The organism is Pantoea ananatis LMG 2665, from assembly GCF_000710035.2.
In the GTDB taxonomy this organism is placed as follows: domain Bacteria; phylum Pseudomonadota; class Gammaproteobacteria; order Enterobacterales; family Enterobacteriaceae; genus Pantoea; species Pantoea ananatis.
The window spans coordinates 115,344-230,686 of the sequence record NZ_JMJJ01000004.1 but is presented as its reverse complement, the minus strand read 5'-3'; the positions used below and the strand labels follow the sequence as shown (position 1 = coordinate 230,686).

Annotated in this window: 100 protein-coding genes, 1 tRNA gene, 1 other RNA gene, 4 pseudogenes and 1 other annotated feature (1 of these 107 only partly in view); of the genes and pseudogenes, 54 read left to right on the top strand and 52 right to left on the bottom strand. The window is 53.1% G+C overall.

What is annotated here, in order from left to right:
- The first annotated feature begins 428 nt into the window (after positions 1 to 428).
- Both EL29_RS02880 and EL29_RS02875 read left to right on the top strand, forming a co-directional pair.
- On the top strand, positions 429 to 1,850 hold the full coding sequence (locus EL29_RS02880) for an L-fucose/L-arabinose isomerase family protein (RefSeq protein ID WP_028714920.1): 1,422 nt from the start codon (positions 429 to 431) through the stop codon (positions 1,848 to 1,850).
- A 384-nt stretch (positions 1,851 to 2,234) separates the two neighbouring features.
- A complete protein-coding gene (locus tag EL29_RS02875; protein WP_071999612.1) occupies positions 2,235 to 2,645 on the top strand; it encodes a hypothetical protein in 411 nt (136 codons plus the stop codon).
- Positions 2,646 to 2,802: 157 nt separating this feature from the next.
- Here the strand turns inward: EL29_RS02875 and EL29_RS02870 are convergent, their stop codons facing one another.
- From EL29_RS02870 to EL29_RS02855, 4 genes are all read right to left on the bottom strand, one after another.
- Positions 2,803 to 3,501: a DUF1868 domain-containing protein gene (locus EL29_RS02870; RefSeq protein WP_028714919.1), complete on the bottom strand. Its 699-nt coding sequence runs from the start codon at positions 3,499 to 3,501 to the stop codon at positions 2,803 to 2,805.
- Positions 3,502 to 3,849: 348 nt separating this feature from the next.
- A complete protein-coding gene (locus tag EL29_RS02865) occupies positions 3,850 to 4,119 on the bottom strand; it encodes a hypothetical protein (RefSeq protein WP_019105965.1) in 270 nt (89 codons plus the stop codon).
- 102 nt (positions 4,120 to 4,221) lie between these two features.
- Complete coding sequence (locus tag EL29_RS02860) at positions 4,222 to 5,253, bottom strand: HlyD family secretion protein (RefSeq protein ID WP_028714918.1); 1,032 nt, start codon at positions 5,251 to 5,253, stop codon at positions 4,222 to 4,224.
- A 362-nt stretch (positions 5,254 to 5,615) separates the two neighbouring features.
- The gene (locus EL29_RS02855) at positions 5,616 to 7,244 is read right to left on the bottom strand and encodes an ABC transporter substrate-binding protein (protein ID WP_028714917.1); all 1,629 of its coding nucleotides are present in this window, start codon (positions 7,242 to 7,244) and stop codon (positions 5,616 to 5,618) included.
- Between the two features lie 456 nt (positions 7,245 to 7,700).
- On the opposite strand from EL29_RS02855, the gene EL29_RS02850 reads away from it, so the two are divergent.
- From EL29_RS02850 to EL29_RS02820, 7 genes and pseudogenes are all read left to right on the top strand, one after another.
- Complete coding sequence (locus tag EL29_RS02850; RefSeq protein ID WP_019105962.1) at positions 7,701 to 7,850, top strand: lipoprotein; 150 nt, start codon at positions 7,701 to 7,703, stop codon at positions 7,848 to 7,850.
- A gap of 154 nt (positions 7,851 to 8,004) precedes the next feature.
- Positions 8,005 to 8,442 carry a DcrB-related protein gene (locus EL29_RS02845; protein WP_013024967.1) on the top strand — a complete coding sequence of 146 codons (438 nt, stop codon included), beginning with the start codon at positions 8,005 to 8,007 and terminating at the stop codon, positions 8,440 to 8,442.
- Positions 8,443 to 8,459: 17 nt separating this feature from the next.
- A complete protein-coding gene (locus EL29_RS02840; RefSeq protein ID WP_028714915.1) occupies positions 8,460 to 12,668 on the top strand; it encodes an RHS repeat-associated core domain-containing protein in 4,209 nt (1,402 codons plus the stop codon).
- Positions 12,669 to 12,676: 8 nt separating this feature from the next.
- On the top strand, positions 12,677 to 13,057 hold the full coding sequence (locus EL29_RS02835) for an Imm10 family immunity protein (RefSeq protein ID WP_019105960.1): 381 nt from the start codon (positions 12,677 to 12,679) through the stop codon (positions 13,055 to 13,057).
- Positions 13,058 to 13,389: 332 nt separating this feature from the next.
- Positions 13,390 to 13,860: pseudogene (locus EL29_RS23265) on the top strand (RHS repeat-associated core domain-containing protein); the annotation flags it as partial.
- Positions 13,861 to 14,007: 147 nt separating this feature from the next.
- Positions 14,008 to 14,280, top strand: a complete 273-nt coding sequence (locus tag EL29_RS23025; protein ID WP_080710421.1) for a hypothetical protein — start codon at positions 14,008 to 14,010, stop codon at positions 14,278 to 14,280.
- 34 nt (positions 14,281 to 14,314) lie between these two features.
- Positions 14,315 to 14,677: a hypothetical protein gene (locus EL29_RS02820; RefSeq protein WP_028714914.1), complete on the top strand. Its 363-nt coding sequence runs from the start codon at positions 14,315 to 14,317 to the stop codon at positions 14,675 to 14,677.
- A gap of 173 nt (positions 14,678 to 14,850) precedes the next feature.
- Here EL29_RS02820 and EL29_RS02815 read toward each other — a convergent pair.
- Positions 14,851 to 15,938: pseudogene (locus tag EL29_RS02815) on the bottom strand (IS3 family transposase).
- 89 nt (positions 15,939 to 16,027) lie between these two features.
- Between EL29_RS02815 and EL29_RS02810 the strand changes: the two are divergent.
- Positions 16,028 to 16,231 (top strand): SymE family type I addiction module toxin, encoded by a 204-nt coding sequence (locus EL29_RS02810; RefSeq protein WP_029571403.1) that lies wholly within the window; start codon positions 16,028 to 16,030, stop codon positions 16,229 to 16,231.
- A gap of 50 nt (positions 16,232 to 16,281) precedes the next feature.
- On the opposite strand, the gene EL29_RS02805 is transcribed toward EL29_RS02810, so the two are convergent.
- Genes EL29_RS02805 through EL29_RS02790 form a run of 4 tightly spaced genes read right to left on the bottom strand, consistent with a single transcriptional unit; the run spans position 16,282 to position 28,984 of the window.
- Complete coding sequence (locus EL29_RS02805) at positions 16,282 to 16,584, bottom strand: hypothetical protein (RefSeq protein WP_028714911.1); 303 nt, start codon at positions 16,582 to 16,584, stop codon at positions 16,282 to 16,284.
- Positions 16,581 to 17,099 (bottom strand): hypothetical protein, encoded by a 519-nt coding sequence (locus EL29_RS02800; RefSeq protein WP_033765760.1) that lies wholly within the window; start codon positions 17,097 to 17,099, stop codon positions 16,581 to 16,583. Before EL29_RS02800 ends, EL29_RS02805 begins: the two co-directional genes overlap by 4 nt.
- Before the next feature lie 29 nt (positions 17,100 to 17,128).
- Positions 17,129 to 27,235 carry a hemagglutinin repeat-containing protein gene (locus tag EL29_RS02795; RefSeq protein ID WP_033788603.1) on the bottom strand — a complete coding sequence of 3,369 codons (10,107 nt, stop codon included), beginning with the start codon at positions 27,233 to 27,235 and terminating at the stop codon, positions 17,129 to 17,131.
- A 57-nt stretch (positions 27,236 to 27,292) separates the two neighbouring features.
- Positions 27,293 to 28,984 carry a ShlB/FhaC/HecB family hemolysin secretion/activation protein gene (locus EL29_RS02790; protein ID WP_028714905.1) on the bottom strand — a complete coding sequence of 564 codons (1,692 nt, stop codon included), beginning with the start codon at positions 28,982 to 28,984 and terminating at the stop codon, positions 27,293 to 27,295.
- A gap of 1,496 nt (positions 28,985 to 30,480) precedes the next feature.
- On the opposite strand from EL29_RS02790, the gene EL29_RS02785 reads away from it, so the two are divergent.
- Positions 30,481 to 30,924 (top strand): ECs1072 family phage-associated protein, encoded by a 444-nt coding sequence (locus tag EL29_RS02785; RefSeq protein ID WP_013024960.1) that lies wholly within the window; start codon positions 30,481 to 30,483, stop codon positions 30,922 to 30,924.
- 88 nt (positions 30,925 to 31,012) lie between these two features.
- On the opposite strand, the gene EL29_RS02780 is transcribed toward EL29_RS02785, so the two are convergent.
- Positions 31,013 to 32,671, bottom strand: coding sequence for an ArnT family glycosyltransferase (locus EL29_RS02780; protein WP_235193293.1), 1,659 nt, complete (start codon positions 32,669 to 32,671; stop codon positions 31,013 to 31,015).
- Positions 32,672 to 33,418: 747 nt separating this feature from the next.
- On the opposite strand from EL29_RS02780, the gene EL29_RS02775 reads away from it, so the two are divergent.
- The 3 genes from EL29_RS02775 to EL29_RS02765 are packed head-to-tail and all read left to right on the top strand — an operon-like array spanning position 33,419 to position 36,142.
- Positions 33,419 to 33,778: a GtrA family protein gene (locus EL29_RS02775; protein ID WP_022622579.1), complete on the top strand. Its 360-nt coding sequence runs from the start codon at positions 33,419 to 33,421 to the stop codon at positions 33,776 to 33,778.
- Positions 33,775 to 34,686, top strand: a complete 912-nt coding sequence (locus EL29_RS02770) for a glycosyltransferase family 2 protein (protein WP_028714904.1) — start codon at positions 33,775 to 33,777, stop codon at positions 34,684 to 34,686. The genes EL29_RS02775 and EL29_RS02770 overlap by 4 nt, the downstream gene beginning before the upstream one ends.
- 1 nt (position 34,687) lies before the next feature.
- Positions 34,688 to 36,142 carry a glucosyltransferase domain-containing protein gene (locus EL29_RS02765; protein ID WP_080695270.1) on the top strand — a complete coding sequence of 485 codons (1,455 nt, stop codon included), beginning with the start codon at positions 34,688 to 34,690 and terminating at the stop codon, positions 36,140 to 36,142.
- Between the two features lie 872 nt (positions 36,143 to 37,014).
- Here the strand turns inward: EL29_RS02765 and EL29_RS02760 are convergent.
- Positions 37,015 to 37,392 (bottom strand): hypothetical protein, encoded by a 378-nt coding sequence (locus tag EL29_RS02760; protein ID WP_235193292.1) that lies wholly within the window; start codon positions 37,390 to 37,392, stop codon positions 37,015 to 37,017.
- A gap of 182 nt (positions 37,393 to 37,574) precedes the next feature.
- On the opposite strand from EL29_RS02760, the gene EL29_RS02755 reads away from it, so the two are divergent.
- Positions 37,575 to 37,712: a hypothetical protein gene (locus tag EL29_RS02755; protein ID WP_155250602.1), complete on the top strand. Its 138-nt coding sequence runs from the start codon at positions 37,575 to 37,577 to the stop codon at positions 37,710 to 37,712.
- A gap of 132 nt (positions 37,713 to 37,844) precedes the next feature.
- Here EL29_RS02755 and EL29_RS02750 read toward each other — a convergent pair whose 3' ends face one another.
- Together EL29_RS02750 and EL29_RS02745 are read right to left on the bottom strand one after the other, a co-directional pair.
- Positions 37,845 to 38,081, bottom strand: a complete 237-nt coding sequence (locus EL29_RS02750; RefSeq protein ID WP_024471184.1) for a DUF4282 domain-containing protein — start codon at positions 38,079 to 38,081, stop codon at positions 37,845 to 37,847.
- An 87-nt stretch (positions 38,082 to 38,168) separates the two neighbouring features.
- Positions 38,169 to 38,381: pseudogene (locus EL29_RS02745) on the bottom strand (terminase small subunit); the annotation flags it as partial.
- A gap of 20 nt (positions 38,382 to 38,401) precedes the next feature.
- Between EL29_RS02745 and EL29_RS02740 the strand changes: the two are divergent.
- Complete coding sequence (locus EL29_RS02740) at positions 38,402 to 38,839, top strand: hypothetical protein (RefSeq protein ID WP_024471185.1); 438 nt, start codon at positions 38,402 to 38,404, stop codon at positions 38,837 to 38,839.
- Here the strand turns inward: EL29_RS02740 and EL29_RS23020 are convergent.
- From EL29_RS23020 to EL29_RS02730, 3 genes and pseudogenes are all read right to left on the bottom strand, one after another.
- Positions 38,838 to 38,957 (bottom strand): annotated as a pseudogene (locus EL29_RS23020) (integrase arm-type DNA-binding domain-containing protein); the annotation flags it as partial. The gene EL29_RS02740 and the pseudogene EL29_RS23020 overlap by 2 nt on opposite strands.
- Before the next feature lie 164 nt (positions 38,958 to 39,121).
- Positions 39,122 to 39,198: transfer RNA gene (locus EL29_RS02735), tRNA-Arg, on the bottom strand.
- Positions 39,199 to 39,292: 94 nt separating this feature from the next.
- Complete coding sequence (locus EL29_RS02730) at positions 39,293 to 39,796, bottom strand: DUF1198 family protein (protein ID WP_028714903.1); 504 nt, start codon at positions 39,794 to 39,796, stop codon at positions 39,293 to 39,295.
- A 174-nt stretch (positions 39,797 to 39,970) separates the two neighbouring features.
- Here EL29_RS02730 and folD point away from each other — a divergent pair, with 174 nt between their 5' ends.
- Together folD and ybcJ are read left to right on the top strand one after the other, a co-directional pair.
- Positions 39,971 to 40,837, top strand: coding sequence for a bifunctional methylenetetrahydrofolate dehydrogenase/methenyltetrahydrofolate cyclohydrolase FolD (gene folD / locus EL29_RS02725; RefSeq protein ID WP_013024950.1), 867 nt, complete (start codon positions 39,971 to 39,973; stop codon positions 40,835 to 40,837).
- The gene (gene ybcJ, locus EL29_RS02720; protein ID WP_013024949.1) at positions 40,837 to 41,049 is read left to right on the top strand and encodes a ribosome-associated protein YbcJ; all 213 of its coding nucleotides are present in this window, start codon (positions 40,837 to 40,839) and stop codon (positions 41,047 to 41,049) included. The genes folD and ybcJ overlap by 1 nt, the downstream gene beginning before the upstream one ends.
- A gap of 28 nt (positions 41,050 to 41,077) precedes the next feature.
- On the opposite strand, the gene EL29_RS02715 is transcribed toward ybcJ, so the two are convergent.
- Together EL29_RS02715 and cysS are read right to left on the bottom strand one after the other, a co-directional pair.
- The gene (locus tag EL29_RS02715) at positions 41,078 to 42,184 is read right to left on the bottom strand and encodes an AAA family ATPase (protein WP_014593112.1); all 1,107 of its coding nucleotides are present in this window, start codon (positions 42,182 to 42,184) and stop codon (positions 41,078 to 41,080) included.
- A 42-nt stretch (positions 42,185 to 42,226) separates the two neighbouring features.
- Positions 42,227 to 43,612 carry a cysteine--tRNA ligase gene (cysS, locus tag EL29_RS02710; protein ID WP_014606408.1) on the bottom strand — a complete coding sequence of 462 codons (1,386 nt, stop codon included), beginning with the start codon at positions 43,610 to 43,612 and terminating at the stop codon, positions 42,227 to 42,229.
- Between the two features lie 214 nt (positions 43,613 to 43,826).
- Between cysS and ppiB the strand changes: the two genes are divergently transcribed.
- Together ppiB and lpxH are read left to right on the top strand one after the other, a co-directional pair.
- Positions 43,827 to 44,321 carry a peptidylprolyl isomerase B gene (gene ppiB, locus EL29_RS02705; RefSeq protein WP_014593110.1) on the top strand — a complete coding sequence of 165 codons (495 nt, stop codon included), beginning with the start codon at positions 43,827 to 43,829 and terminating at the stop codon, positions 44,319 to 44,321.
- Positions 44,321 to 45,037 carry a UDP-2,3-diacylglucosamine diphosphatase gene (gene lpxH / locus EL29_RS02700; RefSeq protein ID WP_028714902.1) on the top strand — a complete coding sequence of 239 codons (717 nt, stop codon included), beginning with the start codon at positions 44,321 to 44,323 and terminating at the stop codon, positions 45,035 to 45,037. Before ppiB ends, lpxH begins: the two co-directional genes overlap by 1 nt.
- On the opposite strand, the gene EL29_RS02695 is transcribed toward lpxH, so the two are convergent.
- Positions 45,013 to 46,335: a DUF2254 domain-containing protein gene (locus EL29_RS02695; protein ID WP_028714901.1), complete on the bottom strand. Its 1,323-nt coding sequence runs from the start codon at positions 46,333 to 46,335 to the stop codon at positions 45,013 to 45,015. The genes lpxH and EL29_RS02695 overlap by 25 nt on opposite strands.
- A 267-nt stretch (positions 46,336 to 46,602) precedes the next feature.
- Between EL29_RS02695 and purE the strand changes: the two genes are divergently transcribed.
- Both purE and purK read left to right on the top strand, forming a co-directional pair.
- Positions 46,603 to 47,112: a 5-(carboxyamino)imidazole ribonucleotide mutase gene (gene purE / locus EL29_RS02690; RefSeq protein WP_014593107.1), complete on the top strand. Its 510-nt coding sequence runs from the start codon at positions 46,603 to 46,605 to the stop codon at positions 47,110 to 47,112.
- The gene (purK, locus tag EL29_RS02685; protein WP_028714900.1) at positions 47,109 to 48,173 is read left to right on the top strand and encodes a 5-(carboxyamino)imidazole ribonucleotide synthase; all 1,065 of its coding nucleotides are present in this window, start codon (positions 47,109 to 47,111) and stop codon (positions 48,171 to 48,173) included. Before purE ends, purK begins: the two co-directional genes overlap by 4 nt.
- Positions 48,174 to 48,216: 43 nt before the next feature.
- On the opposite strand, the gene ybbP is transcribed toward purK, so the two are convergent.
- Positions 48,217 to 50,634 carry a putative ABC transporter permease subunit YbbP gene (gene ybbP, locus EL29_RS02680; protein WP_028714899.1) on the bottom strand — a complete coding sequence of 806 codons (2,418 nt, stop codon included), beginning with the start codon at positions 50,632 to 50,634 and terminating at the stop codon, positions 48,217 to 48,219.
- Positions 50,631 to 51,317: a putative ABC transporter ATP-binding protein YbbA gene (ybbA, locus tag EL29_RS02675; protein ID WP_028714898.1), complete on the bottom strand. Its 687-nt coding sequence runs from the start codon at positions 51,315 to 51,317 to the stop codon at positions 50,631 to 50,633. Before ybbA ends, ybbP begins: the two co-directional genes overlap by 4 nt.
- Here ybbA and tesA point away from each other — a divergent pair.
- The 5 genes from tesA to EL29_RS02650 all read left to right on the top strand — a co-directional run bounded on the left by tesA (position 51,285) and on the right by EL29_RS02650 (position 55,070).
- Complete coding sequence (tesA, locus tag EL29_RS02670; protein WP_022622644.1) at positions 51,285 to 51,908, top strand: multifunctional acyl-CoA thioesterase I/protease I/lysophospholipase L1; 624 nt, start codon at positions 51,285 to 51,287, stop codon at positions 51,906 to 51,908. The two genes, ybbA and tesA, sit on opposite strands and share 33 nt — an antisense overlap.
- Positions 51,909 to 51,928: 20 nt before the next feature.
- On the top strand, positions 51,929 to 52,702 hold the full coding sequence (locus tag EL29_RS02665) for an SDR family oxidoreductase (RefSeq protein ID WP_014606414.1): 774 nt from the start codon (positions 51,929 to 51,931) through the stop codon (positions 52,700 to 52,702).
- Between the two features lie 79 nt (positions 52,703 to 52,781).
- On the top strand, positions 52,782 to 53,639 hold the full coding sequence (locus tag EL29_RS02660; protein WP_013024937.1) for a co-chaperone YbbN: 858 nt from the start codon (positions 52,782 to 52,784) through the stop codon (positions 53,637 to 53,639).
- Between the two features lie 58 nt (positions 53,640 to 53,697).
- Positions 53,698 to 54,612 (top strand): SPFH domain-containing protein, encoded by a 915-nt coding sequence (locus EL29_RS02655; RefSeq protein WP_013024936.1) that lies wholly within the window; start codon positions 53,698 to 53,700, stop codon positions 54,610 to 54,612.
- Positions 54,612 to 55,070: an NfeD family protein gene (locus EL29_RS02650; protein WP_028714897.1), complete on the top strand. Its 459-nt coding sequence runs from the start codon at positions 54,612 to 54,614 to the stop codon at positions 55,068 to 55,070. Before EL29_RS02655 ends, EL29_RS02650 begins: the two co-directional genes overlap by 1 nt.
- Here the strand turns inward: EL29_RS02650 and cueR are convergent.
- On the bottom strand, positions 55,046 to 55,462 hold the full coding sequence (gene cueR / locus EL29_RS02645; protein ID WP_015700811.1) for a Cu(I)-responsive transcriptional regulator: 417 nt from the start codon (positions 55,460 to 55,462) through the stop codon (positions 55,046 to 55,048). The genes EL29_RS02650 and cueR overlap by 25 nt on opposite strands.
- Positions 55,463 to 55,884: 422 nt before the next feature.
- Here cueR and EL29_RS02640 point away from each other — a divergent pair, with 422 nt between their 5' ends.
- From EL29_RS02640 to ybaK, 4 genes are all read left to right on the top strand, one after another.
- Complete coding sequence (locus EL29_RS02640) at positions 55,885 to 56,217, top strand: hypothetical protein (RefSeq protein ID WP_013024933.1); 333 nt, start codon at positions 55,885 to 55,887, stop codon at positions 56,215 to 56,217.
- Between the two features lie 499 nt (positions 56,218 to 56,716).
- Complete coding sequence (gene copA / locus EL29_RS02635; RefSeq protein ID WP_028714896.1) at positions 56,717 to 59,227, top strand: copper-exporting P-type ATPase CopA; 2,511 nt, start codon at positions 56,717 to 56,719, stop codon at positions 59,225 to 59,227.
- 75 nt (positions 59,228 to 59,302) lie between these two features.
- Positions 59,303 to 60,106 carry a TraB/GumN family protein gene (locus EL29_RS02630; protein WP_013024931.1) on the top strand — a complete coding sequence of 268 codons (804 nt, stop codon included), beginning with the start codon at positions 59,303 to 59,305 and terminating at the stop codon, positions 60,104 to 60,106.
- Between the two features lie 183 nt (positions 60,107 to 60,289).
- Positions 60,290 to 60,769, top strand: coding sequence for a Cys-tRNA(Pro)/Cys-tRNA(Cys) deacylase YbaK (gene ybaK, locus EL29_RS02625; protein WP_013024930.1), 480 nt, complete (start codon positions 60,290 to 60,292; stop codon positions 60,767 to 60,769).
- Here ybaK and EL29_RS02620 read toward each other — a convergent pair.
- Positions 60,766 to 61,635, bottom strand: a complete 870-nt coding sequence (locus EL29_RS02620) for a LysR family transcriptional regulator (protein WP_028714895.1) — start codon at positions 61,633 to 61,635, stop codon at positions 60,766 to 60,768. The two genes, ybaK and EL29_RS02620, sit on opposite strands and share 4 nt — an antisense overlap.
- An 87-nt stretch (positions 61,636 to 61,722) precedes the next feature.
- On the opposite strand from EL29_RS02620, the gene EL29_RS02615 reads away from it, so the two are divergent.
- Positions 61,723 to 62,154: a multidrug/biocide efflux PACE transporter gene (locus EL29_RS02615; protein ID WP_028714894.1), complete on the top strand. Its 432-nt coding sequence runs from the start codon at positions 61,723 to 61,725 to the stop codon at positions 62,152 to 62,154.
- Positions 62,155 to 62,187: 33 nt separating this feature from the next.
- On the opposite strand, the gene ushA is transcribed toward EL29_RS02615, so the two are convergent.
- On the bottom strand, positions 62,188 to 63,909 hold the full coding sequence (gene ushA / locus EL29_RS02610; protein ID WP_228525899.1) for a bifunctional UDP-sugar hydrolase/5'-nucleotidase UshA: 1,722 nt from the start codon (positions 63,907 to 63,909) through the stop codon (positions 62,188 to 62,190).
- Positions 63,910 to 64,716: 807 nt separating this feature from the next.
- Here ushA and ybaL point away from each other — a divergent pair.
- Positions 64,717 to 66,414, top strand: a complete 1,698-nt coding sequence (gene ybaL / locus EL29_RS02605; RefSeq protein ID WP_028714893.1) for a YbaL family putative K(+) efflux transporter — start codon at positions 64,717 to 64,719, stop codon at positions 66,412 to 66,414.
- A 54-nt stretch (positions 66,415 to 66,468) separates the two neighbouring features.
- Here ybaL and EL29_RS02600 read toward each other — a convergent pair whose 3' ends face one another.
- The 8 genes from EL29_RS02600 to EL29_RS02565 form a co-directional block, all read right to left on the bottom strand.
- Complete coding sequence (locus EL29_RS02600; protein WP_026021084.1) at positions 66,469 to 67,770, bottom strand: inosine/guanosine kinase; 1,302 nt, start codon at positions 67,768 to 67,770, stop codon at positions 66,469 to 66,471.
- 235 nt (positions 67,771 to 68,005) lie between these two features.
- Positions 68,006 to 68,650 carry an adenylate kinase gene (gene adk, locus EL29_RS02595; RefSeq protein WP_013024924.1) on the bottom strand — a complete coding sequence of 215 codons (645 nt, stop codon included), beginning with the start codon at positions 68,648 to 68,650 and terminating at the stop codon, positions 68,006 to 68,008.
- A 278-nt stretch (positions 68,651 to 68,928) separates the two neighbouring features.
- Positions 68,929 to 70,797, bottom strand: a complete 1,869-nt coding sequence (gene htpG / locus EL29_RS02590) for a molecular chaperone HtpG (protein ID WP_170934917.1) — start codon at positions 70,795 to 70,797, stop codon at positions 68,929 to 68,931.
- A 104-nt stretch (positions 70,798 to 70,901) separates the two neighbouring features.
- Complete coding sequence (gene recR, locus EL29_RS02585) at positions 70,902 to 71,507, bottom strand: recombination mediator RecR (protein ID WP_014606423.1); 606 nt, start codon at positions 71,505 to 71,507, stop codon at positions 70,902 to 70,904.
- Positions 71,507 to 71,836, bottom strand: coding sequence for a YbaB/EbfC family nucleoid-associated protein (locus EL29_RS02580; protein ID WP_013024920.1), 330 nt, complete (start codon positions 71,834 to 71,836; stop codon positions 71,507 to 71,509). The genes recR and EL29_RS02580 overlap by 1 nt, the downstream gene beginning before the upstream one ends.
- A 56-nt stretch (positions 71,837 to 71,892) precedes the next feature.
- Positions 71,893 to 73,863 carry a DNA polymerase III subunit gamma/tau gene (gene dnaX / locus EL29_RS02575; protein ID WP_022622653.1) on the bottom strand — a complete coding sequence of 657 codons (1,971 nt, stop codon included), beginning with the start codon at positions 73,861 to 73,863 and terminating at the stop codon, positions 71,893 to 71,895.
- Positions 72,490 to 72,551 (bottom strand) — a sequence feature (DnaX frameshifting element). Its footprint overlaps the gene before it by 62 nt.
- A gap of 157 nt (positions 73,864 to 74,020) precedes the next feature.
- Positions 74,021 to 74,572, bottom strand: coding sequence for an adenine phosphoribosyltransferase (gene apt / locus EL29_RS02570; protein ID WP_014606425.1), 552 nt, complete (start codon positions 74,570 to 74,572; stop codon positions 74,021 to 74,023).
- 150 nt (positions 74,573 to 74,722) lie between these two features.
- The gene (locus EL29_RS02565) at positions 74,723 to 75,112 is read right to left on the bottom strand and encodes a DUF454 family protein (RefSeq protein ID WP_013024916.1); all 390 of its coding nucleotides are present in this window, start codon (positions 75,110 to 75,112) and stop codon (positions 74,723 to 74,725) included.
- Between the two features lie 57 nt (positions 75,113 to 75,169).
- Between EL29_RS02565 and priC the strand changes: the two genes are divergently transcribed.
- The gene (priC, locus tag EL29_RS02560; RefSeq protein ID WP_014593092.1) at positions 75,170 to 75,700 is read left to right on the top strand and encodes a primosomal replication protein PriC; all 531 of its coding nucleotides are present in this window, start codon (positions 75,170 to 75,172) and stop codon (positions 75,698 to 75,700) included.
- A gap of 75 nt (positions 75,701 to 75,775) precedes the next feature.
- A complete protein-coding gene (rsmS, locus tag EL29_RS02555) occupies positions 75,776 to 75,931 on the top strand; it encodes a pleiotropic regulatory protein RsmS (RefSeq protein ID WP_013024914.1) in 156 nt (51 codons plus the stop codon).
- On the opposite strand, the gene acrR is transcribed toward rsmS, so the two are convergent.
- The gene (gene acrR, locus EL29_RS02550; protein ID WP_014593091.1) at positions 75,928 to 76,566 is read right to left on the bottom strand and encodes a multidrug efflux transporter transcriptional repressor AcrR; all 639 of its coding nucleotides are present in this window, start codon (positions 76,564 to 76,566) and stop codon (positions 75,928 to 75,930) included. The two genes, rsmS and acrR, sit on opposite strands and share 4 nt — an antisense overlap.
- A gap of 142 nt (positions 76,567 to 76,708) precedes the next feature.
- Here acrR and EL29_RS02545 point away from each other — a divergent pair, with 142 nt between their 5' ends.
- From EL29_RS02545 to ykgO, 4 genes are all read left to right on the top strand, one after another.
- Positions 76,709 to 77,914, top strand: coding sequence for an efflux RND transporter periplasmic adaptor subunit (locus EL29_RS02545; RefSeq protein ID WP_013024912.1), 1,206 nt, complete (start codon positions 76,709 to 76,711; stop codon positions 77,912 to 77,914).
- 16 nt (positions 77,915 to 77,930) lie between these two features.
- Positions 77,931 to 81,080 (top strand): multidrug efflux RND transporter permease subunit AcrB, encoded by a 3,150-nt coding sequence (locus tag EL29_RS02540; protein ID WP_014593090.1) that lies wholly within the window; start codon positions 77,931 to 77,933, stop codon positions 81,078 to 81,080.
- Positions 81,081 to 81,367: 287 nt separating this feature from the next.
- Positions 81,368 to 81,622 carry a type B 50S ribosomal protein L31 gene (locus EL29_RS02535; protein ID WP_014606427.1) on the top strand — a complete coding sequence of 85 codons (255 nt, stop codon included), beginning with the start codon at positions 81,368 to 81,370 and terminating at the stop codon, positions 81,620 to 81,622.
- 11 nt (positions 81,623 to 81,633) lie between these two features.
- Complete coding sequence (gene ykgO, locus EL29_RS02530; RefSeq protein ID WP_014606428.1) at positions 81,634 to 81,774, top strand: type B 50S ribosomal protein L36; 141 nt, start codon at positions 81,634 to 81,636, stop codon at positions 81,772 to 81,774.
- Positions 81,775 to 81,833: 59 nt separating this feature from the next.
- Here the strand turns inward: ykgO and EL29_RS02525 are convergent, their stop codons facing one another.
- The 3 genes from EL29_RS02525 to EL29_RS02515 are packed head-to-tail and all read right to left on the bottom strand — an operon-like array spanning position 81,834 to position 84,229.
- Positions 81,834 to 82,712, bottom strand: a complete 879-nt coding sequence (locus EL29_RS02525; protein ID WP_013024908.1) for a metal ABC transporter substrate-binding protein — start codon at positions 82,710 to 82,712, stop codon at positions 81,834 to 81,836.
- A 12-nt stretch (positions 82,713 to 82,724) separates the two neighbouring features.
- The gene (locus tag EL29_RS02520; protein ID WP_013024907.1) at positions 82,725 to 83,564 is read right to left on the bottom strand and encodes a metal ABC transporter permease; all 840 of its coding nucleotides are present in this window, start codon (positions 83,562 to 83,564) and stop codon (positions 82,725 to 82,727) included.
- The gene (locus tag EL29_RS02515; protein WP_028714892.1) at positions 83,561 to 84,229 is read right to left on the bottom strand and encodes a metal ABC transporter ATP-binding protein; all 669 of its coding nucleotides are present in this window, start codon (positions 84,227 to 84,229) and stop codon (positions 83,561 to 83,563) included. The genes EL29_RS02520 and EL29_RS02515 overlap by 4 nt, the downstream gene beginning before the upstream one ends.
- A 354-nt stretch (positions 84,230 to 84,583) precedes the next feature.
- Between EL29_RS02515 and EL29_RS02510 the strand changes: the two genes are divergently transcribed.
- The 3 genes from EL29_RS02510 (at position 84,584) to hha (ending at position 85,701) form a co-directional block, all read left to right on the top strand.
- Complete coding sequence (locus EL29_RS02510; RefSeq protein ID WP_028714891.1) at positions 84,584 to 84,937, top strand: hypothetical protein; 354 nt, start codon at positions 84,584 to 84,586, stop codon at positions 84,935 to 84,937.
- 146 nt (positions 84,938 to 85,083) lie between these two features.
- Positions 85,084 to 85,461, top strand: coding sequence for an Hha toxicity modulator TomB (tomB, locus tag EL29_RS02505; RefSeq protein WP_015700827.1), 378 nt, complete (start codon positions 85,084 to 85,086; stop codon positions 85,459 to 85,461).
- Between the two features lie 24 nt (positions 85,462 to 85,485).
- Positions 85,486 to 85,701, top strand: coding sequence for a hemolysin expression-modulating protein Hha (hha, locus tag EL29_RS02500; protein WP_013024903.1), 216 nt, complete (start codon positions 85,486 to 85,488; stop codon positions 85,699 to 85,701).
- A gap of 138 nt (positions 85,702 to 85,839) precedes the next feature.
- On the opposite strand, the gene ffs is transcribed toward hha, so the two are convergent.
- Positions 85,840 to 85,936: signal recognition particle sRNA small type (gene ffs, locus EL29_RS02495), an RNA gene on the bottom strand.
- A gap of 162 nt (positions 85,937 to 86,098) precedes the next feature.
- On the opposite strand from ffs, the gene EL29_RS02490 reads away from it, so the two are divergent.
- Positions 86,099 to 86,410: an MGMT family protein gene (locus tag EL29_RS02490; protein ID WP_014606432.1), complete on the top strand. Its 312-nt coding sequence runs from the start codon at positions 86,099 to 86,101 to the stop codon at positions 86,408 to 86,410.
- Positions 86,411 to 86,458: 48 nt separating this feature from the next.
- Here the strand turns inward: EL29_RS02490 and EL29_RS02485 are convergent, their stop codons facing one another.
- Complete coding sequence (locus EL29_RS02485; protein ID WP_019106636.1) at positions 86,459 to 87,016, bottom strand: YbaY family lipoprotein; 558 nt, start codon at positions 87,014 to 87,016, stop codon at positions 86,459 to 86,461.
- 192 nt (positions 87,017 to 87,208) lie between these two features.
- On the opposite strand from EL29_RS02485, the gene tesB reads away from it, so the two are divergent.
- Positions 87,209 to 88,072: an acyl-CoA thioesterase II gene (gene tesB, locus EL29_RS02480; RefSeq protein WP_028714890.1), complete on the top strand. Its 864-nt coding sequence runs from the start codon at positions 87,209 to 87,211 to the stop codon at positions 88,070 to 88,072.
- Between the two features lie 46 nt (positions 88,073 to 88,118).
- Here tesB and amtB read toward each other — a convergent pair whose 3' ends face one another.
- The 5 genes from amtB to EL29_RS02455 form a co-directional block, all read right to left on the bottom strand.
- A complete protein-coding gene (amtB, locus tag EL29_RS02475; RefSeq protein ID WP_014606435.1) occupies positions 88,119 to 89,408 on the bottom strand; it encodes an ammonium transporter AmtB in 1,290 nt (429 codons plus the stop codon).
- Between the two features lie 33 nt (positions 89,409 to 89,441).
- On the bottom strand, positions 89,442 to 89,780 hold the full coding sequence (gene glnK / locus EL29_RS02470) for a P-II family nitrogen regulator (RefSeq protein WP_013024898.1): 339 nt from the start codon (positions 89,778 to 89,780) through the stop codon (positions 89,442 to 89,444).
- Positions 89,781 to 90,037: 257 nt separating this feature from the next.
- Positions 90,038 to 91,813, bottom strand: a complete 1,776-nt coding sequence (locus tag EL29_RS02465) for a SmdB family multidrug efflux ABC transporter permease/ATP-binding protein (protein WP_028714889.1) — start codon at positions 91,811 to 91,813, stop codon at positions 90,038 to 90,040.
- The gene (locus tag EL29_RS02460) at positions 91,806 to 93,575 is read right to left on the bottom strand and encodes a SmdA family multidrug ABC transporter permease/ATP-binding protein (RefSeq protein WP_013024896.1); all 1,770 of its coding nucleotides are present in this window, start codon (positions 93,573 to 93,575) and stop codon (positions 91,806 to 91,808) included. Before EL29_RS02460 ends, EL29_RS02465 begins: the two co-directional genes overlap by 8 nt.
- Before the next feature lie 24 nt (positions 93,576 to 93,599).
- Complete coding sequence (locus EL29_RS02455; RefSeq protein WP_026021085.1) at positions 93,600 to 94,061, bottom strand: Lrp/AsnC family transcriptional regulator; 462 nt, start codon at positions 94,059 to 94,061, stop codon at positions 93,600 to 93,602.
- 117 nt (positions 94,062 to 94,178) lie between these two features.
- Here EL29_RS02455 and EL29_RS02450 point away from each other — a divergent pair, with 117 nt between their 5' ends.
- Together EL29_RS02450 and queC are read left to right on the top strand one after the other, a co-directional pair.
- Positions 94,179 to 95,213 (top strand): PLP-dependent cysteine synthase family protein, encoded by a 1,035-nt coding sequence (locus EL29_RS02450; protein ID WP_024471201.1) that lies wholly within the window; start codon positions 94,179 to 94,181, stop codon positions 95,211 to 95,213.
- A 126-nt stretch (positions 95,214 to 95,339) separates the two neighbouring features.
- Positions 95,340 to 96,035, top strand: coding sequence for a 7-cyano-7-deazaguanine synthase QueC (gene queC / locus EL29_RS02445; protein WP_015700834.1), 696 nt, complete (start codon positions 95,340 to 95,342; stop codon positions 96,033 to 96,035).
- Positions 96,036 to 96,093: 58 nt separating this feature from the next.
- On the opposite strand, the gene EL29_RS02440 is transcribed toward queC, so the two are convergent.
- The 9 genes from EL29_RS02440 to bolA all read right to left on the bottom strand — a co-directional run bounded on the left by EL29_RS02440 (position 96,094) and on the right by bolA (position 106,480).
- Positions 96,094 to 96,492, bottom strand: a complete 399-nt coding sequence (locus EL29_RS02440) for an acyl-CoA thioesterase (RefSeq protein WP_014606439.1) — start codon at positions 96,490 to 96,492, stop codon at positions 96,094 to 96,096.
- Positions 96,493 to 96,590: 98 nt separating this feature from the next.
- Positions 96,591 to 96,914, bottom strand: coding sequence for a helix-hairpin-helix domain-containing protein (locus tag EL29_RS02435; RefSeq protein WP_013024891.1), 324 nt, complete (start codon positions 96,912 to 96,914; stop codon positions 96,591 to 96,593).
- A 139-nt stretch (positions 96,915 to 97,053) separates the two neighbouring features.
- Entirely contained in the window at positions 97,054 to 98,925 is a 1,872-nt protein-coding gene (gene ppiD, locus EL29_RS02430) for a peptidylprolyl isomerase (protein WP_015700835.1), read from the bottom strand.
- 251 nt (positions 98,926 to 99,176) lie between these two features.
- Positions 99,177 to 99,449, bottom strand: a complete 273-nt coding sequence (gene hupB / locus EL29_RS02425) for a nucleoid-associated protein HU-beta (RefSeq protein ID WP_014606441.1) — start codon at positions 99,447 to 99,449, stop codon at positions 99,177 to 99,179.
- 215 nt (positions 99,450 to 99,664) lie between these two features.
- Positions 99,665 to 102,019, bottom strand: coding sequence for an endopeptidase La (gene lon, locus EL29_RS02420; protein ID WP_013024888.1), 2,355 nt, complete (start codon positions 102,017 to 102,019; stop codon positions 99,665 to 99,667).
- Positions 102,020 to 102,204: 185 nt separating this feature from the next.
- Complete coding sequence (gene clpX / locus EL29_RS02415) at positions 102,205 to 103,476, bottom strand: ATP-dependent protease ATP-binding subunit ClpX (RefSeq protein WP_013024887.1); 1,272 nt, start codon at positions 103,474 to 103,476, stop codon at positions 102,205 to 102,207.
- Between the two features lie 132 nt (positions 103,477 to 103,608).
- Positions 103,609 to 104,232 carry an ATP-dependent Clp endopeptidase proteolytic subunit ClpP gene (clpP, locus tag EL29_RS02410; protein ID WP_006117959.1) on the bottom strand — a complete coding sequence of 208 codons (624 nt, stop codon included), beginning with the start codon at positions 104,230 to 104,232 and terminating at the stop codon, positions 103,609 to 103,611.
- A 334-nt stretch (positions 104,233 to 104,566) separates the two neighbouring features.
- The gene (tig, locus tag EL29_RS02405) at positions 104,567 to 105,871 is read right to left on the bottom strand and encodes a trigger factor (RefSeq protein WP_028714888.1); all 1,305 of its coding nucleotides are present in this window, start codon (positions 105,869 to 105,871) and stop codon (positions 104,567 to 104,569) included.
- Between the two features lie 294 nt (positions 105,872 to 106,165).
- On the bottom strand, positions 106,166 to 106,480 hold the full coding sequence (bolA, locus tag EL29_RS02400; protein WP_013024884.1) for a transcriptional regulator BolA: 315 nt from the start codon (positions 106,478 to 106,480) through the stop codon (positions 106,166 to 106,168).
- A 263-nt stretch (positions 106,481 to 106,743) separates the two neighbouring features.
- Between bolA and EL29_RS02395 the strand changes: the two genes are divergently transcribed.
- The 8 genes from EL29_RS02395 to EL29_RS02360 form a co-directional block, all read left to right on the top strand.
- Complete coding sequence (locus EL29_RS02395) at positions 106,744 to 107,322, top strand: lipoprotein (RefSeq protein ID WP_014606442.1); 579 nt, start codon at positions 106,744 to 106,746, stop codon at positions 107,320 to 107,322.
- A gap of 46 nt (positions 107,323 to 107,368) precedes the next feature.
- Positions 107,369 to 108,856 (top strand): muropeptide MFS transporter AmpG, encoded by a 1,488-nt coding sequence (gene ampG, locus EL29_RS02390; RefSeq protein ID WP_013024882.1) that lies wholly within the window; start codon positions 107,369 to 107,371, stop codon positions 108,854 to 108,856.
- Between the two features lie 433 nt (positions 108,857 to 109,289).
- Complete coding sequence (gene cyoA / locus EL29_RS02385; RefSeq protein ID WP_014606444.1) at positions 109,290 to 110,216, top strand: cytochrome o ubiquinol oxidase subunit II; 927 nt, start codon at positions 109,290 to 109,292, stop codon at positions 110,214 to 110,216.
- 4 nt (positions 110,217 to 110,220) lie between these two features.
- Positions 110,221 to 112,203, top strand: a complete 1,983-nt coding sequence (cyoB, locus tag EL29_RS02380; RefSeq protein WP_013024880.1) for a cytochrome o ubiquinol oxidase subunit I — start codon at positions 110,221 to 110,223, stop codon at positions 112,201 to 112,203.
- On the top strand, positions 112,203 to 112,817 hold the full coding sequence (locus tag EL29_RS02375; RefSeq protein WP_013024879.1) for a cytochrome o ubiquinol oxidase subunit III: 615 nt from the start codon (positions 112,203 to 112,205) through the stop codon (positions 112,815 to 112,817). Before cyoB ends, EL29_RS02375 begins: the two co-directional genes overlap by 1 nt.
- Positions 112,817 to 113,146 carry a cytochrome o ubiquinol oxidase subunit IV gene (locus EL29_RS02370; protein WP_013024878.1) on the top strand — a complete coding sequence of 110 codons (330 nt, stop codon included), beginning with the start codon at positions 112,817 to 112,819 and terminating at the stop codon, positions 113,144 to 113,146. The genes EL29_RS02375 and EL29_RS02370 overlap by 1 nt, the downstream gene beginning before the upstream one ends.
- A gap of 12 nt (positions 113,147 to 113,158) precedes the next feature.
- Positions 113,159 to 114,046 carry a heme o synthase gene (gene cyoE, locus EL29_RS02365; RefSeq protein ID WP_013024877.1) on the top strand — a complete coding sequence of 296 codons (888 nt, stop codon included), beginning with the start codon at positions 113,159 to 113,161 and terminating at the stop codon, positions 114,044 to 114,046.
- 132 nt (positions 114,047 to 114,178) lie between these two features.
- A protein-coding gene (locus tag EL29_RS02360) for an MFS transporter (RefSeq protein WP_013024876.1) crosses the window boundary here: on the top strand, positions 114,179 to 115,343 show its 5' portion. It continues 200 nt past the right edge of the window; only the first 1,165 of its 1,365 coding nucleotides appear in the window; its start codon is at positions 114,179 to 114,181; the stop codon falls past the right edge of the window.

The window sequence follows — 115,343 nt, the reverse complement described above, 5'->3', positions numbered from 1 at the left end:
AACAGAAACAAACTGCATTAAGTTTCTTTTGTGAACTTAGTTCAATAAAAAAACAAATTACACCTTCAAAAATACATCAATATTTAAGTTGATTAATTAACGCACCTCGATAAAACATCTCTTCACATCTCTAACCACCAACAACTAAAAATGCTATCAAAGATAAGAGTAACTGCCAAAAACCACGCCTTATTTGCGGCATAGAATCCATTTAAAAAACAAAAATAGACAAAAACAGGCATCACGAATAATGTGAGAATGAATTAATAAAATCAAAATCACCCGATAAGAAAAGCGTCCACTTGAATGGTTTGCACAGATCACACCATCTGTAAAAGCCAGAACGAAATAAACAACATCATTAACAATGATGAAATTTTAAAACATCAAAATACCCATAATAATCCTATGCATACCGGAGAAAAATCATGTCAAGAATACCACATCAATTAACCATGGCCGTTATTATCGCTAACCGGGGGTTCTTCCCCGGATACGTCGTCAATGAGGCGCGCGAGCAGATTATTGAGGTGTTTATTCAGCACGATATCAATCCGGTAATGCTCGATGAAACCCAGACCCGCTACGGTGGCGTTGAAACACGTGCAGAAGCCAAAATATGTGCAGCATGGTTACGCGCTCGTCGTGACGATATTCATGGCGTGGTGGTATTGCTTCCCAATTTTGGCGATGAAAAAGCCGTTTCAGAAGCATTACGTCTTTCCGGACTTAATGTTCCTGTGTTAATTCAGGCCCAGCCAGACCGCCTGGACAAGATGCATCTCGCCAGTCGGCGAGACAGTTTTTGCGGCAAAATCTCCCTGTGTAATAACCTGCGTCAATATGACATTCCCTTCACCTTAACCACCCAGCACGTGAGTGACTTAGCGGGTGAATCTTTTGCCCGGGATATAAGCCGGTTTAAGCAGGTTTGCCGGGTGGTCAGCAGCATGCGCGGCGCGCGAGTGGGCGCAATTGGTGCGCGTCCTGCTGGTTTTAATACCGTTCGCTACAGTGAAAAATTACTTGAAAGGCTGGGCATCGCCGTGGAAACCCTGGATTTATCAGAGGTGTTCAGCAGAATGAAACGGTTAGGCGACAGCGATATTCGTGTCGATGAGAAGCGCCGCCTGCTGCTGGATAATGCGCATGTCAGCACGATGGCTTCAGATAAAATCACCCTCATGGCAAAGTTGTTCGTGGTCATCGCTGAATGGGTTATAGCTGAAGACATTGATGCCACCGCCATCCAGTGCTGGACCTCATTGCAGGAAACGCTCGGTATTAACGCGTGCTCTGTGATGAGCGTGATGTCCGGTCAGTTACTGCCCTGCGCCTGTGAAGTCGATGTGATGGGCGCATTATCCATGTATGCCCTTGCCAGTTGCAGCCTGAGTCCGGCCTCCATTGCCGACTGGAATAATAACTACGGCGACGATCCAGACAAATGTGTGCTGTTTCACTGTGGCAACTTTGCCACAGCCTCTCTGGAGGACGCCACAATGGGCACCGCCAATATTATTGGTCATCGCGTCGGCAACGAAAATACCTGCGGTGCCGTTCATGGCAGAAGTAAAACTGGCAACATCACCTTCTTCCGACTGAGCTCAGACGATCTGAGGGGAGAAATTAAAGCCTATGTGGGTGAAGGCGTCGCCGTGAACGATCCGCTAGATACCGTTGGCTGTCGTGCGGTCATTGAAGTGCCGCAGCTGGAACGCTTGCTGGCGTGGATTTGCCGTAACGGCTTCGAGCATCACGTAGCCTTTAACCACGCATCCTGCGCAGAGGCTTTGCATGAAGCCTTTACCCGCTATTTACAGGTTGGGACGCATTTTCATTGCCAATAAGGTTGATGTTAAATCAAGGCGGTTTGGTACACAGGCTATTGAGCCTGTTTAACTGTTACAGAAATTTCAAGGGGCCTGGATGTTGAACGACATCCCTTTTACCCGTTTCGTTATTCCTGTTTTCGCTGTGCTACCGCCTCACTCTTGTGCATCAATCGCAACAACGTTAAGTCACATCAGGTATTCATCCTGGTGAAAGATGAGTAAGCAATGGTGACTCACATTTTCAGTCAGACATCCTTAAAGTAACGCTTACCCCCTGACGATCGGAAGGGAGTAACAGAAATGTTTACCTTAAAAATAGTTCAGCGACAGTCATTCCCGAGAATGGAAAGCAGCACTGATTCCATAAATTTATCTGAATATGAAACAAGGATACTCTGAATGAAAACCCAAATTAACACCTTATTATTATTATCACTATTTTCTTTTGGTAGTCAGGCTGCTTCATTCACAATCAATGCAAAAGATCATTGCATCTATCCACCATTAAGTAACGTCAGGGTACAGGCGGGTACTGCATTACAGTTTCAGTTGCAACCCGGCACCTATACTGTGTCCCTGCTTTCGAATAGCATGAGTTGTGCAAATGGTTCGCTGAGCGACGGCTGCCAAATTAGTTCAGTCTATTTACAGGGCGGTTTAGGCAATGCTCGCTGGGGGACCACTGTTGGTAGTACACCTATTACCGTCAACGTCCCAACAACCGCAACGTTTATGGCATTTGTGACAGATGACAACTGCGTTGATAATACAGGTAGTGCGACCATACAAGCGGATAAAGTTTCAAATTAACGAATCCCGCGGACCGTCTTTCCAGGGCGGTTCGCGGCATTATTTTTATACATTCGTTTTAATCCCCCTAGTTAAAAATTTTTATTTATAATTTTTCAATTTCCGTGTTAATACGAGGCATTCAGGTGTGCCCGTTAATACGCAACAGAAATTTTGGCTATTCCAGCCTTAACAACGGCGTATACCGAGACATATCCCTGAAGGTACAAAACTCAGGCGCACCCAGCGTCATCACCGGCGCAACCCGCATCAGCTTTTCCAGATATCCGGCTCTTAAAATTTGCAGCAGGCGCAACTCCTCATCGTTCGGTTTATTGATGAGATAAGAGACACTGACATGAAATTCGTAGACATCATGATTATTTCGTTTGCAGTTAAGCGTGCGGCTGAGCGCATCTCTGAGCGACCGTATTTTGCGCTCTTCCGCCCTGTCCAACGGCGCCAGCGACAGCGAGACGCCACGTTTTAAGGCAATAGCCCCAATGCGCATCTGCAAAGGTAACGAGGGCATGAGCCTGAAATTTGCCAGCTTCGCCGCGAACAGCCGGTCGCACTCTTCCATCGACGCATCAAGATTCAGGTCTTGTGGCCAGGCCGGATAGTGCCGTGCCCGGTCATTGGCACCGTTAAACACCGTCATATGGTAGCTTGACTGCGGCAGAAATGCGTAACACCGCCCCAGCCCTGCGGCTTTCATTGCATCAACCATTTCGCCAGTCACACGGACGATTTCACTGTCCTGTTCGAGATGACAAATCAGCGTATTGCCTCTGAATGGCAGTACCTCACCTTTGGCGTTAAATTTTTCACCGATGGCATTTTCTATCCATCCTTTCTGCTCCAGCACTTCTGACATGATTCAGGCTCCCGCGCGCTCGAGATGGCTTTCCTGAGGCGATTACTCTCTAAGCTGGGATAACCAGGCGATATGATGACGTGCTTCAGGAACGCTCTTTGTGACTGCCGAACCACAGCATAAAGCATGATTGTGACCGTTATCAGGCAGCAGGAGCGATGGAAAATCAGGACAGCGGGCTGGCTTTAATACAGAACAGGCAAAAAAGACATCCGAATGCGTTTTATGAAGCCATCATGGGCACAAAGCAGATAATTAACAGGTTGGTTTCTTATCGCTGTCGGGTTTGAGCCTGGCCTTTTTTAACCAGGCGTTGTGCCCCGTCGCCTGCGGATATCCGCAGGCGGGCTACTTTTTCCGTAACAGAAAAACAGCAATGGCGGTAAGCACGCCCATCAGTGGCATAGCGATCGCGCCCGAGAAGAAGTCGTGATGATCTTTTTGATTGCTTCGACGAATATCAGCAAACCGGTTAAGTGCCCGATGCTTGTCAGTTGCACTCACCTCTTCGAATTGCTTTTTATAGCCCTTATCTTCTAACTGAGAACCACCGTCCGCATCATGTCTTTCCAGCACGACGGTGTGCTGACCTTTTTGATAGAAACAGTAATCTGGCATTTTGCACTTCGCCTGAAAGAAGAGGAGAAATGACTCTATCCTGCTGCGGTTGATGTTGTAAATACCTCTCCCCCCTCACGCTTCAGCCACCAGCCTGATGGGTTACACATTATGCGCTGATACCGAATGATGCCCACTGTTGAAGCAATTAGCAGACTGGGCATTTATGGTCTGAAAATGCGCTCCGCCAGGGTTGTCTCTGTGCATGCCGGCTACTGGCTTATCGGATATCAATCTGGTGGTCGCGGTTTGCTGACTGCTGGCTTCACCAGCCTGACTCGATTGCTCCCCTGTCATCCTGTTGTCAGCCTTCGCGATAACAGATTTCACTGAACCGTCAGAAGGCATATAGAGCGCCTGCTGCAGGATAGTTTCATTTTGTGACAGGTTCTCATCCACCTGCGCCAGCTGACGACGCAGGACGTTAAGCTTTACAGATGTGGCTAGCGGTATTTGAAGCTGTTGGTCGTTCAAAACGTTTAACTGCTGGCGGGCACCATACTGTTGCTGTAACAGCGCACGGTACTGGCTTTCATAGCCCCATACCGTCGATTGCTCCTGCTCAAACTGAAGCGTGGAGATGTATCCCTTTGCTAACAGCGGTCGCCAGGTGTTGACCAGCTTCTGAGCCATACTCATTTGCGCCGATTCAATTTTAATCTGGTCCGCCAGTTGCTCAAGTTGACCATTCAGCATGGCCTGCTGGAAGCGGCTGTCGCTGACCTGTTGCAGAGCAAGCTGCTGGGTGTGATCGATATCCTGCAGCAGACTGCTCTGCTCAAGCTTCAACTGCGCACTGACGAGCCGAATTTTTTCCGCAGCTAACCGGGTCTGGGCAGAGGCAAGTTCAAGCGAAGCGGCGGTCAGCGCGGGCTGGCCCTGGCTGTTCTGCCCCTGCTTAACTGTGCCGCCTGCAGGCGCACTGAAGGCCACAGGTTGTGGCTGCGCGGCCTGCCTGGCGGCTGACGGGCGCACGTGAAGCGGATGGCTTTGAACGAAATAAATGACGGTTATTGTCCCAACAACGAGTGAAACCAGGTTCCGGCGAAGCAACAGTGCCAACGGGGACAGGGTTTCACCGCACTCAGCGCCGGATGATTCAACGATCTGTTTCTTAAAAAATGGGTTTTCCATTTTTATACCTTCAATAATGACGTATGGATATTACCGGGCAAGGCGCCATGTAACAGATGTTTTGTGAGTGCGGTTAATTCAAGGCTAATCGGGTAACTGATTCCCCTCTGCGCTTAACATCCCATTTCCTTGTGCCGTTTTAAAACAGAAGAACATTTCCAGTCGTTACCTTTTGCAAGCGAGTTTCAATCTTTCGAGTTTGCTGTGTCAGAGAACAGTTTTGACTGCGTATGAAAGGACGTTTTACGACGCTGACAGAAAAGGCGGGGGATGTCACCAGGCTCGCTGGGGCCAAAAGCTGGCCCCAGCGAGCAAACAGCACTCAGCAGTTCGGTTACGTCAGAAACGTACCGCCGGGCGTTTTATTTAACAAGATAAAGGTCCTTGGTGTAATAAAACCGCAGATGCGATGGGGCATAACCGCCGACTTTTGGGTTAACCATCTGATTAAGCGCGCCATAAAACACCGGAATAACCGGCGCATCTTTTGCAATAATGTCGCTGGCTTTCTGGTAATCCTGGGTTACGGCGTTTGGATCGGTATCCATTCCCGCGGCTTTTACTGCCGCATCAAACGCTGTGCTGGCATAACCTGAGCTATTCTGACTGTCGCCACTGCGGAAGGTATTTAAAAAAGTAGAGGGCTCACTGTAGTCACCAATCCAGGTGTAGCGCACCAGATCATATTGCCTCTGATGCATGGTATCTAGCATGGTTTTCCATTCCTGATTTTGCAGCGTGACCTTCGCACCTAACGTTTTACCCCACATGGAAGCAGCGGCAATCGCGATACGTTGGTTATCCTGATTGGTGTTGTAGAGCAGGGTAAAACTCAGAGGATGGCTGGCTGAAAAACCGGCTTCGCTGAGTAACGCCTGAGCTTTTTTGATGCGCTGCGCCTGCGTCCAGCCAGCCCAGTCAGGCGGAGACAGTTTGACGTCCCCCATTGATAATGGCACAACGGTATAAGCCGGTTTCTGTCCCATGCCGATAACCTTATCGGCGATGATGCCTTTATCCAGCGCCAGGTCCAGCGCCTGACGCACGCGGACATCGGTAAAGGGTGCCTTGTGCGTATTTATCTGGAAATAGAACACGCTATAAATTGAGGTGCTGTGTACTTCTTTGGGCCGCTCTTTTTTCATTCGAGGGAAATCAATGGCGGGAATGCTGTCCGTAATGGTAATGCCGCCGGCCAGGTAGCGGTTAAGCTCGGCAGAAACATCATTAATCGGTAAAAACGTTACGCGATTAATTAGGGTATGCGCGTTATCCCAATAGCGATCGTTACGGTTCAGCGTGATTTTTTCATTAACTACCCACTGATCCAGTTTATAGGCACCGCTGCTGACCATGTTGCCCGGCCGGGTCCAGGCCTCACCAAACTTTTTAACGTTATTTTCGCTGACCGGAAACAGGGAAGGATGGGCAACAAACTGCAAAAAATAGGACACCGGCTGATCCAGAGTAACCTGCACGGTGTGCGCGTCTAAGGCTTTAACGCCCAGGCTGTCAGGCGGGCTTTTACCGCCCGTCACCGCATCAGCGTTAAGGATATGCGCATAGTTAGCAAAGGATGCATAAGGCGATGCCGTTTTGGGATCGGTCAGACGACGCCAACTGAAGACAACATCTTCAGCTGTCAGCGGCGATCCGTCTGACCATGTCAGGTCAGGACGAAGATGAAAGGTCCAGACTTTGTTGTCTGCCGTTTCCCACGAAGCAGCCAGTCCCGGTATGACTTTGCCCTCTGGATCAGTCCGCACCAGCCCTTCAAACAGGTCGTTAATAACTGAAAAGGCATCGTTGGTTTCAGCTTTATCAACATCCAGGGTAGCAGGCTCGGCTCCATTGCCCCGCACGATCTCCTGCACGGGAGCCAATGTCACACCATTGGGTACGTTTGCCCCAAAGGCCGCCGTCGAGCACGATAACCCCGTGATTATTACAGACAACCCCATACGGGCAACATATAAACGGCTTACCGACATTCGTCCAACTCCTTTCGCATTGTTTTAAGGTGACTTCACCCCATCAGCACTGCAATTAACAGGCCAGAGATAAGGGTAAGCGCCACGCCAGCCTGCACCCGATCTGAGACTAAAACCGCGTTGTATTGCACAGTTCTGATGCAAGGAGCCAGCGTATTCGCTCAAAAACAGCGCCGCTGTAATCTGCATATGTTCATTTTCAGCTATCAGACATAACGATGTTGCCTGCGTGAATAACTGTCGTGGTTCGTTTATCAGGGAAGCGGGAATATTCGGAAAGGTGTTCTCAGGATTAAACGCGTGCGACAAGGCCAGAACATGGGGCTGCGACCGGTTTTCGCTGCTGAACGCCCCGATTAACGGAACTTTTACGCTATCCTGCCGGGTCTTTTTCATCTGCCACACACTTGTACAAGCAGGGCTTGATATAGTCATTCCTGTTAATCAGGAGCCTGTATGAAAAAAGTGATTCTGTTCGTTATCGCGTTAGCAAGTGTTTCTGCCCTTTCGGGTTGTGTCTGGCCATTCTGGGGCCCCGGAGGCGATGGCCCGGGACATATGGGCCCTGGCGGCGGCGGTGGGCCTGGCGGCGGTCCACACAGGTAACACATGATGGCCTCACCAGGAGGCCATTGTTTGCATCGCGATCAGGATTATTCTGACATTACATTTACGCCCTCTCTCTGCGCATGCCTTTGCTGGAGATTCGCCGCTTTTCATGACAAACTTGAGCACATCTTAAGGATAGGGAATCTGCACGATGTCAGGCTCAAACATCGCTTGTCTGTTTACTGAAGGCCAAATCACACTGCCTGATGATTATCAGGACCGCACGGTCAATGCTTTCACCGCCTCTGATGCCACTGCTCCCGCTTTTAATATTTCACGCGATACGCTTAACGAGGGTGAAACGCTGCCTGCGTACATCGACCGTCAGCTCACGCTAATGCAAAAACACATAAAGGGATGGAAACAAACCGAACGCAGCGCTGCGGTATTGGGTGACGCGCTGCTACAGGGTGAATGCGTACACGCCAGTTTTCTGCGTGACGGCAAACGTATCTGGCAACAGCAGTCGGTCTTCACGCCCGATGGTCACAAAGTACTGGTCTTTACCATGACCTCTACGTCCGCCATTGGTGACGCGGACAGCGAACAGTTCCAGGCACTGCTTAAAAGTTTTCGTTTTAACGCTTAACGACAAGGGCAATTATCATGTTTGAAGCTGCACGCCTCGGCGATGATATCGGTCACTCTCATGCCCTGGCGGGCATGATTGCAGGCACTATCGTCGGTGGACTGATCGCTGCGGCGGGCGGTATTGCTGCGGGTGCATTGATGATTGCCGGGATAGGCGCCTCCTGCCTTGGCGTGGGCGTATTGCTGGTTGGACTCAGTATCGGCGTGGGTTACCTTACTGGCGAACTGGCCACCGCCGCGCGAGATGGAATAGCGGATGCTGGGGCGGCCAGCATGACCCCAAAGGGCAAGATTACCACCGGTTCGCCCAACGTCTTTATTAACAGTAAACCTGCCGCCATGGCCACCAACAGCATAGTGGCCTGCAAGGACGATGGTCCGCAGCAGATGGCGGAAGGCTCCTCCCGGGTGTACATCAACGGCCTGCCTGCATCACGCATCGACGATCGCACCACCTGCGATGCCAAAGTGATGACGGGCTCTGACAACGTCTATATCGGCGGCGAGCCTGAACAAACGCTGCCTATCCAACCTGAAGTGCCCGAATGGGTTTATAAAGCCTCCGATCTTACCCTGCTGTTTGCCGGGCTGGCCGGTGGCGTGGGCGGTGCGGCTGGCAAGGTCGGCGCGCTGGGTAAATTACTGAGCAAGATTCCCGGCATCAATAAAATCGCCCGGGTGGCCTGCCGTGCTGGTGCCTTGATGACCGGTGTGGCGGCCGCAGGTATTCTTGCCCGTCCCGTTGATATCGTAAGCGGCCAGAAGTTTCTTAGCGGCGATGATGAACTGGATTTTGTGCTGCCCTCCCGGCTGCCGCTACGCTGGCAGCGCTACTGGCGCAGCGGTAATCCCGGCGACAGCGTATTAGGCCGTGGCTGGAACCTGTTCTGGGAAACACGGCTGGAACGCTACCAGGATGGGCTGGTCTGGCGTGCGTCCTCCGGCGATTACGTCTCTTTTCCTCTGGTGCCAAAAGGCCAGCGTACCTACTGCGAAGCGGAGAAACGCTGGCTGGAACATCATCGGGACGACAGTTGGTCATTGTATGACATCAGCGGTGAGCGCTGGCATTTTATGCCCCTGCGCGATGATGCCCCTTCTCTTCCCCTCTGCCTGACCGAGCCCTGCGGCAATGAGATTCAGTTCGACTGGAACCCCGATCACACATTGGCCGCGCTGGCAGACAGCGCCGGTCAGCGCGTAACCTGCCGCTATGCGAATAACAGGCTTGCAGGTGCCTGGCTGGATGACGATATTTGTCTGGTCAGTTACGCTTATGATGATATCGGCCAACTCGTTACGGTAACGGGCCGGGGCGGTAGCGTGCGCCGACGCTTCCAGTGGCGCGATGGCCTGATGGTGGCCCATGAAGATATGAATGGCCTGCTAAGTGAGTATCGCTGGCAGGAGATCGATGGCCTCCCAAGAGTGGTAGCCTTCCGTCACAGCGGCGGCGAGCAGCTGGATTTTGAGTACGATTTTGATAATGGCATCCGACGCGCGCGACGTGATGACGGCGTTGAAGCTCACTGGCTCATTGACGATGACGATCATGTCGCCCGCTTCACCGACTTCGACGGCCGCCAGACCATGCTGGTTTATCGCGCAGGCGAGTTGTGCGATGTGATTATGCCCGGCGGCGCCATGCGCTGCAGCAACTGGGACCGCTATGGTCGCATGACGCAGGAGATCGATCCGGTCGGACGTCGAACCACTTATCACTGGTTCCGCATGACTGACCGTGTGATCCGTACGGACTATCCCGATCTGAGCGCGACTCAGGCGGCTTACGATCTTAATGTTCGCCTGCTGACTGAAACCGATGCGCTCAATAACGTCACCACCTATCACTACCCTGATGACACAGAACTGCTGCCAGACAGCATTACCGATGCAACGGGCGGCGTGGTGAAGCTGGAATGGAACCGACAAGGGCTGCTGACGCAGCGCACCGACTGCTCTGGCAGCGTAACGACGTTTAGCTACGACCGATTTGGCCAGCTTGTTCGCAGCGTGGATGCTGAAGGTCATGTCACCCAGCGCGAGTGGAATGACAAGGGACAACTCTGCGCCATTATCCATCCAGACGGCAGCCGGGAAACCCTGCACTGGAACACCCAGGGGCAGCTCAGTGCGTGGTGCGATCCGCTGGAAACCGAAGTCCGCTGGACCTATAACGCACTCGGATTACCGGTGAGCCTGACGGACCGCATTGGTCGTACGCGTCGCTGGCATTACGATGCCCGTGGTAATCTGCTGCGGCTGGAAAACGGCAACGGCGGTGACTATCGCTTTACCTGCGATCCGCTCGGCCGTCCATTGAGTGAGATACGGCCCGATAAGACCTCACGCAATATGGAATGGAATGCTCGTGGTTTTCTCATTGGTTTACAGGAAAATGGCCAGCCCGCTAATGACGGTGGCATAGCCCGACGCTGGCAGCGCTTTAGCTACGACGACAGCGGCTTGATTACCCGGCGCACAACGCAGCATGCAGAATACCACTACCGGCGTCATCGTAGCGGTCAACTTGCCAGCCTGGTTCGCACGCCGACCAGCGACGGAATGGCGCTTGGTATCGAAGAAGATGAAATCGCCTTTACCTATGACGTCGCAGGTCAGCTGTTAACAGAAGCCGGTATAAACGGGAAACTGGATTACGAATGGGATGCGCTGGGCAACCTCACCCATCTGACCCTGCCGGGTGAACAGCAACTTGCCTGGTTGCACTATGGCTCTGGCCATGTCAGCGCGATTCGCTTTAATCAGCAACTGGTCAGTGAATTTACCCGCGACCGCCTGCATCGGGAAATTTTCCGCAGTCAGGGCGCGCGTGAGCAGGCGCGTCAGTACGACAGCCTTGGCAGGCGCACGATGCAGCGCAGTGAATTGCATAGCGAGGTGGTGCTACCGGAAAAAGCCATTCTGGAACGCGCTTTCCGCTATTCGGCACGCAGTGAACTGGAGTCTGTCAGTGATACGCTGCGCGGCGACATTATCTATGGTTACGATGATGAAGGCCGCCTACTGAAGCACTACGAAGCCAGACAGGGCCACAGCACCTCGCATTTTACTTACGATAATGCGGACAACCTGGCGGCAAACGACGATGCACTGCACGCGTTGCCGGTTACCGACAATCGAGTGCATCACTGGCAGAACCTGTTTATGAAGTACGATGACTGGGGCAACCTGGTCAGTCGACGCAGCGGCCTGCATGAGCAGCATTTTACCTATGACGCCGAAAACCGACTCATCAGCGCCAAAGGCAATGGCCCGGACGGCGGGTTTACCGCGCATTATCATTATGATGCGCTGGGCAGGCGCACCCGCAAAGTGGTCAGCACCCAGCACGATCGTAAAGAAGTCCGTTTTCTGTGGCAGGGCTATCGCCTGTTACAGGAGCAGCATGAAAACGGCCAGTGCCAGACCTACGTGTACGATCCCAACGAGGCCTGGAGCCCGCTGGCGCGCATCGACCATATGGCAGCAGGCGGCCGGGGCGATGTGCTGTGGTTTAACACCGATATTAACGGTGCGCCGCTAGAGGTGACCGATGAACGGGGCAATATCCGCTGGAGCGGTCAGTACGGCAGCTTTGGCGAGGTACGCCGACAGACGGAGGGCTTTACCCGGCTGGCAAAACAGTCTGCCCTGCCCCATCAGCCGCTGCGCTATGCGGGCCAGTATGCGGACAGCGAAACCGGTCTACACTACAATCTGTTCCGCTATTACGACCCGCAGGTGGGACGGTTCACGGTTCAGGACCCGATAGGGCTGGAAGGCGGCTGGAACCTTTATCAGTATGCGCCGAACCCTCTTAAATGGATTGACCCTTTAGGCTTGGCATTTGGGACTGGCAAAGGAACACATACTGCAAATGCTACACTCTATGATAATGAAGGTAGAATTAAAGCTCAGGGCGTTTGGCAAAGTGGGAATATGACCCCCGAAGAAAAGGCTCTTGGTTTTCCACAAAGTTCACTAGCGACACACACTGAAGCCCGCATTACAAGGGAGTTAGATCAGATTGCCTCTCCTGGCGACAAGCTGGTTATTGATGGACAATATCCTCCATGTACTTCATGTCGTGGAAAAATGAATACTTTTAAAGTGAATACAGGTGCAGACGTTGTATATAACTGGCCAACTGACGAAGGTGATAAGCACACATGGTCAGCATCAGGTAAAAAATCGACTAAAGCAAAAAGCTGTTCTGGCTAAGGATGATTATGAATATGACTAAAAAAATTGATGCTATTTGTATTAGCTGTACAAATGAAGATGATGTACTCACTGTAGCTGTTGGGGATGATTACAACGATCCTAAAAATTATTTCATTATTGGGAGATTTGATGAAGATGATCTTACAGTCGATGAATGTATAGGTTTTCAAAGTGACTCCACTGAATATGAAATTGCTGATGCTATCGAAAAAGTCGAGCTTGATGATGAAAATTTAATTGTTTATCTTAACGATAATGCTGCGTTAAAAGCAGGGGCTAAGCAGTACTTAGCTGTACTAAAAAATGCCAAAGAAATAAATAATCTTAAACATTTTTTAAAAAAAATATTTGAAGACAGCAGTATTGATATAATAATAAAAAATTAAATTCAAATTGGCTTGCTCTGTTCCTGGTTATCATTCAAATGCATAACCTAGGGCAAGCCTCAACTTATAAATTAAATAACTTCTTAATAAGCAATTGTCGTGTTATGGCTTCAATGTTAAATGAACACCTTTAAGTTTTTTATTAAACTTCAAAGCCAATAAAAATGACATTCCCTGACGCTCAAGAAAATTATATTTTAAAATAGATTTAATCCGCATGAGATCTAGATTGAAATAGTTTAATTCATAGAAGGATTTTTTGAAAAACAACAATAAATATAGAGCCTAATAATTTCTCAGCTAGATAAGGTAGAGATATTATATATGACATCTATTATCTTTTACAGAGGCAGCAGGAGAACCGTCAGCGTCAGACCTATGTATACGATCCCAACAAGGCCCGGAGCCCGCTGGCGCGCATTGATCATATGTCAGAGGGTGGCCGGGCCGATATGTTGTGGTTTAACACCGATATTAACGGTGCGCCGCTAGAGGTGACCGATGAACGGGGCGATATTCGCTGGAGCGGTCAGTAAGGCAGCTTTGGCGAGGTGCGCCGGCAGACAGAGGGCTTTACCCGGCTGGCAAAACAGTCTGCCCTGCCCCATCAGCCGCTGCGCTATGCGGGCCAGTATGCGGACAGCGAAACCGGTCTACACTACAATCTGTTCCGCTATTACGATCCCCTGGTGGGACGGTTTACGGTTCAGGATCCGATAGGGCTGGAAGGCGGCTGGAACCTTTATCAGTATGCGCCGAACCCGCTGAGTTGGATCGACCCGTTGGGGTTGAATAAGTGTAGCGCTCCAAATGGCTATAAAACTGGCGATGTCGATCCTCACGGAAAATTATCTCCGGGAATCAATCGCTCAGCAGGGCATACAAATAGTAAAGCTGATGGTTTTGTACAAAGTCATCATCCTGTTCAAGATGCCTGAGCCAAGAAAAGGATTAGTGGTTATCAAAGAAATTCTGTGCCTGCAACTTTATTAAAATCATCATCTGGTAGCCCGCATGCTGCTATCAGTGCTGCACAGCGCGCCCGAAGAGCTACGACGGGTGGCTGGGATACAACCCTGAGGCAAGAATTTAATATTAGCTATAAAGAAATGTTAGATGCTGGCGTGCCCACTAATCAGGCCCGTAAATCTCTCAGTGATGCATTTAAATATTTTGACGGACTCAGAGAAGGTAATATGAGCAATCCATTTTTTGATATTTAATATGCTGCCGCTTGAAAAAAATAGGTGAATTGTTATGAATAAAGATGAAATTTTAGATGGGCTTAAGGTTGCTGAGAGCAGTCTCAATATCAAACTTACAAATAAATACAAACAGTTCTCATCTGAGGAAATAAAAGATACGGATACTTATGAGATCCAGACCCCTCAGGGAGATACTGTATATCTTTATAATTATAAAGACATTGTAGAACGAAACGAAACATACACTATACAAGATGTTGAGCCAGATTATTTATTAATAGGTCAGGATGGTGACCTTGGTTATTTTATAAATGTGAAAGACAATAGTGAACTGGTCTATAGCTTAGATCTGGGTGCTCTTGGAAGTCTGGATATGGATGAAGAAGCTAAAGATATTTATAAGTTAAGTGCCTAATCCAAATTAACTATGATTAAAATAAGCCGGAAGCGATCTTTACGATCCTTCCGGCTTTTTTATTTTAGCTGCCTGACTGTGCCTCAACGGTGATGATCTGGCCCCCTTCATCAATCCTCACCGTTACCGGACACCGCCGCAGACGCGCAAGCTGCTGTGTAAGCACACCAGTTTTAGTTCCACGCACTTTTGAGATTTCCCGGGTTTCAGCCATCAGCCGATATTCCTCCGGCGTCAGGTTATTCAGGGATTCATGGGGGCGCTCGCTGTTATATTCAGCCAGCCAGCGTACTGTAATTTCCCGTGCTTCGTTCAGTGTTCTGAACAGATAAAAATCCGGTATTTCTGTCCGGTACGTGCGGTTGAACCGTTCGATAAAAGCGTTCTGCGTCGGCTTACCCGGCCTGATAAACTCCAGCATCACGCCATGTTCTTCTGCCCACTGCGCAAGTGTCAGCGAGACCAGCTCGGGGCCATTGTCCATCCTCATCTTCAGCGGATATCCGCGGTTTGCCACGATCCTATCCAGCACTCTCACAACCCGCAGTGACGGGATATTCAGATCAATTTTGTTCGCCAGCGCTTCCCGGTTAAAATCATCCACCACGTTGAAGATCCTGAAGCGTCAGCCACACACCAGCGCATCATGCATAATATCGATGGATCAGCTCTGGTTCATCGCCTCTGGTGTTGCCAGGGGAGCCGGATTGCGCACCGGCAGGCGCAGTTTTCCCTTACGGCGTAAATTCAGTTTCAGCTGGCAGTAAATCCGGTGAACGCGCTTGTGATTCAAGGCATTACCCTGTCTGCGCAGCACCTGGAACAGCTTCTTATAACCGTACCGAGGATAACGTTCAGCCGCTTCTGTCAGCGCCAGGATCACGGGCTCATCCCGTCGCGTATCCGGCTGATAACGAAATACCGTCTTGCTCAGCGACAATGTCCTGCATGCCTGGCGTAAGCTCATAGAAAATTGCACCCTCAGATAGCTGACAAGCTCACGCTTCATCGCTGGTTTTAAAGCTTTTTTCGATGACATCTTTTAACGCACGATTTTCCAGACTCAGGTCGGCAAACATCTGCTTCAGACGAAGATTTTCGTCCTCAAGATCTTTTACTTTTTTGATATCAGCTGCTTCCAGTTGTAATAGCTGGCTTCAGAGATACCGGCTTCACGGCAGACATCCTTAACAGTTCGCCTGGCTTCGACGGACTTAAGAACAGCGATGATCTGGTGCTGAGTAAATCGGATCTTACGCATAGCGATCTCCTCAGGGGACATAATCAGTATGTCGGAAGATTTCTAAAAGTGAATGGTTCATTTAAGTGGGATGCTTACACAGGGACGGGATGCCGATTAAGATCCGGGTGATGCACGACTGTATCGTGATCACCACCCAGAACACCCGCGAGCTTTACGGCTGTGCCGAGGGGCTGAGCATGGCTTACGTCAACCGGCAGAAGATGAAGCTGTGGCTGGAAGGGTTTCCGGGAGTGCTGAACGACACCGGCGATCTGCCAGTGTACAGGCGTGGGGACGGGTATTGTGGGTAAGTCTAACGGTTGATAGCAAGATCCCGGCGCTGGTGCCGGGATCTTGACGGTTAATAGAAATCCGGTTCAACTCGACCTTCAGCTTTCAGGATTTCAATAAAACGCCTGTATGTTTCCAGATCCCCTTCAACCAGATCATCCAGTATTCCTTCTGCAATGAGAGGCTTAAAAAAGATGCCATCTTCAAAAAAAATAAAATCGCCAGACATTGTAGGATCTATAACTTCTACTTTATCCGAGTTAAATACAGACAATCCATATTCTTTGATTAGGCCATAAAAATAGGTTTTCCCCTTCATCCAGTAAATAGCATAAACATCTATAAGTGTCCCATCATGTTCTTTTATTTTCATTTAACAACATCCTTAATAGAATCAATCACCTTAGCTGGATCAGCAACACTTCTCTGAGGCGTGGTAATTTTTATATCATAAGCCTTACCAGTATATGAGTTATATTGATAATGCACTGTTATTGTTGAACCATCAGATAGCTTTTGTTTCGCTTCCATTTTCTGGAATCCCGCATATGTCGGGAAGCGAAGATCTTTGTTCATTCCTTTGAGTGGTTCTCCAGCAGAGGCTGGATTTGCCCTAACTTGATTCCACACGATTTTCTCATTCAGATCGCGCGGGAATGGGTTCTGGATACCCTTGGCTGTAGTTATATATTCTGCATTTTTGATTAACTGCTGCTGTTCCCTCGTCAGGTGTGATATCGGATTATTCGCCGCTGGCTTCTCAACGGTTAACCCAAATATTACCCCCGCCAGTATCGCTTTATTCAGGTTATTCTTGTGCAGCTCCGTATTATTCGCTACCGGTTCCAGCACAGAGAGCGAATAAGCAACCAGTTGCTGACACTGCACATTACAATCCGGCGAAGCAGCCAGCGCTTTCAGCTTCTCAAGCTCAGCTTTCTGCTCGTTAACCGGAATACCGGTTGCCAGCGCCTTCGTCTGTGCTCTACATCAAGCTTTTTCAGGTCGGCCAGAAGCTGTTCTCTATCCGCATCTGTCTTGGCATTCGCATACTTTTCAGTGAAGGTCGTGATGTCCTTGTCACCCAAAAAGTTATTCTCAACCGCATTCTTACCCGCCAGCGCGCCCGTCGCCGCACCCGCCGTGCTCCCGCTGCTCACACCCGCAGCGATTCCCGATGCCAGCGTCGCCAGCGCGCTCAGGTTCGCCTTCTGCTCCGGGCTCAGTTTATCACTGTCTGCCGTGCCGTAAAGCGCCAGTGCGATGGCCGGCGTCGCCAGTTCCCCCGTTACCGCACCGGTGGCGCCTGCGGCTGCACTGCCCCCGCTCAGCTCAGCGACCACGCCGCCCAGCAGCGCGTGCGCCATCAGGTTATTCAGTTTCTGTGTGTCTGTCAGTTCACCGTAGGGCGCATTACCGGTGGTCAGTTCCTTGACCTTCGCGGCCAGATAAGGCGCAGCGCCCTGCGCCAAGGCAGCCTTGATGTCGCCGCCTGCCAGCGCCTGCAGGGCATTAACTACCGCGTTGACGCCCGTCCGTACGCTTCCGCCCATGTCCGCGCCCTGCCGGACAATCGCCTGGTCATAGGCCAGCTGCCATGCCTTGCTGACCACCGCCTGCCTGCTGTTGTCGACATTCGGATCCTTTTCATGCGCCTTATCCAGCATTGCGCTGGCCTGCGCTTCCAGCGCAGTACGCGTATCCGTATCCGCCAGGCTGGCCGTGGCGGCGCGCGTGGCCCGGGCGGCTTCATGCGTGTTGTAAACGTCAAGCGCCTGGGTGACAACGTCGTTGACCAGTTGCGCCTGCTGCAGGCGGCGCTGCTCTTTCTCTTTGTCGAAAATCGGGCTGATGCTGCCGTCGTTGGCATGCTCCGTGTCGCGGCTCAGGCCGGACAGATCCTGCTGCTGCGCATCCCGGTTGCGGATAATGATATTGCCGTCGCTGACCGCCGCTTTTGTGCTGCCCTCAGCGTGCCCACTACCTCCGGCAGCACTGATTGGAAGTGCACTGACGTTGCTTAACAGATTGGAACCAATGGGGCCACCACTGTTGAAACCTGCGCTCTGATGCTCAGATTTATAGTCGGCCTGATTCTGAATATCGCTCCAGCCTAGGGTGCCGGTATCCAGAACATTGCGGTCTTTGTCCGCCGTGCTGGCAATGACAGCCCCGTCGAGCTGCGTGTGGTTCCCCACGGTGATCTGATAGCCACCTTTACCGGCAAACAATCCCGTCTGCTCTTTAACCGAGTCGAAATTGCTGTGGATTTTATCTTTGGATACGTTGACGTTTGCTGAACCGGTCATCGAACCAAACGTAAAGCTGCCACCCGCGCTGGCGCTCTGCTGTTTTGAGTCATAGCGGTCACTGTCCTGCTCACTGGCGAGCGTCAGGTTCCGTCCAACATCCGCCTTGATGGTTTCTCCGTTAACCTGAGCCCCTTTCAAAGTGGTGTCACGGCCACTCTTCAAATTGATCCCGCCGCCTGCATCCAGCGTAGTTTCGTTATGCGTCAGCGAGTTGCCGTTTTCACGGCCCTTACTGCTGTTGACGCTGGCAGAGACGGTAATGCCATAGCCGCCTGATCCGACACCGATACCAATGCCAACCGATCCGCCTTTACTGCTGTTTTTATTGTCGGTCTGTTGTGTATTTTGCGATGACAGCAGATTGATATCGCGGGCAGCGTCCAGCGTCATCTCCCCGCCCGCTTTCATCTGGGTACCGGCGAGCGTAATATCACCGCTCTGTTCGCCTTTGTTTTTACCGGTCGCCGTGATAGCGATATTTCTGCCTGCATTGAGTGTGCTTCCTTGCGCCTGACTGCTCTGGCTGTGAGACTCGCTTTTTGATGACTGGCTACCGTATGAGAGCGTGATACCAACGGTATTTTTCGCGCCCTGAGCCGCATTATCAGCCTTGGGATCAATCCCCGCCGCCGCATTTTTGGCGTTTGCCGCCTCGGTAAGAGCGCTGTCGTTCTCATAAGCCGCTGCGGCCTGCGCGCCGCTCAGCGCGGCTTTAGTTCCCTGCAGCGCACGGAGTCGTCCATCACCCTCTTTTCTTGCCTGCTGTGCCACGCTGACAGCCGTGTTCAGGGCGCTACCCACCGTACCCGACAGCGCCAGCGTAAAGCCACTCTGTTTAGACTCAAATGTTTCCGTGCGGTTATTGCGGTCGAAACCCGAGTCAATATCTACACTGTCGCCGCTCAGGTTAAGATCTTTACCGGCTATCAGATCCGCGCCGCCAATATGCAGTTTATTCCCTGCGGTGATGTTAACGTTCCCCTGGCTGCTGCCGATGGTGCTGAAGCTCTGGCTCTGAACGATCTCGTCTTCATTAACTTCATGACGCGTCGACTGTTTGCCGACCGTAAAGCCAATCCCCCCGCTGCCCATCAGGCCGCTCTTTTTCTTTTCTTCCAAGAGATAGTGATAACCGGTTTCGGTGGCGGCAGAAATATCGACATTGTTTCCCGCCTGCAAATTCACATTCTGATCGGCAGCGATGGCTGATCCACTTACAGTGAGATCGTTTCCGGCATCAATCGTGACACTGTTGCCGCTTATCAGCGTGCCTTTTTCACGCGTCACACGATCGTCCTGCACTGTATGACTGCTTTTCTTACTCAGGAAACCTTTCTTCTGAGAACTTTCATCCAGATAACGTGATTCACGCTCCGTCGCACTATTGAGCGTGATGTCGTGTTTAGCCTGAAGGGCGATTGCCCCCTCCTCGCTATGCAGGGTACTGCCAGTCACTGTGATGTCACCCGTGCGGGCTATCGTTGTAATGCCATGCTGTGCACTGAGCGTACTGCCGATCACGTCTTCTTTTGAAGTCTCTTCTATACGCGTATGGTTTTTGTTACTCGACTGCTCATTATCGTAGGCATGTGTTGAGCTTCGGACCTCTTTGATGGTGACATTTTCCGCACCAATCCCAATGGCCCCTGCTTTACTGTCAATCTGCGCACCTTCGGCAAGCAGATCCTTGCCAGCAATGATCGTCACACCCTTATCGCCACCCAGTGTACTGAGGTAAAGCTGATCTTCTTCACGGCTGTTGCTGACAGAAGAAACCTTACCACTGGCTTCAAGATGGGTATTGTTAGTGGTTTTATCTGCCAGTAAACGGACATTGCCGCCCGCCTGAATCGCCGTTTGCCCGCCCGCCTGAGCCTGACTGCCCTGCAGCGTGATGTCTTTACCGGCTTTCATGACCAGATTGCCGCCCGCTTTCAGCTCACTGCCCTGGGCAAGCTGCCATTCACCGCTGACCTGCGCCATGCGCTGGCCAGCCTCTTCGGTTCCCGCACCACTGCGATTACCCATGGCCCCCGATATGACATCAATATTGGCTTTGTAGCTTGCCTTCGCAGCACTAATCTCCAGATTGTCACGCGCACTGAGCGCCAGGTTATCCGTTGCGCTAATCTTCGCGCCCTGCAGGCGAATATCATTACCGCTGAGGCTGATATCGCCCGCACTCATGCTGGCCTGTCGCAACGCATCCTGCAGATTGGTGCTCATGCTCAGGCTGTCTGCATGCACGTTGATGCTGTCTGCTTTGATATCGCCACTCTGATGAGAAAACGCTGAGGCATCAATGCTCAGGGCCTTGTCTGCCAGTAGATTACCCGCGTTGGTTACGCTGTTAGCAGAAAGCTGCAGATCGCCCCCTGCAATGAGGGCTCCGTCACCAGTCAGGCGCAGCGTGGACTGGGCCAGATAGACCTTCGGCACCCAAACCGTCTGCGGGCCGTTCTCGGTATTAACCGTTTCGCTTACCAGCCAGACAATATCCTGCTGTAATGAGGCGATCTGTTCCGGTGTTAACGCCACGCCGGGCACCAGACGGAAATCCTGCGCCACTTTCACACCGTTATTCATCAGCGCCTGGTACTGGGCCATTGCATCCTCACCGTGCACCGATTGACGGCCGGTCAGGCTCAGCACCTGATCCCGTACCAGCTTCTGCTCATAAAACCCGTCACCCAGACGCTTATGCACCGCCGCCGGATCATAACCCACGCGAGAAAGCAGATAATCGCTGCTGATAAACTGGGTCCGACTGGTAAAGCGCGCGTCGGTGACCACCAGGTAAGGGCTACCGCTTGCCGTGAACTGGCGGAACAGGCCGTTATTGGGAATGTTTGTTGCCACACTTGCCAGGTGCTGTCTGGCCGTGAAGGCCAGCTCCGCCGGAAGCAGCGGACGTCCTGGCAAAGAAGGCTGGCCTGTGGCGATCTGCCCACCAGGTTGCAGTTGGGTATCGGCATGTTGTCCGCTTGCGCCATTCACGCTAAACGCCAGGGGGTTACGCTCCCATTCTGCGCGCTCCGCGTCCACGGCCTTTAGCGCCGCTTCAACGCTGCTGATTTGCGCCTGATTGACAGTGGTATTCGAGATACTGGTCCCGGTGATGCTCACCCGGCCATTACCAGAGATAATGCCATCAATGGTTTGTAGCGCCGTGGTGCCATCATAGTGTGAGGTGGGATACCAGTGATTTGTGTCTCTGTCATAGTGGTCCACGAGGGTTTCAATGCGATGTTCGTTAACCGAGTAACCTCGGTTATCCACGCTACCGCCACCGTCAATCCCCAGATTGCCGTTCGCTGTGATAACACTCGCATCGTTGAGCAACTGACTGCCAACATGCAGAGCCATATTGCCCCCGGCCAACATACGCGCGCCTGTGCCTTCGGATATAAGGCGATCACGCGTTAAAGAGCCGGTTACCGTGCGCTCGCGTAAATTATTGTAGTCATTGACATTAGGCGCAGTGAAGATATCAATATGTTTATTGGGATCCCACGTTAATACCTGCGTCCTGTCATGCTCCCAATGGAAACCGTTTTGATAGGGAGTGGGGATGACCGCAAGCTGATTCTCTCCGCGCGTTTCGTAAAATGTCATGGCGTAGCTACCGTCGCCGTTCGGTCTGAGCGCCAGGTAATTGACCCACAGGTCGATCAGTTGACCGGTGTTGTCTTTGACCCGCACCTGCGCGCGCTTACCGGCCTCATCAATAGCCATTAGGGTGCCATAACGATTGTTTTGCGCCTCAGCACCATTGCCAAAAGTCAGCTGTTGGGTGGTCGGTGCCAGCGTATTTTTATCGTTGTTGACCCACATTCCATAGGATCGCCAGTAATAGTTATAGCGATGCCATTTATACGACTCGGACTCTGCATCACGGGCGATATTTAATCCGATGCGCTGATTGATTAAACGCTGTGCGTTTACCGTGAGATCACCGCTGGCCTCAATGGCACTTGCCCGGTTTTCAATCAGGTCGTTACTGCCCAGTTGCATATTGCCACTGCTGAACAGCAACGCCCCGTCACGGTTCGTCAGCCGCTCGTTGCCGCGCAGGTTAAGCGACTGGGTCGCCGCGATAACCCCACCCGTGCCGTAGTTATCAATAATGCGGGCGTTAACGGTGATGTTGTCGCCCATCACCGCCGTGGGGTTGTCCAGCGTGTCAACGTTAAGCGTCATCGTGTCAGCTTCAACACGGCCACGGTTGGTGAATTGCCCTGTTGTAATCTGCATGATTTTACTGACCAGCGTGCCTGGGTTAGTAAAATGCGCACTGGTAAGGTTCAGGTTCCCAGGCAACAGCCAGTCATTCAGGTTGGTAAACATGCCCGCGACCGACATCGTGAGCGTGCCATTACTGGTTAGAATATCACTGGCCCGCTGGACATAATCCTGCTGTACGCCCAACGTAAAGTCCTGCTGGCTTTGCAGTTTTCCGCCCTGGTTGTCCAGCGTACGCGCATTAACCGCCATCGTTGCACCACTCTGCACAACGCCGTTCTGGTTTAGTAGAGCTAATGAAGGCGCGGAGAAAGCGAGCCGGGCAAAACGTGCATTACTGCCATTGTTAATATTGAGTGGCCCATTTGCTACGATGCTGCCCTGGCGGTTATCCAGCAGTGACAGCCCTGCCAGCGTCATCGCCCCCGCACTTTGCAGTCGACCTGTGCTGTTATTCAACTCGTTGGCCGAGATGCCCGTGCGCGTGGTGCCCAGAATCAGGCCGCCATCGTGGTTATCCAGTGTGCTGCCCTGCACATCCAGCGCCCCTTGGCTGCTGATTGTTCCCCGGCTGGCATTGGTGATTTGCGCCGCCGTAATGATCATATCCTGGGTCGAAACTAACTGGCCGCCCTGGTTATTGACCACGTTACCGTTCAGCGTCAGGCCGCGGCCGCTATGAATTTTGCCCTGTTGGTTATTCAGCGTATCAATACGATAAATGCCGGTTCCCTGGCTTATCAGAGTGCCCGCCGCGTTATCAAGTTGCGCCGCGGTGACGCCAAGATCGTCAAGACTACTGATCGTGCCTTGCTGATTATTGATATGACTGGCGCTGACCTGCTGGACGCCATTGCTGCGTAACGCGCCGCCCTGGTTGCTGAGCTCACCTGTCAGATTGAGCGTTAACTGCTGCTGGCTGGTGATCGAACCCGCATCGTTTTGCAATGAGCGGGCTGCAAGCGTCAGGCTTTCTCCGCTCTGCACTTTGCCCTGTTGATTTTTAAGCGTGTCATCGAGAAGAAGATGAAGCTGTTTCTGACTGTAAAGCAGGCCATTCTGGGTATTGTCCAGCATCTGTGCCGCAAGGTTTAACGCTTCGCCCGCCAGCCACTGACCACCAGCATTGTTAATGGCACCCGTGCTCGCCCCGTTATCATCGCCGCGTGCATCCAGCTGCGTTTGGGCGCTGATTTTACCCGCGCGATTGTCGATTCCTTGCGTCACTCTCATCGTCAACGCAGCAGCAGCCTGCAGCAGCCCCTGTTGGTTATTCAGCGCAGCCGCGTTAAGCCATGCCGACTGCTCGCTTTGCACGCTGCCCAGCGTATTAGCGAAATGACCTGTGGTGGCGCGCCATTCTCCCTGGCTTCCCATCCAGCCTTGCTCGTTTGCAATATTCCCCGCCGTCAGTTTCTGAGATAGCTGGCTGAAAATACGCCCATTACTGTTGTCCAGTTGGCCACTGAACTGCATCTCAAGGCCGCCAAGGGAATTGATTTTGCCGCCAGCATTGGTGAGACTGCCTGCGCGCAGGACCGTTTGACCACCGCCCGTGATTTGACCGTCCTGATTATTGACGTCAGCGGCCAGATCAAACGAGAGAGCATCCTGTCCCAGCACAATGCCCTGCGCGCGGTTGGTCAGTCGCCCACCCGTGACTGACAGGTTGTTTCCACTCTGCAACGAACCGCCATCATTATTAAATAAGCTGGTTGTGGCACCTTGCCACGTCAGGTCTTTCTGCGCAGTCAGTTTGCCGCCCTGGTTGATAACATTCCCGGCACTGTCTAACCGCAGCGCGCCACCAGACTGAAGCCTGCCGTTTGTGTTATCAAAATCGTGCGTGGCGGCAATAACAGCTTTACCGCCTTGTGCCGTGCCCTGCTGATTTTTCCAGTTGCCCTGGGTACTGGCATCAAGTGTCTCACCCGCTTCAAGCAAACCGAGAGTGTTATCCAGAGCCTGCTGTGCCCGCACGTGCAGGCCGTTATCCGCAATGATTTTTCCTTGCGTGTTATCGAGTTGACCGGCGGTGAGATCGAGATCGGCCGCGCTGATGCCGCCGTTCAGATTATTCAGCATACCTTCGGTAGAAAGGTTGAGCATCTGGCCGGCTGCCAACAGTCCCTGCGCGTTATCGAGCCCGTTTTTCGCATCAAGGATCACCGACCGACCGCCAATGACTTTCCCTTTGTCATTTGACAGGTTCTGTACACCTAACGTCAGCGCGCTGCCGCTGATTTCACCCGCAGCGTTATTCACTTCACCACTCGCTTTAAGCACGAGCAGATCGCCAGACAGCAACTTGCCTTGGGTGTTGTTGAGATTTCTCGCAGATAGCTTTAACTGGGTTTCGCTCTGTACCGTGCCGCCCTGGTTGTTCCAGCTCCCCTCGGTATGAACGTCTGCATTCTGCCCGGCGGCGATAAGGCCCTGGTGATTGTCGAGACTCTGCTGTGCGTCAAGCGCCAGGCCCTGCTGACTCAGGATCTGACCTTGTGCATTATCAAGCTGTTGAGCGGTGATTTTTACTGCCTCACCATTAAGCACACCGGCATGGTTAACCAGCGTCTCCGCCTGCAGCGTGACGTTATTGCCCGCCAGGAGCCTGCCTTCGCTGTTATCGAGCGCGTGTTTAGCATCGACCTGCAGAGAGAGCATACTTTTAACCGAACCACCGAGATTGGTGAGGCTTCCGGTGCTCAACGCCATATTCCCGTTACTGCCCAGTTCACCCGCACGGTTGTCGATCAGCCCTGTCACATGCCACTGCTGATCGCTTCCGTCGAGTGCAACCAGTCTGCCGTTCTGGTTAGTCAGCGCGCCCGCATTCAGGTTAAGGCGCTGTGCCTCTATCGTACCGCCGGTATTATCAAGCTGGTTTTGCAGCGTAAAACGGTTATCTCCGGTGCCCGTCTGCGACCAGACCGCCTGCTGATTAAACAGGTTGTCTGCATTAACGTCCCAGTTACCAGCCTTAATCTCTGCCTGTCGCGCATCCACGTCGCCCGTGCTGCTGATGTGCAAGTTCTGGCTGTCGACCCTGGTTTTATTTAACCCAACCCCTTCTTTCTGGGCGGTGACTGTTGTCTGTTTCGCAGCCAGCTGTCCTTCACTAAGATCAACGCGTTTACCAGACAGGGTGACATTCTTTTTGCTCAACAGGCTACCTGTTGAGCGAACAGTTTCCTGGCTGCTCAGCGAGAGGTCGGCTTCGCGGTTGAGCATGCTGTTTACATCACTGCCCGCCAGCAGATGACCGCTGTTTTCAATCCCGCTAGCGGCAGTTAGCTGAACATCGCCAGCGGCCGCCATCGTCCCGGACTGCTTAATCTCTCCAGTGCGGCTCTGTACGTTGAGTGTGCCACCGCTGTGAAGTTTGCCCGCATGTTCGATATTGTCTTTGGCGATCAGGGTGACGGACTCACCCGCCTGTGTCACAGCCTCTTGCTTGCCCGATTGCCACACCAGACGGCCTTCGCTACTGACGGTAAGGGTTTTTCCGGCCTGTAACTGCCCGCCTTGATTACGCACACCAACGCCGGCTTCGGTGCCGATCATACGAATCTGGCCGCTGTACATTCCCCCCATATCGCCCATGTCTATCGCTAACTCAGGCTTAGCGCCATCCTGGCCGGAGGAAGGCGTCACGGTGTTGCCATCCGCGCTGACAGTGTTTTTTCCCGCGACGACGTTGATCTTCTCTTTCGCCCAGACGCCCGCATTAACTTCCACGGCGCGCGCAAGCACATCAACGTATTCGGTGTCATGCCGCGAGTCGCCATTTAGGCCCCCGCCTTCAATGCGCACGACACCGCGCTCAACCTGATAACCTGCAATACTGCCGTCGGCATTGAGCTGCGGTTTACCGGTGGTAAGCGTCATTCTGCCTGCGTTGATGGTGCCACAGCCATTACAAACAATACCTGAAGGGTTGGCGACGATAACCTGCGCACGGCCACCAGCTACTTCCATATAGCCCCGAAGCTGGCTGGGATTGTTACTGTTAACTTCGTTCAGAATGACCCGGGCGGCCGCACCATTGGGATTGATATTGGGATTGCCCTGAATCATGCCCGCCATTTGCGTAGAGGTCATGACCGCAGAGTTATTAAGAATGGCGCCTTTTTGGTCAACGTCGAACTGGCTGTACTGGTTATGGGAAACGCCCGCCTGATTTGGCGCGGTGATGTTAACCTGTGGGAGGCCATTTTGCGTATTGATCACCTCAGGGCGCAGAGCTGCTGCGGCATTGCCATCTGCAACGATACCGTCAGCAAGTGCCTGACCGTTAAACAGCATCAGACTTATGAGCCATCCAGAACGACGCAGTGTTACCCAGACGCGCGCGGCTCCCGTCCCACGCGTCTGGCCCGGTTCATTACTGCAGCTACGGGCCAGTTCAGAAACAACGCGAAGTTCACCGTGCGTACGGCTGAAGATCAGGCGGTAACAATGTTTGTTCATATAATTTGGCTTCTCAAATCCATGAGGTCTGAATCGTGGTCATAATGGGGCAAGGCATCATAGTTCGACGTTAATGCTGAATCCTGCTGTCGCACCTGAGGTATGAAAACTGTCGGGTTTCATCAGCGGAATGCCAGCAAACAGGTCGTAACTTACGCGCCTTATCAGTGTGCCTCTGATGCCCGCTGCGGCGCCCACCAGTTGATGTCCAACCAAATAACGCGTGCCTGGCCCATCAACGCGACCGTAATCCGCTGCAAGATAAAATTCATGGCCACTGGTAAAAACGTTCCAACCCAACTCATTTCGCCAGATAAGGCCTTTTTCCCCAGACAGCATCTGCTCGCCGTCAAAACCGCGAACCGAATAACGCCCGGCAATTGCCAGCCTTTCCTGAGGCGTGAGCGCACTACTACTCCACTGCCCACGCAGCGTGGTGTAATAGCGTAACGGCTGATTTAGCAGCGAGAAGGGTTGGTTAAGGCCAATGTCCCCAAATAACATGCCCGCACGTGCGCTACCGCTTTGAGTCGCCTCTTCTGGTGCCGGTGTTGCCCCCCAGGCACCGGTGCCGTGCCGCCAGTTGATACTGCCATCCAGCGTGGCACTGCCCAGATAAGTGCGCTGGCTTAATCCCAGCTCCCAACCGGCTGTTCGCCGCCGCTGTTGATCAATATCAATATCATTAACGGCGTTTGAGGAACGACGGCGATAAGTGCGTACATTGAGCGTGGTTTTATTGGACTGGTCGCGGTACAGCAGTCTTGATATCGTCAATACGACGCTTTCACTTTTACCGTCATAGCTCAGGATTTCGTTCGCGTTAGGGATATTCTGGTGATAGGTGTAATCGTTATAGTTTGCCGAGAACGCCCAGTAGCCAACGGGGAAAAAGTAATTCACCGCCTGGGAATGGTTACCAAAGGGTCCCTGCTCGAACATATTTTTTCCGAAGCTGGCATAAAACAGATCGTTCTGGGCCAGAGGGGAATCGACGGCCAGGGTAGCCGTTCCCAAATAGCGGCCGGTGCTTTCAGAACCGCTGTCATCAAGCCCGATGTTCAGCCGGACGGGACGCGATTCCTGCCAGTTCACCACGAGATCACTGGTGGATTCCTGTTCGCCGGGGACAATTTTGATATCCGCTGCCGCACTGGGAACACGCTTGAAATTCTCGAGTCCCTGCTCGACATCACGCAGATTGAGGATGTCACCGCGAGAAGCGGGCACGGCATTCCATAACCGACCGCGCCATGATACGTCCTTGTTGAAGCGAACGTTTGCCACTCTGCCCGGCTGGATCGTGAGCGTCAGTGTGCCTTTGGTCAGATCCTGCTCCTGAGCCATGACGCGCGTGGTGACATAGCCTTTAGCCAGGATCGCATTTTGGACTTTTTTGATTACCAGCATAATGCCCTGCCCGCCCAGGCAGCGCCCTCTGGCGTCAGCTACGGCATTCAAGGCCCATTGAAATTGTTGTGATGCATCCCCCTGTAGCGCAATAGTGCTAATGACAAAGCAGGGGTTTTCATCAGAGGGGTAATCCGGCAGGGCAGCGTCAGGACGCTCAAGACGAATATCCGCACGCGGCGCATTTTGCTCACGCAGAATACGCGCACGTTCCAGCTGGCGCTGTTGCTCATTTGCGTCGATACCCGTAGCCGTATTTAAGACTTCGCCATCTGCCGCTGAAACAGGCAAAGGTAAGAGTGCTCCTGTCAAAAACAACAGCGCGGGCACACCGCCCATAAAACCACAGGCAATGAGAAAAGTCCTTTTAACGTTAACTTTCATTCTGTAAATCGTAATGATATGTAACAAAGGCACGCATTATTCATGCCGTAAAATTAAAAAACAAGCCATGAGTTAAGAGTTATTGATGAGTGAATCCCGCCAGACTGGGTTTTCAGGGCGATCTGCAGGAACATTCAGAGTGATCCATTGCCTACATCAAAAAATTAAATTATCTTTTATTTACATTGAGTTATCTTGATTTTTCACATAATTTCCAGTCCACAAAAGATCCAGAAAATTGAGTTCATGTATGAGGTAGCTTACCGATTCAGACGCGTGCCTTATTTTTTTCTAATGTAAAACAGACGTAAATCCTGCCTTAACTCTGTTTTAACGAAGATTAAAAATGCCAGCGATCTGTTCAGATCCTAGCCGTAATAACCGAGTCGCCCATTACGCAAAGATTTGATAGGAAATATTCTTTTTACCCTGCATGGCAAAATAAATCTGTTCGCCTCAGGTGATCGTTCTGCTGTATAAAAAGTTTATCGGAAAAACAGATTGCTCTGTTTAGCTTTAGCCTGGCACCGTTTAAAAGAGAATGTATTTAACTGACAATACAGGATAACACGAGGCGTTTTTTTAATTTTCACTTTGTTAATAAATAAGGGTAATTAGCGAGAAGCAAATCAACATGACGATTGTCCCTTAATCATCACCTGCGGATAATTTATAACTTTCGCCGTGATAACTCACCCAAGTCGCACTAAAATATTTCCTGCCCCCTAAAACTTATTTACCCAGCCTTGCCTCCGTGCAATAAGCACATTCACGTGACCGTTTAAAAGGGCAACCACGTGATGAGACCAATGTTAGTGCGGACATGGAGAGCCCTTCCGGGCACGCGATTTCACTGTACCTGTTTCCTGATACAGCTACTGCGCGAATGCGAGGAACACAGGGTGAAAAAGGCAGACATCATTTTTACGCCTTCTTCTACATTCAGAATGTGACAGCCATTTCAGGAATGGCATAGCAATATTTTCCATGGCTTTATTAACAGTATGTACTTATTTATCCACCAGCCCTATGATTTGGCTGTGTCACCTGGACACGGTGGAGGTCGATATGAGAAATTTCGGTTTCGTCGTTCTTGGTTTGGTTGGTTTCTCTGCATTCAGCGTTGCTTTTTGCACACTTTGCTTAACCACTGCCGGTGTGTTGCATTAATCGTACCTGAAATCGTACCTGAATCCCCCCGACATGGCCCTTGTGGCCATTTTATTTTTTAAATGTTTAACGTTAACGCCATCACCTTGCCTTCTTCGCTTGCTAAAATTGTCATAATAAAACGCCCCTTTGCAGGACACTTAGCGACAGCATGTTGGAGACAAAATTAAATGCTGTCTTTTTTTAGGGTCAAATGCGGCTGATTATGCTTGTGGCCTTTGCCGCGCGTGTTCCTTCTGCTAACGTTGTTATGAAAATGACAATTTCAGACAAGGCAAGCTATGAATCAGTATGACAACCTCTGGAATGCTATCGAGACGCGCGTTAAGCAGAATAATGATGCCACGACGCTGGATATGGGCAATTCCGAAAATGTTTTTGTGAATCAAATCAGGCAACGGACAGCACAGATTTTCATTCTTGAAATCATTCTGGACAAGCATCGCAAACAATTTGGTACGCGCTATTTTCCCTTGTCGGGAGATGAAGCGCTTTATCATCTGATCTTCACGCGTACAAACTGGTTACCCGCGCAAATCAGAACGCTTTCGCTTTCCGATGCCCTGTTTGTTATTGCTGAGCTGTTTCGTGACGGTAATCTTCAGGAAGGCGTAAAAAACTTTCTAGGCACCCAGGGGCTGCGCAATGTCTCCTATTCTGTAGATGAGTTCTCTGACAGAGACTGGGCACCAAAAGAAAATGAAGTTCATCTGTCGCTTCCCTGAGTGCAGATTTTACTGAAATAGCCGATGTAACGAATCGTCACTCGCCTGCAAAATGACCTCAGGCGAGTTAAGCATGAAAAATACTGGCTTATCTGTTCAGTCGATAAAGTTGGTAATTCTCTTCGTTATCCGCAGGCCGCTCCCCTTGCCAGACCAACGTCCCGTCGACAAACTCCTCAGGATGTCTTTTATCATGTTGCAGGAGTAGCCAGTTACAGCGGTAGGCGCCTCTGTGCTTCCCTTCTCGCAGCGTTACCAGCCCATCGTAATATTCCAGTAAAGCCCGTTGTGGTTCGCCAAGATGCCGGCTCGCGACACATTCATCCCTTGGCAACCATGCCCGCAGCGGGAGAAAAACATCAGAATAACGCTTGGTGTAATCCAGATACGGCATGCCCAGCGTCATGGCCAACACCCAGCACAGCGTGATGCAACTGGTAAAAATTGATAAGGGACTTTCCCGGCAGGTGCGATTCAAAAACACCAGCCCGCTCAGCAATAAAGTAGCCAGTAATGCTGCTGCAAACATCACTGATGAAATCTGAGGCGTAAATCCGGGCGCACCCTGTGCCACCCATTTATTCCACAGTGGCGCAGGCCAGCCGGTCATCAGGATGATACCCGCTCCCCACATCACCGTTGGAAGCAGGCAGAATAAGCCGAGTGCGCATGGCCGCAACTTTATCGTCCAGAGGGTTTTCTGCTGACAGGTACCTGCTGCCAGTATGGCCAACGGCAGAAGCAGCGGCATGGCGTAAAGCTCCCGCGCGTCAGATGCACTCGACAGAGTGACAAAACCGGCTAAAAAAAACGTTACCAGCACCATTGCGGATGCGCTGATGCCAGTTTTCCAACTGCGCCAGAGCCACCACGCAGCCATCGGCAATGCAGGAAAGGCATACCAGGGAAGCAGTTTAAAGTAAAAGAAGTGTTTCGCTTTAGGCCCGAGCTTAGCGGTACCGTCAAAACGGCCAAAATTATTGACCAGTAGCCAGGTTGAAAACAGCTTTTCAGAACGCATCCAGAGCGCATACAGCCACGGCACTACCAGCGGGCAAAAGACCAGAAACGCGATAGCACAAAAAACGATATAGCGTCTGCTACGAAACGCTGTATTCATCAAAGGTAACGTCAGCGCTGTCAGTCCCAATATGCCCGGGCCGAGAAGCCCTTTAGAGAGAAACATCACCGCTGCGCCAATGCCCAGTATCGCGCCACCCAGCACATGGCGGCGAATCCCCAAAATGAAACCATAAATGCCAATAGCGCCGCCTGCCAGCAACGCGGTATCGGTAATCATTTGGTGTGCCCGGACAGGAAAGCCCAAACAGGCAAACAGGATAAGCACCGCCCAACGGCCAGCCCCTTTGCCATAGAGCTCACGGGAAGTCATTGCGATAGCGTAACAGGCAAGACTAATAAACAGGCCCGTTGTCAGACGTGCCGCATCGGGCTCACCCAGGACCGGGCTGAACAGCCTGAGGAAGAAAGAGGCCACAACAAAGTAGAGCGGCGGCTTTTCCATAAAAGGTTCGCCGGCCAGGGTTGGCACAACCCAGTCCCCACTCTGGGCAATGTGGCGAATCAACCCAAAGGTATAGGCTTCGTCAGGCTTCCACGGTTCATGGCCCACCAGCCCCGGCAGCAGCCAGCAGGCGAAAATAACCAGGCATAGTAAGAGTGGGATTTGCTGTGACGCGGGTAAAAAAAGTCGATGACGGTAAGCGTACGTGTCACTTATGTGCATTGAAGTTCGCGGTAAATATGACTCCGGACCTGCCGCCCGCGGAACAGGAAAGACTCTCTGGAAGTTACGGGTATTCACGATTAACGCGCCTGCCTTGCCTGCTTTTTAAACTCTGAATTCGGCTATGTCTGTTGCGGTCTTTAAGGCACGGTTTTTCATAGCATTATGCCGTTTCAGCTTGCTCTCACCGTTATTCCTTCATTGACTTTCCCTACCCTGAATGCCGCATCACTTCCTATGCGTTTTAAGATGTGACAGATAGGTTAGACATGAGTATTCAGAAGGTGTGCCTTTAAACATCTGACAGCAAATAAGATAAGGAATGGGGAATAAACAGCGCATCAACGTATTCTGTATAGCGATAACGTCTCATTTGTAGAGAGTAGAAATGAATTTAGGGTCAGGCTGACGTTAATGCGCAGGGGGCCAAACACAACGGACCAATCTGGTTGCATACGCAACACGCACAGGCATTTGAGAGATAAAATGACCAGGTTAAGCCTTCAATTTCGCGCTGACAGGCATTTATGTCCGAAACGACTTAAAAAAACCTGTCAGGGTTCAGCACAGTATCTCCGTTTGTCGCCACATCCGGCCTTGAACCGGCCAGAGTCTCTCCCCTTCAGGTTCCTGTGCTCATGCCATCTCTACCGCTTAATGGACCTGACTGATTGTTTTTTTCCTCAGAGATTTGTTGCCTTGTGGCTCAGGATGGATAAGATCGGCTGACTTAAAACGGTGGTGATAATGATAAAGCTCTTCTCAAAATACTTCTCGGTTGGGATCCTCAACACATTGATTCACTGGGGCATATTCTCGATCCTTTATGCAACAGGCTCCTCACAAACCCTCGCGAATTTTGGGGCTTTTTGTGTTGCTGTAACGTTTTCATTCTTTGTAAATGCAAAGTGGACATTTAATGCAGAAGCATCAACGATTCGTTACATGATATATGTCCTGTTTATGGGATCCGTCGCCTCACTGGTGGGTTGGATTTCGGATAAAAGCATGCTTCAGCCGCTTTACACGCTGATCATCTTCTCTTTCATCAGCCTCATTTGTGGCTTTTTATATTCAAAGTACATCGTTTTCAGAGATGCCAGATGAAAATATCGCTGATTGTTCCTGTTCTTAATGAAGAAGACGCTATTCCCGTGTTTTATAAAACGGTGCGTGAATTTGAGGCGTTGAAACAGCACACCATTGAAATCGTTTTTATAAATGACGGCAGTAAAGATGCAACAGAATCTATTATCAATGCGCTTTCGGTTTCAGATCCTCTGGTCGTGCCGCTGTCCCTTACCCGCAACTTTGGTAAAGAACCTGCTCTTTTCGCGGGATTAGAGCATGCTACGGGTGATGCTGTTATCCCTATTGATGTTGATTTACAAGATCCCATCAACGTCATTCCTTTATTGATTGAAAAATGGCAGGCAGGTGCGGATATTGTTCTGGCTAAGCGCATCGACAGGTCTACTGATGGGCACCTGAAAAGGAAGACGGCGGAATGGTTTTACACCTTACATAATAAAATCAGTAACCCGAAAATTGAAGAAAATGTAGGTGACTTTCGCCTGATGTCACGGGACGTGGTTGAGAATATTAAGAAGATGCCAGAGCGGAACCTCTTCATGAAAGGGATTCTTTCATGGGTTGGCGGCAAGACGGAGGTAATTGAGTATGCCAGAGCCGAGCGTGTCGCTGGCGATTCAAAGTTTAATAGCTGGAAGCTGTGGAACCTGGCTCTTGAAGGCATAACCAGTTTCTCAACCTTTCCGCTACGTATGTGGACGTATATTGGCCTGCTCGTGGCGAGCTTCGCGTTTTTGTATGGCGCATGGATGATCGTGGATAAAATCTGGTTTGGCAACAGTGTTCCCGGTTACCCTTCGCTTTTAGTATCAATACTCTTTCTTGGTGGCGTTCAGCTCATTGGTATCGGTGTATTGGGCGAGTATATCGGAAGAATATACATAGAGAGTAAGAACCGACCACGTTACATCATTAAAAAGTGAGATGGAATTTCAAATGATTTGTAAAAATGATAAAAAAATGCTCGCCCTGTATGCAGGTTTGGCGTTGCTATTCATCTATCCTTTGATTCAGGCGGGCGTATTTTATCGGGACGATTTAGACAGAGCGATTACAGGCCAATATGGCTGGCGTGGACTAGGTCGGCCGATGGCCGATATCCTAATGAAAATATTATCCGCGAGCGGCCACTATAATCTTGATCTGTTCCCTTACACCATGATCGCATCATGTCTCTTCATCGGTGCCGCATCACTGATGTTGAGTAAGCACCTTGTCAAAATGGATGTCCCCAATGAAAAGCTGGTCGCAGCCCTTCTGATCTTCAACCCCTTTTTTTTGCAGAACATAGCTTATCGATACGATTCCCTGGGCATGTCCATCGCTTTTTTTCTTGCTGTGGCCGCTTATACCTACAGCAGCAGCAGTCAGATACGAGAATATTCAGTTAAAGTGATTGCAGGCGTATTATCACTTACGCTGTATCAGCCTTGTGCCAATATTTTCATCGCCTTACTTGCCATTGACATTGTCATTCTGGCTGTCAAAAGCGAATTAACTGTGGCTGGGATGTTTAAAACCATAGTGAATAAAGCATCATTATTTATTGGTTTTTTCCTGGTTTACATGCTTTTTTTTGCATCTAAAAAGAACTCCCGCGCAGAGCTTATTCACCCCAACCAAGAGGGGTTCGCGCATCTTTTGAACACAGTCGTTGCGCTAAAAGAATTAATCCTCTCCTACTTTTACGGTCCGGTTTATATTTACTTTCTTATTCCTGTCGTAATCGCATTTTTGCTGATGTTATATAAATTTCGGCAGCAAAAGAGCAAAAGCCTTGCTGTAATACTTTACTGCACAGTCGCATTTTTCATCTTCCTTGTGTCGCTTATGGGGCCCACCATTTTACTTGTGGATGCGCCTGTTGCCCCCCGCGCCATTGTTTCTTTTTCTACTTTGCTGGTCATGATTGCGGTTCCTGTTGTCTTTTTTTCGCCGCGTCTCAGATATATATCGCTCATCCCTGTCATTACCGCCATCGCATTTAGCGCTCAATTGAGCAGCGCGCTTAAGTCACAGCGGGAATATGAAGACCTTATCTTCAACATGGTTACTCGGGATCTTATCAATATAAAGAACATCCACTCAATAGGTACTGTGGGTCAAATCAACATTGATGAACGAGCAAAGCTTTTAATGGAAAATAAACCGCTGATAGGACATTTCCTTAGCCCTGCCTCTCAGTTTTTGGCCTCTTTCCAGCTAATCAATAAAGGGTTTACCCAAACCACGCATGGTTACGGCAATGAAGACGACAATCATCAACTGCTGCAGAAAATGCTGCAAAAGGGCATAAACCCTGTCATTGCCAATTCGGCGTACTCTCTCTACGTTGAGGACGGAACTGCCATTGTGAAGCTGGGGGGCGGTGCTCAGTAATGTTGGATGGTTAATCCCTTCCCCATAGCCGATTAGGGCTGTGGGGAAGAACCGAGCGATGCTGTATCTGATATCCTGCAGGCGGCGCCCATCGTCATATTCGCCTTCGTGAATTCATCTTCACAGGTCAGGCAATTAATCCGATGGTCAATTCATGTCACTAACTCTCTGAAAGGCAGCATTTGAGATCGCGTACCTGCGGCAACGTTACCGGCCAAAGCCCTCAGCTCAGGCCTCACGACGCGTATTGATGAACGATTCGCCGGAAAAACGCCTGTTCATCAAGATGTGCTCAGGTTGTTGATAAGATATGGCTAATATCGGGATGTATGAGTCAGAAGGGAGCAGGTCAAACTGGCAGCAATGTCTCTGACGAAAATTTTTGCCTTAAGATTGTTTTTGCGTGCACCTGTTGACCCCACGGCATTTACAGTAAAAGGTGTGGTTGACTCCAGACGGCAAGTCAGTGCTTTTTTTTCTGCGGCAGCATTCTCTCGGGCAACACTTGTCAATGCCTGTGATAACGCGAAAGGCATCTGTTTGCTCAGTGACCTAAGCTGAGATTTAAGGTCTTTTAAAGCGGCCATAAACCCTCAGTTTTACTGCTTTGACAATCCACAAAAAAGCTATTTAGGCTGTCTGAATGAGTTCATTTCCACGATTCATCTGTGTGACACCATTATTCATGGCGTTGATGAGGTTGATTTTAAGCACGAAAAAATGTAGAAGATTAGCGTCCTATATAAGCTGTCAGAAAATATAGGACGCTTAGTTCTAATAAAATCCTAATGACAAATTAATTCTGCCACTTTTCAATTATTACATTAACTGTGCCTGAGTTATCTGCTCGCTGCCAATCTTGAAGATACAAATCAAAACCACCACCTTGTGGAAATGCATGGATGAGCGATGAAGCCTGAAGCCTGAAGCCCGTCATTATTCAAACCATAAAAACTTACAGCAGCGGTTTTATCTGTAGTTGTCGTACGATCATAGGTCATTAATGCAGCGGATTTAGAATTCGTATTTCCTGACTGGCCAGTAGCATAATCTACCCCAGCTGAATTCGGGTCAATACGGAAGCGATAAACACCTGAAGCCACATTAGTTTCATTGTAAACACTACCACCGGGGATTGTATTATTAAACCCATCCAATGAAACAGTTTTATAAGGCTGCCAGTCAGCCATAGCTGAAAAAGATGCGATCACAGAAACTGCTACGATAGAGGCTTTTACTAATTTAAACATGATTTAATTTCCTTTGGTGAGTTAACTAGCCTCTTATATATATCGACATTAAACTCAGTTGTTAAGCTGACAAATTTTACTGGTCAACTACACAACAAAACACCATTTTGGACTCGGAAATCCTAAAAGTGGCATGTACGTATCATCACTTCTTTGCTCTGCCCTAAAACCGTGCGCCTTTTTTGGCGAAAGCTGATGCCGCCCAAAAAAAAGCCAACGTCAGCTTCGGCAAGGTGCGCATGGTCTGGATTGTGCAGCCGCCCTTCTGGGCTAACTATCTGATCCTGAACTCAATTGTCTGTTTTCATTTGCCGGAGTGAGAGATATATGGCTTGAATTCCTCCATTAGCTCAATGGGTGGCATTGGTCGGCCATTCACTGCAATCTCTGGCAAATGTTACTTAAGTAGAATTACGACAATAAAAAACCGCCCGGAGGCGGCTTGACTGCTGTCATTTTTTTTCAAGCGATTCCGCTATTCGACGCAGATATTCGTTGTTTTTGAACGATACCATGATGCTCTCGAAGAAAACCCTCGCAAATACAGCCATCAATAGAAGTATTAATCCCGCTCCATTGACGCCTCTTGTGAAGAAAGTAATCACAGCAGCAATCGAGAGTAACGCAACTGTAACAAGGTAAAGAGCAGTGATAATTTTTGGCGTAATTAACTTATCGAATCCAAACATTAAATAATCTTCCTGATTAAAAGAGGAATAATCCTAATGTGTGTGGCATTATATTTCAACCTATCATCATCTGGCGCAGTCGTAAATGCGCCTTGTATAGTCTGCATTTACCTCTACCCTTTCGTTGCGCTCTGGTCTAATGTCGATGATAACTTCCGCAATGTCTGGTTTTGTGAGGTTTTCACTGCCAATCTTACGGGCGGTGTTATCGCTATACCCAGCCCAAATAGCAGCTTGCGTAGCGTTCAAATCGATGAGGTACTCGCGACAGAACGTTTCTTGTTTATCGGTGAGTGCCACTTTAATTCCAAGGATTGAATATGTCTGATGTAATTAAGCGCACGTCTAAAAACGCCGGTGATGCGGGTGAGTACTATGTTGCTTATATGCTATCAAGACTGGGCATTAGTGCGGCACTAACTACCAGTGGATCAAGTGCAGTTGATATTATTGCCACTATTGATGGCTCTAAAAGCATCAGCATTCAGGTTAAAGGCTCATGGGCCAGAAGCGCTCCACGTCAATGGACAGTCGGAAATCATAGGCCAATCGTATCGCCGGATTTTTTTTACGTTTTATGCAATATGTCTGAAGATATCGGAAACAATGCCGCTCCAGAGATATTTGTCGTCCCGAGCGCATCCATAAACGATACTTCGACCTGGCACCACAAAGTTCCTTTATTCAAAATAGCTAAAGGCGAGGACGAAAGGTTTAAGGACAGATGGGATTTTATCTTGAATGCTCTTGAGGCATGAGTCGCCAGCTTTCGGCTCCGTTTGGAAATATTTCAATATACATACCACCACCATCCGAAAGTTTGTATGACTTTTCTTTTGGCTTCGCAGAGTCGATTTGGCGGGCTGTTAGCTTCATTTGGGGGCATCATTTCCATTGAACCTGTCGATGCCCCCTGTCGTGCCCCCATATTGGATAAGAACGCAATAGGTGACCTTGGCCCGAAATGGACCAGCTAAAAGATTTATATTCTGATTTTTAAGGAAAAAGTAGACTTTAAGGAATGCAAATAGAAGAGAAGGTGGCGCGCCCTACAGGATTCGAACCTGTGACCTACGGCTTAGAAGGCCGGTGCTCTATCCAGCTGAGCTAAGGGCGCGGAGAGGTTGGGTCGAATTATACGGTTGAACGCTGTTACGTCAACGTTTTTGCCGCTGAGGCGCGGCGAGTGCCCAGGTAATAACCAATTTGCGCTAATGACGGTCGCGCCAGGCGCTGAGCGAGACCAAATTGCTTGCTTCTGTCGTTTCCCCTTCCAGCTCAACGCCCTGCTGCGTGACGCGCGCGTTGTATTGCTCGCGAAGCGCATTCAGCTCCTGGCTGTCGGGCTCTAACTGGCGCAAAAAGCCCAGTGCCAACAACAGTTGCTGTCGGGTAAGCGTGGCAGAGAAACCGGCTCGGGTTAGCACGCTGTGCCAGCGCCAGGTATTTTCATCGCTGCCATCCACAATCAGCACCTGCCAAATCAGCAAAACCGCCGCGCCGTTGTTTAAGTGCGCTTCGTTATCACCCGCGATGTAATCAGTAAACTCTTTCGCCGCCTCTTTACCCATCTGCGACAGCATCGATTCAACATGGACCGGCGGCAGTTGCAGGCGCTTGCTGAGTGCCTGTGCGGCATGGCGTGAACCGGCGGTCAGCAACTGAAATCCTACAACAAATACAACAGCCAGAGTGGCAAGCATTAACCAAATCATCACGTCATCCAGTAAGGTCCCTGTCTGGCATCATAAGCGTTAACCCACACTTTCGTCACGGCGAAATGTCGTAAACAAACCTGCTGCAAGAATCTCTACCTGACAGCCGGACGTGCTTCTGACAAAATAGGCGCCATCCCCGACTTAAACTCAACACAGTGGATTTACGCTCTGATGGCAGCAAAAATTATTGACGGTAAAACGATTGCGCAGCAGGTACGGCTTGAGGTTGCAGAAAAAGTGAAGCAACGTCTGGCAGCCGGTAAACGTGCTCCGGGTCTGGCAGTCGTTCTGGTGGGTGAAAACCCTGCATCGCAGATCTACGTCGGCAGTAAGCGTCGTGCCTGTGAAGAAGTGGGCTTTATCTCCCGCTCTTACGATCTGCCCGCCGCCACCAGCGAAGCCGAGTTGCTGCAGCTGATCGATAAACTTAACAGCGACAACGAGATTGACGGCATTCTGGTGCAGCTGCCGCTCCCGGCAGGCATTGATAACGTCAAAATCCTGGAGCGCATTACGCCCGATAAAGACGTAGACGGCTTCCATCCCTATAACGTCGGTCGCCTGTGCCAGCGCGCACCAAAGCTGCGCCCTTGTACACCACGCGGCATCGTCACGCTGCTGGAGCGCTACAACATTGATGCCTACGGCCTGAATGCCGTCGTGGTGGGCGCCTCAAACATTGTGGGGCGTCCAATGAGCATGGAGCTGCTGTTAGCGGGCTGCACCACGACCGTAACGCACCGCTTTACTCGCGATCTGCGCCATCACGTTGAGCACGCCGATCTGCTGATCGTCGCGGTAGGCAAGCCCAACTTTATTCCAGGTGACTGGATTAAGCCGGGCGCTATTGTTATCGACGTCGGGATTAACCGTCTGGAAAGCGGCAAAGTCGTCGGTGATGTGGATTTTGATGCTGCCGCTGAGCGTGCCGCTTATATCACGCCCGTTCCCGGCGGCGTTGGGCCGATGACGGTCGCAACCTTAATCGAAAATACCTTACAGGCATGTGAAGAGTTTCACGATGGAGAGCAGGCATAATGGCGACGTTTTCTTTAGGTAAATTCCCACACGTTGATCTCTGCGATCTGCTGAAACTGGAAGGTTGGGTGGAAAGCGGCGCGCAGGCCAAAGTCGTGATTAGTGAAGGTGAAGTGCGGGTGGATGGGGAAGTTGAAACCCGTAAGCGCTGCAAAATCGTTCAGGGGCAAACGGTGGAGTTTGCCGGACAGCGCATCACTGTCGTTGCCTGATCGTCAGGTGCCCTGTCCCCGGGGCACCTTAAATCCTTTCTTCCCCAACTATCCGCGTTTCCCCGTTAATCTGCTCCAGCTCAATGTGATTCACTTCTGCATGCTGCGCGATCAGTGCGGCCAGCTTCGGTGAGTGACTGGTGATCCACAGCTGACTAAACTGGCTGGCTTCAGCAATCAGCGCCGCAAGCGCCGGGAGCAAATCCTCATGCAGGCTGTTCTCGGGTTCGTTGAGCGCCATAAAGGCAGGCGGGCGGGGGCTGAGCAGTGCAACCACGAGGCACAGAAAGCGCAGCGTCCCGTCAGAGAACTCGGCGCTTTCCAGCGGGCGCATAATGCCCTGTCGCCGCATCAGCATCTGGAAACGGCCGTTCTGGACATCCACCTGAAATTCGGTATCAGGGAAGGCTTTCGCTGTCACCTTATAGAGCAGCTCATGATGACCCCGCTCGACAATGGTTGCCCATGCCGCCGCGAGGTTAGCGCCATCGTGCGCCAGAATGGGGGCGCGCACGCCAATCTGCGGCGCACGAATCGGTGATCCTGGCCAGACGGCAAACTCGTGATAGAAGCGCCACTGGCGCAGACGTTCACGCATCTGAGAAAGCTCAGGATAGCGGTGCGGCTCACCGAGCTGACCAAACAGGGACTCTTCGGGATGCAATACGGCCGGATAGCTTACGCGCTCCCCTTCTACATTATGCAAAAATGCGGTCTGGTTCGTGCGCTGCATGATGCAGGAAGAGGGACGCCGCTGCTGACCACTCAGCCAGATACGTTCTTCTTTGACCAGCGGATCGAGGTTAAACAGGCTGGTCTCAAGCTTCTGAGGAAACCCCACCGCAAGCTCAAAATCCATGTCGTCCATCAGGACCGAGAGGATGAGTCGGCTGGCATCCTGACGACGAGCGCTGCGATGCAGTTCCCCTGCCCACATGACTTTTTGGATACCGCCCTCTTCTGCCAGCGCTAACGCCAGGCGACCATTGGCGGCCTCGTGCAGCAGGCGCACGGCCTTATACAGGTTGGATTTACCACAGCCATTAGGCCCGCTTACCACGTTCAGTTGCTGAAGCGGCAGGGTCAGATCGCGTACCGAGCGGAAACCGCGAAGGTGAATCTGTTTTATCGTCATAGACAAAAAAGGGCGATGACTCGCCCTCTCCTGTGTTGCCCGTTATTTACGTCGCCAGCTGGAGCCCTGAGGGCCATCTTCGACAATCACGCCAAGCGCGTTCAGCTTGTCGCGGGCTACATCAGCCTGCGCCCAGTCTTTTGCCGCGCGTGCGTCGGCACGGGCTTTCACCCAGCGTTCGATTTCTGCCACTTCTTCATCGTTGCCCTGCGCACTGCTTTGCAGAAACACTTCTGGCTCCTGCTGCAGAATGCCCAGCACGTTGGCAATTTCACGTAGCTTTGCCGCCAGCGCATTGGCTGCGGTCATGTCTTCGCCTTTGAGACGGTTCACTTCACGCGCCATGTCGAACAGCACGGAATAGGCTTCCGGAGTGTTAAAATCATCGTCCATAGCCTCGCGGAAACGGGCCTCGAAGGCTTCACCGCCGTCGGCAACCGCGTTGCGATCGGTATGTCGCAGCGCGGTATAAAGACGTTCCAGCGCCGCACGTGCCTGGTTCAGGTTATCTTCGCCATAGTTAAGCTGGCTACGGTAGTGGCCGGACATCAGGAAATAGCGCACCGTTTCGGCATCATAATGCTGCAGTACGTCGCGCACGGTGAAAAAGTTATTCAGCGACTTCGACATCTTCTCACGATCGATCATCACCATGCCTGAATGCATCCAGTAGTTCACATAGGGACCATCATGGGCGCAGGTAGACTGGGCGATTTCGTTTTCGTGATGTGGGAACATCAGGTCAGATCCGCCGCCGTGGATGTCGAAATGCGCGCCAAGCTGTTTGCAGTTCATGGCTGAACACTCAATATGCCAGCCCGGGCGCCCCTGGCCCCACGGTGAAGGCCATGAGGGTTCGTCCGCTTTAGACATCTTCCACAGCACGAAATCCATGGGATTACGCTTCACATCCGCCACTTCAACGCGGGCGCCGGCCTGAAGCTGGTCCAGATCCTGACGCGACAGCGCACCGTAATCCACATCGCTCAGCACATCAAACATGACATCGCCGTTTTCCGCCACATAGGCATGACCGCGGGCAATCAGCTTTTCCACCAGCTCGACGATTTCCGGAATATGGCGCGTGGCGCGCGGTTCCCGATCTGGCGGCAAAATGCCCAGCGCATCAAAATCGCTGTGCATCTCGGCAATCATGCGATTGGTCAGGGTTTCGATGCTCTCGCCGTTCTCGTTGGCACGCTTGATAATTTTGTCGTCGATATCGGTAATATTGCGCACGTAATTTACGTCAAAACCGACGTAACGCAGATAGCGCGATACCACATCAAACGCCACAAACGTGCGGCCGTGCCCAATGTGACAGAGGTCATACACCGTGATGCCGCAGACATACATGCCGATTTTGCCAGCATGAATAGGGGTAAATTCCTCTTTTTGTCGACTCAGGGTGTTATAAATCTTCAGCATTGGGGTTTCCGTAGTAAGCGTGCGTAACGCACCGTTTTAAGTATCCTGATATTGTGCCGTATTTTTATCTGTCACGCGATGCAAAGCAAGCCAACTGCGCAGCCTGGCTGACGTATTATCGGAAATTATGATATAAGAACGTTCGAGAAAAAGGCGTGTGCACCCTAACCGCGCACCCTATGCTACTGACGACAACCTTTACAGGACGAAAAAAATGGTAACTTTCCAGACTAACCATGGCGATATCGTGATCAAGACCTTCGATGACAAAGCGCCCGCAACCGTAAAGAACTTCCTGGATTACTGCCGTGAAGGTTTCTACGACAACACCATTTTTCACCGTGTGATTAACGGCTTTATGATTCAGGGTGGCGGTTTTGAACCCGGCATGAAGCAGAAAGCCACCAAAGAAGAGATCCGTAACGAAGCCAACAACGGTCTGAAAAACACCAAAGGTACGCTGGCGATGGCGCGGACTTCTGCCCCGCACTCTGCGACCGCACAGTTTTTCATTAACGTGGCTGACAATGACTTCCTGAACTTCCGTGACGAAAGCCTGCAGGGCTGGGGTTACTGTGTGTTTGCAGAAGTGGTTGAAGGTATGGATGTGGTTGAGAAAATCAAAGCCGTTTCAACCGGCCGCAGCGGTATGCATCAGGACGTGCCGAAAGACGACGTTGTCATCCAGAAAGTGACCGTCAGCGAGTAATGTCGCGCACGCTGTTTATTGCAGATCTTCATCTGTGTCAGGAAGAACCGGCGATCACCGCCGGTTTTCTGCATTTTTTACAGCGCGAAGCCCCACACTGCGACGCGCTCTATATTCTCGGCGATCTGTTTGAAGCCTGGATAGGCGATGACGATCCCAATCCCCTGCATCAACAGGTTGCTGATGCCCTGCGAGCCGTGCCTGTTCCGGTGTACTTTATTCATGGCAATCGCGATTTCTTAATCGGTCAACGTTTCGCCCGCGCCAGCGGCATGACGCTGTTGCCTGAAGCGCGCGTGCTGACGCTTTACGGCCATCGAGTGCTGATTATGCACGGCGATACGCTGTGTACCGACGATGTGGGTTACCTGCAGTTCCGCGCTAAAGTCCACAACCCCTGGATTCAACGTCTGTTCCTGGCGTTGCCGCTGTTTATTCGCAAACGCATCGCAGAACGTATGCGCGCCAACAGTAAACAGGCCAATCAGCATAAGTCGCTGGAGATTATGGATGTGAATCAACAGGCCGTGATCGATGCCCTGCTTCAGCATAAGGCGCCACTGCTGATTCATGGGCACACGCACCGTCCCGCGATACACGATCTGTCGCTGAATGGCGTAAACGCTCAGCGTGCCGTATTAGGGGCCTGGCACAGTCGGGGATCCATGATTCAACTCGATGCCAGCGGCATTCAGCTGATCGATTTCGACTTCTGACAGGGCGAATCGCTTAGCTTCTCATCCAGGAAGGGATGGGGATAGTCTGCACCAAATTGTTCACGCCATGTGCGCTCAATTCGTGCTCTGTCCGTCTGGATGATCGCTTCCCGCGCCAGGTATGCCATGGCTTCATGCGCATGACGCAACGCTGCAGCCTGGTACGCATCCGGCCAGGCGACAGACAACATGCCCAGCGCCTTAAGTAACCGTAACTGCACTTCTTTTATCGCCGCGCCGTCTCGCGCGACAGGTGAGAAAAAATCATCGAATAATGCGTCTACTGACAAGGGCGCGACGTGAATGGCGGGATAGATCACCGTTGGCGCCGCACATTCGCGTGCAAAGCAGGAGAGTATTCTGACGGCTCGCCCGATCACATCGATGGCGGTGCCAGGGTCATTAGTCGCAGGCGACAGCGCACGCGAGGCGATTTCTGCCATCACACACAGGCAAAAACGTGGATCCTGGGCGAAAGTGCGAGACGCGGCTATTGTCAGGGCAGACAACATCAGTTTGCGTTGCTCCGCAGGCAGGGCGTGGGTGACATACATGACCGGGCGGGCGGGATGAACAAAAAATCCGGGTTGCGCGACCAGGTAAACATGTACAGGACTGTCTGTCATCGCCTTATGTAGCCTGTCCATATCAATATGCTGAACATAGCCAATAGCGTCCGAATAAACAGCAAACGTGCCCGCAGGTTGACGATCGCTTTCCCGCCAGGGCCTGGCGCCGAAACAAGGAGATTGAGCACGCGCGCTAAAAACATCAAGCGCCATGCGTTCCACACGTGAGGTCGTTTCATCTACGCTGCCAAGCGAGGTGAGATGGTGAATCCAGCGCAGAAGCGTCACCAGAATTAATGCAATGACCACCAGCGTGACCGCAAACAGGATCACTCGCCCCTGTTCACCATAAGCCCCCATATTCAGTGCGATGATGCCGACCAGACTAAACAGGAAAGAGCCAATAAAGGTCGCGAGAACATTTTGTGTTGTACTGTCTTCAACGACCAGTTTCGTGGCGCGCGGCGTAACATGGGTAGTTGCTGAACCAAACGCCGTTACCATCGTACTCAAGGAAAACGTGGTGACCGCCAGCATGCTGGACGCCAGAATATTCAGGATATTGTCCACTGCGTCAGCACCCACCTTTACCGAAACCGAGGGGGGAATTGCAGATTTAAAGACAATGGAGGCCAGGGCGCTGATAACCGCAGCAAGGGCAAATAAAGTTGCCCTGAACCACAGTTTTCTGCCTGCTTGTCTGAAAATCAGTTGCCAGCGTGAAATCATCCTGTTCCTCTTTCTGTCAGTTAACGTCATCCCTTACCAACCGGGTGCTGCGCGGCTCATCATGTCAGTCACCTTGCAACTCTGTTAACTAAAGTTCAGCGTTTCTTGCGCGTCAACGTCAGAGAACAGAATGTCGATAAAACCCCGCCAGCGCGACGTGTAATCCCGACGCAACCGTTTTCCTTGCGCCCTTCTCATGCTATTCTCTTTGCCCTTCAAAACCTGTCCGCCTGGTCAGGTGTGTTTTCATTCACAGGAGTTGACCGCATGTCGTCGAATGCCGCCCCGGCCCGCATCGCTGTTGTTATGGGTTCCAAAAGTGACTGGTCCACCATGCAGTTCGCTGCGGAAATCCTCTCCAGCCTGGACGTGCCCTTCCATGTGGAAGTGGTCTCAGCGCACCGTACCCCAGACAAGCTGTTTAGCTTTGCCGAAACGGCTGCAGATAACGGCTTTCAGGTCATCATTGCCGGTGCCGGTGGCGCGGCGCACCTGCCTGGCATGCTGGCGGCAAAAACCCTGCTGCCTGTGCTGGGCGTGCCGGTGCAGAGCGCAGCGCTGAGCGGCGTTGACAGCCTCTACTCTATTGTGCAAATGCCGCGCGGTATTCCGGTCGGCACGCTGGCAATCGGTAAAGCCGGTGCCGCCAATGCGGCATTACTGGCCGCGCAGATTCTGGCGATTCACGACAGCGCGCTGTCATCTCGTCTGGCCGCCTGGCGTCAGGCACAGACCGATGAGGTGCTGGATAATCCGGATCCGCGGGAGGACGCATGAAGCCGGTTTGCGTACTGGGTAACGGTCAGCTTGGCCGCATGTTGCGCCAGGCGGGCGAGCCGATGGGCATTGCCGTTCATCCCGTGGGGCTGGATGCCGATCCCGCCGCCCTGCCTATCGCCGAAAGCGTGATTACGGCCGAAATCGAGCGTTGGCCCGAAACCGCTCTGACGCGCGAGCTGGCGAATCATCCGGCCTTTGTGAACCGCGATATTTTTCCGCGTCTGGCCGATCGCCTGACGCAAAAGCAACTGCTGGACGAGCTTAATCTGGCGACTGCGCCCTGGCAGTTGCTGGCGGATAAAAGCGAGTGGCCTGCGGTTTTCTCTCGGCTGGGTGAACTGGCGATTGTTAAACGCCGCACCGGGGGTTACGACGGTCGCGGTCAGTGGCGTTTACGGGCCAGCGAAACGGCCACGTTACCCGACGACTGCTATGGCGAGTGTATCGTCGAACAGGGCATTAACTTTTCAGGTGAAGTGTCGCTGGTCGGCGCGCGCGGCCACGACGGCAGCACCGTGTTTTATCCCCTGACACATAATCTGCACGAAGAAGGCATTCTGCGGACCAGCGTCGCTTTTCCCCAGGCAGATGTGGAACAGCAGCAGCAGGCCGAAGGAATGCTGGGCGCGATCCTTCACGCGCTTGACTACGTTGGCGTGATGGCGATGGAATGTTTTGTGACGCCACAGGGTCTGTTGATTAATGAGCTGGCGCCGCGGGTGCATAACAGTGGACACTGGACGCAGAACGGCGCCTCGATTAGCCAGTTCGAACTGCATCTGCGCGCGATTTTGGGGCTGGCGTTGCCCCAGCCGGTCGTCATTGCGCCCTCGGTCATGATCAACCTGATTGGCACCGATGTGAATCCAGACTGGCTACAGCAGCCGCTTGTCCATCTGCACTGGTATGACAAAGCGGTTCGCCAGGGTCGCAAGGTGGGCCATCTGAACCTGACCGACAGCGATCAGCCCCGACTCAAAGCTGCACTGCATGCGCTGTTGCCCCTGCTGCCGGCTGAATATGCCAGTGGTATTCGCTGGGCCACAGACAAGCTTTAAGACGGACTGAAGCCGTGCGCAGCCTTGCCGCGCACGGCGTTTTTCATGCGCCGTCGAACGTCCTGAACAGCGCTTTGCCCTTGAGCAAACGCACGCCCAGCCAGCCTCCGCACAGCGACAACAACAACGCGCCACACAACGGTAACGCCAGCCACAAGGCCCAGTCGGGCTGCCACGGGAAATCGAAGATTTTACGCTGCAGCGCCCAGAGCGCCGCTTCAGCCCCCACTGCGGCCGCAACGCCGGACACCACGCCAATCAGCGCAAACTCACACCACAAGGTCGTCCGCAGCAGTCGCTTGCCTGCACCCAACGTGCGGTACACCACCAGTTCCTGACGGCGCTGACGCATGCCCACCTGAATCTGGGCCATCAGCAGCAATATGCCACAGGCGGTCACCAGCACCACCATAATCTCCAGGGCCTGGCTGACCTGGGTCAGCACCTGTCCGATCTGACGCATGATGCTGCCAATGTCCAGCAGGCTCAGGGTCGGGAACTCACGGTTTAGCTGCGCCAGCAGCGTGGGGTTATTGTCCAGCCGAAAGCTGGTGAGCCAGGTCAGCGGCTGGCTGTCGAGCGCACCGGGTGGAAAGATAAAGAAGAAGTTTGGCTTCAGGCTTTCCCAGTCAACCTTGCGCAGACTGGTAATTTTGGCACTGAACTTTTGCGTATCCCCCTCAAACGTTAAGCTGTCTCCCAGCTTCACCCCCAGCCGCTCCGCCAGCTCGGCCTCCATAGACACTTCCCCCACGGCAGGCGGCCAGTTGCCCGCCACCAGCGGATTATGCGCAGGGAGGGCCGCCAGCGAAGTCAGGTTGAGCTCACGGTTAAGGGCATTATCCCGTTCAGGATCGGCGGCTTGGCCGTTCAACTCGCTCAGCCGCATCCGTGCGATGGGATAAAAGGTTTCTGGTTTAATCTGATGCGTCTGCAGGAAATCACGCACCTGCGGCACCTGATCGGCCGTCATGTTAAGCAGGAAAAAGTTCGGGCTGTCTGCGGGTAACTGCTGCTGCCAGCGATCCAGCAGATCGCCTCGCATCACCAGCAGCAGGGCCAGCAACATAAACGACAGTGAGAACGCGGCAAGCTGGCTCAGCGTCATCGCGGGCTGTCGCAGTAGCCGATTAATCGCCAGACGCAGCGCCAGATTTCGCACTGTCAGACGGCGCAGAAGCAGTAACGAGCCCCAGCCAAGCAGCGCCAGTAGCCCCGCCAGCACCACCACGCCCGCCAGCAGCGCCCACAGCATTTTACTGCCGCCCACCAGCGCCGCCAGCAGCCCCACCACCACGACAGCCATCGCCGGCAGGTAGATTTTCAGCGGCCAGACGGTGGCGACGGCATCGCGCCGAAATACGCGCAAAGGCTGCGTCGCCAGCAGCAGGCGATAAGGACGCAATCCCACCAGCAGGGAAATGACAAACAGCGACCCCGTGGCCCATACCCACGGCCACAGGCTCGCATCAGGCAGGGATGCGGGCAGAACGGGTTTAAGCATTCTCATCAACAGGGCTTCGACGCCCAGCCCGACTGCCCCGCCCGCTACGGCCGCCAGCAGCAATACCGCCAGCCACTGCCCAATAATCAGCTTTTGCAGCGCGCCGCGCGTAGCACCCAGCGTTTTCAGCACCGCCACCAGGTCGTAACGACTTCGGCAATAATGGCTCATTGCCACGGCCACGGCAGCGATCGCCAGCATCAGCGTTAACAACGCAGATAACAGCAAAAACTGCTGCGCGCGCTGCATTGAACGGCCCAGCGCATCTTCGGTGTTCTCAATACTGATCCAGCGTTGACCGGTTTTTATTTGCGGCGTTATCCAGCGGTCGTAGTTTTCCAGCTGCTGAGGGGTGCCAGCAAACTTGTAGCGCCAGGTGATGCGACTGCCGGGCTGGATCGCGCCGGTCTTATCGGCATCGGCCAGATTAATCAGTAAACGCGGCGCCATTTCGAACGGATTGAAACCGCCATCCGGCTCCTGTATCACCTCTCCGGCAATACGCAGCGTGGTATCTCCCACATCGAGTTCATCGCCCACGTGGAGGTTAAGCAGCGCCATTAAGCGCGGAGCGGCCAGTGCCGTGCCGGGCTGAGGTTTCAGGCCCGGAGGGCGGGTTTGCAGCTCGCCAAACATCGGGTAGTGGTTATCGACGGCTTTGACCGACGCCAGCTGCGGCGTCTGGCCGGCAAAGGTCATGGTCATAAAGCTCAGCTGACGGCTAACCGATAATCCCGCTTGCTGCGCTTTCGCCAGCCAGTCGGGCGGTGCCGCCGTGCTGGTGCGCAGGGTACGATCGCCCGCCATAAAGTCGCGACTCTGCTGACTCAGCCCTTTTTCCATCCGGTCGCTGATTGATCCCAGCGCCAGCACGCAGGCCACCGCCAGAGTGAGTGCCAGCCAGACGATTAACAGTGAGGGCGAACGCCACTCACGCCAGAACCAGCGCCAGATCATTGCTCCTCCCACAGTTTGCCGTCACGCAGACGCAAGCGTCGGTTACAGCGCGCCGCCAGCTGCTCGTCATGGGTAACCAGAATTAACGTCGTGGCAAAATCGCGGTTGAGGGAAAACAGCAGATCGACAATACGCTCGCCCGTTTTACGATCCAGATTCCCCGTTGGCTCATCGGCAAACAGCAGGCCCGGACGACCGCTGAAGGCCCGGGCAAGCGCGACGCGTTGCTGCTCACCACCGGATAACTGCGCGGGCAGATGCAGCAAACGCTCACCCAGGCGTAACTGCGTGAGCAGCTCCCGTGCCTGGTCACGGCTCTGACGGTCGCTCTCACCGCGCAGCAGTGCAGGCAACTGGACATTTTCCAGCGCATTTAACGTTGGCACCAGCATAAAAGACTGGAACACGAATCCTACCTGCTGCGCACGTAAGGCCGCCCGCTGCTCTTCATTCATCTGATGCAAGGGCTGGCCCAGCAGATGCACCTCGCCCTGGCTGCCGTCATCCAGACCGGCCAGAATCCCCAACAGCGTAGATTTGCCCGATCCTGACTCGCCAATCAGGGCGATTGTTTCAGCTGGTTTGACAACTAACTCAACTCCGGTAAGGATGGTTAACTGATGCTCTCCCTGACCCACGGACTTAGTAAGATGATGAACTTCAAGAATGTTTTCCGCTGGCATTATCCTTTCCTGTTATTGTGCTGTCTGTTGGTGTCCCGTCTTGCTGCGGCCGATACGTTGCTGGTGCTGGGCGACAGCCTGAGTGCAGGCTATCAAATGTCGGCCAGTAAAGCCTGGCCCAGCCTGCTCGATAAAAACTGGCAGCAGCAGCCCAGAGTGATTAATGCCAGTATTAGCGGCGATACCGCCGCACAAGGACTGGCGCGCTTACCTGCCCTATTAAAACAGCACCAACCGCAGTGGGTGTTAATCGAATTGGGCGGTAACGACGGCTTACGTGGCTTTCCGCCAAAGGATATTGAGCAAACGTTAAGCACCATCATCGAGCAGGTAAAAACCGCCAGGGCTAAACCGATCCTGATGCAAGTACGTTTACCCGCCAACTACGGCCGCCGTTATACGGATGCGTTCCGCGCGATTTATCCGCAGTTGGCGAAACAGCACGATATTCCTTTACTGCCCTTTTTCATGGAGCAGGTTTATTTAAAACCCGAATGGATGCAGCAGGATGGTATTCATCCCAATCCTGACGCCCAACCCTTTATCGCTGAACTGATGGCGAAAGAACTGGCCCCATTAGTTAAGCAGTAGTTGTGCAAAAAAGGTAACACATGCAAAAAACCATTTTGATCACGGGCTGTTCGAGCGGTATTGGCCTGGTTGCAGCCAATGACCTGCTGGCTCGCGGCTATCACGTTATTGCAGCCTGCCGAAAAGCCGACGACGTGGCGCACATGCAAAGCCTCGGCTTTACGGGGCTGATGCTGGATTTGGACGACGCAGAGAGCGTTGACCGCGCTGCCGATGAGGTGTTGGCGCTGACCGGTAACCGGCTGTTTGCCCTGTTTAATAACGCCGGCTTCGGCACCTATGGTCCGTTAAACACCATCACGCGTCAGCAATTTGAACAGCAATTTTCCAGCAATGTGTTTGGCACCCACCAACTCACTATGCGGCTGCTTCCGGCGTTGAAGGCTTTTGGCAATGCCCGGATCGTGAATACCAGTTCGGTGTTAGGCCTGATTTCCACGCCGGGTCGGGGCGTTTATGCCGCCAGTAAATATGCGCTGGAAGCCTGGAGCGATGCGTTACGCATGGAGCTGCACGCAAGCGGCGTGCGCGTCAGCCTCATTGAACCGGGTCCAATCCAGACCCGATTCACCGATAATGTGACGCAGGGTGAGCAGGATAATCCGGTGCTGAATCCCGGTCTGGCCGCGCGGTTTACGCTGCCGCCTGAGGCCATTTTACCTAAGCTGCGCCATGCGCTCGAAAGCAAACATCCGCGTTTGCGTTATCCGGTGACGCTGGTCGCACACGCGATGGGCCTGTTGAAACGCGCGCTGCCAGGCTGGATACTGGATCGCATAATTCGCAGTCAGTAAAGGTATTGCGCGAATACAGCTTGAAGCAGGGCCAGTCGGCCCCATATTCTTTAAACATTTTCTGCAAAGAGACTTAGTCATGTCACCACACGCTTCGATTATCGACATTAACGAATCCAACCTGCAACAGACCCTTGAGCAGTCAATGCAGATACCGGTGCTGTTCTACTTTTGGTCGGATCGCAGCCAACATTGCCAGGAACTGACGCCGTTGCTGGAGCGACTGGCTCAGGAATACGCAGGCCAGTTTATTCTTGCCAAACTGGATTGTGATAAAGAGCAAAGGGTGGCATCGCAATTTGGGTTACGCTCCATTCCCACCGTCTACCTGTTCCAGAACGGCCAGCCTGTTGACGGTTTCCAGGGGCCACAGCCGGAAGACGCCGTGCGCGCCCTGCTGGAAAAAGTGCTGCCGCGTGAGGAAGAGTTAAAAGCCCAGCAGGCGATGGCGCTGATGCAGGAAGGTAAACCGCTGGACGCATTACCGCTGCTGAAAGAGGCATGGCAGCTCAGTAATAAAGACAGCGAAATTGGTTTTCTGCTGGCGGAAGTGCTGATTACCCTGAACCGTAGCGATGAAGCAGAAACGGTACTCAACGCCGTGCCGTTGCAGGATCAGGACACCCGTTATCAAAGCCTGATCGCCCAGATCGATTTACTGAAACAGGCGGCCGATACGCCTGAAATTCAGCAGCTGCAATCACAGCTGGAAAGCGACCCGGATAACGCTGAACTGGCGACCAAACTGTCGCTGCAGCTGCATCAGGTCGGGCGTAATGAAGAAGCGCTGGAACTGCTGTTTAACGTCATTAAACGCGATTTGAACGCCGCTGACGGCCAGGCGCGTAAAATGTTGCAGGAGATCCTGGCGGCATTGGGCACTGGCGATGCGCTTGCCGCACGCTATCGCCGCCAGCTCTATTCCCTGCTTTACTGATGTAAGCAGAAAACGGGCCGAACGATTTGGCCCGTTCATCTGACAACCTGGAGGTTATATGCTCACCGTGATTCCTGTTCTCATCCTGGTCGCCCTGGTCACCGTATGGTCCGGCGTGAAAATCGTTCCGCAAGGCTATCAGTGGACGGTCGAACGCTTTGGCCGCTACACCCGCACGCTTCAGCCCGGCCTGAGTCTGGTTGTTCCCTTTATGGATCGTATCGGTCATAAGATCAATATGATGGAACGGGTGCTGGATATTCCCTCTCAGGAGATCATCTCCAAAGATAACGCCAACGTCACGATTGATGCGGTCTGTTTTGTCCAGGCCATCGATCCGGCGCGGGCCGCCTATGAAGTCAGCAATCTGGAGCTGGCGATTCTTAACCTCACTATGACCAATATGCGCACCGTGTTGGGCAGCATGGAACTGGATGAGATGCTGTCTCAGCGAGACAGCATTAATACCCGCTTACTGCATATCGTTGATGAAGCTACCAATCCCTGGGGCGTAAAAATCACCCGTATTGAAATTCGTGACGTTCGTCCGCCACAGGAGCTGATTGGCGCCATGAACGCCCAGATGAAAGCGGAGCGTACTAAACGAGCCGATATTCTGACGGCGGAAGGTGTGCGGCAGGCGGAAATTCTGCGGGCCGAAGGGGAAAAACAGGCGCAGATTTTAAAAGCGGAAGGGGAACGAACGTCGGCTTTCCTGCAGGCTGAAGCCCGTGAACGTCAGGCGGAAGCGGAAGCCCGCGCCACGAAAATGGTGTCGGAAGCGATAGCCGCCGGCGATATTCAGGCCGTAAATTACTTTGTGGCGCAGAAATACACGGATGCGCTGCAGAAAATTGGTGAGTCCAGTAACAGTAAAGTGGTGATGATGCCGCTGGAAGCCAGCAGCCTGCTGGGTGCGATCGGCGGAATTGGTGAGCTGTTAAAAGAAACCCGCAGCGAGTCGAAACGCTGATGGTGAGTGAGATTGTTGCCCATCCGCACTGGTTCTGGCTGACGCTGGGCGGGCTGCTACTGGCGGCTGAGATGCTCGGCACAAATGGCTACCTGCTCTGGAGCGGGCTCGCAGCCATGCTGGTCGGTATCACAGAATGGGCTTTGCCGCTTAGTTGGACCGCCCAGGGCTCTTTGTTTGCCGCATTAACGCTGGCGAGCGTATTTATCTGGCATCGCGTAATGCGCTATCGCGAGCGCAACCAGCAGCCAAATTCCCTTAATCAGCGCGGCAACCAGATGATCGGCCTGCAGTTGACCCTGGACAGTGCGTTGCAAAACGGTATCGGTCACGTCCGCGTTGGCGACAGCAGCTGGCGCGTTCAGGCAGACCAGAATCTCCCTGCCGGTACGTTGGTTGAAGTGGTAGCAGTGGAAGGTATTACTCTGCGCATTCAGTCTCGCGTGCCGCCAACCTGACTGCAGCAGCCTGCCAGGTTATTAATGATCGGGCAGTCCGCGCTGTCATTACCCGGGCAGGCCGCCGCCAGCGCCAACAGGCGTGCGCGCATGGCGTGCAGTTCTTCAATATGCGCAGCAATTTCGTCAGCTTTCTGCAGCGTACGCGCCTTAACGTCCGCGCTGTGGCGTTCAGGGTCGTTAAACAGCCCGACCAGCTCGCGGCACTCATCAAGGGTAAACCCCACCTGCCGTGCCTGGCGTAATAAATTCAGCTCATCAAGATGGTGTGAATTGTAATGCCGGTAGCCGTTATCGCCGCGCAGCGGGGGCGTGACTACGCCCTTTTCTTCATAGAAACGAATAGCCTTACTGGTTAGCCCGGTCTTTTTCGCCACGGTACTAATATTCATAACAGTTTTCCTGATCTTCCCCTATACGGGGCGCTTCTAAAAGGCCCAGCCCTTGAGCTGCCGGGCTAAATCAGTGTTTGATTCTACGTCACTCGTGCCCGACTCTGTCGTTTTGCACCCGAGAACAGGTGGAAAACAAGGCATTTCATGCAGGAGATTATAGATCACCCTGCCTGGTAAAAGGGTTCTCGTCCCGGTATCTAAGTCAACGCGGTCGCTGCAGAGGCCTTCGGCTGACGCTTCCGGTTAACCTGAGTAATGCCAAAACGCGCCTGAGTTCAAAACAAACTGGTTAGCCGGTCAATCTGTCATCAATCCTATAAAAAATAAGATGATAACGCTTGTCAACGCAGAAAATTCCGATAAAATCCCGCCAGTTTGTAACAAATCATTATCATCATTAAAGTATAGGGGATTGGATTATGGCTTTAGTCAGCTGTCCAGAATGTCATAAGGAAGTGAGTGATTCAGCATTACGTTGTCCATCATGTGCCAGGCAGCTCAGAAAGCCGCGTCGCTCTTTTTTTGGCAAAATGGTTAAGTGGACTTTCATTCTGTTTAACATTCTTATGGTGTACTGCCTGTTCGCAGGATTAGGTGGAAGTGGCGACGTTATCAATAACGCGGCTTCCGATGCGGAAAAAGCCGGTGCTGCGCTTGGAGCAGGTTTAGGTTTAATGGCGATCGGCACCCTTTGGGTTATTGGCGACATCATTATCGGGACGCTGGTCTTCTTTACCAGACCCAAAGGGTAATTGACTCATCCTGTGCGCCTGCAAAGGGTTTAGCATGCCTGGCGAAAACCGTTGCACAGCAGGGAACAGCGAAATGTCGATCCCGTTAACGCGGATAGCAGGTAAATCAGTCCCGCTTATCTGGCGAAGCACGGAACTATGTATATCTTGAGCGACAGGCATGATCGAACAGGATGAAGCCTCGGCAGTAAGCGCAGGGCTGGCCGTCATTTCGTCACCCCTTTTCATCAGCGGGCTTGCACGCCTTTAAGCCGGATGAAAGTCAAAAAAGCCCTGCTTATCTGGACTGCCGCAAAAGTTGGACAGTGCAGGTTACGCGGGGCTTTCTTCTTGTGGCGTCCTGAGTCATGTCAACGCCAGCAAGCCAGGTACACCACCGGTGAATAAACTTCCTTTATCTGGCCATTCAGGATTTGACCTTCCCCTTGAGGGAAGGTTTAACCTGAATGACAGTCACATCTGAACGATCAACCCCGCACATCTGATAAAGGAGTCAACCATGTCAAACACGATTGTTCTGGCGCTGGACGGATTGTCCTGCGGCCACTGCGTAAAACGCGTCAAAGATGCGCTCGAACAGCGCGACGATGTCGAGCAGGCTGAGGTTACTCAACAGGAAGCCCGCGTGTCAGGCCGTGCAGACGCTACCGCGCTGATCGCTACCGTTGAACAAGCGGGCTACCATGCAACATTAAAAGCTGCGGGTTCCAGCCCAAAGCCTGAGCCGTTGACAGCAGCAGAGCCGCCGCCGGAGGCGCTGACAACGGAGTCTTCTCCTCTTCCGGCAACTGAAAATCAGCCCGCTCACGTGCTGTTAATCGACGGGATGAGCTGCGCCAGCTGTGTCAGCCGGGTTGAGAAAGCCCTTGAGCAGGTAAGTGGTGTGCAACAGGCCCGCGTGAATCTGGCCGAACGCAGCGCGCTGGTGATGGGCAATGTGGCACCCCATCTGCTGGTCGCCGCCGTGGATGCGGCCGGCTATGGGGCGGAAGTGGTCGAAGACGAACAGCAACGACGTGAAAAGCAGCAGCGCAGCGCCCGACGCGCCATGCGACGTTTTAGCTGGCAGGCGGGACTTGCACTGCTGTTTGGCGTGCCGTTAATGATCTGGGGCATGTTGGGCGACAACATGATGCTCACCGAGGACAATCATACCACCTGGCTGGTGTTGGGCACGGTCACGCTGTTGGTGATGGTCGCCACGGGCGGTCACTTCTACCGCAGTGCCTGCCGCAGCCTGCTCAACCGCAGCGCGACAATGGATACCTTAGTCTCGCTGGGCACCGCCGCCGCCTGGATCTACTCCTTTAGCGTGGTGATTTGGCCGGCGTTCTTCCCGCTGCAGGCGCGTCATCTCTACTTCGAAGCCAGCGTAATGATTCTCGGCCTGATCAATCTGGGTCATGCGCTTGAACAACGCGCGCGTCAGCGTTCCTCGCGAGCCCTGGAACACCTGCTCGATCTGACGCCGGAACAGGCAAGAGTCGTAACGGAACAGGGTGAAACCTCAATGCCGGTTAGCGCGGTACAGCCCGGCATGATCCTGCGGCTGGTCGCGGGCGATCGCGTGCCGGTCGATGGCGAAGTCCAGGACGGTGAAGCCTGGTGTGATGAGGCCATGCTGACCGGTGAGGCGGTGCCGCAAAGCAAAACGCAGGGCGATCGTCTGTTTGCCGGCACCTTGGTGCAGGACGGGACAGTACGCTTCATTGCCCGCGCGACCGGCGGCAATACGACGCTGGCGCGCATCATTCAGTTAGTCCGTAAAGCCCAGAGCAGTAAGCCAGATGTGGGTCGCCTGGCCGATCGTATTTCTGCCGTGTTTGTGCCGGTGGTGGTGCTTATCGCCCTGATAAGCGCCGCAGTCTGGTATACCGCCGGTCCGGCGCCTCAGATTGCCTACGCGCTGGTGGTGGCCACCACAGTGCTGATTATTGCCTGCCCCTGCGCGCTGGGCCTGGCCACGCCCATGTCGATTATCGCCGGAACCGGCCGCGCCGCCGAATACGGCGTGCTGGTACGCGATGCCGATGCACTGCAGCGCGCCAGCCGTATCGATACGCTGGTGTTTGATAAAACCGGCACGCTGACAAGGGGCACACCGCAGGTGACCGAGGTGATGAGCTGGAACGGCAGCACGCGCGATTCGATCCTGTCTGCGGCGGCGGCCCTGGAACAGGCATCGGGTCACCCACTGGCGAAAGCGATCCTGGCGGAAGCGGGTACCGCAGCAACACCCGCGATTGCGCAATTTCGTACAATACGCGGCAAAGGCGTAAGCGGCATACTCAATGGCAGACAGCTGTTACTGGGTAATGTCAGTCTGTTACACGATTACGGCGTGGATTGCCAACCGGCGCGGGCTGAAATTGACAGGCTCACCCGGCAAGGGGCAACCCCGGTATTACTGGCACAGGATGGACAGCTTACCGGTCTGATTGGCTTGCGGGATACGCTGCGCCCCGAAGCGAAAGCAGCACTGCAGCGGCTGCATGCAGCGGGTTACCGACTGGTTATGCTGACCGGGGATCATGAAAATACGGCCCGGGCTGTTGCGCATGAAGTCGGGATTGATGAGGTGATTGCAGGCGTACTGCCCGAAGGTAAAGCCGATGCGATAAGCCAACTACAGCAGCAAGGAAGGCAGGTTGCCATGGTGGGCGATGGTATCAATGATGCTCCTGCACTGGCGCAGGCTGATGTCGGTATTGCGATGGGCGGCGGCAGCGATGTGGCGGTAGAAACCGCAGCGATTACGCTCATGCGGGCCGATCTGCATGGCGTGGTGGATGCCTTAAAGATTGCCTCCGCCACCCTGGGCAATATCCGGCAGAATCTGTTTGGCGCGTTTATTTACAACGTTATCGGTATTCCGCTGGCGGCAGGCGTGCTCTTTCCTTTTACCGGCCTGTTGCTTAGCCCGGTTTTTGCCGGTGCTGCCATGGCGCTGTCGTCAATAACCGTGGTGAGCAATGCTAACCGCCTGTTGCGCTATAAGCCACGCGTTTAGCAATAACTGCCCTGCTCTGTCTTTCGCAACGGGATCCCGCTAGCATGGTGGCTTTCAAACAGTGAAGGACAGGGAATGACAGCGCGCCTTTTGCAACGTTTACGTAACTGGATTAATCCGCTTTTTCCAGCCAGCTATCGTTGGCCCGCCGTGGATATTCAGTCGGGCGAATGCCGGTTTCATCTGGTGGGTAGCATTCATATGGGCACCCGTGACATGCAGCCCCTGCCGGTCCGGCTGCTACAGCAGTTGCAAAAAGCCGATGCGCTGGTGGTTGAAGCGGATATTACCCAGGGAGGATCGCCATTTGAAAACACGGAAGAGCGTCCGCCACTGATCGCCAGAATGGATGATGATGCGCTGGCGAAGCTTGAAACACTGTGCAACGAAACCGGTCTGTCCCTGAGCCGGTTTGATACGTTACCGGCCTGGCAGATTGCGCTGATGCTACAGGCCCAGCAGGCCCAGCGGCTGGGGTTACGTCCTGATTTCGGTATTGATTATCAGCTGCTACAGGCCGCGCGGGCGATGGATAAACCCGTGATTGAACTGGAAGGTGCGCAGGCGCAAATCACCCTGCTGAAATCCTTGCCCGACGATGGCATGGCGCTGCTGGCGGATACGCTGACCCACTGGCACACTAACGCACGCATGTTGCAAACGATGGTGAGCTGGTGGCTGGAAAGCCCGCCACGCGATCCCCAGATTGCGTTGCCAGCGACATTCAGTCAGACCCTGAACGACACGCTGATTAGCCAGCGTAACAGCCAGTGGTGTGATCATTTACGTCGCCTGCCTTCGGGCCGATATGTCGTCGCGGTCGGCGCTCTGCATTTATATGGCGAGAATAACCTGCCGGGAATGATGCGCGTCAGATAACTCACGGCAAAAAAAAGAGAGCCGACAGTCATATCGGCTCTTCAAAGAGGAATGTGTTAATGATTTTAGTTGTCGCCAACAACAGGATTGCTGGCGCGTGGCAATTCTCGCCTAAAGCACATTATTTCGCCACATTTATTGTTCATTAATACGTAATAAGATTTTTCTGAATATGAGGCAACAATGACGCCCGCGGTAAAACTACTGGAAAAACAAAAGGTCAGCTTCACACTTCATCCTTATGAGCATGACAGTAACGAAACCAGTTTTGGCGACGAAGCGGTTCGTAAGCTCAACCTGGACGCCCGGCAGGTGTATAAAACCCTGCTGGTGGCGTTGAACGGCGAGGCGAAACACCTTGCCGTGGCCGTTACGCCCGTCGCCACTCAGCTCGACCTCAAGAAAGTGGCAAAAGCGTTCAATGCCAAAAAAGCCGAGATGGCCGATCCCATGCTGGCCCAGCGCATCACCGGTTATCTGGTGGGCGGTATCAGCCCGCTGGGCCAAAAAAAGCGCCTGCCTACGGTGATCGACAGCTCGGCAAACGCCTTTGCGACGCTGTTTATTTCCGGCGGTAAGCGCGGGCTGGATATCGAGTTAAGCCCACAGGATCTGTCACGGCTGCTGGAGGCACCCTTAGCGGATATTGCCCGACGCGACTAAGCCGGTTGCAGTGCGCAGAGTTCATCAATCATCCAGCGCCCGGCAGGGCCGGGCGGATTGCGGCGCGACCAGACGACGTCAACCGCGATGCGCTGCGGCCATCCTGGTAAGGGCAACTCCTTTAAAACACCATGTCCAAACTGTTTCACCAGCCAACGGGGTAAAATACTCCAGCCAAAGCCCTGTTCCGCCATCTCCAGCAGCACATAATAGGTTTGAGCAGACCAGGCTCTCCCCTGGAAAGTCGGTGCACGACGATCGGTCCAGGTATTGAGGCGCAGGTGACGAAGAGGTTCGAGCTGACTTTCGCTGATCGTGGTTTCCCGCGCCAGGGGATGATCACGATGCAGATAAACCCCTAATTCAGCATCAACCTGCAGGCGCGCGATCGCAATGTCAGCCGGCAGCGTTGGCTGGGCACGAATCACCCCAATATGCGCACGCCCGGTTTGCAACAGTTCAACGACATCATCATCTTCCGCCGCAATGCCTTCCAGCTCGACATCAGGATAATGCTGATCAAATTGCTTAAGCAGTCGCTGATGGTAATGCGTTTGCCAAAAATCTGAGACTGCAACGCTGAGCCGCGGCTCTGTTCCCTCGGACAAGCGCGTCGCCAGCGCATCCAGTCGCTCGCTGGCGGCGAGGATTTGCTGCACCTGAGGCAGCAAGCGTCGCCCCTGCTCGGTGAGCTGTGGCTGGCGGCCGCGCCGGTCAAACAGGGCGAAACCGAGATCGGCTTCCAGATTAACCACAGCCACGCTGACGGTAGACTGGCTTTTTTTTAACGCCCGCGCGGCCGCTGAGAACGAGCCGCTGGCAACGGTCTGGACAAAGGCTTCCAGAGATTCCGGTGAGTAACGCATGAGAACCATCGCTTTTATCGATAGATGATCATTTTATCTTAGCATTTTGTCGTGGGAGAATGCGCAGCCTGAATAAAGGAGATTGAAATGCAAACCCGTTCACTCACAGAGCGCATCGTCCATGCCACCCTGTTTGAAGGCCTGGCCATCGTGACGATTGCTCCGCTGGCAGCATGGTTTATGGATAAACCCCTGTTTCAGATGGGAGCGCTGGCGATCATGCTGTCTACGGTGGCAATGCTATGGAATATGATTTACAACAGCGTGTTTGATCGGTTTTATCCGCCAGGGAAGAAACGCCGCGCCCTGCTTCGAGCGCTGCACGCATTGGGTTTTGAGGGCGGTTTTATCCTGATAGGCCTGCCGCTGGCGGCCTGGATGCTGGAGATTTCACTGTGGCAGGCATTTTTAATTGAAGTCGCGTTTTTTCTGTTCTTTCTGCCCTACACCTTCGTCTACAACCTGGTGTGGGACAAACTGCGTCCACACTGGTTCGGCCGCAAATCCTGCCGCGCCTGAAAACAAGCAGGGAGGCGTTCTCCCTGCCTGGGCTTAATGCAGCGTTGCACTCTCTCCATTCCAGTGCCGGATCCACGTCAGCACCATTTTGGGATAGCGCCGCAACGGCGTCGCGTCTTTCGCCTCGTCCTTTGGTGGTGCTGCCTGCTCAGCCTGATAAATAACCGCCTCACGTGGCTGGTAATCGCTGGCGTTCACCGGAGAATGGGCGCTTAGCCAGTCCCGCAGGACCTGCGCATCCACCTTGCCGCTGTTCACATAACCCGGATGCGTGTCGATGCGCGGATAGCCATCCCCGCCTGCGGCATTAAAACTGTTTGTCGCCATACGATAGGTTTTTTCATCTGCCAGCGGCTGTCCGTTGATCCTGACCTGGCTGACGCTGCTGCCGTTGGCGATCAGGCTGACGTTGGCCAACTGGGCAAAACCGCCTGAATCAGGTTTGATGTTTGCCACAACCGCCAGATAGCGTTTGATTTCTGCGCCGGTCAGCGTGACGGAAACGACCTGATTACCGAAGGGTTGTACCTGTAACAGATCGCGCCAGGCAACCGGGCCGGATGTCAGCGAGGTACGGATCCCTCCCCCGCTCATCACGGCGAAGTCAGCCTGCGTTGCGGCCATCTGCGCACGCAGTATTAACTGCCCAATGGCGCTTTGTTTAAACCGCACGGTTTCTTTTTCGCCGGGGAAATCCCCTTTAATGCTTCCCACGTTGACCCGTAGCTTCGCGTCTGCGCGCTTTTGAAAAGGCGTCAGTAGTTTCATCATTGCGGTGTTAGCCGGGATGGCTTCCTGCCAGGTCAGTGAGGATTCACTGCCATCAAGATTTTTGATTTTGTGTTTGAGGTTGACCGGTATCAGCTGGTAGGCCTCCAGCGTCACCTCTCCATTGCGGTAGGTAAAATCGCCGCGCCCTACGTATTTACCCCATTTTTCCGCCTGCATGATCCAGACGCCGTTCTGCCGATCGGGCTCACAGGGTTGGCCTGGCTGATAGTCTTTACGGCTGACATTCTCTTTTTCCATACATACCGCATCGTGCGAATGCCCCCCGACAATCATATTGAGGGTACCCTTTGGCAGACTGCGGGCCAGCGTCACGTCATCAACACCGTTACTGCCGTGTTGACCGTCGTCATAATGGCCAAGATGGGTTAACGCGACGATAACGTCGGGCTTCTCAGTAGCACGCAGCTCGGCGACGGCCTTTTCGGCCTCGGCAATGGGATCGCGGAATTCGATATCGCTTAACTGCGCAGGATTTGTCAGCCGGGCGGTATCGGGGGTAATCAATCCGAGCACGGCGATTTTTAACCCCATGCGCTGAAATACAGCCCAGGGCTTAAACAGGCGCTTACCACTGCTTTTTTGATAGACGTTGGCGGCCAGGAACGGAAATTTGGCCCATTTTTCCTGCTTACGCAGGACGGCGAGCGGTTTATCGAACTCGTGATTGCCCAGCGTCATGGCGTCGTAGCCAATCAGGTTCATGCCGCGAATGTCGGGTTCCGCGTCCAGCTCATCCGACTCAGGCACGCCGCTGTTAACATCGCCAGCAGACAAGATTAACGCCCCACCGCCTTTGGCCTGAATATCGTAACGCTGCGTATCCATTAGCGTTTTTTGCGCCGCCAGCCCGTATTCACCCTGATCATTAGTCCAAAAATGCCCATGTTGATCGTTGGTATGCAGAATGCTGAAACGGTAACTGCGGTCAGGCACTGCAGCATGGGTAAACAGCGACGATAACATCACGAGCAGTGCCAGACCTGCTCCTGCCCCTCGAAATATCAACACAGCCCTTCTCCTTTGATTGTTATCCGTTTCACCCGCCGGCCATCGGCGCCCTTCTGTGTCGCACAGAAACGGCCGTAACTCAAGATGAATACGGCTCCGTCTGGCCATTATGGCAGGCCAGGCGACCTGGCAGGAAACGCCAACCGTCTGATTTCTCCGCTCTCTTCTCTCTGACGCGCTGTTAAAAGGCTAAATGTTGACGGGATATGAAGGTGTTGTTCATTAAACCTGCAACATTGTTAACCGCTGCGACATCAACTCGACAAAGTGGGTCTTTGCGCTTTTTCCGGCATGACTGCTGTTTTCAGCTCAACCTGACAGCCAGACTTTTTTCATGAGTGCTGTCAGCTTTGCGCTGTAGCTTCGGCACAATAGACTGTTTTCACGATGTTTTTACCCGACATCCAGCACAGCGATGGTACCGCTGCTTCAATCTGAAAAAACCGCTATTACGCTTGTGAGGCTGACTGGCCTCATCAAATCTCACGCTGGTTCCGGTTGGTGACGGTTTATAGCGCATTCGCGCATCATTGGCGTCACGTCTGTGTCATTTAACGGGCGTAAACTTATTCCGTTCTGTTCCTGATGAAGCGCTAAACCAGCCGGTGATAGGGATAAGTGATAAAAACAGCCTTCCGATTGCATTTTTCTCGTATTTGCATAATTTTTTCTGTTAATCCCACAAATTATTCAGCGATCCTTTCCGATATGCATTAGACTCATTTGTTACAAGCGGACACATTTATACCCATGGAGACTGGCATGCATCACACCACACCGTTGATTACGACTATCGTCGGGGCTCTGGTCCTGGCTTTTCTCCTTGGAATGCTGGCAAATCGGTTACGCATTTCGCCGCTAGTGGGTTATTTAGTCGCGGGCGTACTGGCTGGCCCTTTTACGCCGGGGTTTGTGGCTGATACCAATCTGGCACCGGAACTCGCAGAGCTGGGCGTTATCCTGCTGATGTTCGGCGTCGGTCTGCACTTCTCACTCAAGGATCTGATGTCGGTAAAGCGGATAGCCATTCCCGGCGCTATCGCACAGATCGCTGTGGCGACCTTACTGGGAATGCTGATGTCGTGGGCGATGGGCTGGTCCTGGATGACGGGCTTAGTGTTCGGTTTGTGTCTTTCTACCGCCAGTACCGTGGTGTTGCTGCGCGCATTAGAAGAGCGTCAGCTTATTGAAAGCCAGCGCGGCCAGATTGCTATTGGCTGGTTGATTGTTGAAGATTTGGTCATGGTGCTTACGCTGGTCCTGCTGCCCGCGATTGCCGGCATGATGGAACAGGGTAACGCCAGCGCCAGCCTGGTGATATGGGACCTGCTCTGGACCATCGGTAAAGTCGCCGCCTTTATGGTGTTAATGATGGTCGTCGGTCGCCGTGCCGTGCCCTGGATCCTCGCGAAAAGTGCCGCAACGGGTTCACGTGAGCTGTTTACGCTGGCCGTATTAGCCCTGGCGCTGGGCATTGCGTTTGGCGCCGTCGAGTTCTTTGACGTCTCTTTTGCCCTCGGGGCCTTCTTTGCCGGTATGGTGCTGAACGAGTCCGAGTTAAGCCAGCGCGCCGCCCGCGACACGCTGCCGCTACGTGATGCCTTTGCGGTGCTGTTCTTTGTGTCTGTCGGGATGCTGTTCGACCCGATGATCCTGGTGAAAGAACCGCTGGCCGTGCTGGGGGCGCTGGTGATCGTCGTGATAGGAAAATCTGCCGCGGCGTGGTTTCTGGTCTCGCTGCTGGGTCATTCACGCCGCACCGCGATGACCATTTCGGTCAGCCTGGCGCAAATCGGCGAGTTTGCCTTTATTCTTGCCGGGCTGGGGATCTCCCTGGGGCTGCTGGATGAAGAGGGCCGTAATCTGGTGCTGGCTGCCGCCATTCTTTCTATCATGCTCAACCCGGTGCTGTTTACCCTGCTGGGGCGCTATCTGTCTAAGAACGAAACGATGGAGCAGCAGACGCTCGAAGAGGCGCTGGAAGAAGAAGAACAACAGATTCCGGTGGATATCTGCCATCACGCGGTAATCGTTGGCTATGGTCGCGTCGGCAACCTGCTGTGTGAGCAACTGATGGCGCTCAATATTCCGGTGGTGGTGGTCGAGAGTTCGATTCCTCGCGTCAAAGCACTACGCGATCAGGGCATTCGGGCCGTGCTGGCCAATGCTGCCCGCGCAAACACGCTGGAGTTAGCCCGTGTGGACTGTGCAGCCTGGCTGCTCATCACCATTCCCAACGGATATGAGGTGGGGGAAATCGTTACCGCCGCCCGCCAGAAAAAAGCGGACATCAACATCATTGTGCATGCCCATTATGATGATGAGGTGGAGTACATTCTGGAACGTGGCGCAAACCATGTCGTGATGGGCGAACGCGAGATTGCCGCCAGCATCATTCAGAAACTGCAGGAAAACCTTGAGCAGGATCACACCAGGCTCGCCTGTGAAGGCAACAGCTAATGACCTGCCCTTCAGCAGCGGCAGCGTTGCTGAGGGGCAGTTTGTCTTTCCGGCTTAACGATCCCAGTAGGACTCTTCCAGGCTGTCTTCCCGCTCGGGCAGGCCGCGCGTCAGTCGGGGAGAATGCTGGTTCAGCACCTGATAGCTTACCCGGTTCGCATATTTGCAAACCTGCGCCAGGGACGAATAGGTGAGATAAGCGCGCGCATGCTTACTGGAATTAGGCACGTTGCGGCGATGATAATTGTTTGCCGTAATATCGTGCAGCAATGCGGCCAGTGCGCCGTCCCCTGCCCCGTTGGTATTCATGATCTTTTCCGGGCCGCCCATATAAGGGGCGATGTGAGAAAAAATGCGTAGCGGCTGCTGGCAGTCCTGTTTACGCATCGCTCGGCTAAATTCGTACAGGTTGAACTCCGCAATCGCGCCAGGCAGCAGCGGATGATTCGTTTTGCGCTTGAACGCCTCTTCCGTATAACCCGCCATATACAATCCGGTCGGCCCTGCGGTACACAACACCAGGTCAACCCATTCCAGCGCCATATCCGATGCCAGCAGAGGATCGGCTTCGCCGGTCAGCGCCAGGGCTTCTTCTTCGTTCATGGCCACAATTGAAACGTGATCGCGCAGAAAATCGCGCCAGAACTGCGGGTTGTCGCCGATGACGTGTTTGGTGCCCAGCGTCAGGACCACGGGCACGTTGTGGCGTTTGGCGTATTCAATGGCCTTTAACGTTGCCTCAGGCATGGGCTCGCCCGCCTCGCAGCGGATTAGATAGGAGGTCAGCACCAGCGCAGAGGCGCCCGCAATAACGTCTTCAGGGACGTTTTCCGCCCTGAGCTGATTCATTTGCCCCGGGCTGATAGCAAAGGTGCGGTCGCCCTGGTCGCCAATCAGCGTAAAGCAGCGGCCAATCGCACCGTCAACGCCCTGCAGATAGTTCAGGTCCATTCGGCTGGAGGTATTACACAGATAGCGGTAGGCATAACCGCCAATCTGGATATTGTTGCACATCACGCCCAGCAGTACGGAACGATCGTCCGCCAGCACCGAGAAATTATGCAGCGTATTACCAATTGTGCCGCCCGCAAACTGGTGGGTCACCAGTTCGTCACGCATCAGTTCCGCATACAGCGCTTCCGCCACGGTATCGTCGATAACCAGCGAATGGCCAGCGCTCAGGCCGTAGCGAACAAGAAAGGCGTCATCAACTTTGGCTTCGATATCGACCAGCGTCTGATCGATGCCGACCACCCAACTGCCGTCTTCACTATCAAATTGGGAGGACTGTAACAGCGGATCGCGGGCGCTAACGGGGAAGTAATGTTTGGATTTACGTTTGCCGGGAAATTTCATGGTAACTGCCGTGAGAAAAAACAGGCAGAGGAGCATATCACATTCTGTGTCGTGACTTTACTGTCGCAAGTGAACCCACTGCATACTCATCTCAGTATGTTCTGCCATTGTATTTAGCATCAGGCGAACCTCGGCCTTCTGTCCAGCAGCATGCAGGAAGAGGAGAGAAACAGACAGAGGGGGCAAGTCAACGCGTTGAGGGCAAAAGGGGCCAGCCTGGCCAGCCCCAATCCGCTTAGCCAAGAATCTTAGCCAGCTCTGCGCTCACGTCGGACACGTTGCGCGTACCGTCGATCTTGTGATACGCGGTGTGCCCCGCTTCCGCTTCTTTGCTGTAGTAAGCAATCAGCGGCGCAGTCAGCTGATGGTATTCCACCAGACGTTTGCGCACCGTTTCTTCCTGATCGTCTTTGCGCGTGGTCAGCTCTTCACCGGTCACGTCATCCTTGCCTTCCACTTTCGGTGGATTGAATTTGACGTGGTAGACGCGGCCTGATGGCGCGTGAACACGGCGGCCTACGATACGCTCAACAATCAGCTCGTCCGGTACGGCGAACTCCAGCACGTGATCCACTTTAATACCGGCTTCTTTCATTGCGTCAGCCTGAGGAATGGTGCGTGGGAAACCATCAAGCAGGAAACCGTTTTTGCAATCTTCCTGGGTGATGCGCTCTTTAACCAGCGCAATGACCAGCTCATCAGTAACCAACTTACCGGCATCCATAATGGCTTTCGCCTGGTTGCCGAGTTCGGTGCCAGCTTTAACCGCTGCACGCAGCATGTCGCCAGTGGAGATCTGCGGAATGCCGTATTTCTCCATGATGAATTGGGCTTGAGTCCCCTTACCTGCGCCCGGAGCTCCGAGCAGAATAATACGCATTGCGTAAATCCCCTTGCGAATCGCATTGATGAATCTGAGAAGCGGAAGAACATACCATTATGACCCGCCCACCACAAGGAAGCGGCGGGTCAGGAAAGTTTAGTGTACTGGCTTTAGCGCGTGATAGCAGTGCGTCAGGTCAGCGAAAGGGCATTTTCGGACTGGCGGCTTAGGCTGAATGCATTTCATGGCGTTTGCGCAACAAAACGGCTCGCTGAAATCAGGCGATGCACTTAAGCAAAAAAAACCGGTGGACCTTGCCACCGGTTTTGATTGACTTACGCCGTCAGTAACTGATTCATACGGCGGATAAACTGGTTAGGATCGTCCAGCGTGCCGCGCTCGGCCAGCAGCGCCTGATCCAGTAACAGCTCTATCCACTCACCGAAGCGGGTTTCATCCTGGGTATCCGCCACGCGTTTCACCAGTTGGTGATCGGGGTTGATTTCAAAGATGTATTTCACTTCCGGCACGTCCTGACCTGCCGCAGCAAACAGTTTGGCCATTTGCGTGGTCATCTCGTTCGCATCCGTGGTCACAATCGCCGGCGTATCGGTCAGGCGGTGCGTCAGACGCACTTCTTTCACGCGCTCACCCAGCAGCGTTTTCACGCGCTCAACAAACGGCTCCAGCGCTTTTTCAGCTTCTTTCTGCTCTTCCGTCTCTTCGTCGGCCAGCTTATCCAGTGCGTCATCGGCTTTGCTGACAGACTGGAAGACTTTACCGTCGAACTCGGTCAGGTAGCTCATCATCCATTCGTCGATGCGATCGGACAACAGCAGCACTTCGATGCCTTTCTTACGGAACAGCTCCAGATGCGGGCTGCTGTTGGCGGCGGCATAGCTGTCGGCCGTGATGTAGTAGATCTTCTCCTGACCTTCTACCATGCGGCTGACGTATTCTTCCAGCGAAACGGTTTGCGCCGCGCCTTCGCTTTGGGTACTGGCAAAGCGCAACAGTTTAGCAATCGCTTCTTTATTCGCGTGATCTTCCGCCGGGCCTTCTTTCAGTACCAGACCGAACTCTTTCCAGAAGGTCTGGTATTTTTCGCTGTCGTCTTTTGCCAGTTTCTCCAGCATCTGCAGCACACGCTTGGTCAGCGCGCCACGCAGGCTCTGGGTTACCCGGCTGTCCTGCAGGATTTCACGCGATACGTTAAGCGGCAGATCGTTTGAGTCAATCAGGCCGCGCACGAAGCGCAGGTAATTCGGCATGAACTGCTCGGCATCATCCATGATAAACACGCGCTGTACGTACAGTTTCAGGCCATGTTTATGATCGCGGTTCCACATGTCGAACGGCGCACGCGCCGGGATATAAAGCAGGCTGGTGTACTCCTGTTTACCTTCCACACGGTTGTGGCTCCAGATAGCCGGATCGCTGAAATCGTGGGCGATGTGTTTGTAAAACTCGTTGTACTCTTCATCGCTGATGTCAGCTTTGTTGCGCGTCCACAGCGCCTGGGCCTTGTTGATTTTCTCCCAGGTGGTGGTGCCGGTCTCTTCGTCTTTGCTTTCGATTTCTACCGGCAGGGCAATGTGATCGGAGTACTTACTGATAATGTTGCGTACGCGCCAGCTATCAAGGAACTCATCTTCGCCCTCGCGCAGGTGCAGGGTAATTTCGGTACCGCGTTCGGCTTTGCTGATATCCGCGATGGTGTAATCCCCTTCACCCGCGGATTCCCAGAAGACAGCTTCATCTTCTGCCGCGCCCGCTGCACGGGTGCGCACAGAGACCTTGTCGGCGACGATAAACGCCGAATAGAAGCCTACGCCAAACTGACCGATCAGCTGGCTGTCTTTCGCCTGGTCTGAGCCAAGAGACGCCAGGAAAGATTTGGTGCCTGATTTAGCAATGGTGCCCAGGTTTTCAATCACTTCATCACGACGCATGCCGATACCGTTATCGCTCAGCGTAATGGTACGGTTGTCCTTATCCACAGAGAGACGCACGCGCAGGTCGCCATCGCCTTCATACAGGCTGGCATCAGACAGCGCGCGGAAGCGCAGTTTATCTGCCGCATCCGAAGCATTGGAAATCAGCTCACGCAGGAAAATCTCTTTGTTTGAATAGAGAGAATGGATCATCAGGTGCAGAAGTTGTTTTACCTCTGACTGAAAGCCACGAGTCTCTTGTCCTTTCATGGTCATTGCTACCTCAACAGAATCAGATTTAACGAACGTTGAGGAGGATGTGGGGATAAATGAGAGGTTTTCAAGCCGGTGTCTTTCACAACACCGGCAAGCGTTTAAAATTTAATCTTTTGACGACCGGCGAGGGAGTGGGACAGCGTGGTGCCATCGACCATTTCCAGTTCACCGCCCATCGGAACCCCATGCGCAATACGGCTCGCGTCGACGCCATACTGTCCGCACAATTCAGCGATGTAGTTCGCGGTAGCTTCACCTTCAACCGTGGGATTGGTCGCCAGAATCACTTCGTGAAGCGTTTCTTTTTCCAGCCGTTGTTCCAGTCGGTCAAGACCAATATCGGCTGGACCAATGCCGTCCAGCGGCGAAAGATGCCCCATCAACACGAAATAGCGGCCGGCAAATTGCCCGGTTTGCTCAATAGCATGGATGTCTGCCGGGCTCTCAACCACGCAAATTTGACCATTTTGCTGACGCCGGGGATTGGCGCAAATGGTGCAAATTTCCTGCTCGGTGAAGGTGCGGCAATCGGCACAGTGGCCGATTTCCGACATCGCCCGGGTCAGGGCCTGCGCCAGCCGCATTCCGCCACTCCGATCGCGCTGTAGCAGTTGAAACGCCATACGCTGGGCCGATTTAGGCCCAACGCCCGGCAAACAGCGCAGCGACTCCATTAAAGACTCTAGCAGGGGGCTGGTTTGCATCAGAACGGCATCTTGAAGCCTGGTGGCAGCTGCATACCTGAAGAGACAGAGGCCATTTTCTCTTTCTGCACTTCGTCAATGCGACGAGCGGCATCGTTGAATGCGGCGGCAATCAGATCTTCCAGCATGTCTTTGTCGTCCTCAAGCAGGCTCGGATCGACTTCTACCCGGCGGCAGTTGTGAGCACCGTTGATCGTGACCTTGACCATGCCAGCACCTGATTCACCCGTGACTTCCAGGGCGGCAATTTCTTCCTGAACCTGGGCCATTTTGTCTTGCATCTGCTGGGCCTGCTTCATCAGGTTGCCCAATCCGCCTTTACCAAACATAGTTTTCTCTCTCTGCTGAGGCTACAACGCGGTTTATTCAGACCGTTGCAGCGTGTTCAAACGGGTCGAATGCTTTCCTCATCCAAATCGGCATCAAAAAAGCGACGAAGGGTTTGAATGTGGGTGTCACTCAAGATTGACTGACGCGCCTGCGCCAGCTTCTCTTCGTAAATGGCCTGACGCCACTCCAGTGGCGTCAATACCGAAGAATTATCGTCTTCAATAACCGACAGTTCAACCTGATGGCCTGCTGCCTGACTTAACGCGGCGCTCAGGGCCTGCTGCGCCGACGCGGAATTCAGGTGGCGCTGACTGGAACGTAAATGCAGGCAAATGCCGTTATCCGTGGTTTCTTTCCATGCATTCAGGGCCAGTTGCTGAACCAGTTTAGGCAGCGGTAAGCCCGCGACCTCTGCCGCCCATGCATCGCGCTGCTGGGCTTCTTCCGCCAGTCGCGCGGCCAGCTCAGGATTTTTCTCATGCTCCAGCGCAGAACGCAAGGCTTTTGGCGTCGCGACCGGCTCAGCGACCTCTGTCACTGGCGTCTGTGCTTTCCAGCGGTAAGCCTCTTTTTTTACCGGTGCCGCAGGCGTGCTGTCTCGGACTCGCTGCTGGCTGCGTTCGGTAACAGAGGCCAGTCGTTCCAGCGCAGAGTTGGCCGGCCGCGCACCTGGCGCTGCCGGCTCACTCTTTTTTGCTTTGTTTGCTCCCTGGCGCAGCAACTGGGTGCGCGCCTGCAGGAGCTGGCTGGTGGAGCTGGACAGTGACGGATCGGGCGAAGCCGGCGGCACGGCCTGCTGACTGACAGCCGGTTCCGGCGCGGCCATTTGCGGCTGCGCCGCGGGCGCCTTTTCAGCGGGCTGGGCAGCGACATTCTGCACCGGTGCCGGTGCCGACTGCGCCGTCAGCGTTGGCCGCGCGATCGGTTCGGCGATGGCTGCCTTAGGATGGAACGCCAGGGCGCGCAGCAATGTCATTTCAATCCCCATGCGGCGATCGGGCGCAAGCGGTAAATCTTTACGCCCCATGAGCAGGGTTTGGTAGTACAGCTGGAGATCGGCCGGTGGCACCGCGCGCGCCAGCTCACGCAGGCGTAACGCATTGCTCTCTTCATCGTCATTGAGCGACGTGGGCAGGAGTTGCACCATGGCAATCCTGTGCAGCAGGCGCAGCATCTCAACCAGCAGGGCTTCCCACTCAACGCCGCGTGAAGCAGCCTGGGCTAGCAGCGTCATCATCTGTTCGCCATTGCCCTCAACCACGGCTTCGAGCAGACCAAGCGGCTGTTCATCATCAAGCGTTCCGAGCATCGTGCCCACGGTGGCGCTGGTCACGCTGCCCTCGCCCATTGCAATGGCCTGATCGGTAAGGCTTAACGCGTCACGCATGCTGCCATCGGCGGCTCTGGCGAGCAGTTGCAGGGCGCGTGGCTCACGCGCGATCTGCTCCTGCTCTAAAACATGATCCAACTGCTGGCGGATCTGATCGACCTCAAGCGCTTTTAGATGAAACTGCAGGCAGCGCGACAGAATCGTCACCGGCAGTTTTTGCGGATCGGTCGTGGCCAGCAAGAATTTTACATGCGAAGGCGGTTCTTCCAGCGTTTTCAGCAGGGCGTTGAAGCTGTGACGCGACAGCATGTGCACTTCATCGATCAGGTAGACTTTAAACCGGCCGCGCGCGGGCGCGTACTGCACGTTATCGAGCAGATCGCGTGTGTCTTCCACTTTGGTGCGCGAGGCCGCGTCAATCTCAATAAGATCGACAAAGCGCCCCTGCTCAATCTCACGACAGTTGTCGCACTGACCGCAGGGTGTTGCGGTAATACCGGTTTCGCAGTTAAGCCCTTTTGCCAGCAGACGGGCAATCGTAGTTTTCCCTACGCCCCGCGTGCCGGAGAAGAGATAAGCATGATGGATGCGTCCCAGAGACAATCCATTCGCCAGCGCCGTCAGAACATGTTCCTGACCGACAACATCAGCAAACGCCTGTGGACGCCATTTTCGGGCAAGTACCTGATAGCTCATGTGGTTTCGACGAATTTGGATGGAAATGTGAGCGCAGACGCACTGCAACCCCTGTATATGATTGCAGTAGTCTAACAGCTACGCTTTCACCTATCACTCGTTATCTTGAACAGGGAAAGATGTGCGGCCTGGCGGAGCTCGAGGCCGCAAGCGAGGTTTAGTGGCCGGGAAAATTGACCAGGCTGTAGCTGTCAACGCCCAGCGCCTTGAGACGCGCTTCACCTGCCAGATCGAACAGGTTGATAATAAATGCCGCGTCCTTAACTTCGCCGCCTGCACGACGAATCAGTTTGATGGTCGCTTCGAGCGTGCCCCCCGTTGCCAGCAGGTCGTCGACCACCAGCACCACATCGCCTGGCTGAATAGCATCTTTGTGCAATTCCAGTCGGTCGGTACCGTATTCCAGCTCGTAAGCTTCGCTGAAGGTTTCACGTGGCAGTTTGCCCGGCTTGCGCACCGGAACAAAGCCCAGCCCCAGTCCGAGGGCGACAGGTGCCCCGAACAGGAAACCCCGCGCTTCCGTGCCCACCACTTTGGTGATGCCTTTATTGCGATACCGCTCTACCAGCAGCGAGATGGACGCGGCATAGGCTTTTGGGTCTTCCAACAGGCTGGTGACGTCACGGAAAAGAATACCCGGCTTCGGGTAATCAGGAATACTTTTGATACTGTTTTTAATCAGTTCAAGCTGCTGCGCAGTGTCGGTCATAATCTTAAGCCTGGTAAAAAAATTCTGTTCTGTTTTGCGCAGCTTCAATAGCGCCAACACCGGGTTAAAGGCTCAGCGAAGAGGCATGAATAATGGGAAGCTACACACGAAGAGGCCCAAATCTAAGCAAATGGTCGGCTAATTGCAACTTTATCGCGGCGGTAAACGTTCATCCGCTGTTTCTGCCACCACCGGCATGCGCCCGATAAACAGCAGTAGCACAGCCAGCATAATAAGTAACATGACGCGCACCCACCACAGCGGAACCAGCCAGAGAGACACCGCAAAGGTTATTACAATCACGATCATCGCCCGGCTTTTTGCACCGGGGGGCATGCCACGATGCTGCTGCCAGTGGCGGATATAACGGCCAAAAGGCGATCTCCAGAGCAGCCAGTAGTGGAATCGGGGAGAAGAGCGGGCAAAACACCAGGCCGCCAGTAGCATAAATGGCGTGGTGGGTAATAAAGGTAATACAATACCCAGTATGCCAAGCACAATCGCCAGCCAGCCAAGGGTCAATAATACTATGCGTTGCATAACGATCGCTCAGCGCGTTTCCAGTCCCGTAACCTTAGCATACCTGAGTCTCGGGCGATGAGTTACGTCACTGCACACCAACGCCTGCTTAACTGCATGCTTGATTTACGACAGGATATTGCCAGCCATCCTGATGGATACTGCCGTTCCCCCCGCTTTGACAGCCAGCTCTTTACCACCAAAGGCACCCGGCTGGCAGATTATTTGCAGGAGATTGAACACAATTATCAGCGTTTGTGCCAGCCCAACGGTGACGTGGCCCGCAGCCAGTGGCTGGCCAGCCATCTGGTCGATCAGATTGCTGCTCTGCAACGTGAGGCCCGCACCCAACAGTTGCGTAGCCCACAGGAGCGCGCTCAGCCCTCTTCCCGGCAGCGAAAATATCAGGAATACCGCGAGTATGAACGTCGACTGCAGGCTATGATCGACCAGCGTGAACAGCGAATGGCGCTGGCGGAAACGCTGGCCGTGCAGCAGCAGTTGAAGAAAGACCTGGAGGTGCTCGAAGGTCGTATGGCACGCTGTCGACAGGCCATCCGTTCGGTGGAGTGGGCAATGTCGCTGGCAAACAGCGCCTTTAACACTTAATGCGCTATCCGTGCTGGAGGGGATTCCCGGATGGCACGCTTATCTGGCCCATGATACAACTGCTCAGGAGGAAAGATGTCCCTGGAAACGGCGCCTGAAGAGGTCAAACTGGCCGTCGATCTCATTCAGCTGCTTGAAGAGAATCAGATCGCGGTAGAAACCGTGCTGTCTGCACTGGCCATCGTTCAGCGCGACTTTGAAAGAAAGCGCGACACGCAGCGTAAAGATTAGGCCTTTTTAGCCAGCGTTGGGCTGAAGCGCAGCATATCAATCAGCGCATCAACCAGCACAGGCGCATCGGTAACCAGATCAAACTTATCGGGTGTAAACAGCCAGCTTTCCATCATGCCGTTCACGTAGCCGCGCATAATCAGCGCGGCCTGACGCGTCTGGAAGGTTTCCGGGAGCTGCCCGGCATCAATGCACTGGCGCAAAACGTCTTCTATTTCATTGTAACGCTCCAGCAACAGGCTTTGCTGAATGCTTTTTACCGCCGCCATTTCCCCCACAAACTCGCATTTGTGGAAGATAATTTCCATTAGCGCGCGGCGCTGAGGATCTCTGGCCGTCGCCTGAAAGATATACACCAGCATCGCTCGCAGAATGGAAAGTGGATCACCGGGGTATTTTGTCTGATACTCAAGTTTCACATCATCCAGCCCTGCATCACTGCGAAGCCATATTTCGTTTAACAAATCGGCTTTGTTTTTGAAATGCCAGTAGATTGCCCCCCGTGTTACGCTGGCTGCGGATGCGACATCCGCCAGGGAAGTGGCTGAAACCCCCTCTTTAGAAAAAAGGGCAAGTGCAGCGTCAAGAATTTGATGCCGGGTTTCAAGAGCTTGCGCTTTGGTTTTTCGTGCCATAGGGGACTTTTTTTACAATCGAGTAAGTTTACATACATTTGTGAATGTATGTACCATAGCACGACCTAAACTCTTACGCAGCAATGGGTTCCTGGCTTTGTGATCCATTGATCATTCGATATCGGACTCTAGAGGTTTATTTATGACTAAATTCAGAGGGTTAACGCCTCTGGCGGCCGTCCTGATGCTATCAGGCAGCTTCGTGTTAACAGGATGTGACGGAAATAAATCCGACCAGGCCGCCCAGCAGCAGCAGCCACCTGAGGTGGGTGTTGTTACGGTTAAAAGTGAACCCCTTAAAATTTCGACTGAATTACCCGGCCGCACTTTGGCTTTTCGTATTGCTGAAGTTCGCCCGCAGGTTTCCGGTATCATCCTGAAGCGTAACTTCATTGAAGGCGGAGAGATCAAAGCAGGGGAATCGCTGTATCAGATCGATCCGGCGACCTATCAGGCGTCCTACGACAGTGCTAAAGCCGATTTAGCGAAGGCGGAGGCTAACGCACGCATTGCGCAGCTTACCGTGAATCGCTATAAGCCGCTGCTCGGCACTAAATACATCAGTCAGCAGGATTACGATACGGCTGTGGCCACCGCCGCGCAGAACAATGCCGCGGTTCAGTCAGCCAAAGCCAATGTGGAAACCGCCCGTATTAATCTTGCCTACACCAAAGTCACCTCGCCCATCAGCGGCCGTATCGGTAAGTCTTCCGTAACGGAAGGTGCGCTGGTGCAGAGCGGGCAAACCACGGCGCTGGCAACCGTGCAGCAGCTTGATCCGATGTATGTCGATGTCACCCAGTCGAGTGAAGATTTCCTGCGTTTACGTTCAGAACTCGAATCGGGTCAGCTGAAACAGAACGATGGCAAAGCGAATGTCACCCTGCTGATGCAAAACGGCAAAGACTATGCTCAGCCGGGTACGCTGGAATTTTCCGACGTGACCGTTGACCAGACCACCGGATCCATCACCCTGCGTGCGATCTTCCCGAACCCCGACAAAGCGTTGCTGCCTGGCATGTTTGTCCGTGCTCGTCTGGAGGAAGGCACCAACCCGAATGCCCTTTTAGTGCCACAGCAGGCGGTGAGCCGTACGCCAACCGGCGATGCCTCTGTCATGGTGGTGGGCGCGGATAACAAGGTTGAAGCACGTAAGATTAAAGCGGCCCAGGCTATTGGCGACAAATGGCTGGTGACTGATGGGCTTAAAGCGGGTGAGCGCGTGATCTTTACCGGTCTGCAACGCGCAAAACCGGGTGCGCAGGTTACGCCTAAAGAAGTCACCGATGATGCCAAAGCCGCCAGCGGCGATCCGTCCAAAGCGCAGTCTGCTAAAACATCGTCATAACAGGAGCCGTTGATACATGGCTAAGTTCTTTATCGATCGCCCCATCTTTGCGTGGGTTCTTGCTATTATCGTGATGCTAGCGGGCGCGTTATCGATTCTTAAATTACCGATCGAGCAATATCCCAATGTTGCGCCGCCGGCAATTGAGATTCAGGCCAACTACCCAGGTGCTGACGCCAAAACGCTGCAAGACTCGGTGACTCAGGTCATCGAACAGAACATGAATGGTATTGATGGCCTGATGTATATGTCATCAAGCAGTGACTCATCGGGCGCACTGACGCTGACGATTTCGTTTGAGTCAGGCACCGATGCCGATATCGCTCAGGTTCAGGTGCAGAACAAACTGCAACTGGCCATGCCTTTGCTGCCTCAGGAAGTGCAACAACAGGGGATTCAGGTTAAAAAATCCTCCAGTAGCTTCCTGATGGTCGCCGGTTTTATCAGCGATGACGGCAGTATGAATCAGAACGATATTTCTGACTACGTTGCCTCAAACATCAAAGATCCGATCAGCCGTACGCCTGGCGTCGGTGATACCCAGGTATTCGGGGCGCAGTATGCCATGCGTATCTGGATGGATCCCAGCAAGCTTAATAACTATCAGTTAACCCCTGTTGACGTTATCAACGCGCTGAAAACCCAGAACGCCCAGGTCGCTGCCGGTCAGTTAGGCGGCACGCCACCGGTGCCGGGACAGCAGTTGAACGCCTCTATCATTGCACAAACCCGTCTGACCTCGACCAAAGAGTTCGGCAACATTCTGCTTAAGGTGAATGCTGACGGTTCTCAGGTTCGTTTGCGCGATGTGGCTCAGATTGAACTGGGTGGGGAAAACTACGAAATCATCGCACGTTATAACGGTAAACCCGCTTCCGGTATTGGTATCAAACTGGCGACCGGCGCTAACGCCCTGAACACGGCGGAGGCGGTGAAGGCAGAGCTGGCTAAACTGCAGCCCACTTTCCCGGCGGGTATGAAGGTCGTTTACCCTTATGACACGACACCTTTCGTAAAAATCTCGATTTTCGAAGTAGTGAAGACACTGATGGAAGCCATTCTGTTGGTGTTCCTGGTGATGTATCTGTTCCTGCAAAACTTCCGTGCCACGCTGATTCCTACCATCGCCGTGCCTGTTGTTCTGCTGGGTACCTTTGCCATTATCAGCGCCTTTGGCTACTCGATAAACACCCTGACGATGTTTGGGATGGTGCTGGCCATCGGCTTGCTGGTCGATGACGCCATCGTAGTGGTCGAGAACGTCGAACGCGTAATGGTGGAAGAAGGGCTGCCGCCCAAAGAGGCCACCAAGCGATCGATGGAACAGATTCAGGGCGCGCTGGTCGGTATTGCCCTGGTGCTGTCGGCAGTATTCATTCCTATGGCCTTCTTCGGCGGATCTACCGGGGTCATTTACCGTCAGTTCTCTATCACTATTGTTTCAGCGATGGCGCTGTCGGTACTGGTTGCGTTAATTCTGACGCCGGCGCTCTGCGCCACCATGCTCAAGCCGGTGAAAAAAGGCGATCATGGCAAAACCACCGGTTTCTTTGGCTGGTTTAACCGCCTGTTCGACAAGAGCACGCATCACTATGTCGACAGCGTGGGCCATATCGTTCGCGGTACCGGTCGCTATCTGCTGCTTTACCTGCTGATTGTGCTGGGCATGGCGTTTCTGTTCCTGCGCCTCCCCTCTTCCTTCCTGCCGGAAGAAGATCAGGGCCTGTTACTGGCTCAGGCACAGTTGCCTGCGGGGGCAACCCAGGAACGCACGCAGAAGGTGCTGGATCAGGTTTCTGACTACTTCCTGACAAAAGAGAAGGACTCGGTTAAGTCGGTCTTTACCGTTGCCGGTTTTGGTTTTGCCGGACGGGGCCAGAACACCGGTATCGCCTTCGTCAGCCTTAAACCCTGGGATGAGCGTACCAGCAGCGATATGAAAGTCCCGGCTATCCAGGGACGTGCCATGCAGGCATTAGGGCAAATCAAAGACGGTATGGTCTTTGCGTTTAACCTGCCGGCCATTATTGAATTAGGGAACGCGACAGGCTTTGACTTTGAGCTGATCGATCAGGCAAACCTGGGCCACGACAAGCTAACACAGGCGCGTAACCAGCTGTTTGGCATGATTGCCCAGCATCCGGATACGCTGGTCGGTGTTCGCCCTAATGGCCTGGAAGATACGCCGCAGTTCAAGCTGGATATCGACCAGGAGAAAGCGCAGGCGTTGGGCGTGTCACTCAGTGACATCAACACCACGCTCGCAGCCTCGTGGGGCGGCTCTTACGTCAATGACTTTATTGACCGCGGTCGTGTGAAGAAAGTGTACGTGATGGGTAAAGCCGACGCGCGTATGCTGCCGGACGACATCAATAAGTGGTTTGTCCGTAACAGCAACGGCGAGATGGTGCCCTTCTCTGCCTTCTCTTCGGCACACTGGCAGTATGGTTCGCCGCGTCTGGAACGCTATAACGGTCTGCCTGCCATGGAGATCCTGGGTCAGGCCGGACCGGGCAAGAGTTCCGGTGAAGCCATGAATCTGATGGAAGAACTGGCCTCTAAACTGCCAACCGGCATCGGTTTTGACTGGACGGGAATGTCCTATCAGGAACGTCTGTCAGGCAACCAGGCACCGGCTCTTTATGCCATTTCACTGATTGTGGTGTTCCTGTGTCTTGCTGCCCTGTATGAAAGCTGGTCCATCCCGTTCTCTGTCATGCTGGTCGTTCCGCTCGGTGTGGTCGGTGCATTACTCTTCACCACCTTACGTGGCCTGAGTAACGACGTTTACTTTGTCGTGGGGTTACTGACAACCGTTGGCCTCTCGGCGAAGAACGCCATCCTGATCGTGGAATTTGCGAAGGATCTGATGGAGAAAGAAGGTAAAGGCCTGGTGGAAGCGACGCTTGAAGCCTGTCGTATGCGTCTGCGTCCGATCCTGATGACCTCGCTGGCCTTTATTCTTGGCGTACTGCCTCTGGCCATCAGCACCGGCGCAGGCTCAGGTGCCCAGAATGCGGTCGGTACGGGCGTAATGGGCGGTATGGTAACCGCCACCGCGCTGGCAATCTTCTTTGTACCGGTATTCTTTGTGGTGGTGCGCCGTCGCTTCGGTAAGAAAGCGGACATCGAAAAGGATCATCCTGTCGATAACCACTCGCATTAATCCGTAAACATAAAGGCCGCGTCAGCGGCCTTTTTTTGTCCTCATCGTGCCTTCTCATACCTGACTGCTCACATTCTCTGTCTGCCACGCCGATGGGCCCGATGCCCGCTCAACTCTGACTGCACCTCGCCCTCTCCGCTATGGATTTCTTTTCCGCCTGTCTCACGCGCATCGCCACCGGGCTGTATTGTTACTGCCCCTGTTTTTCCCTGCTTTTTGGAGGGTTGCAATCGAATCGGCTGCGGCGCATAATATTGTTATAGTATAACATTACATTAGTGAGAATCATGAAAGCGAATATTCATCCTACCTATCGTGCAGTGGTGTTCCACGACACTTCTGCTGACGTGTATTTCAAAATCGGTTCCACCATCAAAACCGATCGTACCGTTGAGTTTGAAGGCGAAACCCTGCCTTACGTTACGCTCGACGTCTCGTCGGCATCTCATGTGTTTTATACCGGTAAGCAGAAAGACTTTGCTAAAGAAGGCAGCACTGCCCGCTTCAACCAGCGCTTTGGCCGCTTTCTGGGTCGCCGATAAGAGAGGACATGATGCAGGTATTAAGTTCGCTGCGCTCGGCGAAGAATCGCCATCGGGATTGCAAGGTTGTGCGCCGTAAAGGCCGCATCTATATCATCTGTAAAACGAATCCGCGCTTTAAAGCCGTACAGGGAAGAAAGAAAAAACGTTGATGTGTGTCGTGAACCTTAGCCGGAATGTCGCTCACCCGCCATTCCGGCTTTTTTTATGCTCAGCGCATGCTGTTCAGCATCGCCTCTACGTTATGTTTAAAAGCGGCCTCGTAGGTGGGTGCAGGGCCGGAAGCCGTTGACAGCGCTTCAGGATAAAGCTCTCCCCCCGGCTTCGCGCCCGTGGCGCTGGCAATCTGCTTCACCAGACGAGGATCGGTCTGGTTTTCCATAAAGTACGTTTTAATATGCTGCTGCTTAAGCTGCGTGATCAGGCTGGCGACATCGCTGGCGCTGGCTTCCGCTTCCGTTGAGAAACCGACAGGTGCCAGGAACGAGACGCCATAACGTTGCCCAAAATAGCCAAAGGCATCGTGGCTGGTCAGCACTTTGCGTTTTTGCTGCGGGATAGCCGCAAAAGACGTTTTGGCCCAGCTGTCCAGCTTCTGGAGCTGCTGAATATACTTTTCGCCGCGCTTACGGATATCATCGGCATCCTGCGGATCGGCCTTGATTAGCGCATCCATCACGTTTTTGGCATAAATCGTGCCGTTATACATGCTGTTCCACGCATGAGGATCGGTGATGGTTTTGCCATCTTCTTCCATCGTCCGCGTTTCGATGCCCGTTGACGCCACTACGGGTTGACCTTTATAGCCCGAGGCACTCACCAGACGATTCATCCAGCCTTCCAGCCCCAGCCCGCTGACGAAGACCACATCCGCTTTCGCCAGCGCTTCGCTGTCTTGTGGTGTCGGTTCAAAGGTGTGCGGATCGCCATTTGGCCCGACAAGACTCTTCACGTGGACGTGATCGCCACCAATTTGCTTCACAATATCGGCCAGGACGGTAAAACTCGCTACCGCATCGACCGTTTTTGCCATAGAGAATGGACTGATGACTAACGCACCGACTGCCAGACTAATGGGTAATATCTTCATAGCTACCTCTGATTAATGGCGGCGCAAAATCCCACCGCACGGCCCTGTTAAGATGGAGAGAAAGAACAGCATTGCGGCACTCAACACCACCGCCGGTCCTGCCGGCAGTGAAAAGTGCCAGGAAAGCACCAGCCCGGCAAACGCCGACAGCACGGCCATCAGCATGGCCGAGCCCAGCATGATGACGAGGTGACGACTCCAGAAACGGGCGCTGGCGGCGGGCAACATCATCAGCCCCACCGACATCAAGGTTCCCAGTACCTGAAAACCTGCGACCAGGTTGAGCACCACCAGCGTCAGAAAAATACCGTGCACCAGCGGCGCGCTCCATTTGCCCTGTGCGCGCAGAAAGTCGGAATCGAATGCATCAATGACCAGAGGACGGTAAATGACGGCCAGCATCAGCAGCGTAAACGCGGCGATACCACCGACCACCGCCAGCGCAGGGTTATCCACCGCCAGCAGGGAGCCAAACAGAACGTGCAGCAGATCAACGCTGGATCCGCGAAGTGAGACGAGCGTGACGCCCAGCGCCAGCGAGCCCAGGTAAAAGCCAGCAAAACTGGCATCTTCTTTGAGCGGCGTGTAACGACTCACGGCACCCGACAGCAGTGCCACCGCCAGGCCGGCAATCAGCCCGCCCACGCCCATCGCAACCAGGGACAAGCCGGAGAGTAAATAGCCGATAGCGGCACCGGGCAGTACGGCATGGGATAAGGCATCCCCAATCAGACTCATGCGGCGCAAAGAGAGAAAAACGCCTAGCGGGGTGGCGCTAAATGCAAGCGCGACACAGGCCACCAGCGCCCGTCGCATAAAGCTGAACTCAATAAACGGTTGAATAATTGTCACGGCGCCACGCTCCGTAAGGGCGCGGCATCGATCACACTGCGGCGGTGAGCACCATCATCCATAGACAAGACATCGCTAAAATAACGCTCAACCAGCGGGCGATCGTGGAGCACCACCATGAGCGTGGTGCCAGCCTGCTGCTGCTGCTGCAAGATGGACATCAGTAGCGTTACCGTCTTGCTGTCAATGCCGTTAAAAGGCTCATCAAGCAACCACAGGCGACTACGTTGCAGCATCAGCCGGGCAAACAGCACACGCTGCAGCTGTCCGCCGGATAAGGTGGCAGGTTGAGCATCGGCATAGTCGCTCATCTGCACCGCCTCCAGGGCCTCGCTAATTTCTTTACGCAAGCGCCGGTTGATTCCGCCAAACCAGCCACAGCGCGGCCAGCAACCTATTGAAACCAGCTCGTACACGGTTAAAGGAAAACGTGTTTCCAGCTCGCTTCGCTGAGGCAGCCAGCCAACTTCCCGGCGCGGAAGATGCAGTTCACACTGCCCCTGCACTGGCGGCAATAAGCCAGCGATGGTTTTAATCAGTGTGGATTTTCCGCTTCCGTTCGCACCAATCAGCGCGGTCATGCTGCCCTGGGGCAACTGGGTGGTCAGAACGAGTGAGACAGATTGCCCTTGATAACCCACCTGTAGATTTCTCAACGCTATCACGGCTGCATTCCCCACCACATCGCTGTTGCCAGAACAGCGATTAACAGGAGAGCCACCACTAACCGTCCTCCGAGTGACATTAACAGTCCACTTTGATTCATCACCGCACCAAAAAAAATGTTATAACATAACAACTATGATATCCGATGTTGTCGCGTTATCACCACGGCAATGTGTTTCAAAAAATAAACCAGCGCACGATTTGCCATAAAAAGGGCTATAGAGAAGCAGCAACGAATCAACCACTTGCTTAAATTTGCCCTCAACGAGGCCTTATTATGTGTGGCGGACTACTTGCAAACCGCCAGAAGAACATCAATGATGGGTTTATAAGTTGTTATTCATGAGCAGACTATGTCAGTAAGAATTGAATGCGATGTCGCGCAGGATGAAACGGATTGCGTAAAATTAGCCACAATTATAGAGCGGAATATTCTCAAAATAACAGATTCACTTGTTGGCGATTTACAATGGTATTCAGCCAATGCCATCTTAGTGCCAGGCAGTTTACGCGTTATTGCTGTTGAGATGACAGAGACGAATAGATTTAAGTTACTTTACGATTTTCAGTGGAATTTATTTAATCCGTGTCTGGATTTAAATGAAATCGTTACGCAAGATGAACAAGTCAGCTTCCGCATCTGCCCTGCCGCGCTTGTATTTGAGCCGATTGAGAATCAGCGCCCCTCACCTGGCGATGAATTGTAATATTTAGTAATGGAGGTGAGCAGAACTAATGATTCTACACTATTCTTAACTCAGTCCGTTATTTACAAACCCGATAACCACTTCCTGGCCGCTTCACCTAATCGCGCCGCTTTGCGGTAACTTTGCTCGCTACGGAGGGGAAAAAGATGGACGAATACTCACCGAAACGGCATGATATTGCCCAGCTTAAATACTTGTGTGAGAATCTGTTTGACGACAGCATGGCGACATTAACTGACAGTCATCACGGCTGGGTTAATGACCCCACTGCCGAAAGCAATTTACAGCTAAACGATTTGATTGAGCACATCGCCTCTTTCACCATGAATTACAAAATTAAGCACGTTGAAGACGAAGCACTGATTACCCAAATCGATGAATATCTTGATGATACCTTTATGCTGTTTAGCAACTACAGTGTAAATACTCAGGATCTTCAGCGCTGGCAACGCTCAGCGAAACGTTTATTTAATGTGTTTACTGAAGAGTGCGCTTTTCTTCAACAGCCAAGCCATTCATTATAGTACTGACGTGAGAACGGTTTATTTATGAACAAAACCCTAACTAAAACTGATTATTTGATGCGACTGAGGCGCTGTCGTTCTATTGACACGCTGGAACGCGTGATTGAAAAAAATAAGTACGAATTACCCGATGAAGAATTAGCAGTATTTTACTCAGCAGCCGATCACCGCCTGGCTGAACTGACGATGAACAAGCTCTATGACAAAGTCCCGGTGTCAGTCTGGAAATTTGTACGCTAACCTATTTTGTATTACGTTTGATCTGATTTCACCAGCCCGTTTTTGCACAACTCGCCTGCCGGCAATGGAACGGCCCAGGCGAGATTCGCCTGTTTATCATCTGGGAAGAGGGATGTTTACGAGATGAAATGGTGGAGGCCCCGCCAGCTACATCCCGGCACACACGTCACCTGCTGCGGCTGCTTCCTTCCGGACCTGACCGAGTTCACAAGCTAGCATTGCGGGAGAACCAACAGGGCCCCCATTGACTAGCCCTCATTTCGAGAGCGCAGGCATTATCGGGGATGCCCCCGGCAATTGCAAGCCTGGTCGGGATGACCGTTGGTTTCTTGTACGATCGCCGATAATTAACCCTCAATGTGATAAAATTATCGCCTTTTCTCGGGCAGGTAAGTTTATGGACAGCTCTGACAGCTTCAAACAGCGAATCTGGCAAATCGTTGCCGCAATTCCTCCCGGCCGCGTCACGACCTATGGTGACGTCGCCCTGCTGGCGGGCTCGCCAAGAGCAGCGCGCCAGGTCGGTGGCGTCTTGAGTCGCTTACCTGAGGGCAGTACGCTTCCCTGGCACCGGGTGATTAATCGCCACGGTACTATTTCGCTGCAGGGCGATCGGTTATTTCGTCAGCGAGATGCGCTGGAGGCGGAAGGCGTTGAGGTGAGTGACGCCGGTGAGATTGATTTAGACCAATATCGCTGGCGATTTTAAGGCGTCAGGGCGGCGGCAATGCCGCCCTGGTAAGGTTGCCCTGAGACCTTACATGGTCGTCGGTGCCGGGACAGCGGCTGACGGTGTAACCTGCGTCGGTGACGTTGCCGGTACGCTCGTGGCTGCGCCAGGCTGCGTTGGCATCGCCATAGAGGGGACCGGTACTAACACCAGATCGGTTTTTGTTCCGCCCTGATTGATCACCGGTTTAACCTCTTCGGTAATGAAGGCCATCTTGCCATCAACCGTAATGGCAGCGCTTAACAGGATGCGCGCATTGGGCTGAATGTCGGCCGGGTTGAAAGGCAGCACAAAATGGAATGGCGCCTGCTTCCCTTCCGTGCGCACGACGCGCTGGGACAGCACTTTCGACGGAGCATCCGCAACCGATGCATCTGACAGCGTCACGGTCAGTGCAGCATTCGGCGGCAGCGCAATGCGCTGACGAATATAGACGGATCCACTGACGTTAGGCTGAGCAATCGTTGCTGTTTGTCCTGCAACCGCTGACCCTAAAGTCGGGGTTGGAACCGGTTTGCCTTTGTGTGCACAACCCGCGAGAGCCATCGCCATCGCTACGCCACTTAACACATGCCAGAATTTCATTGATGTCGTCTCCTTTTGATCAAAATGATTTTTAGCAGTGAATCTTCATTACAGCGTTTCACTCGCCGTATGTCTTTAATGTTGGCACAAAATCAAAAGTTTGCCTGGTCGGATGAAAGACCGAAAGTCTGATTGACGGAAACTGGTCGGATCTTTCACACTTAGGCAAATACTTATTATCAGGAAAGCGTCATGAGTCAGGCACTCGAAAATCTGCTTAATTTAATCCATCTGGAAAAAATCGAAGAAGGCCTGTTTCGCGGCCAGAGCGAAGATCTTGGCCTTCGTCAGGTCTTTGGCGGTCAGGTAGTGGGACAGGCACTTTTTGCGGCCAAACAGACCGTGCCGGAAGATCGCGTCATTCACTCATTCCACAGCTATTTTCTCCGGCCCGGCGACAGCCAGAAACCGATTATTTACGACGTGGAAAGCCTGCGTGACGGTAAAAGTTTTAGCGCCCGCCGGGTCAGCGCCATTCAAAATGGTCAGCCTATTTTTTATATGACGGCCTCTTTCCAGTCGCCGGAAAGCGGTTTTGAACATCAGAAACCCATGCCGCAGGTGAAAGGGCCTAATAATCTCCCCAACGAGCAGCAGATGGCGCAAAAAATGGCCCATATGCTGCCAGAAAAGCTGCGCGAGAAATTTATCGCCGAGCGTCCGCTGGAAATCCGCCCGGTACAGATCCACAACCCGTTACGAGGCCACGTTGATAAACCGCAGCGTCAGGTGTGGATACGGGCTAACGGCACGCTGCCCGACGATTTACGCATCCATCAGTATCTACTGGGCTACGCTTCCGACCTTAACTTTTTGCCCGTGGCGCTGCAGCCCCATGGCAAAGGCTTTCTGGAATCCGATATGCAGGTGGCAACGATTGACCACTCTATGTGGTTTCACCGTGAGCTGAATTTTAACGACTGGCTGCTCTACAGCGTGGAGAGCACCTCTGCATCGGGCGCGCGGGGCTTTGTACGCGGTGAGTTTTACAACCGGCAAGGGGAACTTGTGGCGTCAACGGTTCAGGAAGGTGTGATGCGCCAGCGCAGCGAATAGTAAAAAGGGGCGAAATCGCCCCTTTTCTCTTATCGTTACAGATGAATTAATGGTTGTATGCGTTCTCGCCATGGCTGTTGACGTCCAGGCCTTCGCGCTCCTGCTCTTCCGGCACGCGCAGCCCTACAATCATATCCGCCAGTTTAAAGCCAATGAAGGCCACTACGGCAGACCAGACGATAGTCACCCCTACGCTGAACAGCTGAACGGCAACCTGATGCCCCATAGTGACGCCTGGTGCATAGCCCACGCCGCCCAGAGAAGAGGACGCGAACACGCCCGTCAGGATACAGCCGATGATGCCACAGACGCCGTGAACGCCGAATACGTCACAAGGATCGTCAACCCGCAGCCATCTTTTCAGCGTTGTTACGCCCCAGATGCCCGCCAGACCACCGGCTAAACCGATAATTAACGCGCCACCGACGCCGACATAACCACAGGCTGGCGTAATGGCAACCAGACCCGCAATAAAACCAGAACAGGCACCTAACAGAGAAGGTTTACCACGCAGCGCCCACTCGCCGAAGGTCCATGCCAGCACAGCAGCGGCAGTCGCCACAACGGTATTCAGGAAAGCCAGTGCGGCAATTTCGTTAGCTGCCGACGCCGAGCCTGCGTTGAAGCCAAACCAGCCGACATACAGAATGGCGGTACCGGTAAAGACCATTGGCAGGTTGTGAGGTTTAAATGCCTCTTTGCCGAAGCCTGCACGTTTGCCCACCAGGTAAGCACCGACCAGTCCGGCAACCGCCGCGTTAATGTGCACAACCGTGCCGCCAGCAAAGTCCAGCGCGCCATCCTGAGCCAGTAAGCCGCCTGCCCAGACCATATGCGCGATAGGCAGATAAGCCAGCGTCAGCCATACCGCCACGAAAATCAGCACGGCTGAGAAACGAATACGTTCCGCAATGGCACCGACGATCAGCCCCACGGTAATACAGGCAAAGGACGCCTGGAAAGCCACATGGATGTATTGATAAAAGCTACCCATAACCGCTGTCAGCGCAATGTTTTTCAGCATCACCCAGTTGAAGCTGCCAAAGAATGCATTGCCTTCGCTAAAGGCCAGTGAGTAGCCATAAATCACCCACAGCACACATACCAGCGAAAAGGTGACCGCCACCTGAGTGAGCATAGAGAGCACGTTTTTACCGCGGATCAAGCCGCCGTAAAACAGCGCAATCCCGGGAATTGACATAAACAGCACCAGCGCAGTGCAAATCATCATAAAGGCGTTATCGGCTTTGTCTGCAACGGCAGGCGCAGCAGCCATTGCCAGCGACGGTAACAGTGCCAGGCTGGTGAGGCCCAACTTGGTCAGCATTTTATTCATTTTTTTCCATCCCATCACATTACTGAGTCTTGTTTACAGTGCGGCTTCGTCGGTTTCGCCGGTACGTATGCGAATCACGCGCTGCAGTTCAGCAACGAAAATCTTGCCGTCGCCAATTTTTCCGGTGTAAGCCGATTTACTGATTACGTCCACCACTTCGTCCAGTTGGTCGTCTGCAATGGCGATATCAATTTTGACCTTGGGCAGAAAGTTCACGCTGTATTCCGCACCACGGTACAGTTCGGCGTGCCCTTTCTGACGTCCAAAACCTTTCACTTCGGAGACGGTCAGTCCCTGAATACCAATGGAGGATAATGCCTCTCGCACATCTTCCAGCTTGAACGGCTTAATTACGACGGTAACCAGCTTCATAGCCTCTCCTTAAGGAATTGAAATAAGTAAGTCTCATGGACACGCAGAGACTTAAGCAAAGGCTGTGCCAGATGTAAGTATTGTGCGAAATCCGTTATCAGGCCGCGACGGAATAAGGCTCAGGAAATGCTGAATATCGGTCTGGGAAAAACTGAGGGATTAATAAACGAAGCGGATGCACTCCTTTGGTGCTGTTACGCTCAAAGGCGTGCATCCTGACGGAACAATGGAGAAAAAGATGCGCAAAAAAGGTGCAATCACCCTGCGCTGACTAACGGTGCTGCCGATTCCAGTTCATCGCCAACCTGTTGCAACTGATACATTTGCCAGTAGCGCCCTTCCTCTGCCAGCAGCTGCTGGTGCGTGCCCTGCTCGACAACATGACCACGGTGCAGCACCAGTATGTTGTCTGCTTCGGTAATGGTGGAAAGACGGTGGGCGATAACCACCAGCGTCGTATGCTGACGCAGGGCGCGCAGCGTGTGCTGGATGGCCTGCTCTGTACCGGAATCGATATTTGCGGTGGCTTCATCAAGGATGAGAATCTGCGGCAGTTGTACCAGTACGCGTGCCAGCGCCAGTAATTGCTTTTGCCCTACCGACAGGTTATTCCCCTGTTCGCCCAGTCGGGTATGAATACCTGCAGGCAATGCCCGGGCCAGCGGCGCCAGCTGTACCTGCTCCAGCGCCGTCCACACGGCTTCTTCGCTAATATCCCGACCCAGCCGCACGTTGGCCAGCAGCGTGTCGGCCAGCACGACCGGATCCTGCTGTACCATCGCGATGCTGCGTCGTAGCGCCTGGTGGGAATATTGCCCCAACGGACGATCGTCCAGACGGACTTCACCGCGCGTCACCGGATAGTAGCCCATTAACAGGTTTGCCAGCGTGCTCTTGCCGCTGCCGGTATGACCGACCAGAGCGACAAAGCCGCGTGAAGGCACATCCAGCGAGATGTTGCTTAGCACGTCCCGATCATCGCGATAGGCAAAGCTCAGGTTATCCAGCGTAATGCGTCCGGACGCCATGGGTCGATCGCTGTCACCATAGTGCTGCTGGGGCGCATCCATCAGTTCAAAAATACGCTCGCCCGCGACAACTGCCTGCTGCAACATCGACTGCTGCGTAGTGAGTTCGATTAAGGGCTCGTTAAGCCGGCCCAGATAGGTGATAAACGCGTACAGCACCCCGACTTCGAAAACGCCGGGCATTGAGAAACTGAATAACAGCAGCAGCCCGCACAGCACCAGCGCCGAAAACAGGCTTAAAAGCGGCCGTAACAGGAAGCCATCGAGCCGCAGGGTTTCCATGCGCGCCAGATAGTGAGAGCGGCTGGCTTCCCCCATGCGTTCGCCAAAACGTGCCTGCTGGCGGAACTGCTGAATCACGCTCATCCCGCTAATCACTTCGTTAAAACCGTTGTTGATATCGGCCAGATAGCTGCGAACGCGACGCGCTATCGGTGTACTGAAGCGCTGATAAATCAGCATGACGATGAGCACCATAGGGAAAATCAACATCGCCACCAGCGCCATGCGCCAGTCCAGGCTGAACATGGCCACCATCATTGCGCCCACCAGCGCGGCGCTGCGCAGGACCGTCGCGACAACGGTCACATACAGATCCCGGACGACTTCCGTGTCGTTGGTAACCCGGGAAATCAACTGACCCACCGGCTGGGTATCAAACGCAGCGAGCGGCTGACGCAGCGCCGCGTTCATGGCATCGGTGCGTAAACGCTGCACCACGCCAATCGCAGCCTGGTTAAACAGTAACGCCTGCCCGTAATGCAGAGCGGCGGCCAGCAGCTGCAGCAGAATAAAACTCACGACCAGTCCTGCCACGATGCCCCAGGGCATTTGATGCTTCGCCACCAGATTATCGATGAAATAACTCACCAGAACCGGGCCGGTGACTTCGGCGGCGGCGGCAATCCAGAGCATCAACACGGCCAGCGACAGCGATTTGCGCCACGGTTTACCGTAGCTCAGCAGGCGTTTAAGTGTTGGCCACATACGTTGTGACTTAGCCATGCGGCACTCCTTTTTCTGTTTCATCATCATCCAGCGCGGCTTCCAGTTGCTGATAGCGATACATATCCCGATACCAGCCCGCCGCGTTCGTCAGGGCAGCGTGGTCGCCTCGCTGCGCCACGGTGCCCTGATGCAGCACCAGAATCTCGCTGGCTTCCGTGAGTGCCGACAGGCGGTGGGCGCTGATGATCAACGTGCGCCCTTTGCCCCACAGGCGCAGATTATGCAAAATTTCGTGTTCTGTGCGTCCGTCCACGGCCGACAGCGCATCGTCCAGAACCAGGATCTCCGCATCAAGCAGCAGGGCACGGGCGATTGAAATACGCTGTTTCTGCCCGCCGGACAGCATGACTCCGCGCTCCCCGACTTCGGTTTCGTAGCCTTGCGGCAGGCGTAAGATATCGTCATGGACGCAGGCCATTTTTGCCGCCTGCTCAATATCCTCCTGACTGGCATCCGGCCTGCCCAGCGCAATGTTATTGGCCACGCTGTCGGAAAACAGAAACGGCGTCTGACTGACGACGGCGAGACGGCTGCGCCAGCTGTCCAGCCGCAGCTGTGGCAGCGGGATGGAATGGTAGCGGATATCCCCCTGCTGAATATCGAAGTGGCGCTGAATCAAACTCAGCAAGGTCGTTTTACCACTGCCGGTCGGGCCGCACAGGCCCAGCATATCGCCCGGCTTGAGTTGAAATTCAACCTGGCTCAGTATCGCACCTGAACTGGCGGGATAGCTGAATTCGCGAATCGAGACCTGTAACGTTCCGGCCCTGTCAGGCAAGGTTTTATCACCGTCCTCAACGACCGGTGCCTCAGAAAGCAGCGCGCGAATTCGGCTCCAGGCAGCACTGCCACGCTCAACAATGTTAAACATCCATGCCAGCGCCAGCATCGGCCAGATCATCAATCCCAGGTACATGACAAAGCTGGTGAGCTGCCCCAGCGTCATTTGATCATGCCACACCAGCCAGCTTCCGCCGCCAATCGCCAGCAGGTTGGCAAAGCCAATCGCGATATAAATGGTGGGATCAAAACGCGCATCCACTCGCGCAACGCGCAGGTTTTTCTCTCCGGTATCACGTGCAATATCGGCGAACTGCGCCGACTGATGTTGCTCCAGCCCAAATGCCTTAATCATTCGGATGCTGGTAAGGCTCTCTTGCGTCTGATCGTTCAGGCTGGAAAAGGCCGCCTGCGCCAGTTTGAAACGGTTATGCAGCTGCTCGCCATAGCGGTGAATGACCAACGCCATGAATGGCATCGGTATTAGCGATATCAGCGTCAGCTGCCAGCTGATTTGTGTACTCATGGCAATTAACACAACGCATCCCATGACCAGAGAATCCACCAGCGTCAGCACGCCTTCACCGGCAGCAAAAACCACCCGATCGACGTCGTTGGTGGCGCGGGCAATGAGATCGCCGGTTCGGTGACGCAGGTAAAACGCCGGCTGCTGACGACTGAGCTGACGATAAAAATCCTCTCGCAGCTCAACGGCCAGTTGGTAGGATGCGCCAAACAGCAGCACGCGCCAGACATAGCGCAGCAGATAAACCACCACGGCGGTCAGCAGCATAATGCCAATCCACATCAGGATGCGCCGGGCATCCATGTTTTGGTGGGTCACGCCGTCCACAATCACCCCGACAATCCACGGCGGCAGCAACTGCAGAACGGCAATAACGATCAGTAAGGTGACGGCGCCCAGATAACGCCGCCACTCACGGATAAAATACCAACTTAACTGGCTGAATAATCGCACAAGGCTGCTCTCAATCTCAGATACTCAGGGGCCAACAGGCAGGGCTGTCGTGTATTTAATCTCTTCCATCGCGAAGCTGGAGGTCACATCGATCAGGCCTGTTACACCATTAACTAAACGCTTATAAAAGGCATCATAACTTTTCATGTCGGCAACCTGAATACGCAGTAAATAATCGTACTCACCGGCCATACGGTAAAAGCCCATCACTTCCGGCATGCTCTGCACCACCGAGACGAACTCCTGATACCAGGCTTTGCTGTGCTGGGTGGTTTTGACAAACATAAAGGCCGTGAGACAGAGGCCAAGCTTTTCATTATCCAGCAGAGCGACCCGTCCGCGAATAATGCCGTCTTCTTCCAGCTTTTTAAGGCGCTTCCAACAGGGCGTCGTGGTGAGATTAACCGCATCTGCCAGTACCTGGAGTGAAGTGGTGCAGTCCTGCTGCAGCATAGCCAACAGTTTAAGGTCAATTTTATCTGGCATACGGCCCTCCGGTAGAAATATTTTCTCCATTACCGCCATTTTAACGCAAAACCAGCAAGCTCTTTTTCCTACACGTGCCTTAAAATAATGACTTTCATCCGACCGGAAATGAACGCCATGTCAACATGCTGGGTACGCCACGCGATTAACGAAATTAACGCTGATTTTCAACGCTCAGCGGACACACACTTAATTCGCTTCAGTTTGCCGGATTTTCCGGGCATCAGGTTCTATCTCAAAGATGAAAGCACGCATCCCAGCGGAAGTCTGAAACATCGTCTGGCGCGCTCTCTGTTTCTGTACGCGTTGGCCAACGGTTGGATTAAACAAGATACGCCGGTTATTGAGGCATCTTCGGGCAGTACGGCCGTGTCTGAAGCCTATTTTGCCCGCCTGCTGGGCTTGCCTTTTATTGCCGTCATGCCCGCCAGCACCGCGAAGCGTAAAATTGAGCAGATCACCTTTTACGGCGGTCAGTGTCACTTTGTCAGCGATCCCTGTCAGCTCTATGCAGAATCCGAGCGCCTCGCTCGGGAACTGAACGGCCATTTTATGGATCAGTTTACCTACGCGGAACGGGCCACCGACTGGCGCGGCAACAACAACATTGCTGAAAGCATCTTCCGTCAGATGGCAAACGAACCCTTTCCCGTTCCTCACACCCTGATTATGAGTGCCGGCACTGGCGGTACCTCGGCCACGCTGGGACGCTATATTCGCTATCAGGGATGCGATACGCGATTACTGGTCGTTGATCCGCAGCATTCCGTTTTTTATGACTACTGGCACAACCGTGACGCCACCCTGACCAGCAATCGTGGCAGCATGATTGAAGGCATTGGTCGTCCACGCGTCGAGCCTTCCTTTATGCCCGATGTGATTGACGAAATGCTTCGCGTACCGGATGGCGCATCAATTGCCGCCATGCTGAAGCTGGAAACGCTGCTGGGACGCAAACCGGGCCCGTCTACCGGCACCAACTTCTGGGGCATGATGCAGGTGGCAAAACGCTTACGCGATAACCACGAGCAGGGCTCGCTGGTGACACTGCTGTGCGACAGCGGAGAACGTTATCCTGATACTTACTATCAACCTGAGTGGGTTGCCGAGCACATTGGCGATATTACGCCCTGGCAGCGCGAACTGGGCTAGTGCGCTATCAGACCTTGACTAACGGGGTTAAGAAGCGCCAGATCGGGCCAGTTATTGCCCCTGCAGCTGTTCAGCCGCGCGTTCAGGTATTACCATAAGCACCAATTTTTATTATTGGGACGTGCCATGAAACGCGCCGTTGTCGTATTTAGCGGTGGACAAGACTCCACCACCTGCCTGGTTCAGGCCCTACAGCATTACGATGAAGTGCACTGTGTGACCTTCGACTATGGTCAACGTCATCGTGAAGAGATTGACGTGGCCCGGGACCTTTCCTTAAAACTAGGCGCCCGAGCGCACAAGGTACTCGATGTGACCATGCTGAATGAACTGGCCGTCAGCAGCCTGACGCGAGACAGCATTCCGGTTCCCGCTTATGATCCCAAGGCTAGCGGCCTGCCGAGCACTTTTGTACCGGGCCGCAATATTCTGTTTCTGACCCTGGCCTCGGTTTACGCGTATCAGGTTGAAGCGGAAGCCGTCATCACCGGCGTTTGCGAAACCGACTTCTCCGGTTATCCCGACTGTCGCGACGAGTTCGTCAAAGCGCTTAACCACGCGATCGGCCTTGGCATGGCGCGCGATGTTCGTTTTGAAACCCCGTTGATGTGGCTTAATAAAGCCGAAACCTGGGCGCTGGCCGATTACTGGCAGCAGCTTACGTTGATCCGCGAAGAGACGCTCACCTGTTATAACGGCATCAAAGGTGACGGCTGTGGCGAATGTGCCGCCTGTCATCTGCGCTCAAACGGCCTGAATGCTTATCTGCAGGATCGCCCCGGTATTATGGCAGCCATGAAGGCAAAAACCGGTTTGCCATAACCTCGGGCGCGGCGGCGACAGATAGCCGCCGCCTTGATGACATGAGTTAAGACATCAGTTAAGACATCAGTCTTTCCAGTCGCTGCCGCAGTTCGCCTTCCAGCGGGACGGCTTTCTGGGAACGCAGGTCGATGCACACGAAGGTCAGTGCCGCATCTGCAACAACGGTCTCACCACCCGCTAAAAGAACCCGCTGAGAAATGATGCCGCTTTTTCCATTAAGCTGCGTGATGTCGCTGCTGATCTCCAGTACATCGCCCAGCACCGCCGGGCGACGATAATTGATGTTGATGTTGACCACCACAAAGGCCAGTTTCTGCTCAAGCAACCAATTAAAGGCGTCCGCTTCTTCCAGCCATTGCCAGCGCGCTTCTTCTAAAAACTCCAGATAACGAGCATTGTTAACATGCTGATAGACATCCAGATGATAGCCGCGCACTTTTATCGTGGTCTGCATTCCTGTTCTCCTGCTGCTATAGATTAACTGGTTGGACCTGTTCACTTTAGCAGAGTCCGCCCGTAACAGCAGGTTAAGCATCAGAGTTGCGCATCACTTCACAATTTCAGACGCGACAGGTTTCTTTCAACCAGGGCATTGCCAAAGCCGGGCACCTCTTTCAGCTGATCGATAGCCGTAAACGGCCCGTACTCTTCACGATAGCTGACGATAGACTGCGCCTTCTTGAGGCCCACCCCGTTCATCGCCTTTGATAGCTGCTCTGCCGTCGCGTCGTTGATGCTGACCAGCTCCTGCTGCGGCATGGAAACCTGCGCGGCCTGGGTTTCACTTGGGGTTTCTGCCGCTGAAAGAGGCATTTGATACAGCGCGCCACACAGGGCGAGGGAAAGATAAAAGGCGTGTAAGTTGGGTTTAGCCATGCTGTGTTTCTCCTTGTGTTAAACAGCAGGCTCAGGTTGTCATGACAATAACCTGCCCTCAAACGGCAAAGGTTAAAAATGGAAAAGGCCGCATAAGCGGCCTTGGGTTGTTTCAGTCATTATCTGAAATTTGCGAGGATCACTGCATCTGCTGGGCAGCGGCACCGTATTTGATTTTGGCCTCTTTACGCAGATTTTGCAGCAATGCTTCAAAGGCAAGCTGCGCGTTGTTCTGCGTGACGCCTTTGACCATTTCATTAATCTGCGCCTGTGGCATCGTACCGGTGCTGACCTTATCCACCGCCACCAGAACCACATTGCCCTGCATATCTTCGCTGACGCCCCAGGAGGGTTTGTTATCCTCAGGCTGTGGCAGGTTAAAGGCAGCCTGTGCCACCGGATCCTGCGTATTTCGATCAACCGTTTTACTGGCGCTCAGGGTCAGGCCTGCCGCTTTAAGCACATCTTGTTTTCCGGCTTTGAGGTCGGCTAACAGTTTATCGGCCTGGGCTTTAGCCTGCTGCGTCGCTTTGTCGTGTTTCAACGTGTCGATAATCTGTGCTTTAACCTTCTCCAGCGGTTCAACCGCTTCAGGTTTGTGCTCACTGATACGCAACACGAAGGCACGATCGCCATCCACACTGATGATGTCAGAGTTATTGCCTGGCGCGCCATTTTGTCCAACAAGCCCGCCGTTGAAAATTGCCTGTTTCACCGCGTCAAAATCGAGATCTTTCGGCACGTCGTCACGGCTAAACCAGCCCGTTTCTGTGGCTTTCATGCCCGACGCCTGCTCCGCGCCCGCAAGAGACTCATTATCATTGCTGGCCGCTTCACTCACCTTCTGCTGCAGCTTATAGAAGGCATCCACTGCTTTTTCCTGCTTGACCTCATCCGCCACCTCACTACGCACGTCGGCCAGCGGCTTGACCTGCTCAGGGATAATATCGTCGAGGCGCGCGATCAGGAAGCCAACGGAAGACTTGATCACGCCTGACAGCTGGCCTTTCTCTTTCAGTCCGGCATTTTTCAGCTCATCCGGCGTGGTAGAAGGTTCCAGCCAGCCCATATCGCCGCCTTTGCGGGCAGAAATCGGGTCAATGGATTTGGTTTTCGCCAGTTCGGCAAAATCAGCACCGCTTTTCAGCTGAGCCAGAATGGCGTTGGCATCGGCTTCCGTTTTGGTCTGAATGACGCTGTAGCGATCGCGCTGTGGCTGGGTGTAATCCGCTTTATGCTGATCGTACCAGGCCTGAATATCCGCATCGCTGGCGTTTTCCTGCATGCCTGCCGCATCCAGTTTGATATAGCTGACCCGGAACTGTTCAGGCGCCATAAAGCTGTTTTTATGCTGCTGATAATACTGGTTGATCTCGTCATCGTTGACGGTCTGCTTCGCCGCAAGTGCATTCACGTCCAGGGTTGCGGTCTGAATATCGCGCTTCTGCGCCACCAAATCCACCAGCTTGCTGGTTTCATTTTTCAGCATAAAGTCGGTGTTGGCGATGGCGTTGATGAGCTGCTGTGTCGCCAGCTGCTTGCGCAGCGCTTCCGCATACTGGTCGGCAGTAAAGCCCATGTTGCCGATCATCGCGTTATATTTGGCGTTATCAAACTTACCGTTCGTCTGGAAAGCAGCCTGATTGAAAATCGCCTGCTTAACCTGATCGTCACTGATGGCAATGTGCAGATCTTTGATGTAGCTGTCCAGTAAGGCCTGATCGATCAGCTGCGACAGCGCCTGCTGGCGCATCTGCTGCATGTAACCATCGTTACCTGCAAGCTGCGAGAACTGGTCGCCCAGCATCTGCTGCTGGCGGTTACGTTCGCTGTTAAATGCCTGATCTAACTGCGCCCGGCTGATCTCCTGACCGTTCACTTTGGCCGCATAATCATTGTTGCCGCCAATCAGATAGTTGCCAACGCCGGTCAGCACAAAGGAGAGAATGATCAACCCCAAAATAATCTTGAGCACGACATGGTTCGACGCCGCGCGTAAATTGTCCATCATGGTATGACAACACTCCGCTGTAGTGTGAATGTAAAGCCCTGTCGCAATAACGCCCTCTTCCCGGCGCATTACTCAGCTGCAAATCTTGCTGGCAGCAATAATCCTGTTGAGACAAGCCTTGCGACCTTTACTGCCTCTCTGGATATAAAAAAAGGCACATCTTATCTGATGTGCCCGTATGTTACATGAGAACGCGTTAACCGTCCTCTAATCCACTCAAGAAAATGTGTTAATGAGTGGTGGCGTTGTCATTAGTTGACAGCGTCTTTCAGTGCTTTACCTGCACGGAAACCCGGTACTTTACCTGCCGGGATAGTGATCTCTTTACCGGTTTGTGGGTTACGGCCTGTGCGCGCTGCGCGCTCACGTACTGAGAAAGTGCCGAATCCCACCAGCGCCACTTCATCTCCGCCTTTCAGCGCATCAGAAACAGAGCCCATAAATGCATCTAACACACGTCCTGCTGCTGCTTTAGAAATATCGGCATCGGCAGCAATTTTATCGATCAGTTGTGACTTATTCACTCTATTCATCCCCTCTTTATTATTTCACATCGTACCCACGCTTCCTGTCGGGTACGAACGCGCAGCAAGTTATATCAAGCCTTATAAGCTGAAACAACGGTAATCCTCTTATAACGATGGTTCAGCAGCCACCTAAATTAGCGGCACAAAAAAAAGCTGGCAAGCACCAATTGGTGTTGCCAGCTCTGCTTTTTAACGGTTTATGCCATTAATCACTATTTTGCGGTAGCGACCTGCATGCCGTAAGGCGCGTTTTCCAGTGCAAGGTTCAATACTTCTTCGATGCGCTTAACCGGATGGATTTCCAGATCGGCAATCACGTTCTGTGGAATTTCTTCCAGATCGCGCTTGTTCTCGTCCGGAATCAGGACCACTTTAATGCCACCACGGTGCGCTGCCAGCAGCTTCTCTTTCAGTCCACCAATCGGCAGCACCTGACCACGCAGCGTGATCTCGCCGGTCATCGCCACATTTGACCGCACCGGGTTACCCGTCAGACAGGACACCAGCGCCGTACACATCGCAATACCGGCACTCGGGCCATCCTTCGGTGTTGCCCCTTCTGGTACGTGCACGTGGATATCACGTTTTTCGTAAAAGTCACCGTTGATACCCAGTTTCTCTGCACGTGCGCGCACGACGGTCAGGGCGGCCTGAATCGACTCCTGCATCACTTCACCCAGTGAACCGGTATAGGTCAGTTTCCCTTTACCCGGTACACAGGCGGTTTCGATTGTCAGCAAATCCCCGCCCACTTCTGTCCAGGCAAGACCGGTTACCTGGCCTACACGGTTTTCGCTGTCCGCACGACCATAGTCAAAACGCTGAACGCCAAGGAAATCCTTGAGGTTCTCACCATTGATGGTGATGTGCTTTTTGGTTTTATCCATCAGCAGCGTCTTCACGGCTTTACGGCACAGTTTGGACAGTTCACGTTCCAGGCTACGTACGCCGGCTTCACGCGTGTAATAACGAATGATGCCCACAATCGCGCTGTCTTCAACGCTGATCTCAGCGGCTTTCAAGGCATTGCGCTCAATCTGCTTCGGCAGCAAATGCTGTTTCGCGATGTTGAGCTTTTCGTCTTCGGTATAACCCGAGAGGCGAATCACCTCCATACGATCCAGCAGCGGTGCCGGAATATTCATGGAGTTTGACGTTGCCACGAACATCACATCGGAGAGATCGTAATCCACTTCCAGATAGTGGTCGTTAAACGCGATATTCTGTTCCGGATCCAGCACTTCCAGCAGTGCGGATGCCGGATCGCCGCGCATATCCGAGGACATTTTGTCGATTTCATCCAACAGGAACAGCGGGTTTTTTACCCCCACTTTCGCCATTTTCTGGATTAACTTGCCCGGCATTGAGCCAATATAGGTGCGGCGGTGACCACGGATTTCCGCTTCATCGCGCACGCCGCCCAACGCCATACGAACGTATTTACGGCCAGTCGCTTTTGCGATGGACTGCCCCAGCGAGGTTTTACCCACGCCCGGCGGTCCGACCAGGCAAAGAATCGGCCCTTTGATTTTGCTGACGCGACTTTGCACCGCAAGGTACTCAAGGATACGGTCTTTCACGCGTTCCAGACCATAGTGGTCCGTGTCCAGCGTTTCCTGGGCTTTGCGCAGGTCTTTCTTCACTTTGCTGCGCGCGTTCCAAGGAACCTGCACCATCCAGTCGATGTAGCCGCGCACCACTGTTGCCTCTGCAGACATAGGCGACATCATTTTCAGCTTCTGCAGTTCGGCTTCGGCTTTTTCACGCGCTTCCTGCGGCATTTTAGCCGCATCGATTTTGCGTTTTAACGCTTCGTACTCGTCAGGCGTATCATCCATCTCGCCTAACTCTTTCTGAATGGCCTTCATCTGCTCATTCAGGTAGTACTCACGCTGGCTCTTTTCCATCTGCTTTTTCACGCGGTTGCGTATGCGTTTTTCAACCTGCAGCAGATCGATCTCAGACTCCATCATCGCCATTAGATATTCCAGACGCTCGTTAACGTCTGACATCTCCAGCACGGACTGTTTGTCTGCGAGTTTCAGTGGCATATGCGCCGCAACCGTATCCGCCAGGCGCGCCGCATCGTCAATATTGTTCAGGGAGGTTAAGACCTCAGGCGGGATCTTTTTATTCAGCTTGATGTAACCTTCAAACTGATTGATCGCCGTGCGCACCAGCACTTCCTGCTCACGCTCTTCGATCTCTGGTGAAACCAGATATTCAGCCTGGGCTACAAAGTGATCGCCGTTGTCGGCAAGCGTCGTGATGTTGGCACGCTGCAAGCCCTCAACCAGCACTTTCACCGTACCGTCTGGCAGTTTTAGCATCTGCAAAACGGAGGCGATGGTACCCACTGAAAAAAGATCGTTTATGCCAGGTTCATCCGTTGAAGCCTCTTTCTGTGCGACCAGCATGATCTTTTTATCATGATCCATTGCGGCTTCGAGGCACCGAATTGATTTTTCCCGGCCAACAAACAACGGAATTACCATGTGCGGATAAACTACCACGTCGCGCAAAGGCAAGACGGGGATTTCAATGCGTTCAGAACGCTCAGGATTCATAGAGCTCTCTCTTAGTTTCGTGTCCGCCAGGTGATGGGTACCGCACAGGCAGGTATGCGGTTAAACCCACAGGTGTCTGAGTATATGGGGATGATTGTCAGACATTCAATGTCACAACGGTGAGAAATGCAAAAGGGGAAAGATTTTCCCCTTTATAGATGGCACAATGTGGACGATTTGTTTACTTATTCGCCAGAAGCCTGAGCTTCATGCTTGCCATAAATCAGCATGGGTTCGGACTGTCCCTCAATGACTGACTCATCAATCACGACTTTCTCGACGTCGTCCATCGAAGGCAGATCGTACATCGTTTCCAGCAGTGCACCTTCCACGATAGAACGCAGACCGCGCGCGCCGGTTTTACGTGACATCGCCTTTTTCGCAATCGCCGTCAGGGCTTCATCACGGAATTCCAGATCAACGCCTTCCAGGTTAAACAACGCCTGGTACTGCTTGGTAAGCGCATTTTTTGGCTCGCGCAGAATCTGAATCAGCGCCTCTTCACTCAGCTCATTAAGCGTCGCGACGACAGGAAGACGGCCAATGAATTCCGGGATCAGACCAAACTTGATCAAATCTTCCGGCTCACACTGTGACAGCAGCTCGCCTTCCGTTGCTTTCTGCGATTTGCCTTTCACGGTGGCGCCAAAGCCAATGCCTGACCCGGTTTCAACGCGTTGTGAGATAACCTTATCCAGCCCGGCAAACGCACCGCCACAGATAAACAGAATTTTCGAGGTATCAACCTGCAAAAATTCCTGCTGCGGGTGCTTACGGCCGCCCTGCGGAGGAACCGCAGCCACCGTACCTTCAATCAGTTTCAACAACGCCTGCTGCACACCCTCACCTGAGACGTCACGGGTGATTGATGGGTTGTCTGACTTACGTGAAATTTTGTCAATTTCATCGATGTAGACAATACCACGCTGCGCTTTTTGCACATCGTAGTCACATTTTTGCAGCAGTTTCTGAATGATGTTTTCAACGTCTTCCCCCACATAACCGGCTTCGGTCAGGGTGGTGGCGTCCGCCATGGTGAAAGGCACATCCAGTAAACGGGCAAGGGTTTCTGCCAGCAGCGTTTTACCGCTCCCGGTAGGACCAATGAGCAGGATATTACTTTTACCCAGCTCGATACCGTTGCTGGTATCACCGTTGCGTAAACGTTTGTAGTGGTTATACACCGCCACGGCCAGCACTTTCTTGGCCCTTTCCTGACCAATAACGTAATCGTCGAGGTGATGGCGGATCTCATGCGGCGTAGGCAGGGCGCTACGTTCGCGATGCGGGGCAACCTCTTTTATCTCTTCGCGAATAATGTCGTTACACAGATCAACGCACTCATCGCAGATATACACTGACGGCCCGGCAATCAGCTTACGCACTTCATGCTGGCTTTTGCCGCAAAAAGAGCAGTACAGCAACTTTCCTGAACCGTCTTTGCGCTTATCTGTCATCAGTTAACCTCTTCTTATTCTCAGGCCGTACCAGAAGTACAGCACTGGCCGTGGGTACACGGCCGATGTTCATTCAACCCATTATCACCTTGTCCTGTTAACTATAGACCAGAGACAAGGCGAAGTTAGGGCTTATTGGCGATGCGTCAGGATGGAATCGACCAATCCATACTCTACCGCTTCGCTGGCGGAGAGGAAACGGTCACGCTCGGTGTCACGCTCAATTTCTTCCAGTGACTTGCCGGTGTGCTCCGCCATCAGTTCGTTCATGCGCTGCTTCACCTTCAGGATTTCGCGCGCGTGGATCTCAATGTCAGTTGCCTGTCCCTGATAGCCACCCAGCGGTTGGTGAATCATCACGCGTGAGTTTGGCAGGCAGAAACGCTTGCCCTTCGTCCCGGCAGTCAACAGGAAAGCCCCCATTGAACAGGCCTGGCCCATACAAATGGTACTGACGTCCGGCTTGATAAACTTCATGGTGTCATAAATTGACATCCCGGCAGTAATCACGCCACCCGGTGAGTTGATATAAAGGTAAATATCTTTTTCCGGATTCTCTGCTTCCAGAAACAGCATCTGGGCCACAATCAGGTTAGCCATGTGATCTTCCACCTGACCGGTAAGGAAGATTACGCGTTCTTTAAGCAGACGGGAATAGATGTCGTATGAACGCTCGCCGCGCGAGGTTTGCTCGACCACCATTGGCACCAACGCATTGTGCGGTGCAGTAAACTCACGATCGCCACTGTATGACATTACCGTCTCCTGGATAAATTTCGTTGGCAACATTCTGTACCGATTTTACGTAAGACGAGCGACAAAAACTATGCTCTGCCTCTTACCGACAACTTCAGGACGGTTAATCAGTCAGCCGAACTGTTTTTGCATACTCCCTGTATCTTGGGATGCTGCTCAGTTGTTTCAAGCATAACAACCTTTTCATCAATCGCTAACCAGGAAAAAGCGATGCGTGAACAATTTGCCTAAAAATTAGCCAAATAGCGACAAACCGACTGGCAGCAAGCGTAATACAGAAAAAAGCCCGCGACTTTTCAGGCGCGGGCTTTAGCACAACCGGTTAAAAAGATGATTAGGCCTGAGCGGTCTGATTCATCAGTTCCTGGAAGTTAGTTTCTTTCTCAGAAACCTTCGCTTTCGCCAGCACGGCTTCAACAGCCTGCTCTTCCAGCGCAACGTTGCGCATATTGTTCATCAGCTCGTTATTCTTGCTGTAGAACTCGATCACTTCCTGCGGATCTTCGTAGGCAGAAGCCATCTCTTCGATCAGCACTTTCACGCGGTCTTCGTCAGCTTTCAGCTCATGGGTGCGGATCACTTCGCCCAGCAGCAGACCGACAACAACACGACGTTTTGCCTGCTCTTCGAACAGCTCACGTGGCAGTTCCAGCGCCTGCTTCTCGTCACCACCAAAGCGCTGTGCAGCCTGACGACGCAGAACGTCGATTTCGCTGTCGATCAGCGCAGCTGGCACGTCAATTGGGTTTGCGTCAACCAGACCGTCGATAGCCTGGGTTTTCACGCGGTTACGAATAGCGCCTTTCAGCTCACGTTCCATGTTCTTACGCACTTCGGCACGCAGACCGTCAACTGAACCCTCTTCCACGCCGAAACGTTTAATGAATTCTTCAGTCAGTTCTGGCAGTTCACGCGTTTCAACTTTCTTCAACACGATCTCGAACTTCGCGTCTTTCCCTTTCAGGTTTTCCGCATGGTAGTCATCAGGGAATTTCACGTCGATAATGAAGGTTTCGCCTGCTTTATGACCGACAACGCCCTCTTCAAAACCTGGGATCATGCGGCCCTGGCCCATCGCCAGAACGAAATCAGAGGCTTTGCCGCCTTCGAATTCTTCACCGTCAACAGAACCAGTGAAATCGATAGTCGCGCGGTCTTCTGCGCCGGCTGCTGCATCGGTTTCAATCCAGTTAGCCTGCTGCTTACGCAGGGTTTCCAGCATGGTATCCACATCCGCGTCAGTCACCTGAACCTGTGGCTTCTCGACTTCGATGTTTTCCAGGCCTTTCAGCTCAACTTCTGGATACACTTCGAATTCTACCGCATAGGTAAAGTCCTGACCTTCGGTGTATTCGCCTGGCACGTAGTTCGGTGCGCCAGCCGGATTAATTTTCTCTTTAATGATGGCGTCAACAAAGTTACGCGTCATCAGATCGCCCAGCACGTCCTGGCGCACAGAAGCACCATAGCGCTGTGCCACGATGTTCATTGGCACTTTGCCTTTACGGAAACCATCGATACGGACTTTCTTCGCCACATCCACCAGTTCTTTTTTAACGGCGCTCTCGATGCTGTCAGAAGCGACAGTAATCGTAATGCGACGGCCCAGGCCCTGAGTGGTTTCTACAGAAACTTGCATCTTGTTACCTCAAAAAATCACGTGCTCGGTCAACTTCAGACACCACACATTGGTTAATGCGCCGTATCCAACAACCGGGACGGCTTCCGTGAAGAGAACCTGATCCCTGTTACCAGAAGCGTCCCGAAGACATTCCGGAAAAATAGACGCAGCATTATAGCGGCATCGCTGAGATGAGTCGAGGATGCTAAGTCACCACTTTTCAGGGAGTTTGCTGTTTTTTTGAGCCACAGATCGCGTTTAGCCACCCTTAAACGCAAAAAACGGCCCGAAGGCCGTTTAAAACGCGGGCAATCAGGCTAGCGTTCCGGCGCCCCGACAGTGAGGTGAGGCCAGTACCGTATCCTGCAATCCTTCCCACTCTTTCAAGGTGTAAGTGTGCAACGCAAGGGCATGGACGCTTCCCGCCAGCTCCGCGCTGAGTTCGCTGTAAATTGCGCGATGGCGCGCCAGGAAACGCTGGCCGGTAAAACGGTCACTGACGATCACGACTTTAAAGTGACTTTCCGAACCGGCAGGCACGTTGTGTCGGTAGCTTTCATCGTGGACCTCCAGATGAGCCGGCTCAAAAGCCAGGCGCAGCTTCTCTTCTATCTGTTCTCGAATCATGGTTTTACCCTCAATGGCGAGCGCTGTGCCCCATCTGTTTAAATATTAGTTGGTTTTCGGCCACTCTACGCGGTGAAGCGCCGAATATTATCATTCCGCTGGCCGTATCGCGCGCCTTATCAGCCTGCTGTTTATGCCAGAAAGCGGGGGCGAAAAGCCGCAGCGCTCACTTTACCTCTTGCAGGGGGCTTTAATCACTGCACCGCTTTGCTATGATGACCGCAGTTTTTGCACACCAACCCATGACACTAACGAGAAAGCGTATGTTGAAAAAACTGTTATTCCCACTGCTGGCTGCCTTTATTCTGGCCGGCTGTGCTTCCAGCAACAACACACTGACAATCCAACCCAAGATTCAGCTGCCGCAGCGCGATCCCAGCCTGATGGGAATCACCGTCAGCATTAACGGCGCAGACCAGCGCCGCGATCAGGCGCTGGCAAAAGTGAACCGTGATGGCCAACTGGTCAGTCTGACCCCTTCACGCGACCTGCGTTTCTTACTGCAGGAAGTGCTGGAAAAACAGATGACCGCACGCGGCTATATGGTAGGGCCTAATGGCGCAGTGGATCTGCAAATCATTGTTAATAATCTGTATGCCGACGTCACCCAGGGCGACGTACGTTACAGCATTACGACCAAGGCGGACATTTCTATTATTGCTACCGCGAAAAACGGCAATAAGCAGATCAAAAACTACCGTCAGACCTACAGCGTAGAAGGTGCATTCAGCGCAAGTAACCAGAAAATCACCAATGCGGTTAACTCAACGCTGAGCGACGTGATTGCGGATATGGCGCAGGACACCAGCGTCAACGAATTTATCAAGCAGAACGCCCGCTAATTTTGTCCCCTGCCCGGCATGACGCCGGGCCCTTCTCAAGGTCAGTATGAATCACTACTTCCGCGTCTTCCGTCAAAAAAATGCCGCTGTTTTACTCCTGCTGGGATTTGCATCCGGATTGCCACTGGCATTAACGGGTGGAACGTTACAGGCGTGGATGACTGTGGATAATATCGATCTGAAAACCATTGGTTTCTTTTCGCTGGTTGGCCAGGCCTACGTATTTAAGTTTCTCTGGTCACCCATGATGGATCGCTACACGCCACCTTTTCTTGGTCGCCGCAAAGGATGGTTGCTGATCACCCAACTGGCGCTAGTGGCCAGCATCATCACGATGGGGTTCATGCAGCCCAGCCGGGATTTGACCCTGATGGCGGCGCTGGCGGTGTTAATCGCGTTCTGTTCTGCGTCACAGGATATTGTATTTGATGCGTGGAAGACGGACGTGTTGCCGCCGGAAGAGCGCGGAAGCGGCGCGGCCATTACGGTTCTCGGTTATCGGCTGGCCATGCTGATATCGGGAGGTCTGGCGTTATGGCTGGCCGATCGCTACCTCGGCTGGCGAGCCACTTACTGGCTGATGGCGCTGCTACTGGTGCCCTGCATCGTAGCAACGTTTATGGCTGACGAGCCGGATGACCGCCAGTCCGCGCCCCGCTCATTACGTCAGGCGGTGGTTGATCCGCTGCGGGACTTTTTTAACCGCAACAACGCCTGGCTGCTGATTACCCTGATCATTCTTTACAAGCTGGGCGATGCGTTTGCCGCCTCGCTCACCACCACGTTTTTAATCCGTGGCGTGGGCTTCAATCCGGGCGATGTTGGCCTGGTGAATAAGACGCTTGGCCTGCTGGCCACCATTATCGGGGCGCTCTATGGTGGCGTGCTGATGCAGCGCCTGAGCCTGTTTCGCGCCCTGATGATTTTTGGCCTGTTACAGGCGGTGTCCAATTTTGGCTACTGGCTGCTGGCCGTCACCGACAAACATCTGTGGAGCATGGCGAGCGCGGTGTTTATCGAAAACCTGTGTGGCGGGATGGGCACGGCGGCTTTCGTCGCGCTTTTGATGACGCTGTGTAATAAATCCTTTTCCGCCACGCAGTTCGCGCTGCTGTCCGCGTTGTCAGCGGTCGGCCGCGTTTACGTCGGCCCTGTGGCGGGTTTTTTAGTGGAATGGTGGGGCTGGCCAACCTTTTATGCCTTTACCGTACTGGCTGGCCTACCCGGCCTGGCGCTGTTAGCATTTTGTCGCAGCACGCTGGATTTCACACAAAAAACCGGGCAGTTTTTGCCGCGTACCCGCTTTGCATCGGGCTACCGCTGGACAAACCGCCTGTTTGCTGGCGGCTGTGGATTGCTGGCTTTATGGCTGCTTGCGCTGGCGCTGGACGCCGCGGGCCTGACTCGCCTGTCGGCCGTCCTGATTCCCTTGTTTGAGGCTGGTATGACGCTGGCGCTTTGTGGTGTACTATTCGGTGTGGTGCTGGATTATCGTGCGCTGCAGAAAGCAGAGGACTCCGCCGTTATCCGATAACGGCTCGTGATTTCGCCGCAATTTCGTACAGTCGATTAAGCGCGCCTAATTTGTCTTTGCGTGTCAATTTACAAAAAATTATTTCACTCACCGGGGGGAATACCCCCTGATATTTAAAACCGGTGCGCAATTAATTTGGTTAAAAATAATCGAATAAATGATGCAACATTGTTAAATAATTGGGTGATTAAAGTCAGGGTTATTCCTTTACCACTTTTGTTTAACCCTGTATCCATCTCTTTTTGTTATATTGCCGCCAACTGCTTGTCCACGTTAATAATTTGTCACCGAGAACAACATCTGTGACACCCTTAGCAAAAGGTGTCAACATGGTTCTGACACATCCTTAAGCTGGTTTACACTGCATAAACCTTCCCGTAAAATGCGCGCACACTTAAACGACAATAGAGCCCTTTGTCATTGAGGTCGTTAAATGAGACTCAGTAAATACAATAAAAGTTTGGGGATTTTGTCATTAATCGCAGGCACTTTATTAATGAGTGGCTGCGATAATGCATTGTTAAATCCCAAAGGACAGATTGCGCTGGAGCAACGTTCGCTGATCCTGACCGCTTTTGGTCTGATGATGATCGTCGTGATACCTGCAGTCTTGATGGCCATCGTGTTTGCCTGGAAATATCGGGCTTCAAACACGAATGCTAAATACAGCCCTAACTGGTCACACTCTAACAAAGTGGAAGCCGTGGTCTGGACCATTCCGATCCTGATCATTGTTTTCCTTGGTGTGCTGACCTGGAAATCAACCCACGCCCTGGAGCCGAGCAAACCGCTGGTGTCAGACGTGAAACCGGTTGAAATTGATGTGATTGCCCTGGACTGGAAATGGCTGTTTATTTATCCAGAACAAGGTATTGCGACCGTTAACCAGATCGCTTTCCCGGCGAATACACCGGTTAACTTCAAAATCACCTCTAATTCCGTTATGAACTCCTTCTTTATTCCTACGCTCGGTAGCCAGATCTACGCGATGGCAGGCATGCAGACTAAACTGCATCTGATTGCCAACGAGCCAGGAACTTTCGACGGTATTTCCGCCAACTTCAGTGGTCGCGGTTTCTCTGGTATGAAGTTTAAAGCCATTGCCACCAAAGACGACGCGGAGTTCCAGCAGTGGGTTGCCAAGGTTAAAGCGGCACCTAACACGCTGACAACGATGGATGATTTCGAAAAAGTAGCGGTACCAAGCGAAAATCACCCGGTGGAATATTTCTCTTCTGCTAATCCTGAACTGTTCTTGCAGGTCATCAACAAGTTCATGCATAGCCACGGGAAGATGGACATGCCTGAGCATAAAGGCATGGACATGAGTCACACCGCTACCGCGGGAGCCGAGGAATAATACGATGTTCGGAAAATTAACACTGGATGCTATACCGTTCCATGAGCCGATTGTCATGGTCACGGTCGCCGGTATCATCATCGCAGGTCTGGCGCTTGTCGCCGCCATCACTTATTTCGGTAAGTGGAAATATCTGTGGTCAGAATGGTTCACCTCCATCGACCACAAAAAACTGGGTATCATGTATATCATCATGGCCTTCGTCATGCTGCTGCGCGGCTTTGCCGATGCGGTAATGATGCGTACCCAGCAGGTTCTGGCTTCGGCCGGGGAAGCAGGCATACTGCCGCCGCATCACTACGACCAGATCTTCACCGCGCACGGCGTGATTATGATCTTCTTCGTGGCGATGCCGTTCGTTGTGGGCCTGATGAACATCGCGGTACCTTTGCAAATCGGTGCACGTGACGTTGCCTTCCCGTTCCTGAACAACCTGAGCTTCTGGTTTACCGCGATTGGTGTAATCCTGGTTAACCTGTCTCTGGGTGTCGGTGAATTCGCACAAACAGGCTGGCTGGCCTATCCACCGCTGTCGGGGGCAGAGTACAGTCCTGGCGTGGGGGTTGATTACTGGATCTGGAGTCTTCAGCTTTCCGGTATTGGTACCACGCTGACCGGTATTAACTTCTTCGTTACCATTCTGAAGATGCGTGCACCGGGCATGGACCTGTTCAAAATGCCAGTATTTACCTGGGCATCACTGTGCACCAACGTCCTGATCATCGCTGCGTTCCCGGTTCTGACCGTTACGCTGGCACTGTTGACACTTGATCGTTACCTCGGCTTCCATTTCTTTACCAATGATATGGGCGGTAACATGATGATGTACGTCAACCTGATCTGGGTTTGGGGTCATCCAGAGGTGTACATTCTTGTTCTGCCGGTCTTTGGTGTCTTCTCTGAAGTCACTGCGACCTTCTCGAAAAAGCGTCTGTTCGGTTACACCTCGCTGGTATGGGCAACCATCGCCATCACCGTGTTGTCGTTCATCGTTTGGCTGCACCACTTCTTCACCATGGGTGCGGGCGCGAACGTCAACGCCTTCTTCGGTATCATGACGATGATTATCGCCATTCCTACCGGGGTTAAAATCTTTAACTGGCTGTTCACCATGTACCAGGGCCGCATTCAGATGCACTCTGCTATGCTGTGGACCGTAGGCTTCCTGGTCACCTTCTCTGTCGGTGGTATGACCGGTGTTCTGCTGGCGGTGCCAGGTGCGGACTTCGTCCTGCACAACAGTCTGTTCCTGATTGCTCACTTCCATAACGTGATTATCGGTGGTGTGGTGTTCGGTTGTATGGCCGGTGTGACTTACTGGTTCCCGAAAGCGTTCGGCTTTACGCTGAACGAAACCTGGGGCAAGCGCGCCTTCTGGTTCTGGATTATCGGTTTCTTCGTTGCCTTTATGCCGCTGTACGTACTGGGCTTTATGGGCATGACCCGTCGTCTGAGCCAGGACATCGACCCGCAGTTCCACTCGCTGTTAGTGGTAGCGGCAGGCGGTGCGGCACTGATTGCCTGCGGTATCCTTTGCCAGATCATTATGTTCTACGTTTCTGTGCGTGACCGCGACCAGAACCGCGATCTGACCGGTGACCCATGGGGCGCGCGTACGCTGGAGTGGGCAACCTCTTCACCACCGCCGTTCTATAACTTTGCTGTTATCCCGCATGTGCATGAGCGTGACGCTTTCTGGGAAATGAAAGAGAAAGGCGAAGCGTACAAGCAACCGGCTAAATATGAAGAAATTCATATGCCGAAAAACAGCGGTGCTGCGATTGTTATTGCCGCGTTTGCGACCATCTTCGGTTTTGCGATGATCTGGCATATCTGGTGGCTGGCTGGTCTTTCTTTCCTCGGCATGATCGTAAGCTGGATCGTGAAGAGCTTCGACGAAGACGTGGATTACTACGTTCCGGTTGCCGAAGTAGAGAAGATTGAAAAGCAGCACTTTGACGAAATCAGCAAAGCAGGTCTGAAATAATGTCAACTGAAACCGTAAAACACCACCACGACGCCCATGCGGAGCATGGGCATCACGATGCAGGAGCCAATAAAGTCTTTGGCTTCTGGATCTACCTGATGAGTGACTGCATTATCTTCGCAACCCTGTTTGCGACTTATGCAGTTATGGTTAACAGCACCGCCGGTGGTCCGGCAGGCAAAGATATCTTTGAACTGCCGTTCGTGCTGGTTGAAACCGCGCTGCTGTTATTGAGCTCTATCACCTACGGCATGGCCGTTATCGCCATGAACAAGGAAAACAAAGGCGCCGTTATCGGCTGGCTGGCGTTGACCTTCCTGTTTGGTGCTGGATTCATCGGGATGGAAATCTATGAATTCCATCATCTGATTGTTGAGGGCTTCGGTCCTGACCGCAGCGGCTTCCTGTCTGGCTTCTTCACGCTGGTCGGTACTCACGGTCTGCACGTTACCTCTGGTTTAATCTGGATGGCCGTGCTGATGTTCCAGATCGCTAAACGCGGTCTGAACGCCACCAACCGTACGCGTATCATGTGTCTGAGCCTGTTCTGGCACTTCCTGGACGTGGTCTGGATTTGCGTGTTCACCGTAGTTTATCTGATGGGAGCCATGTAATGAGTCATTCTGTTAACGAACATGGTGCATCACACGGTAGCGTGAAGTCTTACATGATCGGCTTCATCCTTTCTATCATCCTGACGGGAATCCCGTTCTGGATGGTAATGGATGGTAGCGCTTCTCATGGAACCATCCTCGGCGTTGTGCTGGTCTGTGCAGTGGTTCAGGTGCTGGTTCACCTGGTTTACTTCCTGCACCTGGACAGCAAGTCTGAAGGTGGCTGGAACATGGTGGCCATTGTCTTCTCAGCAATCATTATCCTGATTGTTGTCGTTGGCTCACTGTGGATCATGTGGAACCTCAACTACAACATGATGCCCCACTAAAGAGTCTGTGTAATGTTTAAGCAATACCTGCAAGTTACAAAGCCAGGAATTATTTTCGGGAATTTAATTTCTGTGATTGGCGGATTTTTGCTGGCCTCTAAGGGCAGCATTGATTACGCCCTGTTTCTCACCTCGCTGGTTGGCGTGTCACTGGTGGTTGCCTCAGGTTGTGTTTTCAACAACGTGATCGACCGCGACATCGATATCAAGATGGAGAGAACCAGGAATCGGGTGCTGGTTAAAGGCCTTATCTCCGCGAAAGTTAGCCTGGTTTACGCCACTGTGCTGGGTATTGCTGGCTTTGCACTGCTGTATTTTGGTGCTAATCCGCTGGCCATGTGGCTGGCGGTGATGGGCTTCGTGGTATACGTTGGCGTTTACAGCCTGTATATGAAGCGTCACTCTGTCTACGGTACGCTGATTGGCAGCCTGTCCGGTGCTGCGCCGCCGGTCATTGGCTACTGCGCCGTGACCAACGAGTTTGATGCCGGTGCCTTAATCCTGCTGGCTATCTTTAGCCTGTGGCAGATGCCGCACTCCTATGCGATTGCCATCTTCCGCTTTAAAGATTACCAGGCAGCCAACATCCCGGTGTTACCGGTGGTGAAAGGTATCTCGGTGGCGAAGAATCATATTACGCTCTATATCCTGGCGTTTATGATTGCCACGCTGATGCTGACGCTGGGTGGCTACGCAGGCTACAAATATCTGGTCGTTGCGTCTGCCGTTAGCGTGTGGTGGCTGGGAATGGCGCTGTCAGGCTACAAAACCTCAAACGATCGGGTTTGGGCGCGTAAGCTGTTCGTTTTCTCGATTGTGGCTATCACGGCCCTGAGCGTCATGATGTCGGTTGACTTTATGACGCCAGCATCGAAAGACCTGCTGACCTACGTGCGCTAATGTGTACTGCAACAGCATGAAACGGGCGCGATTTTCGCGCCCTTTCTTTTTGTTACGACTGCTTAAGAACTATTGTTTTACCCGCCCGCTCTCCCTACCTAAAATAAATGCAGCACATCAACAGAGGTTGGAATGAACGATAACAAAATGACTCCGGTGGAGCTGCGCGCCACATGGGGCCTTGGCACGGTCTTTTCCCTGCGCATGCTGGGAATGTTTATGGTCCTGCCGGTGTTGACCACCTATGGCATGGCACTTCAGGGAGCGAGTGAAACCTTAATCGGCGTGGCAATCGGCATCTACGGTCTGGCTCAGGCCATTTTCCAGATCCCCTTTGGCCTGCTGTCCGATCGCATCGGACGCAAGCCGCTGATCGTCGGCGGCCTGCTGGTCTTCGTCCTTGGCAGCGTTATTGCGGCCAGCACCGATTCAATCTGGGGCATTATTCTGGGGCGTGCGCTGCAGGGCTCCGGTGCAATTGCTGCCGCGGTCATGGCGCTGCTGTCCGATTTAACCCGTGAACAAAACCGCACTAAAGCGATGGCGTTTATCGGTATCAGCTTTGGCGTGACCTTTGCTATCGCAATGGTCTTAGGCCCGATCGTCACCCACAAGCTGGGCCTGAACGCGCTGTTCTGGATGATCGCGATGCTTGCTTCACTGGGCATAGCGATTACGTTATGGGTTGTCCCCTCCTCTTCTCATCACGTGCTAAATCGTGAATCAGGGATGGTACGCGGCAGCTTCAGTAAAGTGCTGGCCAATCCCCGATTGATCAAACTGAACCTGGGCATCTTCTTTTTACATATCTTGCTGATGTCGAGCTTTATCGCCCTGCCCGACCAGTTTGAACAGGCTGGCCTGCCGCCGTCAGAACACTGGAAGGTCTATCTGATCACCATGCTGATTGCGTTTGCCGGTGTGGTGCCCTTTATCATCTACGCCGAAGTAAAGCGAAAGATGAAACGGGTCTTTGTCGGCTGCGTAGGCATGATGGTCATCGCCGAAATCGTCTTATGGGGCGCCCAGGGGCATTTCTGGACGCTGGTTGTTGGCGTACAGCTGTTCTTCCTGGCCTTTAACCTGATGGAAGCGATTCTGCCATCGCTGGTGAGTAAGGAGTCACCCGCTGGCTATAAAGGCACCGCTATGGGACTTTATTCCACCAGTCAGTTTCTGGGCGTCGCCATTGGGGGGAGCCTGGGCGGCTGGCTGTTTGGTCATTTCGATGCACAAACCGTGTTTATGGTCGGGGCGATTGTCGCCGCAGCCTGGCTGTTTGTCAGCATGACCATGC

Excerpts from the sequence above, each read along its gene's own strand:
- ykgO (WP_014606428.1), top strand. The coding sequence starts at position 81,634 with ATGCAGGTATTAAGTTCGCTGCGCTCGGCGAAGAATCGCCATCGGGAT.
- EL29_RS02805 (WP_028714911.1), bottom strand. The coding sequence starts at position 16,584 with ATGAAAATAAAAGAACATGATGGGACACTTATAGATGTTTATGCTATT.
- EL29_RS02465 (WP_028714889.1), bottom strand. The coding sequence starts at position 91,813 with ATGGCTAAGTCACAACGTATGTGGCCAACACTTAAACGCCTGCTGAGC.
- EL29_RS02660 (WP_013024937.1), top strand. The coding sequence starts at position 52,782 with ATGTCACCACACGCTTCGATTATCGACATTAACGAATCCAACCTGCAA.
- ybbA (WP_028714898.1), bottom strand. The coding sequence starts at position 51,317 with ATGCCAGCGGAAAACATTCTTGAAGTTCATCATCTTACTAAGTCCGTG.
- EL29_RS02845 (WP_013024967.1), top strand. The coding sequence starts at position 8,005 with ATGTCAGGCTCAAACATCGCTTGTCTGTTTACTGAAGGCCAAATCACA.
- EL29_RS02790 (WP_028714905.1), bottom strand. The coding sequence starts at position 28,984 with ATGGGCGGTGTGCCCGCGCTGTTGTTTTTGACAGGAGCACTCTTACCT.
- EL29_RS02835 (WP_019105960.1), top strand. The coding sequence starts at position 12,677 with ATGAATATGACTAAAAAAATTGATGCTATTTGTATTAGCTGTACAAAT.
- EL29_RS02795 (WP_033788603.1), bottom strand. The coding sequence starts at position 27,235 with ATGAACAAACATTGTTACCGCCTGATCTTCAGCCGTACGCACGGTGAA.
- EL29_RS02785 (WP_013024960.1), top strand. The coding sequence starts at position 30,481 with ATGAATCAGTATGACAACCTCTGGAATGCTATCGAGACGCGCGTTAAG.
- EL29_RS02695 (WP_028714901.1), bottom strand. The coding sequence starts at position 46,335 with ATGATTTCACGCTGGCAACTGATTTTCAGACAAGCAGGCAGAAAACTG.
- EL29_RS02770 (WP_028714904.1), top strand. The coding sequence starts at position 33,775 with ATGAAAATATCGCTGATTGTTCCTGTTCTTAATGAAGAAGACGCTATT.
- copA (WP_028714896.1), top strand. The coding sequence starts at position 56,717 with ATGTCAAACACGATTGTTCTGGCGCTGGACGGATTGTCCTGCGGCCAC.
- cyoA (WP_014606444.1), top strand. The coding sequence starts at position 109,290 with ATGAGACTCAGTAAATACAATAAAAGTTTGGGGATTTTGTCATTAATC.
- EL29_RS02440 (WP_014606439.1), bottom strand. The coding sequence starts at position 96,492 with ATGCAGACCACGATAAAAGTGCGCGGCTATCATCTGGATGTCTATCAG.
- ppiB (WP_014593110.1), top strand. The coding sequence starts at position 43,827 with ATGGTAACTTTCCAGACTAACCATGGCGATATCGTGATCAAGACCTTC.
- EL29_RS02865 (WP_019105965.1), bottom strand. The coding sequence starts at position 4,119 with ATGCCAGATTACTGTTTCTATCAAAAAGGTCAGCACACCGTCGTGCTG.
- EL29_RS02510 (WP_028714891.1), top strand. The coding sequence starts at position 84,584 with ATGTCAGTAAGAATTGAATGCGATGTCGCGCAGGATGAAACGGATTGC.
- EL29_RS02880 (WP_028714920.1), top strand. The coding sequence starts at position 429 with ATGTCAAGAATACCACATCAATTAACCATGGCCGTTATTATCGCTAAC.
- ybaK (WP_013024930.1), top strand. The coding sequence starts at position 60,290 with ATGACGCCCGCGGTAAAACTACTGGAAAAACAAAAGGTCAGCTTCACA.
- EL29_RS02485 (WP_019106636.1), bottom strand. The coding sequence starts at position 87,016 with ATGAAATTCTGGCATGTGTTAAGTGGCGTAGCGATGGCGATGGCTCTC.
- EL29_RS02490 (WP_014606432.1), top strand. The coding sequence starts at position 86,099 with ATGGACAGCTCTGACAGCTTCAAACAGCGAATCTGGCAAATCGTTGCC.
- EL29_RS02715 (WP_014593112.1), bottom strand. The coding sequence starts at position 42,184 with ATGACGATAAAACAGATTCACCTTCGCGGTTTCCGCTCGGTACGCGAT.
- tig (WP_028714888.1), bottom strand. The coding sequence starts at position 105,871 with ATGCAAGTTTCTGTAGAAACCACTCAGGGCCTGGGCCGTCGCATTACG.
- EL29_RS02375 (WP_013024879.1), top strand. The coding sequence starts at position 112,203 with ATGTCAACTGAAACCGTAAAACACCACCACGACGCCCATGCGGAGCAT.
- EL29_RS02525 (WP_013024908.1), bottom strand. The coding sequence starts at position 82,712 with ATGAAGATATTACCCATTAGTCTGGCAGTCGGTGCGTTAGTCATCAGT.
- EL29_RS02730 (WP_028714903.1), bottom strand. The coding sequence starts at position 39,796 with ATGATTTGGTTAATGCTTGCCACTCTGGCTGTTGTATTTGTTGTAGGA.
- EL29_RS02780 (WP_235193293.1), bottom strand. The coding sequence starts at position 32,671 with ATGCACATAAGTGACACGTACGCTTACCGTCATCGACTTTTTTTACCC.
- cueR (WP_015700811.1), bottom strand. The coding sequence starts at position 55,462 with ATGAATATTAGTACCGTGGCGAAAAAGACCGGGCTAACCAGTAAGGCT.
- queC (WP_015700834.1), top strand. The coding sequence starts at position 95,340 with ATGAAACGCGCCGTTGTCGTATTTAGCGGTGGACAAGACTCCACCACC.
- htpG (WP_170934917.1), bottom strand. The coding sequence starts at position 70,797 with ATGAAAGGACAAGAGACTCGTGGCTTTCAGTCAGAGGTAAAACAACTT.
- EL29_RS02740 (WP_024471185.1), top strand. The coding sequence starts at position 38,402 with ATGTCTGATGTAATTAAGCGCACGTCTAAAAACGCCGGTGATGCGGGT.
- EL29_RS02860 (WP_028714918.1), bottom strand. The coding sequence starts at position 5,253 with ATGGAAAACCCATTTTTTAAGAAACAGATCGTTGAATCATCCGGCGCT.
- dnaX (WP_022622653.1), bottom strand. The coding sequence starts at position 73,863 with ATGAGCTATCAGGTACTTGCCCGAAAATGGCGTCCACAGGCGTTTGCT.
- folD (WP_013024950.1), top strand. The coding sequence starts at position 39,971 with ATGGCAGCAAAAATTATTGACGGTAAAACGATTGCGCAGCAGGTACGG.
- EL29_RS02870 (WP_028714919.1), bottom strand. The coding sequence starts at position 3,501 with ATGTCAGAAGTGCTGGAGCAGAAAGGATGGATAGAAAATGCCATCGGT.
- EL29_RS02655 (WP_013024936.1), top strand. The coding sequence starts at position 53,698 with ATGCTCACCGTGATTCCTGTTCTCATCCTGGTCGCCCTGGTCACCGTA.
- bolA (WP_013024884.1), bottom strand. The coding sequence starts at position 106,480 with ATGATTCGAGAACAGATAGAAGAGAAGCTGCGCCTGGCTTTTGAGCCG.
- EL29_RS02540 (WP_014593090.1), top strand. The coding sequence starts at position 77,931 with ATGGCTAAGTTCTTTATCGATCGCCCCATCTTTGCGTGGGTTCTTGCT.
- EL29_RS02650 (WP_028714897.1), top strand. The coding sequence starts at position 54,612 with ATGGTGAGTGAGATTGTTGCCCATCCGCACTGGTTCTGGCTGACGCTG.
- EL29_RS02875 (WP_071999612.1), top strand. The coding sequence starts at position 2,235 with ATGAAAACCCAAATTAACACCTTATTATTATTATCACTATTTTCTTTT.
- ybcJ (WP_013024949.1), top strand. The coding sequence starts at position 40,837 with ATGGCGACGTTTTCTTTAGGTAAATTCCCACACGTTGATCTCTGCGAT.
- EL29_RS02455 (WP_026021085.1), bottom strand. The coding sequence starts at position 94,061 with ATGCCAGATAAAATTGACCTTAAACTGTTGGCTATGCTGCAGCAGGAC.
- amtB (WP_014606435.1), bottom strand. The coding sequence starts at position 89,408 with ATGAATAAAATGCTGACCAAGTTGGGCCTCACCAGCCTGGCACTGTTA.
- cysS (WP_014606408.1), bottom strand. The coding sequence starts at position 43,612 with ATGCTGAAGATTTATAACACCCTGAGTCGACAAAAAGAGGAATTTACC.
- EL29_RS02395 (WP_014606442.1), top strand. The coding sequence starts at position 106,744 with ATGTTGAAAAAACTGTTATTCCCACTGCTGGCTGCCTTTATTCTGGCC.
- clpP (WP_006117959.1), bottom strand. The coding sequence starts at position 104,232 with ATGTCATACAGTGGCGATCGTGAGTTTACTGCACCGCACAATGCGTTG.
- ppiD (WP_015700835.1), bottom strand. The coding sequence starts at position 98,925 with ATGATGGACAATTTACGCGCGGCGTCGAACCATGTCGTGCTCAAGATT.
- EL29_RS02760 (WP_235193292.1), bottom strand. The coding sequence starts at position 37,392 with ATGTTTAAATTAGTAAAAGCCTCTATCGTAGCAGTTTCTGTGATCGCA.
- recR (WP_014606423.1), bottom strand. The coding sequence starts at position 71,507 with ATGCAAACCAGCCCCCTGCTAGAGTCTTTAATGGAGTCGCTGCGCTGT.
- ybaL (WP_028714893.1), top strand. The coding sequence starts at position 64,717 with ATGCATCACACCACACCGTTGATTACGACTATCGTCGGGGCTCTGGTC.
- tesA (WP_022622644.1), top strand. The coding sequence starts at position 51,285 with ATGATGAACTTCAAGAATGTTTTCCGCTGGCATTATCCTTTCCTGTTA.
- EL29_RS02775 (WP_022622579.1), top strand. The coding sequence starts at position 33,419 with ATGATAAAGCTCTTCTCAAAATACTTCTCGGTTGGGATCCTCAACACA.
- priC (WP_014593092.1), top strand. The coding sequence starts at position 75,170 with ATGAGTTACGTCACTGCACACCAACGCCTGCTTAACTGCATGCTTGAT.
- EL29_RS02750 (WP_024471184.1), bottom strand. The coding sequence starts at position 38,081 with ATGTTTGGATTCGATAAGTTAATTACGCCAAAAATTATCACTGCTCTT.
- ampG (WP_013024882.1), top strand. The coding sequence starts at position 107,369 with ATGAATCACTACTTCCGCGTCTTCCGTCAAAAAAATGCCGCTGTTTTA.
- apt (WP_014606425.1), bottom strand. The coding sequence starts at position 74,572 with ATGACCGACACTGCGCAGCAGCTTGAACTGATTAAAAACAGTATCAAA.
- purK (WP_028714900.1), top strand. The coding sequence starts at position 47,109 with ATGAAGCCGGTTTGCGTACTGGGTAACGGTCAGCTTGGCCGCATGTTG.
- clpX (WP_013024887.1), bottom strand. The coding sequence starts at position 103,476 with ATGACAGATAAGCGCAAAGACGGTTCAGGAAAGTTGCTGTACTGCTCT.
- EL29_RS02640 (WP_013024933.1), top strand. The coding sequence starts at position 55,885 with ATGGCTTTAGTCAGCTGTCCAGAATGTCATAAGGAAGTGAGTGATTCA.
- EL29_RS02615 (WP_028714894.1), top strand. The coding sequence starts at position 61,723 with ATGCAAACCCGTTCACTCACAGAGCGCATCGTCCATGCCACCCTGTTT.
- EL29_RS02450 (WP_024471201.1), top strand. The coding sequence starts at position 94,179 with ATGTCAACATGCTGGGTACGCCACGCGATTAACGAAATTAACGCTGAT.
- EL29_RS02580 (WP_013024920.1), bottom strand. The coding sequence starts at position 71,836 with ATGTTTGGTAAAGGCGGATTGGGCAACCTGATGAAGCAGGCCCAGCAG.
- EL29_RS02630 (WP_013024931.1), top strand. The coding sequence starts at position 59,303 with ATGACAGCGCGCCTTTTGCAACGTTTACGTAACTGGATTAATCCGCTT.
- EL29_RS02620 (WP_028714895.1), bottom strand. The coding sequence starts at position 61,635 with ATGCGTTACTCACCGGAATCTCTGGAAGCCTTTGTCCAGACCGTTGCC.
- ushA (WP_228525899.1), bottom strand. The coding sequence starts at position 63,909 with ATGTTATCGTCGCTGTTTACCCATGCTGCAGTGCCTGACCGCAGTTAC.
- EL29_RS02765 (WP_080695270.1), top strand. The coding sequence starts at position 34,688 with ATGGAATTTCAAATGATTTGTAAAAATGATAAAAAAATGCTCGCCCTG.
- EL29_RS02850 (WP_019105962.1), top strand. The coding sequence starts at position 7,701 with ATGAAAAAAGTGATTCTGTTCGTTATCGCGTTAGCAAGTGTTTCTGCC.
- lpxH (WP_028714902.1), top strand. The coding sequence starts at position 44,321 with ATGTCGCGCACGCTGTTTATTGCAGATCTTCATCTGTGTCAGGAAGAA.
- EL29_RS02565 (WP_013024916.1), bottom strand. The coding sequence starts at position 75,112 with ATGCAACGCATAGTATTATTGACCCTTGGCTGGCTGGCGATTGTGCTT.
- glnK (WP_013024898.1), bottom strand. The coding sequence starts at position 89,780 with ATGAAGCTGGTTACCGTCGTAATTAAGCCGTTCAAGCTGGAAGATGTG.
- purE (WP_014593107.1), top strand. The coding sequence starts at position 46,603 with ATGTCGTCGAATGCCGCCCCGGCCCGCATCGCTGTTGTTATGGGTTCC.
- cyoE (WP_013024877.1), top strand. The coding sequence starts at position 113,159 with ATGTTTAAGCAATACCTGCAAGTTACAAAGCCAGGAATTATTTTCGGG.
- adk (WP_013024924.1), bottom strand. The coding sequence starts at position 68,650 with ATGCGTATTATTCTGCTCGGAGCTCCGGGCGCAGGTAAGGGGACTCAA.
- EL29_RS02820 (WP_028714914.1), top strand. The coding sequence starts at position 14,315 with ATGAATAAAGATGAAATTTTAGATGGGCTTAAGGTTGCTGAGAGCAGT.
- EL29_RS02600 (WP_026021084.1), bottom strand. The coding sequence starts at position 67,770 with ATGAAATTTCCCGGCAAACGTAAATCCAAACATTACTTCCCCGTTAGC.
- lon (WP_013024888.1), bottom strand. The coding sequence starts at position 102,019 with ATGAATCCTGAGCGTTCTGAACGCATTGAAATCCCCGTCTTGCCTTTG.
- tesB (WP_028714890.1), top strand. The coding sequence starts at position 87,209 with ATGAGTCAGGCACTCGAAAATCTGCTTAATTTAATCCATCTGGAAAAA.
- hha (WP_013024903.1), top strand. The coding sequence starts at position 85,486 with ATGAACAAAACCCTAACTAAAACTGATTATTTGATGCGACTGAGGCGC.
- rsmS (WP_013024914.1), top strand. The coding sequence starts at position 75,776 with ATGTCCCTGGAAACGGCGCCTGAAGAGGTCAAACTGGCCGTCGATCTC.
- EL29_RS02810 (WP_029571403.1), top strand. The coding sequence starts at position 16,028 with ATGCCGATTAAGATCCGGGTGATGCACGACTGTATCGTGATCACCACC.
- EL29_RS02435 (WP_013024891.1), bottom strand. The coding sequence starts at position 96,914 with ATGGCTAAACCCAACTTACACGCCTTTTATCTTTCCCTCGCCCTGTGT.
- cyoB (WP_013024880.1), top strand. The coding sequence starts at position 110,221 with ATGTTCGGAAAATTAACACTGGATGCTATACCGTTCCATGAGCCGATT.
- EL29_RS02545 (WP_013024912.1), top strand. The coding sequence starts at position 76,709 with ATGACTAAATTCAGAGGGTTAACGCCTCTGGCGGCCGTCCTGATGCTA.
- EL29_RS02840 (WP_028714915.1), top strand. The coding sequence starts at position 8,460 with ATGTTTGAAGCTGCACGCCTCGGCGATGATATCGGTCACTCTCATGCC.
- EL29_RS02665 (WP_014606414.1), top strand. The coding sequence starts at position 51,929 with ATGCAAAAAACCATTTTGATCACGGGCTGTTCGAGCGGTATTGGCCTG.
- acrR (WP_014593091.1), bottom strand. The coding sequence starts at position 76,566 with ATGGCACGAAAAACCAAAGCGCAAGCTCTTGAAACCCGGCATCAAATT.
- EL29_RS02370 (WP_013024878.1), top strand. The coding sequence starts at position 112,817 with ATGAGTCATTCTGTTAACGAACATGGTGCATCACACGGTAGCGTGAAG.
- ybbP (WP_028714899.1), bottom strand. The coding sequence starts at position 50,634 with ATGATCTGGCGCTGGTTCTGGCGTGAGTGGCGTTCGCCCTCACTGTTA.
- EL29_RS02855 (WP_028714917.1), bottom strand. The coding sequence starts at position 7,244 with ATGTCGGTAAGCCGTTTATATGTTGCCCGTATGGGGTTGTCTGTAATA.
- EL29_RS02535 (WP_014606427.1), top strand. The coding sequence starts at position 81,368 with ATGAAAGCGAATATTCATCCTACCTATCGTGCAGTGGTGTTCCACGAC.
- tomB (WP_015700827.1), top strand. The coding sequence starts at position 85,084 with ATGGACGAATACTCACCGAAACGGCATGATATTGCCCAGCTTAAATAC.